We start from the raw sequence: 114,355 nt of genomic DNA on the forward strand, positions 1-114,355 counted from the left end.
CGGCTGGATCTTGTGACCGTCACGCTCACGCACCCACAGCGCCATCCGCAGCGGGATCATCACCAGATCGGTCCCTCGGGCGGTCTGGGCGTGCCAGGCGACGATGCGTTGAGAGAACACATCGAGAATGAACGCGACGTATACCCAGCCGGCCCAGGAACGCACGTAGGTGAAGTCCATGACCCACGCGTAGTCCGGGCGCGGTGCGGTGAAGTTACGATCCAGCAGGTCCCCGGCACGCACGCCATCCTTGGACGCGATGGTGGTGCGGATCGCCTTAGCGCGGGTAATCCCGGACAAACCGAGCGCAGTCATGGCGCGGTCCACAGCGCCGCGGGACGCGTCCGGCAGCGCGGTGCGGCGGATGAACGCCGTCATCTTCTTGCGGCCGTAGAGGCCTTCGGGAGTCATCTTGCGTCGCGTGCTGCCGTCAGATGCGATCACGTTCTTCCAGGCGGCCGCACGGACCGCGTCGAGGACCATCGCATCGGTGACGGTGCGCGCGGCGACCGGTATCGTGCGCCAGGACCGGTAGGTGCGTGCAGCGATCTTCACGCCCTGCTCGCGCAGGACGCGGATGATCGACTCGACTGCATACCCCACCGCGCGCAGCTGATCGATGAATCCCATCAGGAGCGGTTTCGGGGGTCGAGCTCCCCCGCGAAGAAAGTCGTCGCTGCCTTCAAGATCGCAACGTCCTCGCGCAGCCGACGGTTCTCGGCCTTGAGCCGTTTGATCTCAGCGGCTTCCTCGCTGGTCTGTCCATCACGCTCGCCGGCGTCGATCTCGGCCTGCACCACCCAGCGGCGCAGCGACTCGACACCGACACTCTCCTGGCGAGCTACAGCCTCGATCGCTCTCGCGCGAGACGGGTACTCGCCCTGGTGCTCACGCACCAGCCGCACCGCCCGCTCACGGGCAGCAGAATCAATCTTCCTTGGCATAACGCCATCCTTTCAACTCGAAAGGAAGCGGCATCAAACCTGGGACGGTTCAAGGAGACCACCGCCAGCGTCCTCGCCCACACCACCATCGACGCCCCGGCCCACGTCACCCCGGAAACAAAACTGCCCCGCCATCAGGCGGGGCAAGTTTCGATTTTCTCATCTTACGTGGAGCTAAGGGGATTCGAACCCCTGACCTTCTCATTGCGAACGAGACGCGCTACCAACTGCGCCATAGCCCCTTGCGACGAATCAGAATACACCTCCCGCGGAGCGTCGTCCTACCCGGTTCGGTTGGATCTGTCGGACGACCAGCGCGACGCTAGTTGGAGTGCGCGAACTGGCGGTCTGCGACGTCGCGGGGGCGGGGGGAAAAATTTGGCCCCCGAATGAACCGGGATCGGTGCAGACGGGGACATCTACCGTCGGTGAGAAGCGAGCTCGCCTCCGATAATCGTGAGCGGATGTTGCCGGATCCGCCCTGCTGGCGGAAGATCGCGGTATGAGCGAGTCCGGCCAGATCGACCACTTCGTGTACGGCGTCCGCGACCTGGCGCAGGCCGTCGACGCGATCGAGCAGCGGACCGGGATCCGGCCCACCGAGGGCGGGCGACACATCGGCCGCGGCACCCGCAACTACCTGCTCGGGCTCTCCCCCGACTGCTATCTCGAGATCATTGCGCTGGACGGCGAGAATCCGGTGAGCGGAGACCAGAACGTCGCCTTCCACCTCGATCAGCTCGAGAGCGACCGCGTGCTCACCTGGGCGATCCACCCCGCTGACACCGACGGCGCGCTGGTCAAGGCGCGACGCCATGGAGCCGACCACGGCAAGCTGACCCCGATGTCCCGGGTGGACGCCGACGGCAACGAGCTGCACTGGACCCTCGCGGTCGACGAGACCCTTCCGCTGCACGGACTTGCGCCCTTCTTCATCGACTGGGGCGACTCGCTCCACCCGGCAGCATCCGGCATTGCGATGGCCGAGCTGACTGACCTCGAGATCACCGCCCCGGACGCCGATGCCGTCAATGCGCTCTACCGGGACCTCCGCCTCGATGTCACCGCCAAGCCCGGCGAGCCTGCCATTCGCATCACCATCGCCGGCCCGGCTGGCACGATGACGCTGTGACCACGATCCTCGTCGACCACCCCCGCCCCGGCGTCCGCGTGCTGCGCCTCAACCGCCCGGACCGGCTCAACACGATGACCCACGAGCTGCTCACGGACCTGCATGCCGCGCTCGACGATGCGGACGCGTCGGACGACGTCCGCGTCGTCGTCCTCACCGGCGAGGGGCGCGCGTTCTGCGCCGGGCTCGACCTGGACGGGTACGCCGACGACTTCGACGCCACCCCCGGCCCGGTACGCGGCGGCCTTGCCCGTCAACGCGAGATTGCCTCGGCGGCTGAGAATATCCGGGACCTCTCCAAACCGGTCATCGCTGCCGTCAACGGGCCCGCCGCAGGCGGCGGCTTGGCGCTGGTGCTCGCCAGCGACATCCGCATCGCGTCCACCGATGCGGTCTTCAGCGTCGCGTTCATCCGAGCCGGGTTCTCCGCGTGCGACATCGGAACCTCCTGGCTGCTGCCCCGCATCGTCGGGGCTGGTCGCGCACACGAGCTGATGCTGACCGGACGTCGGTTCGGCGCTGAGGAGGCCGAGCGGATCGGGATGCTCTACCGCGTAGTCCAGCCCGGCGATCTGATGGACGTCGCGATGGGCAAGGCCGATGAGATCCTGCGCAACCCACCGTTCTCGGTCGAGCTCACCAAGCAGGGCATGTGGCTGGCACTCGAGCAGCCATCCTTCCACGCCGCTGTCGAGCTGGAGAACCGTCAGCAGATCCTCACCTCGCTCACCGAGGACCGCGCCGAAGCCACCGCGGCCTTCCTCGAGAAGCGTGACCCGCAGTACCAGAACCGCTAGCGGCATCACGCCAGAACACGTGCCGAAATTCCTTCCCTCTCGTCTTGCGCATTGTTTCGAACGTATGTACGATTGTATCAGATCCCGAGGAGGTGGCCATGTCAGACATCAGCGACATCGCGACGCCGCCTGCTAACGACCCGAAGCACGATCGTCTCCCCGCGGGCGCAGTGCCGGACGCCGAGCTCGACGAACAGCTCGACCGGATCACCGGCGGGCTGGAGTCGCTTGTCGAGGCCGCCGAGCACGGCGACTTCGCGGGTCTTGGTCCCGACGGGCTAATCGCGCTTGCCCGGCGGGTCGAATCAATCCGGACCAGGCTGATCACCCTCGACTGCCACGTCATCGAGGCGGCAGAAGACGAACAGCTCCACGAGCGACAGTGCGTCGCCACCACCGCCATGGCGCTCGCTGAGGTTCTGCGAATCTCACGCCCAGAGGCCAATGCCCGAGTGGCGAGAAGAAAGCAGCTCATCTCCCGCAACGGGTTCAGCTTCGGCGCCTACCCACCGGAGCTTCCCGTGCTGGCCCAGGCCGTGCGCAACGGCAGCGTGACGACCGAGCACGTGACGGTCATCGGCAAGGCGATCAGGAAGCTGCTCAGCAACCCGAGCATCGACGTTGACACCGCAGCACAAGCCGAGGAGTTCCTCGTCAACAAGGCCGCCAGCTTCGGGCCGGACGACGTCAAGACCCTCGCGGACAAGCTCGACGACGTCCTCCTCCCCGACGGCGCGATCCCGCAGGACCGCGTCGCCCAGGCTCGCCGGAGCCTGTCGATCGGCCCGCAGCGGCAGGACGGCACCCACCACATCACCGGATTCCTGACCCGAGGCCTCAAGGCACTGTTCGACGCCGCCGTCGGGCCGCTCGCCGCGCCCCGCCCCGCGGACGACGAAGCAGGCCCCGACGATCGCACCGCGGGACAACGCACGCACGATGCCCTCGAGGACGCCTGCCGCCGTCTGCTCGACAGCGCAGGAACCCCTGCAGCAGGCGGAACCGCGGCCAGCGTCCACATCACCATCGATCTCGACCAGCTCCTGGACGCCCTGCGTCGACTCAAGGACGGCACGGGTGACCAGACGGGACGCGCGAGCGGACAGGTCGCCGGAGGCGAACGACTGAGCTGGCCCGAGATCGCTCGCCTCGCCCACGAAGCCCAGCTCATCCCGACCTGGATCAGCAAGACCGACGGCATCCTGGCTTTCGGCCGCACCCGGCGCATCGCGACCGAGGCGCAGACCCTCGCGCTGATCACCCGCGACCGCGGCTGCAGCTTCCCCGGCTGCACCGCTCCGCCCGACTGGAGCCAACGTCACCACGTCATCCCCTGGTGGAACGGCGGAAAGACCGACATCGACAACCTGACCCTCGTCTGCTCCTTCCACCATCGAGAGTTCGAGCGGCGCGGATGGCAGGTCGAGATGCACAGCGGAATTCCGATCTGGATCCCGCCGCGCTGGATAGATCCCGAGCAACGACCCCAGATCAACCACCGGATCGCACTCCCATCGCAAGCCGAGCTCGACCTCCTGACCGAACGGACCAGAGCCAGAGAGCACGAACCGCCACCCGATCCACCCGACCCGCTTGAGGTCATCGACGAGCTGGTCCCGCTGCTCGCCGAGCAGCTCCCACCCGCCGTACGCGAACAGTTCGGCAGCGAGCTCTACCTCCTGCTCGCCACCTACCTCGGCTCCGCACCCATCCGGGACGACGCTGCGTCCTCCGCTGCCGTCGCGCAGGTATAACCGTCCGCCCGCCGGCGTCCTGAGCGCCGTGGGTAGCGTGAGTCGCAGTACCGAGACCGACAGATCCCGACACCGGAGGGCACCCATGGCCTACGAGACGCTCACCCACGACATCGAGGACGGCGTCCTCACCATCACCCTCAACCGGCCCGACAAGCTCAACGCCTTCACCGTGACGATGGCCGACGAGCTGGAGCAGAGCTTCCGCGAGGTCAACGACAACGACGACGTACGCGCCATCATCGTGACCGGTGCCGGCCGGGCATTCTGCGCCGGCATGGACCTCTCGGTCGGCGGCAACGTCTTCGGGCTCGACGAGACCAAGCAGCCCACCCTCGCCGACATCGCGGACCTCGCCAGCCCTGAGATGAAGGATGTCCGCGACACCGGCGGCCGGGTCTCGCTGGCGATCCACGACTGCCGCAAGCCCGTCATCGCGGCGATCAACGGTCCTGCGGTCGGCATCGGCGCCACGATGACGCTGGGCATGGACGCCCGGCTCGTGTCGCAGAAGGCCCGCTTCGGGCTGGTCTTCGGCAAGCTCGGGATCGTCCCCGAGGCCGCGTCGTCGTGGTTCCTCCCCCGCATCGTCGGACTGCCCAAGGCGCTCGACCTGGTGATGTCCGCCGAGATCCTGGACGCCGACGCCACCGTCGAGGCAGGCCTTGCCGCCGCGGTGTACGAGCCTGACCAGCTGCTGATCGAGGCCCGCGCCCTCGCCGACAAGTGGACCAAGGGCCGCTCGGCGGTCGCGGTCGCCCTCAGCCGGCAGCTGCTGCGCCGCAATGTCGCGATCGAGCACCCCGCAGATGCGCACCGCGTCGACTCGCTGGCGATGTTCTGGACCAGCGTCGGTGACGGCAAAGAGGGCGTGGCTGCCTTCCTCGAGAAGCGCGACCCGGACTACTCCGGCCGCGCCTCCGACCTGCCTCCGTTCTACGACGAGTGGATCTCCCCCGACGGTCGCTGAGCGCTACGGTCGCTCAGGTCAAGATCTCCAGGAGGGCGTCGTCCAGGCGCGGGTAGTCGAGCCAGGCCGGCGAGCCGGTCGAAGGCCGGGCAGTCCTGATCGAACACGACGCTGGTGCGCAGGATCGTCTGGCTTGCCGCGTTGGCCTCAGACGCCGCGCCCTCCCACGCCGAGGCGATGCCGGTCATCTGCGGCAGCTCCGCCGACCCCGTCGGCAGCGGAGTCTTCTCGTCGATCTCGGCGTCCGCCCCATGTGAGGGGCCGCTGGTCATGTCTCCCGGAGGTACTCGATCGCCGATTCGGCGGCGTTGTACCCGCACATGCCATGAACGCCGGCGCTCGGCGGTGTCGCTGCGGAGCACAGATACACGCCGGGGACGCCCGTCTCGTACGGGTTCGTCGCAAGCCGTGGACGCAGCACTACCTGCATCGCCGTGTTGGCGCCGGTGCCGATATCACCTCCGACGTAGTTCGGGTTGTACTCCTGCATGGCCGTCGTACCGCGCACGTGCGTGGCGACGACCTGCGAGGAGATCCCAGGCGCGAACCGCTCGAGCTGCGCCATCACCTGCTCCGTTGCATCAGCGCCGCCATTGGGCACATGCGCGTATGCCCACAGGGGATTGATGCCGTCGTTCGACCGGCTCGGATCGGCAAGATACTGCTGGCCGACGAGCATGAACGGCCGCTGTGGCATCCGTCCGGCGCCGGCGTCCCGCTCCGCCGCCGCGAGCTCCTCCAGCGTGCCGCCCACGTGAACGGTCCCGGCCTTTCGGCATTCCGGGTTCGTCCACGGCACCGGGCCGCGGACGGCCAGCTCGACCTTGTGTGCCCCGGGCCCGTAGCTGTACCGGCGGTAGGCGCGCGCCACCCGCGAGGGCAGCCGGTCGCCGAGGATGTGCGCAGCGGCCTGGGGTGCGGTGCTCAGCAGGACGGCGTCCACAGCGCCCAGCTCCGCCAGGCTGGTGACCGTGCGGCCGGTCTCGATGACGCCGCCGTACGACTGGAGCGCCTTGGCGAGCGCGTCGGTGATCGCGCGCGAGCCACCCGCTGCCACCGGCCAACCACCCGCATGCCCCGAGGCGGTGAGCATCACGCCGACCGCCGCTGACAGCGGCACGTCGAGGCGGCCGAACTTGTGTGCCGCCACCCCACCGAACAACGCCTTGGCCTGCGGTGTCGAAAAACGCCGAGCAAGCACGGTCGCGGGCAGCGCCGCCCGCAACCCGAACATCGCCAACGAGATCGGATGCTTCGGGAGCCCGATGATCGGGCCGAAGACGTCCTCGGTCAGCGCCTGGAACTTGCCGGCGACTGGCCCGAACACCTGCTTCCAGGCCTTGCCGTCGACGCCGAGACCATCGGCAGTGCGGTCGATGTCGCGCCACAGCACACCGGCGGTGCCGTCCTCCAGTGGGGGCGCCAGTTCGCCCTCAGGCCACAGCCACTGCAGCCCGAAGTCCTCGAGCCGCAGCGCCTGGAAGGCCGGAGACAGCACGCCGGTCGGGTGGAAGGCCGAGCAGTCGTCGTGCAGCACTCCGGGCAGGGTCAGCTCCGAGGTGCGGGTGCCGCCACCGATCCGATCGCTCATCTCGATGACGCGGACGTCGTGGCCTTCCTTGGCCAGCCGTACGGCAGCGGTTAACCCGTTGGGACCGCTGCCGACGACGACGACCTTCTTGCTCATGCGTGACTGATGCCGACCGGCACCGGGTCGGGCTGGTCGCTGGCGCGGGTCCAGTCGACGATGCGCGGGACCGGCCCGTTCGGCAGCCACGGCTGCTCCGCGACGGTCTGGACAACGTTGAACCGGCCGCGCTCGAGCACGCCGACCGCTGGATCGATGACCATGTAACGAAGGTAGTCCTTGTTGATCGGCTGTGACTCGGTCCAGGTGATCAGCACCTCGCCCGGCTTCCACTGGCAGAGCTCCTGGGCGCCCTCGATGTCGTCGGTGCCGTTGGAGGTGGTCACGTAGACGACGCCGTCCCCGCCCGGCTCCACGGCGCGCAGCCGGCCGTAGTCGCCGCTGAGGACCGCGGCCTTCGCCAGCTCGGCCCCGCCCTCACCGCCCTCGGGGATCGTGAGCGGGTAGAGCGCGGATCCCTTTAGCGTGGCGGCCCACTACACGGCGCGGGGGTACTGCTTGTCGTCGTCCGTGCCCGCGCCGTCGATGCCGTAACGCGGGTCGTCGTACGGGTCGTCGTCCCAGTCGTAGTAGTCCGGCGAGTCCTGGTACTCCGAGTGGCGCTGACCGGACAGGTCGATCGAATCGGCGACGGTGGCGTCGCCGAGGTCATAGAGCTCGGGATCCTCGTCATCCAACGAGACGACCTCGGGCTCGGTGATGCTCGATGCGACGAACGCGTTCGTAGCCAGGCTCGACTGCGAGCGGGTCGCGCTGCGATCGGTGACGTCGGTGCGGGCGCGGTTGACCCGGATCTCGCGGGTCAACCGGCGCTCCTCCTCCCGGCGCGTCTCGTTGCGCAGGTGCACGAGGTAGGCCGCCAGAGCGACACCGCTCGCCGCGGCGATCACCCACGTCCAGGTCCCCGCGAAGACTGCCAGCGCGAGCGAGAAGAGGAAGAATCCGCCGAGTCCCAGCAGCGTCTGGCGGCGACGCTGCATCATCCGCTTGCGGGCCGCGTCAGTACGGCGCGGGCCGCGCTCACGCGGCTGGGCCGGCTCGTCATAGGCCGCGTGCGGCTCGTCGTGCTCGTGGGTGTCCACGGCGTCGTCGAGTTCGTGCGAGGGGGAAGTCTCGCGTGCGCTCATCGGGTAGCTCCTTTGTCGCTGGCCGGCGGCCTTGGGCTTGGGCGTGCGCCGTAGCACTCGCGCTGACGACGAGTCGTTCTCGCGAATGACGGACTCGAGTGCGTTGTCGCGACGGGTGAGCACCATGGGCACCAGGACGACGAACCAGGCCACCACCACGGCGGCCAGAAACACCCCTGATCCCACGAGTCACCTCCTGCCACATCTGTCACGCACCGCATAGTCAACCCGAGACGACGAGACGACCGGGCCAGGCGCGCCGCGCGCATCGCGATTCGGTCGAGATTGCCCAGCTGCCAGCGGTTCAGTCGCGCAGCAGGTCCCTCATCGCAGTGAGGTCGTCGTCCGCCGTCAGCGCGAATCCGATGTGGTCTCGCCAGACCGTGCCGATCTGCAGATACCTGCTGTAGTGGCCTTCCCGGCGCATCCCGAGCTTCTCGACGACTCGGATGGAGGCCGTGTTCTCAGGCGCGATGGCCGCGTGAATCCGGTGGAGGCCGCTGTCGAAAGCATGCTGGATCGCCATTGCCACGGCGATCGGCGTCAGTCCTTGACCTGCGCGCTGCCGGTCGATCCAGTAACCGACGTCCGCCGAGCGGACCGGCCCCCACTGGATCGGGCCGACGTTCACCTGACCGACCAGGGCCGCCCCGTGCAGGACGACGAACGGCATGAGCCGGCCCTCCCGAGCGGCGATCCGGCTGTCGCGGCGCAACCGATAAAAGGCCATCGTGGAGGCACGCGCGTTCCAGTTCGCATCGGCCGCGGGCTCCCACGGCTGCAGCCAGTCACGGTTGCGCTGCCGAACCGATCGCCAGGCGGGCAGGTCGCGGTACCGCATCGGCCGCAGCGTCAGCGCCCCACGCCGGAGAGTGACCGGCCATGCCTTCGTGCGTGGGCGGCCGTCCTCAGGACCCGAGGACGAGTGGCATGACGGAGACGTCGTCACCCTCGGTCACCTGGGTCTGGTCTTCGGGGATCACGATCAGGCAGTTCGACTGCGCCATCGAGAACAGCAGGTGGGCGCCTGCGCCGCCGACCGGCGACACGACGTACCCCCCGTCGGGGTGGCGCATCAGCAGGCCGCGCCGGAACTGCTTGCGGCCGGCGGGGCTGTCGAGGTGCTCGGTGGCACGAGCCTTGGTCACGGGTCGGAACAGTCGCTTCTTTCCCAGCAGGAAACGAATCGCGGGCCGAGCGAACACCTCGAACGAGATCAGGGCGCTCACCGGATCGTTGGGGAAGCACAGCACCGGCACCTCTCGCTCGCCGATGACGCCGAACCCCTGCGGCATCCCCGGCTGCATCGCCACGCGCGTGTACTCGACCGAGCCGAGCTCCGACAGGCACTCGGAGACCACGTCGAACGAACTCGACGCGAACCCACCGGAGAGCACGAGCATGTCCGTGCGCAGCAGCTGCGACTCGAGGGTCGCCATCAGCCGGCCCTTGTCGGCCGGGACGGCGCTCGCGCGATAGACCGCCGCGCCGGCGTCCCGGGCGGCGGCAGCCAGCGCGAAACTGTTGACGTCGATGAGCTCGCCCAGCGACGGCTGGGTGCCGACGTCCACAAGCTCGGAGCCGATCGACAGCACCGTGACGCGGGGCCGCGGCCGCGCCTGTACCCGGGTGCGGCCGACCGCAGCGAGCAGCCCGACCTGGGCGGGGCCGATCGGCGTCCCGACGGTCACCGCGGTGTCGCCGGGGGTGACGTCCTCCCCCGCCCGACGGATGTATGCGCCCCTCGGGGGAGCCTTGCGGATGTCGACCCGGGCGACGCCGCGGTCGGTCCACGCCAGCGGCACGATCGCGTCGGCGCCCGACGGCAGCACGGCCCCGGGGTAGATGCGCACCGCGGTGCCGGCGGACAGGCTGCGCACCTCCCGCGCGCCCGGCTCGGCCTCGGCGACGACCGCGAGCTGGACCGCGTCGTCCGGCCGGGCGGCCTGCACGTCGGCGACGCGGACGGCGTACCCGTCGATCGCGGAGTGGTCGAAGGCCGGCAGGGAGGTCTGCGAGACGACCTCCTCACCGCACAGCAGCCCCTGTGCGTCGAGGATCGCCAGCTCGATCGAATCGAGCGTGGGCAGCGAAGAGAGGATCGCGTCGACGTGTTCTTCGACTGTGCGCACTAGGGGGTGCCTCCGTGACTACTTCGCGATGGGCCTTCCCCATCATGCGCTACGTCCACGCGGTTGCTCAGGATTTGGCCGACTGGTCGGCGCGTATCTCCTCCAGGAACTCGCCCAGCCACTCGACGAACGGCGGGCCGAGATCCTTGCGCTCTGCGGCCAGCCGGACGACGGCGCGCAGGTAGTCGCCGCGGTCTCCCGTGTCGTAGCGGCGTCCGCGGAACACGACGCCGTGCATCGGCACGCCCTGGGCAGCGAGATCCTTCATCGCGTCGGTGAGCTGTACCTCGCCACCACGACCCGGCTCGGTGTGCTCCAGCGCCTCGAAGATCTCCGGTGAGAGCACGTAGCGACCGATGATCGCCAGGTTGGACGGCGCGTCCTCGGGTCCGGGCTTCTCGACCAGGTCGGTGACCTTCACGACGCCACCGAGCGCCCGGTCGTCGGAGACGGTGATTCCGGGCGCCTCTTCGACAGCGGCGCAGCCGTACATCGAGACCTGGTCCTCGGGCACCTCCATCAGGGCCACAACGCAGCCACCCAGCTGCTGCTGCACCTCAAGCATCGGCTTCAGCAGCGCGTCGCGGGCATCGATCAGGTCGTCGCCGAGCATGACGGCGAACACCTCGTCGCCGACGTACGGCGCGGCGCACGCCACCGCGTGGCCGAGCCCTCGGGGGGCACCCTGACGGATGTAGTGCACGTCGGCGAGCTCGGCCGAACGGCGAACCGCCTCGAGACGGTCGTCGTCCCCCTTCTTCTCGAGGGCAGCCTCCAGCTCGGGGGCGCGGTCGAAGTGGTCGATGATCGCCTCCTTGCCGCGGCCGACGATCACCAGCACCTCGTTCAGGCCGGCGTCCACCGCCTCCTCGACGATGTACTGCAGGGCCGGGGTGTCGACAATCGGCAGCAGCTCCTTCGGGATCGCCTTGGTGGCGGGCAGGAATCGGGTGCCGAGGCCGGCTGCCGGGATCACGACCTTGTACGGCCGGGAGCGGTCTCCTGTCGTGCTGCGGGCGGTAGTCATCTCAAGGTCCTTAGCGATCGAAGGGATACCGTTCAGCCTAGTGAGGTCGCGTCTGGCGCGACCGGGGATCCGTATCGGCGAGGGATTGGCCACATGAGCGAGGATGCGCAGCGCGCACGGAAGGCGGCGCTGCGTGGCGAGTACGCCGCCCGCCGGGCCGCGCGCAGCGCAGCGGAGAAGCAGCGCCTGGACTCCCTGCTGCTGCGGCGCGCCCGCGAGTGCGATGCTGCAACGATCGCGGCCTTCGTGCCGGTGCGTGGCGAGCCGGGCTCGCTGGACGTGCTCGACGAGCTGGCACGGCGAGCTCGGGTCCTGCTGCCGGTGACCGGGCCGCTCAGCCGCCGGCTCGAGTGGGCGGCGTACGCCGGTGCCGAGCACCTCGTGCCCGGCCCGCTCGGGCTGCTGCAGCCAGCGGCCGGCGACGGCAGCCTCCTGCGGGACGCCGATATCGTGCTGGTGCCGGCGGTGGCCATCGGCCTCGACGGGACGCGGCTCGGCCACGGCGGCGGCTTCTACGACCGGGCGCTGACCGGCGTGCCGACCCGGCGGCTCGTCGCGGTCGTGCACGACGATGAGGTGGCAGCGACGCTGCCGGTCGAGCCGCACGACGTCCGCGTCGGCTGGCTGTGCACCCCCACGCGGCTGCAGCGGCTCGGGTGAGCATCCGCCACCCGCGGAATGCCGATGACGGCGGCAGCGTTCTAAGCCGGGTATTGGCACTCGGCATGGTCGAGTGCTAGTAGAATCTGCCCGACCCGATGGAGGACCCGTTGCCCACCTACCAGTACGCGTGCAAGACCTGCGGCCACCGCTTCGAGATCGTGCAGTCCTTCTCGGACGCCTCTCTCACCGAGTGCCCCGAGTGCCAGGGAGACCTACGCAAGGTCTTCAACTCGGTCGGGGTCGTGTTCAAGGGCTCGGGCTTCTACCGCAACGACTCGCGCAGCGGCTCGTCCTCCAGCCAGACGGGCGGCTCGTCCTCGTCGTCCGGCTCGTCCTCGTCGTCCGGCGAGAGCTCCGGCGCGTCGGACTCGTCGAGCTCGTCCGCCAGTAGCACGTCGAGCACCCCCGCCGCCTCCTCACCCGCGAGCTAGTCCACAGCTCTCTCACGCATCCACAGGCAGGAGCGCCGCGACTGCGGTCGCCGGCTCGGATCGCCACAATCGCTGGCATCCCGACCACGGAGGATGCCGATGACCACCCGCGTCGCCCGCCGTTCCGCGCGCTCTGACCGCCCGTCGCGGCATCGGCGTTGGACACCGCCCGGCCGCCCGCCCCGACGGCGTAACCGGCGGCGCGGTGCGCCTCGTTCGGCGCTCGTACGTCGCCTGCTCGCCCTCGCGCTCCTGGCCTGCGCGGGACTGCTCGCGGTGCGTGATCACCAGCGCCCGGCTGCCGAGGCCGCACCGGCGGCCGATGCGGTCCAGCCGGCGGCCGACCCGATGATCCCGCTCGTGCTACCGGTCGCGGACGCCACGACCGTGACCGTGCTCGAGGAGGGGAAGCTGGTCGACGTGTACGCGGCGTACGACGAGCAGCCCCCGACCCTAATGCTGGAAGGCGTGCGGCTGATCGATGTGCGGGCGACGGAGGACGCCGGGCCTGCGGCACAGCCGCCGCCGGCGCACATTGTCATTGGGATCACCGTCAACCAACGAGAATTAGTTGAAGATTTGCTCGCGGCGCGGTTGATCATTGCTACCGTGTCCGCCGTACAGTTCGACACATCAAGTCGGTAGCAATGCCGACGAAGGAGAAACAGCCCATGAAGGGTTTTAAGGACTTCCTGCTGCGGGGCAACATCGTCGACCTCGCGGTCGCGGTCGTCATCGGCGGTGCGTTCAACCGCCTGGTCGAGGTCTTCACTGCGTCGTTCCTGACCCCGCTGATCGGCATGGTGACCGGCGGAGAGGTCGGCGGCGAGTTCACCGTCGGAGGTCAGAAGTTCACCTACGGTGCGTTCATCTCTGAGCTCATCGCGTTCGTCGTCACCGCCGCGGTCATCTACTTCGTGGTCGTGCTCCCGATGAAGAAGATCACCGAGCGTCGCAAGGCCGGTGTCATGGAGGACGACGCTCCCACCCAGGAGCAGCTGCTCACCGAGATCCGGGACCTGCTGGCCAGCCCCCGCCGCTAGCTGCAGCTCGACCCACGAAAGGGCATCCACCACCGGGTGGGTGCCCTTTCGTCATGTCAGACCCGGGACGCCACAGGTCCGTCTCACGGTCGTCGAGCGAGGGAGCGCCAGCGACTGACGCCGAGACGCCGAGACGTCATCCCCAGGACGAGTCGTGGTGCGGCGGCAGGTCGCGGCGGTAGCGCTCGAGGAAGGCTCGCTCCTCCGCACTCAACGGGGCTCGCCGGCCACGTACGACGTGAACGGTGCGCTCGGGCGGCTCGCTCTGATCGGCGGCGCCGTCGCGGACCCGGTCGGGCCCGGCGGCCTCACGGCTGGCGCGGGGCTCGTCGTTCATGGGGTCGATTGTCCCCTTTCGAGACCGACGAGCGACCGTTCCAGTCGGGTGAGTGCCGTACGGTGGCCCGCGAGGACCACAGTGACGGGGCGAGGAGCGGCTGTTGATCGAGTTCATCGGGGTCACCAAACGGTTCGAAGACGGGCAGCCCGCGGTCGACGACCTGAGCCTGCGGATCCCGACCGGCCAGATCACCGTGCTGGTCGGGCCGTCCGGCTGCGGTAAGACGACGACGCTGCGGATGGTCAATCGGATGGTCGAGCCGACCTCTGGCACGGTGCGCATCGACGGCGAGGACGTCGCGGGCATGGCGCCCGCCCAGCTGCGCCGCGGCATCGGCTACGTGATCCAGCACGCGGGGCTGTTCCCGCACCGCACCATCGTCGACAACATCGCCACCGTTCCGCGGCTCACCGGAACCGCGAAGGCCGACGCCCGCGAGCACGCCTTGGAGCTCATGGACCGCGTCGGGCTCGACACCGCCCTCGCCGGCCGCTACCCGGCGCAGCTGTCGGGCGGCCAGCAGCAGCGCGTCGGCGTGGCCCGGGCCCTGGCCGCCGATCCGCCGATCCTGCTGATGGACGAGCCGTTCAGCGCGGTCGACCCGGTCGTGCGCGATGCGTTGCAGCGCGAGCTGCTCGAGCTGCAGGCGGACTTCGGCAAGACGATCGTGTTCGTCACGCACGACATCGACGAGGCGATCCGGCTCGGCGACCAGATCGCCGTCCTCGCGGTCGGTGGGCGGCTGGCGCAGTTCGCCACCCCCGGCGACCTGCTGGCGCACCCCGCGGACGACTTCGTCCGCGGCTTCATCGGCCGCGACCGCGGCATCCGGGCGTTGTCGTTCGTCACTCCGGGCGCCGCCCCGGGCCCGCCGACCGGCGGCTGGGAGGTGCTCACCGGTGACGACGGCCAGCCGGTCGCGTGGCGCGGGCCGGACGGCGTCCGGTACGGGATCGACGACGTCCTCGGGCCCCGCGACTCGGCGCGCCGGGCGCTCGACCTGGCGCTGCTCTCGCCGAACGGGTACGTGGTGTGCGTCGACGAGTCCGGCGCGTACGCCGGGACCGTGGCCCGACACGACCTGCTGACCGAGCAGACCCGATGAGCGGCCTCCTGGACGACCTGCGTCGGTACCTCCCGACCAATGTCGACACGATCCTGGACGCCCTGCAGCAGCACCTGTGGCTCTCGCTGCTGCCGGTCCTCATCGGCTTCGCGGTCGCGCTGCCGCTGGGCTATCTCGCGCACCGTTCCCGGTGGGCCTACCCGATGCTGATCGGTGCGGCGAGCATCTTCTACACGATCCCGTCGCTGGCGGTCTTCGTCGCGCTGCCGACCATCATCGGCACCTCGATCATCTCGCCGATCAACGTCGTCATCGCGCTGAGCCTCTACACCGCCGCGCTGCTGGTGCGCACGGTCGCAGACGGGCTGAGCGCCGTCCCGACCGCCACCGCACAGGCGGCCGACGCGATGGGCTACTCCCGGTTGCGGCGGCTGGTGGCCGTCGACCTGCCGGTCGCGCTGCCGGAGATCTTCGCCGGCCTGCGGGTGGCCACCGTGGCCAACGTCAGCCTGGTCAACGTCGGCGCGCTGATCGGAGTCGGCGGGCTCGGGGCACTGATGACCGACGGCTTCCGGCGCGACTACTCGGCCCCGATCGTCGTCTCGATCGTGCTGTCGGTGCTGGTCGCGCTGCTGGCCGACCTGCTGCTGGTGCTGCTGCAGCGGTCGCTCACCCCGTGGGACCGCGCGCGTCGGCGCTCGGACGCGGCGATGGCGACGGTGAGCGCATGAACATCTTCGACGAGCTGCTGCGTTTCCTGACCGACGCGGCGAACTGGCAGGGCCCGCGCGGGATCCCCTCCGCAGTGCTGACCCACCTGCGGTACTGCCTGCTCTCGTTCGCGATCGCCGCGGTGATCGCCGTACCGATCGGGCTCTATATCGGCCACACGGGGCGCGGCGCCTTCCTGGCCATCAACATCGGCAACATTGGCCGCGCGCTGCCGACCATCGGGCTGCTGACCCTCGTCGTGCTCGCCACCGGCGGCGGCGTCCTTCCCGTCGCCGTGTGCCTGGCCCTGCTGGCCGTGCCCCCGCTGCTCACCGCGACCTATACCGGCATCCGGCAGGTCGATCCTGACGTGGTAGACGCCGCCCGCGGCATGGGGATGACCGAGCGCGAGGTGCTGACCGCCGTAGAGATTCCCAACGCGCTGCCCACGATGTTCAGCGGCGCTCGCAGCGCCACTCTGCAGCTGGTCTCCACCGCCACCGTCGCCGCGTTCGTGGGCATGGGCGGGCTGGGCCGGTATATCCTCGACGGCCCGCCCCAGCAGGACTACGGGCAGATGGCGGCCGGGGCCCTCCTGGTCGCCCTGCTGGCGGTTATGGTCGATCTGCTCCTGGCTGGCATAGCTCGCGCCACGCTTCCATCTCCCCTACGTTCCCACCGCCGTACCCCGCAGACCGCGAAAGCAGGTAGCTGACATGACCCGACTCCGTTCCTTCGCCGCACTGGCTGCCGCCGCTGCTCTCGCGCTGTCCGCGTGCGCCAGCAGCGACGATGTCTCCGGCGCCAACGACACCGGATCGGCCGACTCCGGCACGATCGTCATCGGCTCGGCCGACTTCCCCGAGAGCAAGCTGCTAGCCGAGATCTACGCCGAGGTGCTCGAGGGCGCCGGGGCCGAGGTCGAGCGCAAGTTCGACATCGGCTCGCGCGAGGTCTACCTCAAGGCCATCGAGGACGGCTCGGTGTCGGTGCTGCCGGAGTACACCGGTGGGTTGATGACCTTCTACGACAAGGAGTCCGGCCTCTCGGAGTCCGACGAGGTGTACGAGGCGCTCCCCGAGCTGCTGCCCGACGGCCTGGAGGTGCTGGAGAAATCCCCCGCTGAGGACAAGGACGCACTTGCCGTGACCAAGCAGACCGCGGACTCCGGCGTCGCCTCGATCGAGGACCTCGCCGGCAAGGACTACGTGCTCGGCGGCCAGGCCGAGTTCGAGACCCGGGTCAACGGCGTCCCGGGACTGGAGAAGGAGTACGGCGTGACCTTCTCCAAGTTCGAGGCGCTGCAGACCGGTCCGCTCACCGAGCAGAAGCTGAACTCTGGCGAGATCCAGGTCGCGGTCGTGTTCACGACGCAGCCGGAGATCGTCACCAACGACTGGGTCGTGCTGGAGGATCCGAAGAACCTGTTCATCGCCCAGAACGTCGTCCCGCTGGTGCGCTCTGACGCTCTGAGCGACGAGCAGAAGGATGCCCTGAACGAGGTCTCGCAGACGCTCACCACCGACGACCTCAAGGAGATGATGACCGCGGTGACGGTGGACAAGACCGACGTGGCCGCCGAGGCCAAGAAGTGGGTCGAGGACAACGACCTCGGCTAACTCGTCATGCGGTGGGTTTTACCCCGCTGTGTGCTTCATAGCGGGGTAAGACCCACCGCGAGATGGCTAGGCGGTGACGGCCTGCGGTAGCCGGGGGTCGCTCAGCGCCATCCGCGACGGTACGAACGGCTCGAACAGCAGCGGCATCCCGGCCTCGTCCGGCGTCCGGTTCTTCTTCAGTCCGTTGCACGGCGGACAGGCCGCCACGAGGTTGAGCCACGACATGGCTCCGCCCCTGCTCTTGGGCAGCAGGTGGTCGATCGTGGTGGCTTGCCTGCCGCAGTACGCGCAGCGATGGCTGTCGCGCTTGAGCACTCCCTTGCGCGAGACCGCCGGCTGCCGGTAGAGGACCTCGTGCGCGACCCGCACGTACTTCACCAGGATCAGCACCTTCGGCCAGGGCCAGTGCCGCAGGAACCTGCCCTTCGCTGCCTCCAGGACGATCGCCTTGCCCTTCACCAGTAGCCTGGCTGCGCGCTTGAGCGTCACGTTCATCGACAGCGGCTCATAGCTCGCATTGAGCAGCACTATCGGCTCGTGGAGGGGCGATAACGGTACAGCGGTCATGGCGAGGTCCTTCGTCGTGACGGCCGGACCTGCCAGCCGGACTGCGCGAGGTTCCCGGTCAGTATGCGGCGAGATCGCGCAGAAGTTAAGCCAATTTCTGCGGCCAGTCCACAGGTGTCACGGCCCGTGCGCCCGAAGTTCACCCTCTCGACGACCACGCGGCCGGTCACGCGCCCGGGCATGCGGCCACCCCAACGGCGGAACAACTTGGCCCCGGAGGGGTCGAGCCCGCCGCATCCGGGGACAAGTTGTCCTGGGCAGCCGGCCAAGCGGACAGCGCCGCCCCGAGGATCGGATACGCTGGATTGCGCTCCCGCGCCGGAGCGCATGCCTTCGTAGCTCAGTGGATAGAGCGCCGCCCTCCTAAGGCGGGCGTCGTAGGTTCGATTCCTCCCGAGGGCACTGTGCGCCCTCCCGCGCCAATCCCCGCAGTTGCCGTCGTACGACGGCGCGGTCGACCCCCCATCGCGATGCCCATGATGTGCGTGTTGCTAGAGGGACATGTGTGGTTAACGTGCCAGGATGAGTACCGCGTGAGCGGGCCTCCATGGGCCGCTCCCGCCGCGCCTCTTCCCCACTCCTGCGGCCTCGGAGGCACTAGGTGCTGAAGACAAAGACGACGGGCGCGCTCGCCACCGCCTGCCTGGTCGGCGCATCCCTGCTGTTCTCGTCGTCCCCCGCGGCAGCACTGCCCCCGCCACCACCGAACCCCAGCCAGCAGCAGATCAACGAGGCCGCCTCCACCAAGGCCCAGGCCGAGGCGCAGGTCGCCGAGGCATCGGCCGCGGTCACCCAGATGACCAACCAGATCGAGTCGCTCAACGCGCAGGCACTCGCCGCCGCGGACGCGTACGAGATGGCCAAGGGCCATCTCGAGATCGCCAAGCAGAACCAGACGAAGACCGCCGACGACCTGCAGACCGCCGCCCAGCAGGTCGCGGACGCCGAAGAGGCGGTCAAGCAGATCGCTCGCCAGGCCTACGTCCAGGGCAACTACAGCCCCGATAGCTCGTTCCTGCTGGACGCCGAAGGTCCCCAGGAGCTGATCGACCGCATCAACACACTCAGCATGATCTCGGAGTCGCAGGCCAAGGACATCGAGGCGCTGAAGATCGCCAAGGTCCAGCAGGCCAACGCTGATTCGGCAGCCAAGCAGGCCGTCGTCGACACGACCGAGGCCGAGGCCGCCACCAAGGGCGCCCTGGAGGAGATGAACGCCAAGGTCGAGGCGGCCAACGCGCAGATGGCGGCGCTGCAGGCTCAGAAGGCGCAGCTGGACCAGCAGCTCGCCGTCGCTCAGGAGGCGCTGTTCCAGCTCGAGGGCCAGGCTCAGACCTACCAGCAGTGGGTCGCCCAGAAGCAGGCCGAGGAGGCGGCCGCGGCCCAGGCGGCGGCAGCGAAGGCAGCGGCGGAGGCCGCAGCGGCGCAGGCCGCCGGGCCCACCGTGAACGGAAACTACGCACGTCCCGCCGGCGGCACCTTCACCAGCTGCTTCTGCCCGCGGTGGGGCACCTTCCACTACGGAATCGACATCGCCAACCAGATGATGACGCCGATCTACGCGGCCAGCAGCGGCACGGTCACCCGCGCGGGGTTCGCCAACGGGTTCGGCCAGGCCGTCTACATCCAGCATGACGACGGATTCGTGACGGTCTATGGCCACGTTGAGGCGATCTACGTGAGCACCGGGCAGCGGGTCAGCGCCGGCCAGACCATCGCCGGCATGGGCACCCGCGGCCAGTCCACCGGCGTCCACCTGCATTTCGAGGTCACCCAGGGCATGTACGGCACCCGTATTGACCCCGTCCCGTGGCTGGCTGCCCGCGGCATCAAGGTCTAGACGTAACGCGTTTCACACACTCGCCCTGCGTGTTTCACACATCGCTACCCCGACGGCGGGGATCCCAGACGCTGCAGGCAATCCACCGCCCGCACGATGATTTCGGTTTGAGTTCTCCCCAGTTTCACCGAGACGATGGCGAAGACCTGATTCGGGTGTAACCATGGTGGCTGCGCGAGCCGCGGGTGGCCACGTCTCCCCGGCCGCGCACGCCCAGTTCCGGATCGGCCAGGAGGCGCCTCGTGTCGTGGCTGAACAGCAAGACTGCGCTCGGCGCAGCGTGCATGGTCGTCGCATCGTGGCTGCTGCCGGCCGGACCCGCTGGAGCCGTCCCACCGTCCAACCCCTCCGACGAGCAGGTCACCGACGCCGTCGAGGCCAAGGAGCAGGCTGCCGCCCAGGTGGCTGCCGCCTCCGAGGCGGTCACCGAGATGACCAACGAGATTGAGGCGCTCAACGCGCAGGCCCTGGCGGCGGCAGATGCCTATGAGGTGGCACAAGGACAGCTTGGCCAGGCCAAGGACCGCCAGGCCTCCACAGCACGCACCCTCGCCGCGGCGACCGCGGACGTCGAGCAGGCCGAAGGCGCGGTCGAGGACCTCGCGCGCGGGGCCTACGTGCAGGGAAATGTCGCGCTCACCGGTACGGTGCTGCTGACTGCAGAGGGTCCGCAGGACCTGATCGACCGGCTGACCATGCTGGCGGTGATCTCCGAGTGGCAGGACGACGACCTCGCAACCCTGATGGATGCCAAGGCCGAGCAGGCCGTCGCGGACGCCGAGGCGCAGCAGGCGGTGGCGGACACCGCCGCCGCGGAGGCGACCGCCAAAGCAGCGCTGGATGAGATGACCATGAAGGTCGGCGCAGCCAACGCTGAGCTGGCGACACTGCAGGCCGAGAAGGCCCAGCTCGACCAGCAGCTGTTCGCCGCCGAGCAGGCGCTGTTCGAGCTTGAGAACCAGCAGCAGTCCTACCAGGACTGGGTTGCGCAGCAGCAGGCCGCCGAGGATGCGGCGGCGAACGCCGCCGCGAGCCAGGCCGCCGCCGAGGCGGCCGCCGCGCAGTCGGGGCCCGGCCCATCGAGTGCGCCATCCGGCAATGGCAGCTGGGCGCGCCCGGCAGGCGGCACCTTCACCAGCTGCTTCTGCCCGCGGTGGGGCACCTTCCACTACGGCATCGACATCGCCAACAAGATGATGACCCCGATCTACGCCGCCGGCAGCGGCACCGTCATGAAGGCCGGCTCGGCGAATGGCTTCGGCCAGGCCATCTACATCCAGCACGACGACGGCTATGTCACCGTCTACGGCCACATGGAGGCGCTGTTCGTGAGCGCCGGCCAGCGAGTGAGCGCGGGCCAGCACATTGCCGGCATGGGCACCCGGGGCCAGTCCACCGGCGTCCACCTGCACTTCGAGGTCAGCAAGGGGATGTACGGCACCCGCATCGACCCCGTCCCGTGGCTGGCCGCCCGCGGCATCAAGGTCTGACCCGACTCCCACCTCGAGACGACCTTTCCTCAGGACGCCCCGTTCCGAAAAGTGAACTACACAAATGTGGTTCGTTCGGCGTGTCGAAACACAGTGATGTAACTAGACTCAAGTTACACTTGGGATTTCGTATGACTTGTGGTGCTCAGGCGACTGGCGTGTCAGTATGGGTTGCCACGTGATGCAGGGCACTACCGCCCCCGCCGCGTGACTTCCCGTCTTGACTGCGGTTTCTGGAGGCCAGCCTCGTGCTGAACCCGAAGACCAGGACCACGCTGGGTGCAGCGTTCGTCCTCGGAGCATCCCTGCTGTTCACTGGACTTCCGGCCGGCGCGCTGCCACCGCCGCCACCGAACCCCTCCGACGCCCAGATCGAGGGCGCAGTCAGCGCGAAGGCGCAGGCCGAGGCCAGCGTCGCGAGCGCCTCTGCCGCCGTAACGGAGATGAACAACCAGATCGAAGCGTTGAACGCGCAGGCGCTCGCCGCAGCGGACAACTACGAGATGGCCGCCGGTCAGCTGGAGATCGCCAAGCAGAACCAGGCGCAGACCGCCCTGGACCTGCAGACCGCCAATGCCAACGTCGAGAGCGCGGAGGAGGCGGTCAAGCAGCTCGCCCGCGAGGTCTTCGTCCAGGGCAACTACACCCTCAACGACGCCATCCTGCTGTCGGCCGACGGCCCGCAGGACCTGATCGACCGCTCAAACATGCTGGCGCTGGTCTCCGACGCGCAGTTCGCCAAGGTCGAGCAGCTGCGCCTGGCCAAGGTGGCGCAGGCCAACGCGGACTCTGCGGCCAAGCAGGCCGTCGTCGACACGTCGGACGCCGAGCAGAAGGCCAAGGCGACCCTCGATCAGATGAACAGCAAGGTCGAGGCGGCCAACGCCCAGATGGCCACCCTCCAGACGCAGAAGTCGCAGCTCGACCAGCAGCTGGCCACCGCGCAGGAGGCGCTGTTCCAGCTCGAGGGCCAGCAGCAGACCTATCAGGAGTGGACGGCGCAGAAGGAGGCCGAGGTGGCCGCCGCGGCGGCTGCAGCCGCTGCCCAGGCCGCCGCCGAGGCAGCCGCTGCGCAGGCCGCCGCCGAGCAGCAGGCGGCCCAGCAGGCCGCGGCCGAGCAGGCCGCCGCGGACAAGGCCGCGGCCGAGGCCAAGGCGGCATCGGACGCCGCCGCGGCCGCAGCGGAGAAGAGCAAGACCGAGGCCGCCAAGCAGGCGGCTGCGCAGGCCGCGGACGCCGCCGCGCAGGCCGCGGCCCAGCAGGCCGCTGCGCAGAAGGCGGCCACGGACGCCGCCGCCCAGCAGGCGGCCCAGCAGGCCGCTGCGCAGCAGGCAGCCGAGGAGGCGGCCGCGCAGAAGGCGGCTGCGGACAAGGCCGCGGCCGAGGCGGCAGCCCAGAAGGCAGCGCAGCAAGCCGCCGCACCGGCGCCAGCGCCCGCCCCGGCACCTGCACCCCCCGGCACCTGCACCGCCCCGGCACCTGCACCCGCCCCTGCTCCGCAGACCAACGGCAACTGGGCCCGGCCGGCAGGTGGCACCTTCACCAGCTGCTTCTGCCCACGGTGGGGCACCTTCCACTACGGCATCGACATCGCCAACAAGATGATGACCCCGATCTACGCCGCCGGGAACGGCGTGGTGAAGCGCTCCGGCTCGGCCAACGGGTTCGGCCAGGCCATCTACATCCAGCACGACGACGGCTGGGTGACCGTGTACGGCCACATGGAAGCGCTGTACGTCAGCGCCGGGCAGCGGGTCAGCGCCGGGCAGAAGATCGCCGGCATGGGCACCCGGGGCCAGTCCACCGGCGTCCACCTGCACTTCGAGGTCACCAAGGGCATGTACGGCACCCGGGTCAACCCGGTCCCCTGGCTCGCCGACCGCGGCATCTACCTCTAGCCTCCGCACCGATCCCGCGAGTAGGGCCCGTCGCAGCCGCGGCGGGCCCTACGTCGCCTTCGGGACCACAGCGCGGTTTCGGGATTCTATAGAGGATCGTTAGGATTCGAGGATGACTGCACCGCGCCCCATGGACGGCCTGCTCGTCCTGGACCTGACCACCATGATCGCCGGCCCGCTCGCCGGCACCATCTGCGCCGACCTCGGCGCCGAGGTGATCAAGGTGGAGCCCCCGTCCGGCGATGGCTCGCGGGCCTACTTCAGCGCCGATCCGACGGTGCGCTTCAGCAGCATGACGGCGGCCTTCAACCGCGGCAAGCGTGGGCTGTGCGTCGACCTCACGGACGCCGACGATCTGGCGCTGTTCAAGCGGATCGCGGCCAAGGCCGACGTGATCCTCGAGGGCTTCCGGCCGGGCGTGGCGGCACGCCTGGGCATCTCGTACGACGACATCAAGGCGATCAACGACGACATCATCTACGTCTCGATCAGCGGGTTCGGCCAGCGCGGCCCCGAAGCGTCCCGGCCGGGGTTCGACTCAGCCGTGCAGGGCGAGTCGGGGCTGATGCACATCACCGGAGAGCCGAACGAGCCGCCGCAGCGGGTGGGTACCCAAGTGATCGACACCGCCACGGGACACGTCGCGGCGCAGGCGACCCTCGCGGCGCTGCTGAACCGGGAGCGCCACGGGGTCGGCGACTACATCGACTGCTCGCTGCTGAGCACGGCAATCAGCCTGCAGACCCACAACTACTGCGAGTACCTCACTGTCGACGTCCCGACCACCCGCGCGGGGTCGCACCCGATGTTCATCACGCCGTCCGGCACCTACGAGACCAGCGACGGCGCGGTCACCTTCTCAGCGACTATGCCCAGGCACTGGGACGCCTTCACCCGCGCGCTCGAGGATCCGGAGCTGATCGACAACCCGAAGTACGCCGAGCAGGACGGCCGGATGGCCGACCGGGAGTTCCTGATCGAGCGGATCACCGGCATCATCAAGACCCGGACGACGGCCGAGTGGGTGGAGCGCTTCCGCGCGGCCGGCATCGTGTACGGCGAGGTCCGCGACTACCCCACCGTCGTGACCAGCGACCAGTTCCAGGCCAACGAGATGCTGCGCGAGGTCGAGCGGGACGGCGTGGTGACGCGCACCGTCCGGACGCCGGCCACGTACTCCTCCTTCACGCCCGCGCCGACCGCCGGAGCCCCCGCCCTGGGCCAGGACACCGAGGCGATCGCGTCCGAGTTCGCCGCGGAGTAGCTAACCGGTGATGTCGCCGGCCTGCGCGGTGTGCCCGGCGTCCATCAGCGCCTTGCGCAGCGCGATCGCGTGATCGTCGAGCCTCACTGGGTCGGGGCTCGGGTCCTTGCCGCGCATGTCGAAGTCGCTGATCGAGGTGGTCGGGAAGGTGTGGATGTGCAGGTGCGGGATCTCGTACCCGACCAGCATCACGCCGATCCGCTCGCACGGGAAGGCCTGCTTCTGCGCCTTCCCGATGATCGACACGACCCGCCAGAGGTGCGCCAGCAACTCCTCCGACGCGTCCGTCCACTTGTCCACCTCCTGGATCGGCACGACGAGCACGTGCCCGTCGGTCAACGGCGCGGAGTCGAGGAAGGCAACGCATCGATCGTCGCGCCAGACGAACCGGGCGGGCAGCTTTCCGTTGATGATCCTGGTGAAGTCAGTCGCCATGCCCTCAACCCTATGAGCCAAGCCGTCTGCTGTTCGAGGCAGGGAGTTTTGGACTTGCGACGCTCCAACCCACCCCACCACAAGACTCCCGGCTGTTCCACCCATGTACGGGATCGCCCCGCGGCGTCCGTCGACGCCCCGACGCGGCCCGGTGCGTGCGCCGGTCAGCCCTGGCGGTACGGCGCGAGCGCCTGCTTGGCGATGACCACCTGCTGGATCTGCGAGGTGCCCTCGTAGATGCGGTAGAGCCGGACGTCGCGGTAGAGCCGCTCGACGACATAGCCATGCATATAGCCATAGCCGCCGTGCACCTGAACCGCCCGGTCAGCGATCCGGCCGACGGCCTCGGAGGCGAAGTACTTCGCGACGGACGGCGCCATCCGCCGGTCCTTCTCGCTGTCCCAGTCCTGCGCGCCCTTGAGGACGGTCGCCTCGCTGACGTACAGGTCGGTCTGGGCGTCGGCGATGAGGCCCTGGACGAGCTGGTAGTCGGCGATGACCTGGCCGCCCTGCTCGCGCTCGGAGGCGTACTTGACCATCTCATGCACCAGGCGGCGTGAGGTGCCGGTCATGTAGGCAGCCAGGGTGAGACGGCCCTGCTGGAGCGAGCGCATCGCGGTCGGGAAGCCGACGGACTCGTCGCCCCCGATCAGATGGCTGGCCGGGATCCGCACGTCGTCGAAGTTGATGTCGGAGGTCCACGCGCCGCGCTGGCCCATCTTCTTATCGTGCGGGGCGATGGTGACGCCCGGGCGGTCGGTCTCGACCAGGAACACCGCGATCCCCTTGCCGCCGGGGATGTCACCGACGCGGGCGAAGACCATGAGGACGTCGGCCATCGCGGCGTTGGTGATGAAGCACTTGCCGCCGTTGATGACGTACTCGTCGCCGTCCTTGACGGCCTTGGTCTTCAGCGAGGACGGGTCCGAGCCGGCCTCGGGCTCGGTCAGCGCGAACGACGCGGTGGTGCCGGCGGCGAGCTTGGGCAGCCACTCCTGCTTCTGTTCCTCAGTGCCGGCCTTCACCAGCACCTGCCCGGCGATGCCGTTGTTGGTCCCGAACATCGAGCGGAAGGCGGGGGTTCCCCAGCCCAGCTCCATGTTCAGCAGCACCTCCTGCTTCATGTCCAGGCCCAGACCGCCGTACTCCTCGGGGATCGCGAAGCCGAACAGCCCCATCTCCTTGGCCTGCTCGCGAATCGAGTCGGGAACCTTGTCGTCGGCCTCGATCTGCTCCTCCGCGGGCACGACGACCTCGCGGATGAACTGCCGCACTGCCTTCAGGACCTCGTCGAAGTCTTCGTTGTCCATGACACCCTTCCCGTCGCAAAGTTGTTTAGCAAAGCTAACCAAATCCTCCGGTGCCGACAAGATGACGGTAACCACGTCGCCCTGGACCCTGGCGGAACGGCTGCGCGTCGGTTCAGTCTGTCAGACCACGGGGCAGATCACCGCACGGGAAGCGCCCGCAGCACCCGGTTGCGCAGCTCGCCACCACGCCGCACAGTCGACAGGGCGAGGACGGCGCGAGAGGCCGCCTTCACGCCCTGCGCCCGGACGACGCGCTCGCGCCGGTAGCGTCGCACTCCCCCGCTGATGCCGCGCTCGTTGATGGCCGTGCCGAGCGAGACGGCGTCCAGGATCGACTCGCACGCGCCGCGCCCGAGGTTGGGGCACATGGCGTGCGCGGCGTCCCCGATCAGGACTGCGCGGCCCCGCGCCACCCGCAGCCGCGCGGGGGTGACCCACAGCTGCTGGCGCAGCACCGTCGCGGGCGCCGTCGCTGCGATCACCTCGCGGGCTCGGGCGCCGAAGGTCGCGGCATGAGACACCGCGAGGTCATGCGCCTGGGCATCGTCGAGGCGCTCGATAGCGCCGGGGTCGCCATCGGCCCACCCGGCCAGGTACCAGTTCGAGCCGCCGCCGGCGACCGGCGACAGCCCGCACAGCCAACCCCCCGACCACAACTCGACCATCTCGTCGGTCGAGACCGGCGAGACGCCGCGCAGCGCCACCAGACCGACCGGGCGGGCGTCGACCCGCCCGCCCAGCATCCGCCGCCGGACGACACTGTGGACGCCGTCCGCCCCCACGATCAAGGCGCCGGGCAGCTTCGCAGGATCGGTGACCCGAGTCGTGACGCGCTCGACGGAGGCGGGGACCGCCGCGTCAAGGGCGGCCAGCAGCCGCGGCCGGGTGATGAGCTGCGGCTGCTGCGCCGTTGTGGTCATGATGGGCCGGTGCGCGCCGTCCGCGACCTGCAGCCGCTCAATGAGCAGCGAGTCGCGCAGGACGTCGGAGGCCGCCCCGATCCGCTCGAGCGCGGCCATCACCTCGGGCCACATCGCGAGCGCCGTCCCGGCGGGCGGCCGGTCCGGGGACTGCTCGTGCAGCACGACCCGAAAGCGTCCCGGATCGAGCGCTGCGACGAGGGCCAGCCCGGCAATCCCGCCTCCGACTACGGAGATAGTGTCCACGACACGTAGAGTACTACTTTCGTAGTATCCGGGTGCACGCTCGTCGACGACCGCGTAGCGGTCGGAGACGCCGCAGGACGCTGGTTCCCGCACGATGCGCTGAACCGGCGCGCTGCGCTGGACGGCGAGTTGTGGTCACCGATACTCCCGTCCTGCGGCGTCTCTGCGCGCCTGCGGCGCCCATCGACGAACGTCGAGAGTCGACCGGCGCGTGCGGGGCTCATCGACGAACGTGTGAGGCGACCGGCGCGGCGGCGTCCGGACAGACAGCCGCGGTGGGTCGCTTTCGCAACAAAATTGGGGAACGACGCCGGCTCGATGAGTTCCGCGCGCCTTCTAGGCTGGGTCCATGGGACGACGCGAGGAGCTCACCGACGCTGCGCTCGAGGTCGTCGCGGCCACGGGGTTGAAGGGCCTGTCGCACCGCGCCGTGGACACCGCCGCGGGCGCCCCTCCGGGGTCGACGTCCAACTACTACCGCACCCGGCAGGCGCTGGTGGACGGCGTCGTCGAGCGGATCGAGCAGTTTGATCTGGAGGTCTGGGCCGGCTTCGGGCCGCCCCCGGGCTCGCTCGGGGAGTTCACCCGCTGGCTCGCGCGGTTCGCCGTCGCCATGACCGGCGAGCATGCTCGCATCTCCCGGGTGCGTCTGGCGCTGTTCCTCGACGACCCACAGCGCTTCAGCCCCGGCCATCACCGCTTTCTGGACGCCGTCGCCGGCGCGCTGGACGGCTTCGGGGTCCCCGACGCCCGCACGCGGGCCACCGCGGTCCTGGACTATCTCGACGGCGTGGTCCTGCACGTCACGACCGTCCGGCCGTCCCCACGCCCCCGCGCGGCCGCGGTGGCCCAGGCGCTCGATCTGCTGCTCACCACGGATGCCGACGCCTGAGCAGCTAGCCGCAGCCGGCCATCCGCCGTCCGGTCTCGCGGACCAGCTCGCCGAGCTCGGGCGGGTGCAGCACCGCCACCTCGACGCCGGACTGCGCGATGAGCATGAGGGGCCAGTCGAGGGTGTCCGCGCCGATCCGCCAGATGCAGCCCGCGTCCCCGTCGGCCTCGACCTCACCCCACCCGGAGACCATCGGCTCGAGGCGCGCGGCCGGCATCGCGAAGCGCACCGCGACCTCGTACTGCCGGGGGCGGTTGGCTCGCCCACGGCGCACCAGCTCCAGCGCCGATCCGCCCGGGATCTCCCGCGGCCGGAAACGGTCGCCGAGGACCCGGACATCAGACAGCCGGTCGACCCGGAAGGTGCGCCAGTCCTCGCGGGTCAGGTCGTAGCCGACGAGATACCACCGCTGCCCGTAGCTGACGAGCTGGTGCGGCTCCACCCGCCGCTCGGTCGCCTCACCCCCACCGGAGACATACCCGAAGCGAGCGAGGTCGTGATCGCGGCAGCAGGCGGCCAGAGTCGTCAGCGCGGCGGCGTCGAGTCGCGGGACGGTCCGCACCGGGTGCGGAACCGTCACCTCTTGAAGCGCATCCATGCGCCTGCGCAAGGCGGGCGGCAGCGTGGCGACGATCTTGGTCAGCGCCCGCACCGCCGCTCCCCCGCCACCATCGACCGCACTCGCGGCCGATGAGCCCAGCCCGACGGCGATCGCCACGGCCTCCTCGTCGTCGACCAGCAGCGGCGGGAGGGTCTTGCCCGCGCGCAGCTGGTAGCCGCCGGCCGTACCCCGCGACGCACCCACGTCGTAACCCAGCCCGCGCAGCCGCTCGACGTCGCGCCGAAGGGTGCGCTCACTCACCCCGAGACGGCCGGCCAGCTCGGGGCCGGTCCAGTAGCGATGGGCCTGCAACAGCGACAGCAGTCGCAGCATTCGGGTGCTGGTGCTCATGCCTGCCACGGTAGTCGGCACAGCGGTCAGATTCTGACCTATATTGGACGACGGGGAATAGTTGCGGTCATGATCTGACCTAACTGATTCCTAGCGTCGATTCCATGACGACCATACCCGCGATCGAGACAGTCGATCTCACCAAGACCTTCCACCGAGGCGGCCAGCGAACTGTCGCCGTCGACCGGCTCAACCTCACGATCAAGCCCGGCGCGCTGGTGGCCTTCCTCGGGCCGAACGGCGCCGGCAAGTCAACCACCCTCCGCATGCTCACCACCCTCCTGACCCCGACCTCAGGCCGGGCGCTGCTGCACGGCCTCGACGTGGCGCGGGATCCCGCCGGGGCACGTCGCCGGTTCGGCTTCGTCGGCCAGGGCAACGGCGCCGGAAGCCTGCAGCACGGGCGCGACGAGGTGATCGGTCAGGCGATGGCGCACGGCGCCAGTCGCCGGGCCGCGACCCTCCGGGCCGACGAGGTCATCGAGGCACTGGACCTTGGCGAGCTCGCCCGCCGACCGGTGCAGCAGCTCAGCGGCGGGCAGCGCCGCCGCTTCGACATCGCAATCGGGTTGGTGCATCGCCCGGAGCTGCTCTTTCTGGACGAGCCCTCGACCGGCCTGGACCCGCAAAGCCGTGCGCACCTGCAGGAGCTGATCCGGGATCTGCACCGACAGACCGGCTCCACGATCGTCCTGACGACGCACTACCTCGAGGAGGCAGACGCGCTGAGCGAGCGAGTCGTGGTCATCGACCACGGCAGGATCATCGCCGACGCCTCGTCCCGCGAGCTCAAGACCGCGCTCGGGGACCTCGTGCAGGTCCACCTCAGCAGCCCGCAGGCCGCGTCGTACGCCGCCTCGACCCTGACGCGCAACGGCACCGCGGCGGACTGTGATGGGCACACGATCCGCGTGCGCACCAACGACGGGCCCCGCGCCGCGCTCGCGATGCTCGACCGGCTCCGCGACAGCGGACATCCCGTCACCGGACTCGAGGTCGCCCGACCCAGCCTCGACGACGTGTTCCTCGACCTCACCGGCCGCGCCCTGCGCGACGCCGGGCCCGTACCCGACGAGACCGAGACCCAGCCCCGCCCCACACCGCAGGAGGTATCAGCATGAGCATCGCATCCGTCGTCCGCCACACCGGGATCGTCCTCGAGCGAGAAGCCCGTCCGCTGCTTCGCTCGCCGTTCCAGATCCTCATCTCTCTCGTACAGCCACTCGTGTTCCTCGCGATGTTCGCCCCCTTGCTGCCCGGGGACGATCTGGGCGCGACCCTGCAGTGGTTTGTCCCGGGCATGGTCGCGATGGCTTGTCTCACCGCGTCGTCCATGACCGGGTCGAACTTGATGCTGGAGATGCAGACCGGCTCGCACGAGCGGCTGCTGGTCTCGCCGTTGTCTCGCAGCGGTCTGCTGCTCGGCCGCGCGCTGAAGGAGGCGCTGCCGGTCGCCGCCCAGACGCTGGTGCTGGTGCTCGTGGCGTGGCCCTTCGGGTTCACCCCGCACGCCCTGGGGATCGCCGTCGCGATTGTGTTGCTGGCCCTCTTCAGCGTCGGCGTCGGCGCGCTGTCGTTCGCGCTCGGACTGGCCAGCAAGGACCAGGACTGGATGTTCTGGACCGTGCAGCAGACCCTGCTGTTCCCGGTGCTGCTGTCGGCCGGCGTCCTGCTCCCGCTGGACGACGCACCCGGATGGTTGCGGTGGCTGTCGCAGGTGAACCCACTGACGCATGTCGTGGACGCGACCCGCGAGCTGTTCGACGGACATGTCCTCACCGGCTCCGTGGGCGTCGGCTTCATCGCGGCGCTGGTCCTGCTGGCAGTCGGCCTGCTGGTGGGCATCCGCAAGATGCAGCGCGCACACTGAGCGGCCGGTCTCGCGAGGCGGCGTCGACGAGCAGGTCGACGCCGCCTCGCCACGCAGCGTGTTGCGTAAGCCGTTCGCGGACGAACGCTCGTCGACGAGGAAGCACACGCTCGTCGACGACCGCGAAGCGGGCGGAGACGCCGCAGGACGCCCGCTCCCGCACCACGTGATGAACCCGCGCGCTAGGAAGGAGAATCCAGGGTCGCCAATACTCCCGTCCTGCGTCGTCTCTGCGCGCCTGCGGCGCTCATCGACGACCGTGCGAACCGACCGCCGCGCCCCGCCGGGCCGCTCATCGACGACCGTGCGAACCGACCGCCGCGCCGGCGTCATCGACGAGCGAGTGAATCGGCGCTCATCGACGAGCGTATGAATCGACCCCCGCGCCGCGCGCCGTGGTCGGTCCCGGCTACGCCAGCGAGGCGTACACCGCCTGCTCGAACTCCTGGTACAGCGCGAACGCCCCGGTCGAGACGAACGGCAGGGTCTGCGAGTAGATTGCGGCGGTGATCCCCGACGTACGGTCGATCCAGAAGTGCGTGTTGCACAGGCCGGCCCAGGCGCCCGTACCGGCCTTGCGCATGCCGGGGAGGTCGGCAGTGTTCAGCAACAGCCCGTAGCCCCACTTCCAGCCGGGGCCCGCGACGAAGTCCTCGGTGAAGCCACGGTCCGCGCTGGGGATGGCCTCGGGGAAGTCCAGCTCGCCGATCTGGTTGGTGAAGGCGGCATCGACCGTCTCCTGCTGGAGGATCCGCGCGCCGTTCAGCTCGCCGCCGCGCAGCAGGGCCCGCTGGAACTTGATGTAGTCATTGGGTGTGCTGTAAAGCCCGTGCCCGCCGGGGATCAGCTGCGGATCCGACGCGTAGTCCACCCCCGAGTCCGCCCAGCTGCCGTCCTGGCCCACGACCTGCACCGGGGTCAGCCGCGGGCGCTGGCTGTCGGTGACGGCGTACGTCGTGTCGCTCATACCCAATGGCTGCAGGACGCCCTCGGCGACCAGCTCGTCGAGGCGCCGTCCGGCTGCCGCGGCGGTGACCGCGCCGAGGACGTCGGTGTTGATGCCGTACTCGTAGCGCTCGCCGGGGTCGAACATCAACGGCGCGTCGAGCATCTCCTCCGTGCCGCACAGGATGCCGGGGTAACCGGTGACCTGCTCCCACTTGTGCAAGGCCTGGTTGAAGAACATGTAGGCGTGGCCCGCCGTGTGGGTGACCAGCTGCCGCACGGTGGCCTGCGTCCTCGGCGCACGGTACTGCGGGATGTCGTTCTCGAAGCCGGTGAGCACCTGCCGGTTCGCGAAGTCCGGGAGATACTCCGCGACCGGCGCATCCAGCGAGAGGGATCCTTGCTCGACCTGCTGTAGAGCCGCGGTCGTCGTGATCATCTTCGTCATCGACATGATTCGATAGACGGTGTCGCAGTCGGCCGGGGAGTCGTCGTCCGGTCCAAGCGTTCCGGCGGAACCTTGGTAGCGGACACCGTCCGCGTCGGCGACGATCGCCGCGACGTTGGGGACCGCCCCGTTCTCGACCGCCGAGGCGAGTACGTCGTCGATTTGCTTGCTCATGAGTCCTCCACGGCCGGTGCACTGCTGTGCGTCAGGGAACATCCGGAGTATGTCAGCCGCCCTCTGCGCCTGGCAATCGACGCCGCTCGCCGGCAGCGAGCACCTAGCCCGTCGCATCGCCATGGGCTGATTCGAGCACGGCGTGCGACAGATGCTCGCATTAGGATCGATGCATCCGACCCAGGAGAGAGGTGGCAGCATGCCGCAGACCGTCAAGGGAGTCGTTGCGCGCGCCAAGGGCGAGCCGATCACCATCGAGAAGGTAGTCGTCCCCGATCCCGGTCCGGGCGAGGCGGTGGTCAAGATCCAAGCCTGCGGCGTGTGCCATACCGACCTGCACTACCGGGAGGGTGGCATCAACGACGAGTTCCCCTTCCTGCTGGGGCACGAAGCGGCGGGCGTGGTCGAGGCGGTCGGTGACGGCGTTACCGAGGTCGCGCCCGGCGACTTCGTCGTCCTGAACTGGCGCGCGGTGTGCGGGCAGTGTCGCGCCTGCCGTCGCGGCGACCTGAAGTACTGCTTCAACACCCACAACGCCACCCAGAAGATGACCCTCGAGGATGGCACCGAGCTCTCCCCCGCCCTTGGCATCGGCGCGTTCATCGAGAAGACACTCGTCGCTGCCGGGCAGTGCACCAAGGTCGACGAGGCCGACCCGGCGGTCGTCGGCCTGCTGGGCTGCGGCGTGATGGCCGGGGTCGGTGCTGCCCTGAACACCGGGGGCGTGACCCGCGGGCAGTCGGTGGCGGTCATCGGCTGCGGCGGCGTCGGCGCGGCGGCGATCGCCGGCGCGCGGCTGGCGAACGCCGCGAAGATCATCGCGATCGACATCGACGACAAGAAGCTCGAGTGGGCGACCGAGCTCGGCGCCACGCACACCATCAACTCGAAGCAGAAGGACGCCGTCGAGGGGATGCGGGAACTCACCGACGGCAACGGCCCGGACGTCGTCATCGACGCGGTCGGCCGGCCCGAGACCTTCTCGCAGGCCTTCTATGGCCGCGACCTCGCCGGCACCGCCGTCCTGGTCGGCGTCCCGACACCCGAGATGAAGTGGGAGATTCCGCTGATCGACCTGTTCGGACGCGGTGGCGCGCTGAAGTCGTCGTGGTACGGCGACTGCTTGCCCTCCAGGGACTTCCCGATGCTCGTGGACCTCTACAAGCAGGGCATCTTCCCGCTGGAGAAGTTCGTGAGCGAGCGGATCGGCCTGCAGGACGTCGAGGCTGCGTTCGAGAAGATGCACCACGGCGAGGTGCTGCGATCGGTGGTGGAGCTCTGATGACCGCACGCGTAGAGCACCTGGTCACCTCAGGCACCTTCAGCCTCGACGGCGGCACCTGGGATGTCGACAACAACGTCTGGATCATCGGTGACGACGAGTCGGTGATCATCCTGGACGCGCCGCACGACGCCGAGGCGATCATGAGGCAGGTAGGCGAGCGCAAGGTCGTCGCGATCGTGTGCACCCACGCCCACGATGACCACGTCGCCCAGGCGCCGCGGCTGCGGGAGCTCTCCGGCGCGCCGATCCTGCTGCACCCTGCCGACCGGGAGCTGTGGGCGCTTACTCACCCCGACGTCCAGCCCGACTCGGACCTCGAGGACGGCGAGGTCATCACGATCGCGGGCACCGACCTACAGGTGATGCACACACCCGGCCATGCACCCGGTGCGGTGTGCCTGTACGCCCCCGATCTCGGCTGCGTGTTCACCGGCGACACGCTGTTCAACGGCGGGCCAGGCGCGACCGGGCGCTCGTTCAGCGACTATCCGACGATCGTCGATTCGATCCGCACCCGGTTGTTCACCCTCCCGCCTGACACCGTCGTCCACACCGGTCACGGCGACGACACCACGATCGAGGCCGAGCTCGGCAACGTACCCGACGACAAGCCCGCGTAACCAAGTGCTCTGCGGGACAGTTTGACAGCATGGCATCATCCTGCATGATGCTATGCTGTCAACTATGCGCACGACGGTTACCCTCGACGCCGATACGGAGTCCCTCGTACGACGGCTGATGCGCGAGCGTCGCGTGTCCTTCAAGCAGGCACTCAACGACGCGATCCGCGCCGGCGCGCCCGGGGGCACCCGGCCGGCCTCCTTCACCACAGAGGTCCGAAGCATGGGGACGCCCACCGTCCCGCTCGACAAGGCGCTGCAGCTCGCCGGCGAGCTCGAGGACGAGGAGCTCGTGCGCCGAATGCGAACCGGCAAGTGAAGGTCGTCGACGCCAACGTGCTGCTGTATGCGGTGAATACCGACAGCGCCCATCACGATCCCTCCCGTCGTTGGATCGATGCGTCATTGAGCGGGGCGGACACGGTAGGTTTCACCTGGCTCGCACTGACCGCATTCATCCGGCTCTCGACAAAGGTCGGGCTCTTCCCCGCTCCGCTCAGCGTTGGCGAGGCGACCAGCCAGACACGCGCCTGGCTCGAGGCGCCGGGAGCGCGGCTACTCGAGCCGGCCAACCAGCATCACGACGTCCTCGAGCGGCTGCTCGCCAGCGTCGGCGCGGGCGGGAACCTGGTCAACGACGCTCATCTTGCAGCCATCGCGATCGAGCACCGCGCGGCGATCGTGTCGTACGACGGGGACTTCGGCCGGTTCGACGGCGTCCGTTGCCACCGCCCTGACGACCTGCTCGCCTAGCCCCTAGTTCTCTGGACACGGCTGAGATCATCGGCGGCAGAGTGCCCCCGGCCGAGAGGCTCCCTGCGGGGGATCACCCACTTGATGCGGAGCGATGACCGGTCCACGGCCCGCTTGCTCGGTTGATCAAGCATTCTGTGGGGCGGTGGAGCACGCTATCGGGCCCCGTAGCGTGCCCGACTGCCCCGCAGGTCGGGAGCAGGCTGGGCCACCTCGTCACAGACCGGCGATGATCTGCTCCATCGCGGGGAGCAGCTCGTCGTCGTACGCCAGGCCGGGGACGTAGTAGATGACGTAGTCGGCACCGGCTTCGAGCACCGCTTCCGTGCGGGAGCGGATCTGCTCGGCACCGAGCGTCATGATCTCGCGCCACTCGTCGGCGCTCCAACGCGAGCCGCGCGCCTTGGCCGAGGCCTGCTCGAATCCGCCGTCGTCCGCCATCGGGAACGCATTGATGCTCGTCGATATGGTGATGTCGTCAATGTCGCGACCGACCCTGTCACAGTGCCTGCGCAGCACGTCGAGCTTCTCGCGAACGACCCGTGGGCTTCCGGCACCGATGTTGCACGCGTCGCCATACTGCGCCACGAGCTTGAGGGTGACCTTCTCACCGCCACCGCCGATCCACAGCGGGATCTTCCGGCCGGGTGCCGCGCTGCGCGGCAGGTTGATCGGTTCGTCGATCCGGTAGTGCTCCCCGTCGTACGTCGGGGCGTCCTCGGTCCACATCGCGTGGACGATCTCGACCGCCTCGCGGAAGGCCTTCATCCGTGGCGGAATGTCGGTCCACTCGTAGCCGTAGGCCTTCCACTCGTGCTCGTACCACCCCGCACCTATCCCGGCATAGAGCCGTCCGTGCGACATGGCGTCCACCGTCGAGGCCGTCTTGGCGTAGAGCGAGGGCTGGCGGTAGCCGTTGCAGCCGACCATCTGCCCCACGTTCACCCGCGTGGTCTCGCGGGCCAGCGCGGCGGAGGACGTCCAGCACTCGAAGGTGACGTTCTGGCTGGGTTCAGGAATGGTGTGGAAGTGGTCATAGACCCAGATCGAGTCCCAGCTGCCCTCGTCTGCTTGCTTGGCGACCCGGACCATCGCCTCGAACGCCTCCGCCGGATCGGCGATGTCGTTGAGATCCTGCCGCCAGCCCTGAGGTACGAAGACCCCGAATCGTGCCGCCATCGCCGTCTCCCGTCGTGCGTTCTGGTCCGGTCACCGCGAGGCTATCGCTCCGGCCGATGCTTATGCACGGCAAACGCTCACCCCGGCGATAACATCATGGCAACCGCTCGAATAACGCCATCGCCCGCGGGCCCGGCTGGCCCGAGCGAGCCAGCTGGTTGCTGATGGGTGCATTCGGTCACCGGCCGGCCCAGCTGCTCGGGTCGCTCCCCGAGGGCGACGATATGTGGTTGCTGAGCTGCACCGGCCCCAGAGGCTGAACGACCGCCAGGAACCGACTGATCGGTCCCCGGCGGCCGTCCAACCCCGCTGGCGCGCGAGCGCCTCAGCTCTGCGCGCCCGCGCTCTCCTCGGTCACGTTGGTCCACTCTCCGGTCTGCGGATCGTAGACCTCGTGGTTGACCAGGGTTCCGTCGTTCTCGTCGAGGACGATGATCTGGTCGGCCACGCCGTCCTGGTCGGTGTCGACGTAGTACTCGACGTTGCCCTCGCTCTCGACGACGACCGTGTCGGCGACGCCGTCGCCGGTGATGTCGAGCGTCGGCTCGCCGACCGCGATGTCCTCGCCGTCGATCGAGACGGTCATGTCGGTGCTCGCACCGGACGTCGGACCGTCCTCAGCACCGGACTGCGCAGCCGGCTCGTCGCTACTGGGGCCCGAATCGCTGCTGGTCGGCTCGGCCTCCGCACCGTCCGCGCCACCCATCGCGCTGTGCATCCCAGGGCCCTGGTCGTCGTCCGAACCGCCGCCGGGGCCGTCGGCGCCTGCGTCGTCGGACCCGCTCGTGCCGTCGACGTCGCCAGTCCCGGACTCGTCAGAGTCGGCGCCGGTCCCGGAATCGTCGGAGTCGGCGGCGGAGTCCGAGTCATCCGAACCCGGGCCCGAGCCACCGGGGCCGGTGTCGTCGGAACCTGAACCGTAGCCCGAGTCGGGACCCGAGCCCGGTCCGGATGCACCAGAATCCCCGGCTCCACCGCCGAACTCATCCATCGCGTGGACGTCGGGTACTGCCGCGTCACCGTCGGGGTCGACGTAGTACTCGACCTGGTAGCCGGGGTCCTGCACGGCGGTGTCAGCCGCGCCGTCGCCTTCGGAGTCCAGGGTGGCCTGGCCGGCGTCGTACGACGTCTCGTCGAGGGTCATGGTGATGGACTCGTCCTGGCCGGCCCCATCGTCGATGTCGTCGGTGCTGCCGTAGTTGGTCTGCGTGTAGTCGGTGGTGGCTGCCGTGTCGTCGCTGTCAAAGACATGGTTTCCGGCGTCGGTGTCGTCGGCACCGGCGTCGGCGGAGCCACCGTCGTCCAGACCGAAGTCCGGATCAATATCGTCGCTCATCGCGTGCTCCGTATCAGTTCTCATATGGCCCGCGCGGCTCGCCGCGGCGGGTTCAGTTAGGTAATGCAGTAGCGCTCGGCGGGGTCCGTCGAGTGCCACATGGTTCAGGTTGTGCACCGAGTAGGAGCCGATAGCCGGCGGGATGGTTCCGGCGATGAGTTCCTTGCAGGCGGCCTAGACCGGTACGACAGGACGCCACAACGGCGAATCTACCCGCCTCGGCTCCACACCGCGGGCCAGGCTCCCGAGGACGTCCACCCGCTCCCGGGCTAGATCGCGCTGCCGTCTTCGTCGCGGGCCAGCGCCTCCCTGACCTTGAGCTTTCCTGAGGTCCTCAGCAGCGCACCGGAGTAGATCCGGGCGGCCACCCGGACCAGCAGATAGACCGCGATCACCTGCAGGAGGATGGCGATCGCGTACTGCCACATCGGGACGGAGGTCATGGCCGCGCGCACCGGCATCGTGGTCGGCGAGATGCCCGGGATCATGCTCAGCACGGTCGACAGGGCGTCGTCCGGCGTGCTCAGCACGCGGAAGGCGAGGAAGAAGGCGATCATCGGGACGAAGGTCAGTGGCATCAGTGCCGAGCCGAGGTCCTCCTGCCGTGACACCAGAGATGCCGCGGCCGCAGCGAGCGTAGCGAAGAATGCGTAGCCCAGCACGAACCAGGCGAGCACCTGCAGGATCGTCGACCAGCCGCTGGCCGGGATGTCGACCAGGTCGCCGGCGATCGCGGCCACCACGCCGATGCCGACCACGAACAACAGCTGCCCGAACCCGAGCAACCCGAGGCCGAGGACCTTGCCGGCGAGCAGCTGGCGCGGCCTGACCGTCGTCATCAACAGCTCGACCACGCGGCTGGACTTCTCCTCGACGACGCCTTGGGCCACGAACTGGATGATCATCATCAGCATTCCGTAGGCCAGGCCGACGGCGACCATGGCGATGATGCCGCGTTGCAGCTCGTCGCCGGACGACGCCGACAGCGATTGCTCCTCGAGCGGTTCGACCTGCATCACCTCGGCGAGCTGGGCCGGGTCGATGCCCGCCGCCTGGGCCTGCTCGATCATGACGGTCGACTGGTGGGCGCCCTGCAGGATGCCGTTGAGCGCGGTCGGCAGGGAGCCGTCGCGGATCAGGGTGTCGCCGTCGAGGACGGCGTCGGCGTCGTCCGCCAGCAGCTCCTCGCCCGCCGCGCGGTCCGCGACCTCGACGAACTCGACCGCGACCCCTGCCTGCTCGGCGTTGGCTTGCGCGATCTGCTCGAACTCCTGGCTGACACCACCGACGACCGCGACCTGGTAGTCGTCCCCACCGCGGTTGGCCAGCACGTTGAACCCGATGACGGCGACGATGATCAGCACGAACACCGCCATCGAGATCAGGTAGGCCCGGTCGCGCAGCTTGGTGCTGATCTCGCGCCGGGCTACCTGGGCGGTCAGGGAGATGTTGCTCGGACGGCGGCGCACCTGCCCGGGACCGGCCGGACCTGCGGTGCTGCGCGTCGTGCTTGGGGCGCTCATGCTGCCACCGCCTCACGGAAGATCTCGGTCAGGGTCGGCGCCTTCCAGACGAACCGCTCGACGGCGCCGATCGCGAGCGCGGCTTGCAGGATCTCGTTGGCCACCTCGGGGGAGGTCGGCGTGAGGACGGCGCTGGTGCCCGTCTCGCTGGCCTCGACGACGTGCGGCAGCTGACGGGCCCAGCCGGGCTGCGCCCCTGCGACGGTGAGCAGCAGCTGCTTGCGCGACTCCTTCGCGCGCAGCGAGTCGACCGGCCCGGCGGCGACCATCCGCCCACCGCTGATGATGCCGACGGAGTCGCACAGCCGCTCGACGAGGTCGAGCTGATGGCTGGAGAAGATGACTGGCGCACCGGCGCGGGCCTTCTCGGTGAGCGCGTCGAGCAGGGCATCGACGGCGACCGGATCGAGACCGCTGAACGGCTCGTCGAGCACCAGGATCTTCGGGTCGTGCACGAGCGCCGCGGCCATCTGCACCTTCTGCTGGTTGCCCAGGGAGAGCTTCTCCAGGGTGTCCTTCGGCTCATGCTTCACGCCGAGGCGCTCGATCCAGTAGTCGGCCGAGCGTTTCGCCTCGTCAGCGGGCATCCCGTGCAGCTGCGCGAAGTAGGCCAGCTGCTCGGCAGGCCGCATCTTCGGGTAGAGGCCGCGCTCCTCGGGCATGTACCCGATGGACTGCCGCGTCTCGGCGTCCATCGGCGCCCCGTTCCAGGTGATCTCGCCGCGGTCCGCGCGCAGCAGGCCGAGGATGATGCGCATCGTGGTGGTCTTGCCCGATCCGTTCGCGCCGCAGAAGCCGAACAGTTCCCCTGGACGTACTTCGAACGACAGGTCGCGCAGCACCACCTTGTCCCCGAACTGCTTGTCGACGTTCAGGATGCCGAGCACGTGCCGGCCACCTCGCTCTCTGAAGTCCCAGGTCAGACGCCGTCAAACAAGCCTGCCACACCTAACTCATGGCACTCCATGATGGTTGTCATCCACCGGACGCGGCGTTCGTCTCACCCGCGGCGGACGGCGGACGGTAGCGCCACAGCAACCCGAACGTCAGCGCGATCACGACCATGAGGACGACGATCGTCAGGCCCCCCGACCAGAGCGCGACGGTCGGGGTCAGCAGGGAGGCCATCAGGCCGAGGCGGACGTCGCCCAGCCGCGGGCCACCGGCGACAACGACCATGAACACCCCCTGCATACGTCCGCGCATCTCGTCCGGAGTGAGCACCTGCAGCATCGTCATGCGCAGCGACGCGCTCACCAGGTCGGCGGCCCCGGCGACCGCCAGGCAGACCAGCGCCAGCACGAGGTCGCCGGTGAACGCGAAGGCGGCGATCGCGATGCCCCACACGGCGACCGAGACGATGATCGTGGCGCCGTGCCGGGTGATGTGCGAGATCCAGCCCGAGAACAGGCCCGCGAGCACGGCGCCGATCGACGCGCCGGCGTACAGCCAGCCGATCGAGCTCTCGCCGAAGCGGCTCTCGGCCAACGCCGGGAAGACCGCGAGCGGCCAGCCGAACACCATCGCGATGAGGTCGACGATGTACTGCATGCTCAGCAGCGGCTGAGTGCGCAGATAGCGGAACCCGTCGATGGTGTCGCTGATCGCGGTGCGGATCGGGCTCCTGCCGCCCGTGTCCTGCGCCGCCGGCATGACCGGGAGCCCGATGAGGGTGAGCACGGCCAGCGCCAGCAGCGCGGCCTCGGAGAGGTAGGCCCAGTTGACACCGAACCTCGCGACGAGGACCCCGGCGACCAGCGGCCCGATGATCATCGAGGCCGACATGGTGCTGGAGGCGATCGTGTTGGCCGCCGGGATGAGCGCCTCGGGGATCAGCTTGGGCAGCATCGCCGCCCGCGCCGGACGGTAGGCGGCGGCCGCTGCCGACTGCAGCGCCACCAGCACCCATACCACCCACACGTTCTTCAGCCCGAGGAACGCCTGCAGATACAGCAGCACGCTGGTGAGCGCGGTCAGCAGCGTCGACCAGATGACCAGAGTGCGCCGGTCGACGGTGTCGGCGAGCGCACCGCCGATCAGCCCGAAGGCGATCAGCGGTACCAGCACCCACAGGCTGGTGTAGCCGACCATCGCGCTGCTGCCGGTCATCTGCCATACCTGGACGCCGACCGCGACGATCGTCATCTGGGCGCCGACCTGGGTCAGCAGGTTGCCGAAGAACAGCCGCCGGAACTGCACGTACCGGAACGGCCGGGTGTCCATAGTGACGCGGCTCAGCCGCCGGAGCTTGCGGGGCTCGGCCTGACGGCCGGACGCCGTCGCGTCGGCGGCGTCGGGTGACGTCGTGGGACCGGGGTTCGAGGAGGAGTCGCTCTGGCTCACGGAGCAAGCCGCTCGCGCACCCACTGCTCGCCGTCGCGGCGGAAGCGGAAGCGGTCGTGCACCCGGCCGACGTTGCCCTGCCAGAACTCGATGACCTGCGGCATCAGCCGGTAGCCACCCCAGTGCTCCGGCCGCGGGACGCCGTCGGGGTTGGCCGCGGTGAGCTCCTCGACGCGGCGCAGCAGGCCATCGATGCCGTCGATGACCTGCGACTGCGGACTGGTCGCACTGGCGATCTGCGACTCTGCAGGACGGGAGGCGAAGTAGGCATCGGATGCCTCCGACGGCAGCCGTTCGACCAGCCCCTCGACGATGACCTGCCGGTGGATCGGCAGCCACGCGAAGCAGGCGCTCGCACGCGGGTTCTCGTCCAGCTGGCGACCCTTCGTGGATTCGTAGTTCGTGAAGAACTCGAAGCCGTCGGAGTAGCCGCGCATCAGCACGGTGCGGGCCCGGGGTGCGCCGTCCGCGCCGGCCGTGGCCAGCACCATCGCGTTGGGCTCGCGGACGCCGGCCGCCGCAGCACCCTCCAGCCAGCTGGCGAAGATGTCCAGGGGGTCGTCCGCGAGCTGGTCGTCGTCCAGCCGGGCCAGCTCATACCGGATCCGGTCGCGTCGGACGTCGAACTGCCGGTCGCTCATGGTCCTCACTCTCCCAGCGGACAGCCTATCGAGGCGTGGCCATAGGCTTGACGGGTCGGCCGGTCGAGCGCCGCCGGCACGCGCGAGATCACCCTGGACGAGAGCGTACGCATGAGCGAGCACATCGAGATCCCACCGGCCCTGCTACCCGAGGACGGACGGTTCGGCAGCGGACCCAGCCGCACCCGCTACGAGGCGTTGGAGGACTTCGGCCAGGTCGCGCCGTCCTACATCGGCACCTCGCACCGGCAGGCCGGCGTACGAGGCCTGGTCGGGCTGGTGCGCCACGGGCTGCTGGAGCTGCTGGGTGCGCCGTCCGGCTACGAGGTCGTGCTCGGCAACGGCGGATCGACCTTCTTCTGGGACACCGCCGTGCACAGCCTGATCGAGCGCCGCGCGCAGCACCTGAGCTTCGGCGAGTTCGGGGGCAAGTTCGCCAAGGCAGTCGCCGCCGCACCCTTCCTCGAGGAGCCGACGGTGCGCAGCGCCGAGCCCGGCACCGGTGTCGCGCCCGAGCCTGAGGCCGGCGTCGACGCCTACTGCTGGCCGCAGAACGAGACCTCGACCGGCGTGACGGTTCCGGTGCAGCGGGTGAACGGCGATCCCGGATCATTGACGGTGATCGATGCGACGTCCGCCGCGGCGGGCATCGCGGTCGACGTCAGCCAGACCGACTGCTACTACTTCGCGCCCCAGAAGGGATTCGCCGGAGAGGGCGGGCTGTGGATCGCCGTGCTCTCCCCCGCCGCGATCGAGCGCGTCGCGGCGGTCAAGGCCTCCGGGCGCTATCAGCCGGCATCGCTGGATCTGCAGCTGGCGATCGACAACTCCCGCAAGGACCAGACGTACAACACGCCGTCCGTCTACACGCTGTTCATGCTCGCCCACCAGGTCGACTGGCTGATCCGCGAGGGTGGGCAGCAGTGGATCACCGAGCGGGTGAGCGCCTCGTCCGCGAAGTTGTACGACTGGGCCGAGGCCTCCTCGTACGCCACGCCGTTCGTCAAAGACCCCACGCTGCGCTCTCCCGTCGTCGGGACGATCGACCTCGATGACTCCGTCGATGCGAAGGCCGTGGCGGCTCACCTCCGCGCGAACGGGATCCTCGACACCGAGCCCTACCGCGGGCTGGCGCGCAACCAGCTGCGAGTCGGCATGTTCGTATCGACTCCCCCATCGGACGTCGAGGCGTTGACCCACTGCATCGACTACGTCGTCGAGCGCCTCTAGCGGGTCACGCAGGACAGCCGAGTCGGCGACCACCGGGTGAGATCGCTAGATCGGGCGGAGGTGGGCGCCGTGTGGCTGCGGCTGGAGCATCTGCCGCGCCGCCTCCTCGATGGTCTCCTCGCCAAGCAGCACGAGATTCGCTGCGTCCGCGAGCGGCACGAAGGAGTCGCGGCTGGTCACCCGTGCCAGCTGGCCGCCGTACTCGAGGTCGACCAGAGCGGCGCACACCGACTCCGACACGCCACCAGAGCAGCGCGTCTCGTCCGCGACTAGGATCGCCTTGGCGGTCGCGGCCTCGGCACGCAGCGCGTCGAGTGGCAACGGCCGCAGCCACCGCAGGTCGAGCACGCGGACGACGTGGCCCTCCTGGTTGAGCCGATCGGCCACCCGCAGCGACATCGGGACACCGTTGCCGAACGTGACGATGGTCAGGTCGCTCTCGCCGGCCGATGAGTCCGGGATGTAGTGGCGTGCCTGGCCGATCGCGATGTGCCCGTCGGCCCACTGCTCGGGCGCGGCGTACGCCGACAGCAAGCCCCCATCGCCGTCGCTGAACAGATCGCGTGAGTGGTACAGGGCGATGGGCTCGACGAACGCGCTGACGGTGCCATCGACGTCCGCCGCCGCCAGCAAGGTACGCACCATGGCTGCGGCGTCGTCACCCCGGCTTGGGACGGCGACGACCAGGCCGGGAATGTCGCACAGCGCGGCGACCGAGTTGTCGTTGTGGAAGTGGCCGCCGAAGCCCTTCTGGTAGGCCAGGCCCTGGATCCGCACCATCATGCCGTTGCGGTAGCGGCCTTCGGAGAAGAACTGCGCGGTGGCGGCCTCGCCGCGGATCTGGTCGATCGCGTTGTGCAAGTAGGCGAGGTACTGGATCTCCGGCACCGGAAGCAGGCCGCTGACCCCCAGGCCCAGAGCCAGCCCGAGGATCGACGTCTCGTCGAGCAGCGTGTCGAACACCCGCGCGATGCCGGCCCGCCGCTGCAACCGCGCCGTCGTCCCATATACGCCGCCCTTGCGGCCGACGTCCTCGCCAAAGACCAGCATCGCGTCGTACGCCGCCAGAGAGTCGACCAAGGCGCGGTTGATGGACTGCGACAGGGTCAGCGGGCCCTCGGCCTCGGGAAGCCGGCCCTCGAAGAGCTCGGCGCGGCGATCCGGTGCGGCCGGTCGTCCTGCGCGCTCGGCGACCTCGGCCGGCCGGGACGCCGCCAGCGGCCCGATGACCTCCTCGGCGGTGCGCAGCTTGGGCAGCGCCACCACCTCGTCGGCGATCTCGGCGACGCGCGTGCGGATCTGCTCGTACTCGGCGATCCCCTCGTCCGGGCTGGTTCCGGCATCGACCAGCGACCGCGCGGTCGCCAGCAGCGGATCACGCGCGTAGTCGGCCTCGATCTCGGCGGCGGACCGGTACGCCACCTCGGCATCCGAGCCGGCGTGCGCCATGAACCGCACGGTGCGCAAGTGTAGGAAGGCAGGTTTCCGCGTACGACGTACGTAATCAGCGGCATCGCGCGCCACCATCACCATCTGGTCTGGGTTATCACCGGAGCCGGTGAAGTACCGCAGCCCCGGCCGCTCGCCGTACGCCGTCGCGATCCAGCCGCGGGGTGTGCGAACCGAGATCCCGATCCCGTTGTCCTCGCACACCATCAGTAGCGGCATCGGCAGACCTTGATATGCCGTCTGAATCGCGGTGTTGATCGCCGACACGGAGGAGGCGTGGTTCGCCGATGCGTCGCCGAAGCTGGCGATGCAGATCGCGTCGTCCGGCCAGGCGCACGGCACCGCGAGCTTGCGAGCCCGCCCGATCGCGAAGGCAACGCCCATGGCCCGCGGGAGATGCGAGCCGATAGTGGAGGTCGTCGGCACGATCGCCAGCTCGTGCCGGCCGAAGACCTTGTGCCGGCCCCCGGAGATCGGGTCTGCGGTGGACGCCGCGAGGGACAGCAGCACGTCGCGGACGCCGTCCACGCCGTCCACCTGTTCCGCGCGAGCGAGGTAGAACGCTCCCGAGCGGTAGTGCAGGAAAGCCGGGTCGGTCGGTCGTAGCGCGGCGGCCACATACGCGTTCGATTCGTGACCTGCCGAGCCGATGGTGTAGTACCCCGTGCCCGCTGCCCGCATGATGCGGGCCTGGAAGTCGAGCAGCCGGCTGCCAGCCTGGGCACGAAAGATCCTCCAGAGTTGGTCCGCGGCGGCATGCGGCGTCGCGCCGGGCCGGTGCGAGCGAAGTGACGATTCGAAGTGCAGGTCGATCGGCTCTCGCTCGGACACGGTCGCTCCTCGGCTGGGTCGGGCTTTCCCCATGTTAGGGGCGCGGCAGGCGCCCAGGCACGGCACGCCCATGATCCGCGAACGGCGCGCCACCCCGTCCGGGGCAAACGATGCGCGTAAGGTTGGCTGAACGCGAGGATCGACCTCTGCAAGGAGGAGGACAGCCCAGGATGCGCCCACTGCGCTTCGTCGCACTGTCAGAGGACGGCAAGCACTTCGTGCTCGCCCCTGACGTACCGGAAGCGATCGACAATGGCGAGCGCTTCCTTCTCGCCCTGGACGACCGCCTGCGGGCCGCGGCGCGCGGCGACATCAGCCGCCTGGGGCAGATCGAGCTGGAGATCGAGTCGCAGCTGCGCCCCCGCGAGATCCAGGCCCGCATCCGGGCCGGCGAGACCCCGGATGCGGTGGCTGCGGCCGCTGGCATCCGCATCGAGCGGATCATGGCGTACGCGCACCCGGTATTGCAGGAGCGTGCGGTGATTGCGCAGCGGGCCCAGTCGGCGCGGGTGAAGATCGAGGACACCTCGGCGCATCCGCCGACTCTGCTCGAGCTCATCGAGAGCCGCCTGCTCGTGCGCGGACTCGACGACACTCCGATCAGCTGGGACGCCCGCCGCCTCGAGAACGGCCAGTGGGAGGTCTCCTCCACCTGGCAGAACGACGACAAGACGGTCACTGCCCACTGGCGGTACGACCTGCAGAACGGCATCGTCTACCCCGGCACCAAGGACACCGTCGCGCTCGTCGAGCCCAAGCCTCGGCTGGCGGCGGTCCCGGTGCCCGTGGAGGACCCCTCGCTGGGCGAGGACGCCGCCCCGATCCCCCTCAAGCGCGAGCGCGCCGATCAGGACGACGCCCCACGCCGCCGTCCGCGTCCCAGGCCGGCCGCGGACGATCTCGACCAGCTATTCCTGCCGGAGGAGATCGACGACGCGATCGACCCGGGGCATCTCGCCAACGCCGGTCGCCGTCCCGAGCTGCGCGACGACGACATCGACGAGCCGGTGGCATTCGAGCGTCCGCCGGCATCGGCCCGACCCGCCGGGGGCGCGGCGCAGCAGCCCGGGAACGACGAGCACTCCGGCCGCCAGAAGGCTCCCACCGGCTCCAACGATCAGGCAGCGGCGCAGCGCCGTCCGGCTTCTGCATCTTCGGCACCCCAGGACGGCCCGGACGACGAGTCGGCGGCGAAGGACAAGAAGCCGCGGATCCCGAGCTGGGATGACATCGTGTTCGGTGTCAAGAAGCGCAAGTAGCGCCTGTAGCACGACTCGCGCAGTGGCCCGCGCCTCTGGCGCTGGACGCCGGCTGCGTGCAGTCGGGAGAGTGCCGGCATGCTCATCACCGACCCGCAGGACCCCCGTCTCGACGACTTCCGCGATCTGACACGGGCCGACCGCCGTCCCGATCGGCCCGGTGGCCAAGGGCTCGTGATCGCCGGGGGCGTGCCGGTCGTCGAGCGGCTCCTCGCCTCGCCGTACCCCGTGCGGGCGATCATGGGCGTCGAATCGAAGATTGCCGCGTTGCCGGACACGCGTGCCGTGCCGTCGTACGTCGTGCCGGTCGAGGTGATGGACGAGGTCGTCGGCTTCCATCTCAACCGCGGTGTCCTCGCCTGCGCGGACCGAGCACCCGCCCCCTCGTTCTCGGCGTTGATCGCGTGCGCGAGCCGGGTGCTCGTGCTTGAGGGGGTTGGCGATCACGAGAACCTCGGTTCGCTCTTCCGCAATGCGGCGGCGTTCGGCGCGGACGGCGTCGTGCTCGGGCCACGCTGTTCGGATCCGCTCTACCGCAGGGCGGTGCGGGTCTCGATGGGCAACGTCCTGCGGGTGCCGTTCTGCTCGGTCGGCACCGAGCCGTCAGCGCGTTCCGCGAGGCGTGACGAGATCGGCTGGCCGCAGGCGCTGCACGAGCTCCGGGCGGCCGGTTTCGAGGTCCTCGCGATGACTCCTGATGCATCCGCGATCGACCTACGAACGCTCCCGGCGTCCACCTCCAAGGTCGCGGTCCTCGTCGGCGCTGAAGGCCCGGGACTGACCGACCTGGCGATGCGGGCCGCGACCCGGACGGTTCGGATCCCGATGGCCGATGGCGTCGACTCCCTGAACGTGGCGACCGCCGCGGCGGTCGCGCTCGCCCACTTCGCCTGAGGATCGGGTTAGTGACCGGTTTTCCCGCGATCGTCTCGCTTGGGCTGAGGCGGCATCGCGAGCTGGCGGCCGCGCGCGACCAGGGTGCCGGACGTGTCCCACAGATCGACGTCCTCGCAGCCGTACGGCGCCGAGCCGTACGGCGACCCGTAGATGCGCATCAGGACGACGTCGCCGACCGGCTTGCAGTAGGTGGTCACCTGCATCTGGAGGGTGGGTGCCCACCCGAAGTTGCCCTGCGCGAACGCGACCGGCGGCCCGATGTCGGAAAACGCGACCAGACCGAGGGTGTCCAGGGGTCGTCCGTCGCGGAAGCGCACCCAGCAGTAGAGGTCGTTGCGTGGCTGCATGCCCCGCTCGAGACCGAGCCCGGGCACGAACCTCATGTCGACTGCCTCCCGCATCGCGGGTGCGCCCTTCTCGCCGCTGAGGTCGGGGCATTCGTCGATCGGCGGTACGTCAGGCATCGGCTGCTCGACGTAGGTGTCGCCGAGGGTCTCCGGAAGCCGGCCCAGGGTCACCAGCGACGTCACCCGTGCGACGCCGTCCTGAACGATCCGGGCCGTCGCGCTGCTGATCCGGCGTCCGACCTTGGCGACGTCGACCTCGATGTCGAACGGGCCGGGCGTCACCTGGGCCGAGAAGACGGTCGACACCGCGAGGTGGTCGAGGCTGGTGTCGATCACCTGCCCGACGGCCTGCGCGTTGATGCCCTGCAGGTAGCCGCCGTTGATGAACTGGCCACCGATGTTCCACGCGGGATCGCACTCACCGCGATGCAGCACGCTCTCGCTGCGCCGTTCGAGGGCGAACGCCTGGTCCAGCCGGTATGTCACGTGATCTCCTCCATGGGCTCGCGACGATAGGGAATCATTGTCTCGTTGCCGATCTGGATCTGGAGGCGGGGTCGGCTGCGGATGTGGGCCTCGATCTGCAGGCCGCCGAGACGGCGCACGAGGATGCCTCCGATGATGACGGCGGCCAGGGCGGTGATCGCGCCACAGATGGCGATGGTGAGCTGGATCCCCATCAGGTCGGTCATCCACCCGACGATCGGTCCGCCGAAGGCTCCGGTCCCCATCAGTGCCACGAAGTACAGGGCCATGACCCGTCCGCGAGTAACTGAGTCGACAGACAGCTGAACGGCCGAGTTGGCCGAGTTCAGGAAGTAGAGGCTCACCACGCCGACCGGTACGAGCATCGCCGCGAAGACCCAGTAGCTGCCGACCCATGCGATGGCGATCTCGCTCAGACCGAACAGCAGCGCCGCCATCACCAGGCTGCGCAGCCTAGGCCGGGACCGCCGGTTGGCCGCCAGCAGCGCGCCCGCGAGGGTTCCCACCGCGAGCGCGGAGGCGAGCAGTCCGTACTCCGCGGCGCCCTGCTGAAAGACGTGCGTCGACACCAGCGGGATCATCACCTGCAGGTTGAGCCCGAACAGCGAGACCATCGATGCCAGCGCGATGATCAGCAACAGATCCGGCCGGCCGCGCACATAGCGCATCGCCTCACGCACCTGGCCTGGTTCGCGAGCGGCCCGTTGGACGCCGTACGACTGCGACATGTCGATCATGCTCAGCAGCACGATGATCCACACGCTGGATACCGCGTTGATCAGGAAGACCGGGCCGATCCCGATCCAGCCGATCAGCAGACCTGCCACCGCGGGTCCGATCAGCCGTGCCGCATTGAAGGAGGCCGCATTGAGGCCAACCGCGTTGACCAGGTCCTCCGGGGGCACCAGCTCACTGGCGATCGACGTCCGCGACGGGACTTCGATCGCGTTCGCGATGCCGAGCACGAGGGCGAGCAGGTAGACATGCCACACGACCACTACCTCGGCGAGGACGAGCACTCCCAGGACGGCGGCCGCGATCGCCACGGTCGCCTGGGTCGCCCTCTGGACGTTGCGCTTGTCCATCCGGTCCGCCAGCACACCGCCGACCATGCCAAGGACCAGCGTGGGCGCGAACTGCAAGAAGGTGATCAGGCCGATGGCCACCGGATCCTGATCGGTGAGCACGAGCACCAACCAGTCCTGGGCGATGCGCTGCATCCAGGTTCCGGTGTTGGAGAAGATCGCGCCGATGGCGTAGAGGCGGTAGTTGCGGTGGCGCAGCGACCGAAAGACGCCCGTGCCGCTGGTCGAAGCCTCCGCGCGGGTCACTCCCCGATCAGCCGCATGAGGATGAGGCTCGCCTCGACCAGGGTCTGCTTGTCCTCCTCGGAGAGATCCTTGATCTGATCCGCGAGCCAGGCCTCGCGTGTCCGCGCCTCTTCGGCGAGGATCTCGTGGCCCTTGTCAGTGAGGCTGACCAGCACCTGCCGGCCGTCGTTCGGGTCACTCTTGCGAGTGACCAGGCCATAATCGTGCAACGTGGTGATGACCCGCGTCATCGACGGAGGCTGCACGTGCTCCCGCGCGGCCAGCTCGCCCAGGGTCAGCTCGCCGGCGGCCTGGATGCTGGCCATGGCGGACAGCTGGGTCAGCGTGATCCGCCGCGCGCCCACCGCGCGGAGCCGACGCATCGTCCGCGTGGTCGCGACGCGCAGCACCCCCGCCACGTTGACTGGGCCGGATCCCGATTCGGTGCTCACAAGTAGTTAGATTAGCAAAGCACCCACAGTTTTCGGGAACGCGAGATCAGGAGAACAGCTGCCTGATCGGGTCGATGGCGAAGTAGATCACGAACAGCACCGTCACGATCCACATCAGCCAGTGGATCTCACGGCGCTTGCCGGTGACGACGTGCAGCAGCACCCAGGCGATGAACCCGGCACCGATGCCGTTGGTGATCGAGTAAGTGAACGGCATCAGCGCGATCGTCAAGAAGATCGGGACGACTTCGGTGAAGTCGCGCAGATCGAGCTCCTTGACCTGCATGATCATCAGCGCACCCACGATGATCAGCGCCGGGGCCGCCGCCTCGCTCGGGACGATGTTGACCAGGGGCGCGAAGAACATCGCGATCAGGAACATGACGCCGGTGACCACCGAGGCCAGGCCCGTGCGGGCGCCGTCCGCGACACCGGACGTCGACTCGATGTAGGTCGTGTTGGACGAGACGCTGGCCGCGCCACCGGCGACGGCCGACAGCGAGTCGACGACCAGGATCCGGTCCAGGTTGTCGACCTTTCCGTCGTCCTTGAGCAGGTTCGCCTCCGACGCAACCGCGACGGTGGTGCCCATCGTGTCGAAGAAGTCGGCCAGCATGAGGGTGAAGATGATCAGGATCGCGCCGATGGCCGAGGCCTGGAAGGCACCGAAGAGGTCGACGTCGCCGATGATCGACAGGTCGGGTGCGGCGACGACCTGATCGGGCAGAGCGGGAACGTTCAGCTGCCACCCGGTCGCGTTGGCAATCTCGCCGTCCGCCCCGATGTGCGGGCCGACCTTCGCGATCCGTTCGATGATGATCGCCAGGACCGTGGCGGTGATGATCGCGATCAGGATCGAGCCGCGGACCCGCTTGACGTAGAGCACGGCCATCAGCAGGACGCCGATGACGAACACCAGCACCGGCCAGCCCTTCAGCTCGCCGAACTGCCCCATCAGCACCGGGGCGCCGGTCTCGTGTGGCTGGGTGAATCCGGCGTCCTTCAGGCCGATGAAGGTGAGGAACAGACCGATGCCGACCGAGATCGCGATCTTCAGCTGGTGCGGGATCGCTTCGAACACCGCGCGGCGGAAGCCGGTGACGACCAGCAGCGTGATCAGCACGCCTTCCAGCACGACCAGGCCCATCACCTGCTCCCAGGGCAGCTGGAACTGGGCGATCGCCGCGACCTGGGCGTTGATGCCCAGGCCGGCGGCGAGGGCCATCGGGAACTTGCCGACTACACCCATCAGGATCGTCATGACGGCGGCGACCAGCGCAGTCGTCGAGGCGACGGCGGCGAACGGCAGCTGGGCGCCGGTCATGTCGGCGACACCGGTCAGGATGATCGGGTTCAGCACGATGATGTAGGCCATCGTGAAGAAGGTGGTCAGGCCGCCGCGGATCTCACGGGCCATCGTCGATCCGCGTCTGGTGATCTCGAAGTAGCGATCGAGGCCGCCGCGCGCACCGGACGCCTCGCCCCCGGGCGTCGGGCCCGCACCGGACGTCGTGCCCGACGGGTGGACGTCGTCCCGGGCCGGATCGGGCACTGCGGACGCCCCTCGCGCGCTGTCGGCCCGGCGTACGTCATCCGGTCGGTTCTCGCTCATGCCTCGCCCATTCGTTCATGTCGGTCGGCCCCCGGTGTGAAGACCAGGTGAGAGAAACTACCGGAGCACTTCGGGAGCCCACTAGCCCGCCGGGCCATTCGTGAGCGAGACCACCGCTAGTCTGGTGCAGTGCCCCAGCAGCTGCGTCCCGCTCCACCGCCCGATCAGGTCGATACCCGCCGTCTCGTACTGATCGGCACGGCCCTGTTTGCGCTGGCCGCGGTCGTGATCGCCCTCGTTCCGTCGCTGCGCGTGCGAAGCGACGGACTGTGGCTGTGGACCGCAATCGCAGGCGCGGGGCTGGGCGTCATCGGCCAGCTGGTCATGCGCTGGCAGAAAGCCCCCTAACCACTACCCGCCAAAAGTTCTTTTCGCCATACCCCTTGCACTCGTACTCGAACGTATGTACGATGTTGATAGATGCCGAGGGAGGTGACCACCATGGACAACCAGCCAACCGACCACAGCGAGACAAGCCAGGAACCAGTGGTCGTCACTTCAGCTCCTGCTCCTGAGTCTCGACTCGCTGGCGCTCGCCCAACCCAAGCGTCGCCGTCGCTCAGCACAGGCGACCGGAGCGAGGCGCTCGAGGAACGGGCGATGTCGAGCGGCGCGGAGACGCCGGACGGCGCCTGCGGAGCCGCAGCAGACCCCACCCCAACGGCGGACGCTGCGTCCCCGGCGGAGCCGGACTGGGCGATCGCTGCTGCCGCCTCGCCGGGTGATGCGGAGCGGTTGTGGTTGGCGAGTGATTCCGCGCGTGAGCTCGACCGTGATCTGGATGAGGCGTTCGATCTGCTGCAGCGTGGGTATGAGTTGTTGCTGGGGATCGGGGAGGAGGGCGAGCTGGGCGCGTTGGGCCCGGAGCGGCTGATCGGGATGGCGCAGCGGTTGGAGGCGCACCGGACCCGGCTGATCATGGTCGACTCGTACGTGATCGAAGCCGCGACCGAGGACCGGTTGCAGGATCACGTGTGCGCCTCCTCGATCCCCCTGGCTCTCTGCCAGGTGCTGCACATCTCCAGTGGTGAGGCGAACGCGCGCGCGAAACGCGCGCAGCAGCTGGTGCCGCAGAACGGGTTCAGCAGCGGCGCCACCCCGCCGCGCCTGCCGCTGCTGGCCGACGCGGTCCGTGACGGCGCGGGGGTGTCGAGCGGTCAGGTGGATGTGATCTGCAAGGCCATGTCGCGCGTGGTGCAGAACCCCGACCTGACCCATGAGAAGCGCGAGCTCGCCGAGCACCTGCTGGTGCACCAGGCCGCCCGGTTGACGCATAAGGAGCTGGAGGTCGCGGCGGAGAAGGTCGAGGAGGTCGTCAACCCCGACGGCACCCTGCCCAGCGACGAAGTCGCCGCCGCGCGGCGTGGGGTGGTGATCGGGCCCGAAGGCCGCGACGGCACGCACAAGATCTCCGGCGCCCTGACCCGGGAGGGCAAGGCGCTGTTCGATGCCGCGATCGGGCCGTTCGCCGCGCCCCGCCCCGCTGATGCCGATGGTGCGGATGACCGGTCGGCGGCGCAGCGCACCCACGACGGGCTGCAGGACGCCTGCCAGCGGCTGCTGGAGCTCGCCGGCGCGCCCGCGTCCGGAGGCACGGCCGCGACGGTGCACATCACCATCGACCTCGACCGCCTCATCGAAGCCATCGCCCAGCTCCAGGACGACACCGCGGGCAAGGCCGCGCAGCAGGCCGTGGGGCGGGTCGCCGGGGGTGACCGGTTGACGATCACCGAGATCCTCCGCCTCGCCCAGGACGCGACGTTGGTTCCGGTGTGGATGAGCGCCCTCCACGGCATCGTGGCCTACGGCCGCGACCGCCGGACCGCCTCGCCCGCCCAGACGCACGCGTTGATCGCCCGGGACGGCGGGTGCAGCTTCCCCGGATGCCAAGCCCCACCCGACTGGTGCCAGCGCCACCACGTGATCGCGTGGTGGTCAGGCGGCCACACCGACCTGGACAATTTGACCCTGGTGTGCGGGTATCACCACCGCGAATTCGAACGCCGCGGCTGGGCCGTCGACATCATCAACGGCATCCCCGTCTGGACCCCACCTCGATGGCTCGACCCCGACCAAGCCCCCCAAATCAACGCCCGGATCAAGATCCCCTGCCACACAGAGATCGACCACCTCGCCGAGGCTGTCAAACACGCGCGAGAACAACGAGCCCGAAGCCGGGGCGGGGGCGGAGGCAGAGATCCCGGCGACCCCGCAGACCCCCTCGGGCTGCTCGGCGGCCTGCTCGATACCGGGGAGGACATCGACGAGCTCATCCAGCTCATCGCCACCCACATCCCCACCGAACAACGCGACGCCTTCTACCGCGACGCCGCCAACCTCATCACCACCCACCTCGGCCCAGCCGCCGCCCGCGGCCCAGCCGCCCCGGCGTCCACCCGCTAGCGCGCGAGGCCAGCCAGCCTCCACCTGCGGGGCAGGTCCACCCGCGGCTCCCTGCACTCCGATCGCTCGTACTGAGCGACGTCGAAGTGGCCACTGCAGGCCTCGCGCCGGTCGCCCGTACCGAGCGGAGACGAAGTGACGACCGGCTGCTATCGCTTGGTGCGGGAAAGGCGCGGGGAGTGTGCCACTTGATCGGTGGACGTCGGCTTGGTGCGGGCCGCGAACGCGACCCGCACGGCGTGCATCACCTGCGCAGGCGTGAGGCGGACAACCGACTCGGTCTCCTGCTTCTGCAGCCGGACAGCGGCATCAGCGAGAACTGCAGTCAAGGTCACGCGCGCGCGTTCTCGACGCTCAGGGCTCAGTTCGCCTCTGCCGCGGGCAAGCCGCGCCAGATCGACGCGCACCGTGTCGTAGATGACCTCGCCACGGGCAGCCAGTTCCACGTTCATGTTGGCCGTGGCATCCGAATGCGCACCGCACCCGTAGTCGGCGGAGACCACCTGACCATCGGCGGGCGAGATCTCGTTGGCGCACGCCCCGAACATCCCCTGCAGCGAACCCGCGAGCGGCAGATAGAACCCGCAGGTCCCACAGCCGGCGGGGGCATGCCGCGCCATCGCGGTCTGCCCACCGCGCGTTCCGTTCCGCCACCGAGCGGCGGCGTCGAGGCGCCCTTCGCGCGAGAGCACCCGCTCGCGGCCCAGCCCCAGCTCCCACGCCACCGCCTCGACCTGCGGGTCGTCGCTGAGGGTGTAGCCCGGTGCGAGCCGCTCGTCATCGGGATCGGAGGGGACGACGTCACCAGGATGCAGATCCTCAGGGCGCAGCCGGTCGGCCCACGGGATCCACTGCGACGGTCTGATCGACCCGTCCCCGGGAAGCAGCACCACCTCACTCACGGTCGGGTCGCCGCCCGGAGCCCGCGCGATGCTCACCGCCCAGTCCCAGCCCACGTATCCCGGCAACGACGCGGCGAACCGATGCGTCGCTGCGAAACCGAAACCGCTGGGCTCCTCCACCACGCCGAGATGCCCGCCCACCTGGACCGCCGGCACGTCCTCGAGCAGTGCCTCGCGGGCGAGGTCGACGGCGGTCGCGAGCGTCTGGTCGATCGGCTCCGGCACCGCCGAAGCCGCGGATGGTGCGGTCTGCATCCCGTCATTGTCCCTCAGCGGGACGGCGCCCGCAGCGCGACCCCGCGATCGGCCCTCACGGCGCGACCTGCGACCGGACCCGAGCGATACCGGCACACCTCCGGGGTGCCCGGACATCGTCGGTTCGGTGAGGGAAGATAGAGCCCATGACCTTGCCCGGCTTCCCACCTGCTGGCGGCGGGCACCGACCGCCGGCGGCCTCGCCTGGCACGCCAGGCGAGGATCGGCCCAGCGACGATGCGCCGGCGTCGCGCCGCGGGCAGGCCCGCCGCACCGAGCCGGGCAGCGCGCGCGACCGGGCCGGGGGCCGCGACAGCGCCGATCTGCCTGTCTCGGACCGGACGATCGGTCGCGGCGCCCGGATGCTCGAGGCCACCCGCACCTTCACCCGCACCACCGCCAAGCGCATCGATGACATCTCCCGCAAGGACGGTGCGGAGAAGACCGGGCTACGCACCCTCATCTGGTCGAACTGCCTGAGCATGGGCGGCGACGCGCTCGTGACCGTGTACCTCGCGGCCACGCTGTTCTTCGCCGCCCCGGGGGAGCAACACCGCAGCAACGTTGCCCTGTCCCTCCTCGTGACGGTCGCGCCCTTCGCCGTGGTCGCGCCGGTCATCGGGCCGCTGCTGGCCCGCATCGATCGCGGACGACGAGCCGCCCTCGCGGCGACCGCCGTACTACGCGCCTTCCTCTGCTATGTGCTGGCCGTGCACACCGACTCCACGGTGCTGCTGTACATCTGCGCGCTGCTGTTCCTAGTGCTGTCACGTTCGTACAGCGTGCTGAAGGCAGCGGTCGTCCCCCGCGTGCGCCCGGATGGCGTGCAGCTGGTCACCGTCAACTCCCGGATGAACGTCTTCGGCATGGTCGGGGCGGGCGTGCTCGGAGGCGTCGGGGCGGGTCTGATCAACGTCTTCAACACCCTCGAGCCGATCGAGCAAGGCACCAAGCCCGGCGCGGTCGCGGCCCCCACGCTCGGGTTCACCGTCGAGCTGATCGTGTGTGCGCTGCTGTTCCTCGTCTGCGCGTATGTCTCGCTACGGCTACCCGCACACGTCGACACCGACGAGGGCGAAGGCAAGATCTCGATGGCCTCCAAGAGCGCCGACGGGACCGGCGAGAAGCACTCCGCGGCCGGCGTACGGCTCGTCCTCGGCACGCATGTCGTCACCGCGCTGCGATCCAGCGCCGTCCAGAAGTTCCTCGGTGGCTTCCTGTCGTTCTTCCTGGTCTTCTACATCCAGGCGACGATGACCGGCTTCGGCGCTCTGGCGACGCTCGCGCTGCTCGGCGGCGCCGCGGGCGCAGGCTCGCTGCTCGGTACGGCGATCGGTACCCGCTTCGCCGACCACTCGCCCGACAACCTGGTCCTCGTCGCCAGCGGCGTCGCGGTCGGCTGCTGCATCCTGGCCGCGATCACTCCCGGGATCCCGATCTCGATCGTCGTCGCCCTCATCGCGGCAATCGCCTCTGCGCTGGGCAAGATCGCCCTCGATGCGATCATCCAACGCGAGATCCCGGAGGCCTTCCGGTCCTCGGCATTCAGCCGAAGCGAGACGGTGCTGCAGCTGTCGTGGGTCGCCGGCGGCACCCTCGGCATCTTGCTGCCCACCAATCCCGGCCAGCTGTGGGTGGGCTGGACCGTCGCCACCGTCATCCTCGCGGTGGCCTTCGGGCTGATCATCTACGGCCGCTACAAGGCGCACCAGGAAGGACCCCGGTCGGCGACCATCCGCCCCCGTGATCCGTCCGAGCGGCGCTTCGCGATCGGCTGGAACTGGCGAGCGGGGCGGGACGGCGCGAGCCGCACGCGGCGACGGCGTCCGCGGGGCCGGCATCCTGATGCGCCGCCGGGCGAGGAAGACTGGCTGGAGGCACCCGCGCCGTACCAGCAGCCGACCAAGGCGCTTCCGGACTTCCGGCCGCCGGATTGCGCCCGCCCCCCCGCAGCAGCGACCCCGCCCCCGTAACCGACCTGGAGACGAACCCGAGTGAGCCGCCTTGCCGACCGCGTCCGCGCGGTGCTGTCCTTGCTCGCGGTCGCGCTACTCGTGGGCGGGTGTGGCGCCGATTCCGACGGCAGGCCGTCGATCGACGTGGCCGCGGGCGAGGCTGCCGCCACGGTCGAGCCGACCCTTTACTGCGTAGACGGTCACGCCCAGTTCGCGGCCGACGACGCCCGCACCGCGGCGCTGGAGGTCAAGCCGGACACGACGGTGGTCATCGACGTCCCCGAGCAGGTGGCGGACGCCGGCTGGACGATCCAGATCTGGACGGTGAACGACACCGCCGGCGGTGCGGTGCCCCTCGAGCAGATCGGCAACGTGGACGCCGGCAATGCGCGGTCGTACGACGGGTTCACCACCTCGGACGCTGTCCCGGACCGCTACTTCATCATCGTCGCGCTGCCGGAGGACCCGGGGTGCGACGCGGTCGGCTCGGCCGGCATCTGGACGGTCCTGGTCTCCCGGGTCGCCTGACCCGCCCCCGCCCGCTCGAGCCCCTGACGCGGGGTGATCAGGCGTCGAGGTCGTCCGCGACGGCGCGCAGCACGGTCGCGACCTTCTTGCCGTGCGAGCGGTCCGGGTAGCGCCCGCGGCGCAGCTGGTTGGAGACATCGTCCAGCAACTTGATGAGGTCCTCGACGATCGGGGTCAGCTCCTCGGGCTTGCGGCGGGGGGCTGCGACGACGGAGGGCGCAGGGGCGAGGACGCGAAGCGAGAGCGCCTGCGGGCCCCGGCGTCCGTCGGCGATGCCGAACTCGACGCGCTGGCCCTTCTTCAGCTCGCTGACGCCGGTCGGCAGGGCCGACTTGGGCACGAAGACGTCTTCGCCGCCCTGCTGGGAGACGAAGCCGAAGCCCTTCTCGGCGTCGTACCACTTCACACGTCCGCTTGGCACTTGGTCCTCACTTCGTACGCGGGCGCGCTCACGCCCGATCTGGTTGCTTCAAGCCTAGTCGCCCTGGGCGGCGAGCCGACGGGCGGCGGATGCCATCTAGGCGAAGGTAGCGCTCAACCAGCCGGGCAGCTCGGTAAGCGAGCCGAGCAGCACGTCGGCCCCTGCCTCGCGCAGCTCCTGCGCCGAGATGCCCCCGGTGGGCACGCCGACCGCCGTCGCACCGGCCGCCTTGGCCGAACGCATGTCGCCGATGTGATCGCCGACGTACACATCGGCGTCCTCCTCGCGTAGCGCCTCGGTCTTCCCCTCACCCCAGCGGGTGCCGATCAGGCGGTCGTACGGGAGGTCCAGATGCTGCAGGTGCAGCAGTGCGTTGGGCTCGTACTTACCGGTCAGGACGAGGATCCGGCCACCGAGCCCGCGCACGGCCTCCATTGCCTCGCGAGCGCCGGGCAGCAGCACGGCCGGCTCGATCGCGACCTCCGGGTACAGCGTGCGGAACCGGTCGACCGCCGATGCCACCTTCTCGGGTGGCAGGTAGGCGCCGAACACCACGTCCAGCGGCGGTCCCAGCGCGCTGACGGGGCTGTCGACGTCGATGCCGTACGCCGATTCGTCATTCAGTCGGTGCAGCAGGGCAGCGATGCCCGCCCGGGAGTCGACCAGCGTCATGTCGAGGTCGAAACCGACGACGAGGTCGCTCACGCGCTACCGGTTGGGGCGCGCCGTGGCGTGCTGGTAGCGGATCGCCGCGAGGGGAAGCGGGAAGCGGATGTCGTCCCCGAACGGCGACAGGGCGCCGGTGTTCTGCGCGGTGAGCTCGGTGACGGCGTGGCCTCCGGGGCCGCCCGGCCAGCTCGGCTCGAGCGTGGTGATCTCGTCCTTGGCGGGGCGAACGACGTCCTTGGCCATGAGGCCTCCTCACAGTGCGCGGCGGAGCGACCGCCATCTCGGGCCGATCGTGCGTGACTAGCCTACCCGGGCGCCCAGCCCGATCCCAGGAGGCGTACTACCTTGGTAAGGATGACCAGTCGCCCGCCCCGCACCCTCGCCGACTGGCTGAACCGCCAGGACGACGCCTTCCTGGCTCGCCTGTTCCGGGCGCGCCCGGACGTCGCCTTCCCGCCGCCGCAGGACACCTCCTCGCTGGCCTCCCGGTTGTCGGTACGGATCTCGGTGAGCCGGGCGCTCGACGACGTCGACGCATGGTCGCTGCAAGTGCTCGACGGGCTGCTGCTGGGCGCCTCGCCCGGCTCCGTCGACGAGGTCCTGGGGATGTTGACGGGGGTCTCCCGGGAGGACGTGGCCGCCGCGGTCGACCGCCTTCGCGCCCTCGCGCTCGTGTGGGGTGAGGACGACGCTCTCAACGTGCCTGCCGCGGTCCGCGAGTCGGCGAGCCGGTTCATCGGCGGGCTGGGCCGACCGGCCGCGGAGCTGTTCGTCGCCTACCCGAGCGAGGACATCCGCGCGGTCATGCGCCAACTGCGTCTGCCGTATGCAACGCAGCCGGGAGCCACCGCGCTGGTCTGCGAACGACTGCGCACCCCGAGTGTGGTGCGCGAGCTGTTGGCGAGCGCCCCGCCGGGAGCGGACGCCGTCCTCGACCGGCTCAGCGGGGCGATCCCCGCGGGCGAGCTGTCGAACGCCGACCAGCTCCCCGACGTCGTCGACGAGAGCACCCCGCCGGTCCGGTGGCTGCTAGCGCACGGCCTGCTGGCCTATGTCGGGCCCAGCCATCTCGAGATGCCCCGCGAGGTCGGTCTCGTGCTGCGCGGCGACGCGACACTCGGCCCCGCTCGGCTCACACCGCCGGCCAGCCGCGGAGAACGGCTGAAGAAGGCCGACGTGGACGGCGCCGGCGCGACCCATCTGCAGGAGGTGACCCGGCTCGCTGCCGAGCTGCTGCGGTTGATCACGATCGACGAGCCGCGGGTGCTGCGCACCGGTGGCATGGGCACCCGGGAGGTCAGAAAGCTCGCGAAGTCACTCGGCAGCGACACCGAGACCACCCATCTGCTGCTGCACATCGCTCACGCAGCAGGGCTTCTGGCGAATACCTCGGCGTACGAACCGACCTGGTTGCCGACGCCGCGGTACGACGAGTGGCTGGACGAGCCGGTGGAGCGACAGTGGGCGACCCTCGCCGAGGCCTGGCTGCTGATGCCCGCGCTGTCGTGGTTGGCCGACGGGCCCGAGGCCGTGCACGCGCTGTCGGAGGCCACCCACCGCGTCGGGGCGTCGGCGATGCGGCGTCGCGTGCTCGAGATCGCCCGGGACCTCGGCACGGGCCGCGTCGCGGACGCCGCCACGGTCACCGACCAGATCCGGTGGCGGTGGCCACGCCGTAGCACTCCCGGGAGCGACGCGCACATCGTCGCCACCCTCCGCGAAGCCGAACTGCTGGGCGTCACCGGGCGCGGCGCGCTGACGGGGATGGGGCGGGCGCTGCTCGACGACTCGCTGGAGGTCGCCGCCGCGGCGCTGACGGCCTTGCCCGAGCCCGTCGACAACGTGATCCTGCAGCCCGACCTGACCGCGATCGCTCCGGGACGGCTCTCGCCCGGCCTCGCGCACGACATGCACACGGTGTCCGATCTCGAGTCGTCGGGCGGCGCCGCGGTCTTCCGCATCACCGAGGCGTCGCTGCGCCGGGCGCTCGACGCCGGCCTGGACGCCGGGGAGATCAAGCGGCTGCTGCGCGAGCGGTCGGTCACCGAGCCGCCGCAGGCGCTGGACTACCTGATCGACGATGTCGCCCGCAAGCACGGCGTGCTGCGCGTAGGCGGGGCGTCCGCATACCTGCGCTGCGATGACGAGGCGACCATCGACCTGCTCGAGTCGCATCGGGCGCTCGCTCACCTGCGGCTACGGCGGCTCGCCCCGACCGTGCTGCTGACCACCGCAGAGCCGACGACGCTGCTGGCCGCGCTCGAGGACGCCGGCGTGAGCCCGAGCTTCGAGAACGACCTCGGCGTCATCGAGGCCGGCGCGATCCAGCCGCCGCGCGCCCAGCCGCGCATCGAGCGCGCGGTGCGTCGTACCCCGCTCAGCCAGAGCGACGTCGAGACGATCGTGCACCGGCTGCGCACCGGCACCCAGGCGGCGGCCGCGGCCGACCCCGAACGCAGCAACGGCGCATCGACATCCACGACGCTCGCGGTGCTGAAGGACGCGGTCCAGAGCCACGATCGCGTCAGCCTCGACTACGTCGACGAGAACGCCCGGATGTCGACCCGCCTGGTCACTCCCTCCCGCATCGAGGGCGGGTTCCTCTACGGCTACGACTCGGCGGCGCGCGAGGTGCGGCGGTTCGCCATCCACCGCATCATGGCCGTCTCGATCGCGTTCTCGGAGTAGCAGGTGCTGCGCGTCGCGTCGTTCAACATCAACGGGATCCGGGCTACCCGGCGCCGCGGGTTCGACGACTGGCTCGCCACCCGCGGCTGTGACGTGGTGGCGCTGCAGGAGGTGCGTTGCCCGGTGCCGCAGCTGCCGGACGGCTCGTTCGGCGACTACCACCTGGCGTACGACGCCGGGATCATCCCGGGCCGCAGCGGGGTCGCGGTGCTCACTGTTCAGCGACCCGCCGCGGTTCGTTCCTGGTCGGGTACGGCGCTGGTGCGCTCCCCCGGCGAACGCCATGAGGAGCTCACCCCAGCGCCGTTGGAGGGGCCGCTCGCCCGCGGGCTGCGCGAGTTCGCCCATGAGGGGCGCTACATCGAGGTGGACCTCGCCGACCGGCCGGTCACCGTCGCGTCGTTGTACCTGCCGAAGGGCGGGCTGCCCGCCGAGCTGCAGATCCCCGGGCGGATCCGGGAGCGGCCGGACGGCGGGGCGAAGCACGAGCGCAAGCTGCGGTTCATGCGCGCCCTCGCGCGACAGCTCACGCACGCCCGGCGGCGGGCTCGCGTCACCGGCCGCGAGCTGCTGGTGACGGGCGATCTGAACGTCGCGCACCAGCCCTACGACGTCCGCAACTGGCGACGCTCACACCGAACCGAGGGCTTTCTACCGGTCGAGCGCGAGTGGCTGGGGTCGCTGCTGCACCCGCGCACGTTGGTCGACGTCGTACGCCGGGTGCACGGCGACGTCGACGGCCCCTACACGTGGTGGAGCTGGCTGGGCAACGCCTTCACGAACGACATCGGGTGGCGCATCGACTACCACCTCGCCACGCCCCGGCTGGCGCAAGCCGCCCTCCACGCGGCGGTGGACCGCGAGCCGCGCGCCGACGTACGGCTCAGCGATCACGCCGCGGTCGTCGTCGACTACCACCTCTAACTCGCACCCTCTCGCGTATCCACGGCATACCCTAGAAGGCTGCACCCCCGCCCCGAGGAGACGCTGATGACCGGTGGCCCGCTGATCGTCCAGTCGGACAAGACCCTGCTGCTCGAGATCGACCACGAGCAGGCTCAGGCGTGCCGTCTGGAGATCGCCGCGTTCGCCGAGCTCGAGCGCTCACCCGAGCACGTGCACACCTATCGGGTGACGCCGCTGGGACTATGGAACGCGCGCGCCGCGGGGCACGATGCCGAGAAGGTCATCGACGCGCTGGTGCGCTACTCGCGCTTCCCCGTGCCGCACGCCCTCCTGGTCGACATCGCCGACACGATGGACCGTTTCGGACGGCTGCAGCTACGCAAGCATCCCGCTCACGGGCTGGTGCTGCAGACCACCGACCGCGCGGTGCTCGAGGAGGTGCTGCGCAACAAGAAGATCCAGCCGATGCTGGGCTCGCGCATCGACGACGACACGGTCGCCGTCCACCCCTCCGAGCGGGGCCGCCTGAAGCAGGCGCTGCTCAAGATCGGCTGGCCCGCCGAGGACCACGCCGGGTACGTCGACGGCGAGGCGCACCCGATCGAGCTCGAGCAGGACGACTGGTCGCTGCGCGACTACCAGCAGCAGGCGGTCGACGGGTTCTGGGCCGGCGGCTCGGGCGTCGTCGTCCTGCCCTGCGGTGCCGGTAAGACCATGGTCGGGGCGGCCGCGATGGCGCAGGCGAAGGCGACCACGCTGATCCTGGTGACGAACACGGTCGCCGGCCGTCAGTGGAAGCGCGAGCTGATCGAGCGCACCTCCCTCACCGAGGAGGAGATCGGCGAGTACAGCGGCGAGAAGCGCGAGATCCGTCCGGTCACGATCGCGACCTACCAGATCATGACGACCCGCCGCAAGGGTCAGTACATGCACCTGGATCTCTTCGACAGCCGCGATTGGGGCCTCATCGTGTACGACGAGGTGCACCTGCTGCCCGCGCCGATCTTCCGGCTCACCGCCGATCTGCAGTCGCGTCGCCGGCTCGGGCTCACCGCGACCCTGGTGCGCGAGGACGGCCGCGAGGGCGACGTCTTCTCGCTCATCGGCCCCAAGCGGTACGACGCCCCCTGGAAGGACATCGAGGCGCAGGGCTGGATCGCTCCGGCGATCTGCGGCGAGGTGCGGGTAACCCTCACGGACGCCGAGCGAATGGCCTATGCGACTGCCGAGCCGGAGGACAAGTACCGGCTGGCCGCGACGGCGCGCACGAAGCTGCCGGTGGTCTCGAAGCTGATCGAGAAGCATCCCGACGAGCAGGCCCTCGTGATCGGCGCCTATCTGGACCAGCTCGAGCACGTCTCGGAGCACCTGGGCGGCGTCCCGATCATCCAGGGCAAGACGCCCAACAAGGAGCGCGAGAAGCTGTTCGACCAGTTCCGTACGGGTGAGCTGCGCGTGCTGGTGGTCAGCAAGGTCGCCAACTTCTCGATCGACCTCCCCGAGGCGAGCGTCGCGATCCAGATCTCCGGCACCTTCGGCTCCCGGCAGGAGGAGGCCCAGCGTCTCGGCCGGGTGCTGCGCCCGAAGTCGGACGGCAAGCAGGCGCACTTCTACACGATCGTCAGCCGCGACACGATCGACGCCGAGTACGCCGCACACCGCCAGCGGTTCCTCGCCGAGCAGGGCTACGCCTACACGATCGTCGACGCCGACGACGTGGTCGCCGGCCCGCTGCCGATCGCGAACGAAGACTTGAGCAGCGATCTGGCCGCCGACCTAAGCGCCGACCTCGACCGCGACGACGACGGGTAGTCGCATCCCGAGCGTTCTCGCGGGGTTGGCTGTACGACCTCGCCACCGGGCACCCGACGCCGCGGCGCTACCGGGGAGTATCCGACTCCTCGGCGGCTGGCTCCCAGCTGGCGAGGGACTCGACCAGATCGCTCATCGCATCGAAGGACTGGTCCATCTCCAGCGCCGGGAAGGAGTGCGCCGGGAAGCTGACCGGCCTGGCCGGGATTCCCGCGACAGTGGTGTGCGGAGGGACCGGGTCGAGGACGACGCTGCCGGCGCCGATCTTCGCTCCCTCGCCGACCTGGATGTTGCCGAGCACCTTGGCACCCGCGCCGATCATTACGCCGCGCCCGATCTTGGGGTGCCGGTCGCCGTCCTGCTTGCCGGTGCCGCCGAGGGTGACCTCGTGCAGCATCGAGAAGTCGTCCTCGACGACGGCGGTCGCGCCGATGACGACGCTCGTGGCGTGATCGAACATGATGCCCTTGCCGATGCGAGCCGCTGGGTGGATGTCGACGGCGAACACCTCCGAGATGCGGCCCTGCAGATAGAGCGCGGTCGCGCAGCGCTCCTGGTTCCAGAACACGTGGGCCGCCCGATATGCCTGCAGCGACTGGAAGCCCTTGAAGTGCAGCAGCGGAGAGGTGTACCCGCCGCACGCGGGGTCGCGGGTGGCGACGGCCTGCAGATCGGCGATCACCGATCTGATCAGCTGCGGGTCGGTGGCGTACGCCTCGCGAACCAGCGACGCAATCGAGTCGGCGGGGACCTGGTCCGTCCCGAGCTTCACGCCGAGGATTGCAGCGAGCGCTTCGGTGAGCGTGTCGTGCCGGAGGATCGCGGCGGTCAGATAGGGCGCGAGAATCGGCTCGGCCTGCGCGTCGCGCTCGGCCTCGATGCGGATCTGCGACCAGACCTCGTGGTCGGCAACGGGATTCATGGCTGTACCTCTGCTGTCGGCTCGACGGATGACGGGCTGCTGGCCCTCACCGGGGAGGGCGGTAGGTCATCGACAGAGCGCGCTGCTGACGCGAAGCAGGTCGACGTGCCGTCGGCGATAGGCAGTCTCGAACGCCACGGCTGTCACCTCCTCGCTCCGGGTCGCACGTGAGCAGTTGCTCGCTCAACAGTATCGGCGGCGTTCTCATTCCCTGCCACCGCCCGTAGCATCGGCGGGCATGGAACCCACTCGACTCTGGGCCCTGTGGACGGCGTACGCCGGTGATGGCGATGACTCGAGGGAGGAGTGGTCGACGCTCATCGGCCGGTGGAGTGAGCCGCATCGCCGCTATCACACGCTCGCGCACCTGCTGTTCATGCTCGAGCTGCTCGATGCCCAGGACGCCGAACCGGCCACCATGCTGGCCGCGTGGTACCACGACGCCGTCTACGATCCGGCCTCGTCGAACAACGAGGACGACAGCGCCCGGCTCGCCGAGCAGTCCCTCCCGCGGCTTGGTCTTGCCGGGATGGCCGACCGAGTGGGCGACCTGGTACGGATGACCGCCGATCATCAACACCCGGACGGCGACGACCAGGCCGCACTGCTGCTGGCTGCCGACCTCGCGATCCTCGGCCAACCGCCGGCGCTGTACCTACGTTATGTAGAGGGGGTGCGGGCGGAGTATGCCCACGTCGGAGACCACGACTTCCGCGCGGGCCGCAGCGCGGTCCTGCGTGGCCTGCTCGATCGCGAGCGGTTGTTCGAGCATCCGGCGTTCACCGATCTCGAGGCCACGGCACGAGCCAATCTGCAGGCAGAGCTCACGATCTACGACAGCAGCCCACCCGGGCGCTGATGCTTGGGCGAACGTAGCCCGGACTGGCGCAGCAGCCGCACGATCTCGCGCGAGCCGACAGGGCGGGCGCCGAACGCGACGACCTCGTGCCACCGCTCCCCAGGAATGTCGTAGTGGTCACCATCGAAGGCCCGCTCGGGGATCTCGAGAATGCGCGCCGCCGCATGCAGTTCCTCGTACGAGCAGTCCGAGATGAGATGCGCCCAGGTGCGTCCGCGCCACGGCCACACAGGGTGATCTACGTACAACGGCATGCTGCGAAAGTACACCGCCGGGCGGCCCGGTGCGCAATGCGAACAAGATTACACAGACCACACGCCGCAGGTCTCAGAACGATGAAATTTGACATGGATGTCGGGTTCCCTCTGGTCAGGTGGGGGTGGTGTAGGCCACTATCTCCTGAGCCCCTCGCCCGTCGGTGGGGCTTGTGTCCGAACCAACCACCCATGTGACCGTGCTGCAGGCGGTCATGACCAACGGGGGAGGCCCGTGCTAAGCATCAAAGACGTCTCCGTGCGATATGGAAGGTCCGTCGAGGCCTTGCGCAACGTGAGCTTCGACGTGCCCGAGGGCGAGGTGGTCTGCGTGCTCGGCGGCAACGGCGCCGGCAAGACCACGCTGCTCCGGGCGATCTCCGCGACTCTCAAGCTGCACCGCGGAACAATCACCTCCGGCGAGGTGGAGTTCGACGGACAGCGCATCGACCGCATGGATCCCGCCCGCATCGTCGAGAAGCAGGTCATCCAGGTTCCCGAGGGCCGTCAGGTCTTCGGGCGCATGAGCGTGGACGAGAATCTTCGCGCCGGCGGCCTGACCGCCTCGGCGAAGCGTCGCGAGATCGCCCGTGCCCGTATCTACGAGCTGTTCCCCCGGCTCGAGGAGCGTTCCAAGCAGCCCGCAGGCCTGCTCTCCGGTGGCGAGCAGCAGATGCTGGCGATCGGCCGCGCGATGATGACCGAGCCCAAGGTGCTGCTGCTCGACGAGCCTTCGCTGGGCCTCGCTCCGCAGCTGATCACCCGCATCGGCCAGATCGTCACGCAGATCAACCAGGAGTTCGGTACCTCGATCCTGCTGATCGAGCAGAACGCGTCGATGGCGCTGCGCGTCTCGCACAAGGCCGTCGTCCTCGAGGTCGGCGAGCTGGCACTGCAGGGCAACGCCGCCGAGCTGGCCGAGTCCGAGGACGTCCAGGCGCTCTACCTGGGCGGTCACGGCGGCCACGACTCGCTTGAGCACGAGCGCGTCGATTCCCAGAACCGTCCGCCCCGCCGCAAGCTCGGGGTGTGGGCCGGATGACCGAGAAGGATCCCATGGCCAAGGACTACATCGACCCCCAGCGCATGGCGGACGTCGCCCGCGACGACCGGTCCGGTTCGTTGGACTTCGATCAGCGCGACGCCGCTCGCATCGGGGCCACCGCCGCCGCGACCACCCCCGGCGCGTCAACCACAGCAGTCGACGGAGAGTTCCACGACCCGACGATCAGCCGCGTCACTCGTGAGGCCACCGAGGCACTCGGCGTCCCGACGCTCGAGGTCGACGACATCACCGTGCAGTTCGGCGGCATCGTCGCGCTCAATCACGTCAGCTTCACCATCGAGCCGGGCACCATCCACGCGCTCATCGGGCCGAACGGCGCGGGCAAGTCGACCTGCTTCAACGCCATCACCGGCGTGTACAAGACCAGCACCGGTTCGGTCCGCTTCGGGGAGCACACCCTGACCGACCTGCCCCCGAGCAAGATCGCGGGCGTCGGCGTGGGGCGCGCGTTCCAGAACCTGGCGCTCTCCCCCACCTCGACCGTGCTCGACAACGTCATGCTCGGCCGCTACCACCTGACCAAGGGTGGCTTCTTCTCCGCGGCGCTTCGGCTGCCGCGGACGATGAAGGAGGAGCGCGTCCACAAGGAGCGCGCGGCGGCGATCTGCGCCTTCCTCGGCATCGAGAAGTACCTGCACACGCCCGCGGGCGTGCTGTCGTACGGAAACCAGAAGCGCATCGACATCGCTCGCGCCCTGGCCACCGAGCCCAAGCTGCTGATGCTCGACGAGCCCGCGGCCGGCATGAACTCCTCCGAGACCGCCGAGCTGGCCGAGCTGATTCACGACGTGCGCGACGAGATCGGCGTCTCGATCATGCTCGTCGAACACGACATGAGCCTGGTCATGGGCGTTGCCGACCACATCACCGTGCTCGACTTCGGCAAGCGCATCGCCGACGGCCTGCCCTCCGAGATCCAGAAGGACCCCGCCGTCATCCGCGCCTACCTGGGCGCCGAGGAGGACGAGGTCGACGAGGCTTCCATCGAGGCCGAGCTGGACGCCGAGGAGGCCGACGCCGGCGGGCTCTCCGGCGAGCTCGCCGACGGCAAGGCCAACGCCCCGCGTAACTCCGACCTTTCTGACAAGGACTGACCCGATGAGTACTTTCTTTCAGGTCCTGATCACGGGCCTGGGCCGTGGCGCGGTGTACGCACTGCTCGCGCTCGGCTTCGTGATCATCTACAAGGCGACCGAGACGGTCAACTTCGCCCACGGCTCGATCGCCCTCGTCGGCGGCTACATCGTGTTCGTGCTGCGCGACTCGGCCGGTCTGCCGTGGATCGTCGCCGCGCTCGGCGGCATCCTCACGGCAGCACTGCTGGCGCTGTGGGTCGAGCGGGCACTGCTGAGCGCCAGCCAGCCGTGGTTCCTCGCAGGCATCGCAATCGCGGCGACATTCGCGATCATCCAGCTCAGGAGCGACATCACCACGCTGATCATCGTGCTGTTGATCCTGGCGGTCCTTGCGCTTCTGGTCGTCTTTGCACTGAAGGGCACCCTGGCCAGTCACGACTCCCTGGCGATCCTGACGATCGGCCTGGACACGATCCTGTTCATCGAGATCATCAGGCGGCTGGGTGTCTCGGACAACCCGAACCTCTTCCCGTCGGTCTCGCCCCTGCGCATCGGCGATGTCAGCATCCAGGGCATCTACCTGGTGAGCATGATCGCCGCGCTGATCATCATCGGCACCTTCTTCATCATCTTCCAGAAGACGAACTGGGGAACGTCGATGCGTGCGCAGGCCGAGAACAAGGAGGCCGCTTCGCTGATGGGCATCCGCTCGGGCCGGGTCACGGCGTCGGCGTGGATCGTCGGCGGCATGCTGGCCGGTGTGGCGATCCTGTTCATCGCCTCGCCGTCCTTCGCTGGATCGGGTCTGTCGGCGACTTCGCACGCGATCGCCCTGGCGGCCTTCCCCGCAGCGATCATCGGCGGCCTGACCTCGACCGAGGGCGCGATCGTCGGCGGCATCATCGTCGGTCTGACGAACTCCTTCGGTGAGTTCTACGTCGACAAGCTCTTCGCGACGGTGGCCGTCTACATCGTGATGGTCCTCGTCCTCGTCTTCAAGCCTTCGGGCCTGTTCGGAAAGGTGGAGCAGCGTCGTGTCTAACACCACCGGAGCAACCGCGGTCACGACCGCAGACCACACCGCGGATCACACCGACGATCTGTCGCACGACCCCGCCATCAAGGCACTGGTCAAGCCGACCTTCTGGCAGCGCTGGAAGCTGCCGATCGGCATGGCGATCTACGGGATCGTCATGTTCCTCGCTCCCCTGTACATCGGCCCCTCAGACCTCGCCAACGGCGTGGCGGTCATGCTCGCCGCAGTCGGCGGCTTCGGCCTGACCATGCTGCTGGGCCAGGCCGGCCTGCTGTCGCTGGCGCACGGCGCCTACATGCTCGTCGGCGCGATCGCCTACACGGTGTTCGCCTCGGAGTCCGAGTACCGCATGGGTGCCGAAGGCACCGAGGAGCTCTACCACTGGGGTATGGGCCTCCCGCCGATCATCGCGCTGATCCTGGCCGTGGCCGTCTCCGGCCTGGCCGGCGCGCTGTTCGCACCGGTTTCCGGACGCGTCCGCGGCATCTACCTCGGCCTGGCCTCCCTGGCGCTGGTCTACATCATGTTCTTCGTCTCGAAGAAGTTCCCCGAGCTGGCCGGTCACGCCTCGGGCCGCGAGGTCCCCGACTTCTCGCTGTTCGGGTTCGACGTCAACCCCGAGACCGTCGAGCTGCACATCATGAATGTGCCGATCGGCCGCCCCGAGCGGCTGTGGTGGCTGTACGCGCTGCTGATGGGCATCGCCTACATCCTGATGCGCGGCGCCATCAACGGCCGCATCGGCCGTGCCTGGCGTGCTGTGCGTGACAACGAGGCCATGGCGACCGTCATGGGCGTCAACGTGGCGCGCACGAAGATGATGGCCTTCGTCATCTCCTCCTCGTACGCCGGTCTGGCCGGCGTCATGCTGGCCTGGAAGCTGCAGCTGCTGCTGCCGGACGAGGCCGCCGAGCAGGGCAACTTCTCGCTGGTCACCTCGATCTCCTACCTGGCGCTCGTGGTCATCGGCGGCATGGGCTCGCTGCTGGGCGCGGTGCTCGGTGCGCTGATTGTGTTCGGCATGCCGCCGATCCTGAACGCGGCCATGCAGACCGGTGGTGCCGCGGCGACCAGCGGTACGGCGTTCTCGCCGACCGTCATCGCCACGATGATCTACGGCGCGCTGATCGTGCTAATCATCATGTTCGAGCCGCGCGGCTTCGCCGGCATCGGTCATCGCATCCTCGGCCTGTTCACCGGCCGGGGCAAGAAGACCGAGACGGCAGAGGCCGACTCGACCGGCGACCAGCCGGGCAACCGCGAGACGGCTGCACCGCGTGAAGGTCAGGACGCCGAGAAGACGGTTTAACCCGGCTCCTGCCCCACCGCACAACTTCATACGCACGAAACCAGGTCTGGGGCCACCTTCGGGTGGCCCCAGACCCGTACCCCGGACTTTATTCGCAGTACGAAACTAGCCCGCAGCGAACGCGACCGCGATGCTCCGAACGATGCTGGACCGCCCCTTTGGCAACAAGCAGGAAGAAGAACCCATGAACAAGCGCACCACCCTCGTCACCGCCAGCAGCATGCTGGTGGCACTCGCCCTCGCCGGCTGCTCCTCGAAGGCCGCCGACAGCGGCGGATCCAGCAGTGACGGCGAGCTGAAGACCGACGTCGGCGTCACCGACGACGAGATCACGCTCGCAGTCCAGACAGACACCTCAGGGGTGTTCAAGGTCCTCGGCCTCGCAGCCACCCACGGCAACGAGCTCTGGGCCGAGGAGGTCAACGCGGACGGCGGCATCTGCGACCGCGAGATCAAGCTCGACATCCAGGACAACGGCTACAAGGCCGACAACGCGATACCGATCTACGAGACCCAGAAGGCGAACAGTCTGGGCTACGTGCAACTGATCGGCTCGCCGATCCTGGCCGCTCTGAAGCAGAAGCTGATCGCCGACAAGGTCACCGCGGTCACCGAGTCCTGGGCCTCCACCAATCTCGACGCGCCCGAGGTCATGATGATCGGCCAGACCTACGACATCGAGATGATCAACGGCCTCGCGTGGGCCCAGCAGCAGGGCATGATCGCCGACGGTGACAAGATCGGGCACATCTACATCGACTCGGAGTACGGCCAGAACGGCTTGCTCGGCTCGCAGGCCTACGCCAAGGAGCACGGCATGGAGGTGATCGGCGTCCCCGTCGCCGGCACCGATACCGACATGACCGCGACGATGACCAAGCTCAAGGACGAGGGTGTCACCGCCATCGCCGTGACCACTGCCCCGGGCGGCATGGGCTCGATCGCGGTGCAGAACGTCGCGCAGGGCATGAACCTCCCGCTCATCGGGAACAACCCGGTGTTCTCGACGACCCTGCTGGCGGACGCGACGGTCACGGCCGGACTGGCGAACCTTTACATGGTCAGCTCCTTCGCACCGATCAGCCAGGACACCGACGAGGCGAAGAAGGTTCTCGACGAGTACAAGAACAAGTTCACCGACCCGGCCGACATCGGCATCACGCACGGCTACGCCGCCGGGCTCGCCTGGGGCGAGATCCTCAAGCAAGCGTGCGAGGACGGCGACATGACCCGGCAGGGCGTCCTCGATGCCAAGTCGAAGGTCGACGCGGTCGACACCAAGGGCTTGACGGGCAAGCTCGACTTCTCCAAGGACGGCTCGCCGACGACCCGCGAGGGCTTCATCCTGCAGCCGGATGCCTCCGTCGAGGACGGCAAGCTGAAGATCGTCGAGGAGCTTTTCGCCTCGGAGGAGGCCAAGGCTTACAAGGCGCCGTTCGAGAAGTAACCACCCGACAGGTCCTGGACCCAGCAGCCTGTCAGGTCAGGAATCTGGCCTGAGACGACAGCCCCACACGGCATGTGTGGGGCCGCCGACCGGCGGCTCCACACATGCCTGAGGTCCGATGCGCGTGACCGGGATCAGACGGTCGCCATCTGCTCATGATTCGGTGTTGCGGCCGCCCGTCTCATGTGACATGGTTCACCCGCAGAACATGACCTGAGTATCAGGTTCGCAGCCCTTTCAGGGCATCCCTTCTCAAGCACGATGGAGAACGCATGAAGCGTAGGACCACCCTCATCACCAGCATGGCCGCGACGGCCCTGCTCACCCTGACCGCCTGCTCCACCAAGGCCGACAACAGCGGCGACTCCGGCGGTGGCGGCGACAGCGGCGGCGTGAAGACCGACATCGGCGTCACCGAGGACGAGATCGTCCTCGGCGTCCAGTCGGACCTCTCCGGCGTGTTCAAGGGCATCGGCCTGGCTCTGACCCACGGCAACCAGATCTGGGCCGACAAGGTCAACGAGGACGGCGGCATCTGCGAGCGGAAGATCACGCTCGACGTCGTCGACAACGGCTACTCCCCCGACAAGGCGATTCCGCTGTACGAGCAGCAGAAGGGCAACGTCCTCGGTTATCTGCAGCTCATCGGCTCACCGGTGATCGCGGCGCTGAAGACCAAGATCGAGGCAGACGGCATGCTGGCCGTGCCGGCCGCGCCCGCCTCCGTTCACCTGGACAACCCGCACGTGCTGCTGCTGGGGATCACCTACGACGTCGAGATGATCAACGGTCTGGCCTACCTGCTCGATCAGGGCATGATCGAGAAGGGCGACAAGATCGGCTACATCTACGTCGACTCCGAGTACGGCCAGAACGGCCTGCTGGGTGCGAAGTACTTCGCCGAGGAGAACGGCATCACGCTCGTCGAGGCTCCGATCTCCGGCGCCGACACCGACACCACGGCGACGATGACGAAGTTCAAGGACGAAGGGGTCACCGCTATCGCCCTGACCGTCACCCCGGCGGCTACCGCATCGGCGGCCACCCAGAACGGCGCGCAGGGGCTGAACGTTCCGATCATCGGAAACAACCCGGCGTTCACCCCGAACATGATGAGCGATCCCTCGGTGGCCGCCGCCGTCGCGGAGCACGTGCTGATCAGCCAGGGATACGACGTCTTCGACGGTGACAGCGAGCTCGCCAAGGAGATCGCCAAGGCCTACGACGCCAAGACCCAGGACCAGCCCAACTACGCGGTGAATGCCGGCTACCTGCAGGGCATGGCCTGGGAGGCGCTGCTCGAGGAGGCCTGCGACAACGGCGACCTCACCCGGGAGGGCATCATGAGCGCCCGCGAGAGCGCGCCCAACGTCGATACCAAGGGCCTCGCCGGCGAGCTGACCCTCAAGTACGACGGCGCACCGAGCTCCCGCACGTCCTTCATCGTCCAGCCGGATGCCGCGCTCGCCAACCGGGGCGGCGTGAAGGTGGTGCAGGACAACTACATCTCGAAGGATGCCGAGAGCTACAAGACTCCCTACCAGAAGTAGCGAGGACGAGGCCGGGATGGGGCCGGGCGCCGATGGCGCCCGGCCCCTTCCGCATGATCGAGACCGCGTCGTGATGGGAGCCGCGTCGCGATCGAAGCCGTTCGCATAGCGGCCAATCCGGGCGGTCCCGTGGGAGCGAGGTCACAGTTTTGACACGAATGTAAATTCCTGGGCAACGCTCGTTGAGCAAGTGATCCAGGTCTCGTTACCCTCGCACCGTCCTACCTGACACTCACTCCTGAGGAGGGCCCGATGGCCAAGCGGACTCAAGCGATCGTCGGCATCAGCGCAGCGATCGCGATCGCGCTCACCGGCTGCAGCACGAAGGCGGATGACGGTTCGTCCTCCGGGAGCGGCGACAGCGGCGACGTGAAGACCGACGTCGGCGTGACCGACACCGAGATCAAGCTGGGCGTGCTGACCGACATGTCGGGCCCGTTCAAGGAGGGCGGCCTCGGCCAGACCCACGGCAACGAGCTGTGGGCCGACGACGTGAACGCCGCCGGCGGCATCTGCGGCCGCGACATCGTCCTCGACGTCCAGGACATGGGCTACAAGGCCGACAACGCCGTCCCGATGTACGAGACCATGAAGCAGGAGAACCTCGGTCTGCTCCAGCTGCTCGGCTCGCCGATCCTCGCGGCCCTCAAGCAGAAGATCACCACCGACAAGGTGCTGTCGGTGCCGGGCTCGTGGGCATCGACCAACCTCGACTCCGAGTCGGTGCTGATGGTCGGGCAGACCTACGACGTCGAGATGATCAACATCATGGCCTGGGCCCAGGAGCAGGGCCTGATCAACGAGGGTGACAAGCTCGGCCACATCTACGTCGACTCGGAGTACGGCCAGAACGGTCTGCTCGGCTCGCAGAGCTATGCCAAGGACAACGACATGGAGATCGTGCCGGTCGCCGTGGCCGGCACCGACACCGACATGACCGCGACCGTCACCAAGCTCAAGGCGGACGGCGTCAAGGCCATCCTGCTCACCGTTGCTCCGGCCGCCACCGCCTCGGTCGCCGTCCAGAACGCCGGCCAGGGCCTGAACGTCCCGATGCTCGGCAACAACCCGACCTTCGCGCCCGCCCAGCTGCAGAACGACAGCGTCGTCCAGGCCTTCTCTCAGTTCTACGTCTCGACGTCGGTGAACTCCTTCAGCAGCGAGGACGAGATGGTCCAGCAGGTGCTCGAGGCCTACGAGGCGAAGGGCTACGAGGAGGCGCCGTACGACGCGGTGCTGCTCGGTTACAGCTACGGGTTGGCCTGGGAGGCCGTGCTCAACAAGGCGTGCGACGAGGGCGACCTGACCCGTCAGGGCATCCTCGACGCCAAGGGGCAGGTCGACAACGTCGACACGAAGGAGCTGACCGGCCCGCTCGACTTCTCCGTGCCCGGTGCGTCGTCGAGCCGTCAGGCCTTCATCGCCCAGCCGGACAAGGACGCGATCTCGGGAACAAAGATCGTGGAGAAGCTCTACGAGTCCGAGGCGGCGAAGAAGTACAAGGCACCGTTCGAGAAGTAACCCGCTGCGCTCTGGGCAGGGACCGGGGGCATGCCAGCCCCTGCCCAGAGCGGGCACCTACCCCCACAAGTCCCGAAAGGACAAGATTCACACAATGAACAAGAAGCTCAGCGCCGCAGCGGCGGGCCTGGCCACCCTCACCCTGGCAGTCACCGGCTGCTCGACCAAGGCCAGCGACGACTCCGGCGGCGGGGGCGGCGGCGGCGTCCAGACCGACATCGGCGTCACCGACGACGAGATCACCCTGACTGCCTTCGCCGACCTCTCCGGCGTGTTCAAGGTGCTCTCCCAGGCCTTCACCCACGGCAACCAGATCTGGGCTGATGAGGTCAACGCGGCCGGCGGCATCTGCGAGCGTGACATCAAGATCAACGTCCAGGACACCGGCTACAAGGTCGACCTCGCCGTCCCGATCTACGAGTCGGTCAAGGGCACCGACCTCGGCGCCATCCAGATGGTCGGCTCGCCGATCCTCGCGGCACTCAAGCAGAAGATCATCGCCGACAAGATGGTCGTCTCGCCGGGCTCGTGGGCCTCGGTGAACCTCGATGCTCCCGAGGTCATGATGGTCGGCCAGACCTACGACATCGAGATGCTCAACGGTCTGTCCTGGCTGCAGCAGGAAGGCAAGATCGCCGACGGGGACAAGATCGGCCACATCTACACCGACTCGGAGTACGGCCAGGGTGCGGTCATGGGCAGCGATGCCTATGCCAAGGAGCACAACCTTGAGGTGCTCAAGGCTCCGCTCGGCGCGACCGACACCGACATGACCGCCACGATCACCAAGTTCAAGGCCGAGGGTGTCAAGGCGATCGCGATCACCACCCCGCCGGCTGCGGTCTCCTCGACCGTGGTGCAGAACGTCGCGCAGGGGCTGAACGTGCCAATCATCGGCTCCAACCCGACCTTCTCGCCGACCATGTTCAGCGATCAGGCCGTGGTCGACGGCCTGGCGAACTACTTCCTCATCTCCTCGACCGCGCCGTACGGCACCGACATCGAGATCGCCAAGAAGGTCGCTGCCGAGTACGAGTCGCGCACCCAGGACGAGCCGAACATCGGCGTCCTGCAGGCCTACGTCACGGGCCTGGTCTGGGGCGAGGTCCTCAAGAAGGCCTGCGACAACGGCGACCTGACCCGCGAGGGCATCCTCGAGGCCAAGGGCCAGGTCGACAATGTCGACACCCAGGGTGCGGCGGGCGCGATCGACTTCTCGAAGGAAGGCGCTCCCTCCAGCCGCGAGGCGTTCATTCTGAGCCCGGACGCCAACGCGCCCGACAAGCTCACGATCACCGCCGATCTGTTCTCCTCGGAGGAGGCGAAGGCGTACAAGGCCCCGCACGAGAAGTAACAGCCCACACGACCCAGATGACGGGAGGGTGGCCGCGATCGTGGCCACCCTCGCGTCATGCCTCCTCCCGAATCGCACTATGACGCAGGCCATACTGCGGGTTAGTTGTTGTGAACCGCCGCGGGTACCCAATCCGCCTACCGGAAGATTTTCCCCTAGGAGAAGTGATGTTCAAGAAATCCGTCGCAGCCGTAAGCGCTTCGGCCGCTGTGCTCATCGCGATCAGCGGATGCTCGGTCAAGGCAGAGGACTCCGGTGGCGGCGGGGGTGACTCCGGCAGTCTGAAGACCGATGTCGGGGTCACCGACGCCGAGATCTCGCTGGGCATCCTGGGCGATCACTCGGGGCCCTTCAAGGCCTCGGGGCTGGCGACCACGCACGGCAACCAGATGTGGGTCGAGCAGGTCAACGAGCAGGGCGGCATCTGCGACCGCAAGATCACCCTCGACATCAACGACGCGGGCTACAAGCCCGACAATGCAGTCGCCCTTTACCAGACAATGAAGGGCAAGGACCTGGCGATCATCCAGCTCATCGGCTCGCCCATCCTGGCCGCCCTCAAGCAGCAGATCACCACCGACAAGATGCTGACGATCCCGTCAGCCTGGGCCTCGGCCAACCTGGACTCCGAGGCGATCTTGATGATCGGGCAGACCTACGACGTGGAGATGATCAACGGCCTGGCCTGGCTGCAGCAGGAGGGCAAGATCGCCAAGGGTGACAAGATCGGCCACATCTACGTCGACTCCGAGTACGGTCAGAACGCGATCCTCGGCTCGCAGTACTACGCCGAGGAGCACGACCTGGAGATCGTGAAGACGGCGGTCCAGGCCACCGACACCGACATGACCGCGACCGTCACGAAGCTCAAGGACGAGGGAGTCAAAGCGATCCTGCTCAGCGTCGCTCCCGCCGCCACCGGCTCGATCGCGATCCAGAACGCCTCGCAGGGGCTGAACGTCCCGCTGGTCGGCAACAACCCGACCTTCTCGGTGACCCTGCTGAAGGACGAGGCAGTGACGCAGGCGCTGGCGAACTTCCACCTGGTGAACTCGATGGCCGCCTACGACTCGCAGGACATCCCGCTGTCGACGGAGATGGCGGCGAAGTACAAGGAGCAGTTCCCCGACCTGCCGCCGGAGAAGTCGATCCCGACCGGCTATGTCTACGGCATGGCGATGGAGCAGATCCTCAAGCAGGCCTGCGAGGACGGCGACATGACCCGTCAGGGTCTGCTCGATGCGAAGTCCAAGGTGGACTCGGTGGACACCCAAGGCCTGACCGGCAAGCTCGACTTCTCCAAGCCCGGCGCGCCGACGACCCGTGAGGCGTACATTCTCGAGGTGGACGCCGCCGAGCCCGTCGGGTTGAAGAACGTCGGTGGACTGTTCAGCTCCGAGGAGGCCAAGGCCTACAAGGCACCCCACGAGAAGTAGCCGACTCAGCACCACGCTCTGGTGAGGGCGGCCGCCTTGGCGGCCGCCCTCATCCCATGAGAGGGAAGCTCTCGAGCGGCTCGTAACGCGGAGCCCGACCCCTCTCGAGGAAGGACCGCAGCAGGACGACCGAGCCGACCTCGAAGCGTCTGCTGCGCAGCCCGGCCAACTCGGTCACCGCGCCGGTCAGGTCGGCGCGCTCGCGGGAGCGTGCGACGGTGACGTGTGGGGTCTGACCGGGCCCGGCGAGCCTGGCCCACGGGTCCTGGCCGAGCTCGACCGCGGCGTACAGCACCTTCGCCATCCAGTCGTGCGGAAAGCACCCGGCGCCCGAGATCGCCGCGGTGAACGGCGCGACCGCAGCACAGCGCTGCTCCCAGTGGTCGATCTGCCGGTCGAGCTCACGCTCACCGCACTCGCCGAGGAAGCGAACCGTCAGATGCAGGTTCTCCGGGCGCACCCACCGCAGGTCGGGGCGGATCTCGCGCAGGACGTCGAGACTCTCGCTTAGCTCGTCGCGGACGTCGGCCGGCAGCGTGATCGCGGTGAAGATGCGCATCAGCCGATGCCCAGCCGGGCTCGCACATAGGTCGCCGCGCCGATCAGCGGAGCGTCGGAACCGAGCGCACCGACCAGCACCGGCACGCCCCGAAGCGGACGCATCACCTCGCCGGTGAAGGCCGCCGCCACCTGGTCGGTGTAGAGCGGGCCGATCTGTGTCACTCCCCCGGTCAGGATCAGCGCGTCGATGTCGATGACGTTGGCCAGACCGGCGACCGCCCGGCCCAGCCACAGCGCACCCTCGGTGAGCACCGCTGCCGCCAGCGGATCGCCGCCGGCAGCGAGCTCGGCGATCTCCGGCAGTGTCTGCGGTCCCCCTCGCGCAACCGAACGAGCGACCATCGCAGGGCCGCTGGCGACCGCCTCCAGATGATCACTGCGCCCGCACCCGCACGGTCGCTCGCCGTCCGTACCGGCGAGCAGGTGCGCGAGCTCCCCGGCGGTGCCGTGCATCCCCTCTTCGAGCCGGCCGTTTATCAACAGGGCGCCGCCGATCCCGGTGCCGACGCTGACCACCAGCACTCGCGAGAAGCCCTGGGCGATGCCGTGGGCGAGCTCGCCGACACCGGCGGCGTTGACGTCGTTGGTGACGGCATAGGGCAGATCGAAGCGCTCGCCGATCGCTGGGCCGATCCGGGCGCCGTCGTACTCGGGCTTGCTGTCGCTGGCAACGACCGTGCCCTCGATCGGGTGGATGGTGCCGGGTGATCCGATGCCGATGGCATCGACCGGTTCCTCCCCGATCACGCGCTCGAGCAGCGTGAGCGAGGCAGCAACGACCTCATCAGCGGCGGTCGGCGCCGAGGCCTCGAGGCGGGAGTGCAGCCGCCCGTCGCGGCGTACCAGGCCTGCGGCGAGCGTCGTCCCGCCGATGTCGATGGCGGCGGTGAAGCTCATGAGCGCAGCCTACCGACGTACGGCGAGCCCTCTGTCGTCGTCCGCCGTCGGCGCAGGCGCCCTCGGCGGGGCGGGAGTGCCCTCGCTGCGTAGCAGGACGACCGGCACGACCGCGGCGATCGCGATCGCCGCGAAGGCGCGCAGGTTGGCGAATACCCAGTCGATCCAGGCCACGTCCGGAAGGCCGAGATGGCCGGTGATGTGTGCGCGCACCCCGAAGGTCATGATGAACCCGAGGAAGACCATCCAGGCGATCTGCACCCCGGGCCGGCGCGAGATCATCACGAACATCGCCATCCACAGCCACACCTGGTGATGGGTCCAGCTGATCGGGCTCGCCACGACCATGGCGGCACCGATGATGATCAGCGCGCTGAAGTCGTCCCCGGCGCGAAGCAGCGCCGCCGCCCGCCGCCATGCGAGCACGAGCACCAGGAGGGCGAGCGCCAGGTACAGCACCTTCTGTGCGGCCCCCTCCATGCCCATCCGCATCAGCAGCGCGCCGAGGCCTTGGTTGGGCACCCCCTTGTACTGCCCGAAACGCGGGAGGTCGCCGGCCTTGCTGGTCACGTAGTCGACCATCGCGCTGGGGAAGATCGCGACGCCGATCGCGCTCAGCACCGCGAACAGGCCTGCGCCGTTGTAGGCCTGGCGGCGCCGTCCGGCCAGCCACAGCGCCGGCAGCACGGCCAGCGGTGTCAGCTTCACGGCCGCGACGAAGCCGGTGATCAGCCCGCCGTACGACGGCCAGCGCCGGCAGACGACCAGGACGTCGATGCTGACCAACGCCACCAGCAGCAGGCTGATCTGACCGAGCCGGGTGCCGACCAGCACCGGTCCGCTGAGCCCCAGCGCGATGCACAGCAGCGGGGTGGCGATGCTGGCGGGAATGCGGGCTAGCAGGCCATCGGGAGCGGTGAAGATCCGCGCGTACCGCGGGATGAGGTATGCGATCGCAAGGACGCTGGCACCCGCCCAGAGCAGCGCCAGGACCTTCATCGCCGTATAGGGAACCGCGGCGAACGGCAGGAACGGCAGGACGCCGAAGGGCGGATAGGTGAAGGGAAGCCCGTCGCCGCCCACCCGGAACTCGTACAGGGCGCCGCCGTCGAGCACCCATTGCGCGCTGCCGACGTACACCTGCAGATCGCTCATCCGCGGTCTCGAGGCGAACGGGTTGTACTCGCGCAGGACGGCGTAGGTGACCGCGAGCGCAGCGAGCCACGCGAGCGCGACGACGAACCGGTGAGTGGTGGCGTGACGGGCGCGGGGGCGCGTGGTCGATCGAGTTCGCGGAGCGTCGTGCGTGTTCAGCTGGTCCACCACAAGACCTAGGTTAGTGGTCCTGAGTGACCGGCGCACCACGCCCAGGCAAGGTGCGGTTGAACGAACGGGTCTACAAGAGCGCAGTGGGCCCCGACCGCGCGGTCGGGGCCCACTGTGCAGCGGTGGTGCGATGGCGCTTAGAAGCCCATGTCGCCCATGTCGCCACCCGGCATGGCCGGAGCGGCCTTCTCGGGCTTGTCGGCGACGACGGCCTCGGTGGTGAGGAACAGCGCAGCGATCGACGCGGCGTTCTGCAGGGCCGAGCGGGTCACCTTGACCGGCTCCATGATGCCCGACTTCAGCATGTCGACGTACTCGCCGGTCGCGGCGTTCAGGCCTTCGCCGGCCTTCAGGCCCTTGACCTTCTCCACGATGACGCCGCCCTCGTGACCGGCGTTGACGGCGATCTGCTTCAGCGGAGCCTCGATGGCGACCTTGACGATCTGGGCACCGGTGGCCTCGTCACCCTCGAGCTTGAGCCCGTCGAAGGCCTTCGCGCCGGCGTTGATCAGCGCGACGCCGCCACCGGCGACGACACCCTCCTCGACGGCCGCCTTCGCGTTGCGGACGGCGTCCTCGATGCGGTGCTTGCGCTCCTTCAGCTCGACCTCGGTCGCGGCTCCGGCCTTGATGACGGCGACGCCACCGGCCAGCTTGGCCAGGCGCTCCTGCAGCTTCTCGCGGTCGTAGTCCGAGTCGGAGTTCTCGATCTCGGCGCGGATCTGGGCCACCCGGCCGTTGATCTGCTCGACATCGCCGGCACCCTCGACGACGGTGGTCTCGTCCTTGGTGACGACGACCTTGCGGGCGCGGCCCAGCAGGTCGAGCGAGGCGGTCTCCAGCGACAGGCCGACGGTCTCGGAGATGACCTGGCCACCGGTCAGGATCGCGATGTCCTGCAGCATGGCCTTGCGGCGGTCACCGAAGCCCGGGGCCTTGACGGCGACGGACTTGAACGTGCCGCGGATCTTGTTCACGACCAGGGTCGACAGCGCCTCGCCCTCGACGTCCTCGGCGATGATCGCCAGGGGCTTGCCCGACTGCATGACCTTCTCCAGCAGCGGCAGGAGGTCCTTCACGTTCGAGATCTTGCCCTCGACGATGAGGATGTACGGGTCGTCGAGGACGGCCTCCATACGCTCCGGGTCGGTGACGAAGTAGCCGGAGATGTAACCCTTGTCGAAACGCATGCCCTCGGTGAGCTCGAGCTCGAGCCCGAAGGTGTTGCTCTCCTCGACGGTGATGACGCCTTCCTTGCCGACCTTGTCCATCGCCTCGGCGATCAGCTCGCCGATGGCCGGGTCCGCGGCCGAGATGCCCGCGGTGGCGGCGATCTCTTCCTTGGTCTCGACGTCCTTGGCCTGGGCGTGCAGCTGCTCGGTGACCGAGGCGACCGCGGTCTCGATGCCCTTCTTCAGCGACATCGGGTTCGCGCCAGCGGCTACGTTGCGCAGGCCCTCACGCACGAGCGCCTGAGCCAGCACGGTGGCGGTGGTGGTGCCGTCACCCGCGACGTCGTCGGTCTTCTTCGCGACCTCCTTGACGAGCTCGGCGCCGATCTTCTCGTACGGATCCTCGAGCTCGATCTCCTTGGCGATCGACACACCATCGTTGGTGATGGTCGGAGCGCCCCACTTCTTGTCGAGGACGACGTTGCGACCCTTCGGGCCGAGCGTCACCTTGACGGCGTCGGCAAGGGAGTTCATGCCGCGCTCGAGGCCGCGGCGGGCCTCCTCGTCAAATGCGATCATCTTCGCCATTGACTACATCCATCCTTATTACGGGGAAGTCCCTCGTGGGGAAGTATTGAGTGTCTGACCCCTACGGTGCCCGCGACGGACGACAGCCGGCTCGCACACCGCAGCCCACGAGATCTGCTCGAGGACACGACGTACGTCGCACTGCCTCACCGGGAGGCCAACGGTGGCTACGTTAGCACTCAGCCATCGAGAGTGCTAACTGCCGTCCGAACAGCTTGGCGAAGAAACCCTGCGATGCTGAACACCTAGGCGAGGGCCCCCACCCCGCTATCCGGCCTGGAGCTTGGTAAAACCCACCGCATCCAGGGGCTAGGCGAGGGACAGGAAGAGCTTTTCCATCGTGGCGACGTCCACAGTGTCGCTGCCCTCCTCGACGCACTGGCGCAGCCCCTGGGCGATGACGGCGAATCCGGCGCGATCCAGCGCCTTCGATACCGCGGCGAGCTGGGCCACGACGTCCTGGCACTCGCGGCCTTCCTCGATCATCCGGATCACCCCACCGATCTGGCCCTGGGCGCGCTTGAGCCGGTTGACGACCCCGCCTAGATCCTCCGCGCGAAGCTGCATGGCCTTCCTCTCAGCTGGCGAGATTATACCCCATAGGGTATGCCCCCCGCGGCTAGTCCGAGCCCGTGCGAGTCATCATCATCGGCGGCGTCGCCGGCGGCATGTCTGCGGCTACCCGCCTTCGCACGCAACCGGAGTACGACGCCGGCCGCATCGACGGCGCCGCCCTGCTGCCGGTCGACACATCGGGGATCTCTGGACAGCGATCCTAGGATCGATCCATGCTGACCTTCCCGACCACCCCGAGCGGCCGTCTGGTGGCGGACGACGAGCGAGCCCGGATCCTGGCCGCGCCGGGCTTCGGCACCCACTTCACCGACCACATGGCGCAGGCGACGTGGACGCCGGGTGCCGGATGGCACGACGACAAGGTCGGCGCGGTGGAGCCCTTCGTGCTGCATCCTGCGGCCGCCGTCCTGCACTACGCGCAGGAGATCTTCGAGGGCATGAAGGCCTACCGCCGGACCGATGGCTCGGTGTGGCTGTTCCGCCCGGATCGCAACGCCGCCCGGTTCCAGTCCTCCGCGCGCCGGCTGTGTCTTCCCGAGCTGCCGGCGGAGGATTTCGTGCGGTCCATCGAGCAGCTGGTGCGCACGGATGCCGCGTGGGTTCCCGAGGTCCGGACCGAGGAGTCGCTGTACATCCGCCCGTTCATGGTCGCGACCGAGACCTTCCTCGGCGTCCGGCCGGCCCACGAGGTCGCCTACCGGGTGATCGCCTCGCCCGCCGAGGCCTACTTCAAGAAGAAGGAGGGTGAGGCTCCCGGCGTCCGCCTGTGGATCAGCGGGCATTACACGCGCGCCGCCCGAGGCGGCACGGGCGCGGCGAAGTGCGGCGGCAACTACGCCGCGAGCCTGGCCGCGCAGATGGAGGCCGCCGCGCACGGGTGCGACCAGGTGCTCTACCTCGATCCGGACGGGCAGTCGCTCGAGGAGTCCGGCACGATGAACATCTGCCTGGTGACCGCGGACGGCGAGCTGCTCACCCCCGGTCTCGGTACGATCCTGGAGGGCGTCACCCGTGACAGCGTGCTCGCGATCGCGGCTGAGCACGGGCTCACCCCGGTCGAGCGCACGATCACCCTCGACGAGCTGATCGCTGGTGCGCGCTCCGGCCAGGTCACCGAGGTCTTCGCCTGCGGAACGGCCGCGGTCATCACCCCCATCACCCACTTCGCCAGCGACACCCAGTCCACGGACGTCGGAGGCGGCCGCGCCGGCGAGAAGACGATGGCGATCCGCCAGCACCTGCTCGACGTGCAGCTGGGGCGGGCCGAGGACACGCATGGCTGGTGCCACCAGGTCTGCTAGGGCAAGGTGGGGGCATGGACGACGTCAGCTACCTGAGCGCAGCCGAGCTGAGCACGGCGTACGCCGCTGGCGAGCTCTCCCCCGTCGAGGCGACCCGGGGCGTCCTCGACCGCCTGCACGAGGTGAACGACAAGATCAACGCCTTCACTGCGGTCCTCGACGACTATGCGCTGGACCACGCCCGGCAGTCCGAGGAGCGCTGGCGCGCCGGGAGCCCGCTCAGCCCCATCGACGGCGTCCCGACCTCGATCAAGGACAACGTCCCGATGGCCGGTCTGCCGTGCCGCAGGGGATCGCTGACCACCGACCCTGGGCCGGCGTCCGAGAACGGTCCGGCGGTCGACCGACTGCTGGAGGCCGGGGCGGTGCTGTTCGGGCGGACGACGCTGCCGGACAACGCCTGCAAGGGCGTGACCGACAGCCCGCTCACCGGCATCACGCGCAACCCGTGGAACCTGCAGACCACCCCCGGCGGGTCCAGCGGAGGCGCATCAGCGGCACTGGCGGCCGGCATCGGACCGCTCGCGCTCGGTTCGGATGGCGCCGGGTCGATCCGGATCCCCGCCTCGTTCGCCGGCGTCGCGGGGATCAAGCAGACCTACGGCCGGGTCGCCACGCTGCCGGGCAGCCCCTTCGAGGGGATGTCACACCAAGGCCCGATGGCCCGCACGGTCGCCGACGTCGGTCTCATGCTGCAGGCGATCGCGCATCCCGACCCACGCGACGGCACCAGCTGGCCCGGCCCACCGATCTTCGATCCGGACGCCGACATCACCAACCTGAACGGCGTCCGGATCGCTTTCACCGCTGACTTCGACCTGCCGTTCCCGATGCAGCAGGGGGTGCGTCAGCGGGTCGTGGCGGCGTCCGACGTCTTCCGCTCGCTGGGCGCCACCGTCGTCGACGCCTGCCCAGATCTCTCTGGAGTGATGCCCGCCCTCGCCACGCTGTGGCACGGCGGGCTCGCCAAGGTGTACGCCGCTGTCCCGGAGTCCGCCCGCGACCGGTTCGACCCCGCCCTGGTCGCGATGGCGCAGCGTGGCGCCGGCATCACCGCAGCCGATTACGTCGCGGCGTCTGGCTACAAGGCCGAGCTCGGCCGCGCGATGGGCGAGTTCCACCGCGAGCACGACCTGCTCGTGGGGCCGACGATGCCGCTGGTCGCCTTCGAGGCTGGCCGGCTCACCCCGCCAGGCACGCCCGAGGACGACTGGATGACGTGGAGCCCCTATGTGGCCGCCTTCAACATGACCCAGCAGCCGGCGGCGTCCGTGCCGTGCGGGCTCTCGGACGGGCTGCCGGTAGGACTGCAGATCATCGGCCGGCGCAACGACGACGCGCTGGTACTGCGCGCGGCGGCGGCGTACGAGCAGGCGGCCGGCGGGTTCCGGGCGCTGTCCGACCACGGCCGCCGACTGGCGCTGTAACGGGACCGCGCGGCCGACCTCACACCCACGGGCTCGTCCCGGCGGAGCAGGATGGAGCCCATGCAGCGAACCGTCTCCGCCCACGTCGACGCGCAGATCGTCGACACCACCGACCTCGTGCTGTCCATCGCCGTCGCACGCGGCCCGGACATCGCCGAGGAGAGTCTCTCGATGACCCTGGAGGGTCAGCCGCTGGAGTTCACCGAGGTGGTCGAGGCGGACGGCACGCGGCTGCACGTATGCCGCGGCATCCCCACCGGGCAGTTCGTCGCCGAGTACCAGGCGACGGTCGACGGGCAGGCGCGAGCGGCCTGGCATGACGACATCGCCGAGTTCGTCTACGCCCGCCCGAGCCGGTACTGCGAGTCCGACGAGCTCTTCCACAGCGCGTCCGCGCTGTTCGGGGGCCTGCAGGGGCACGACCTCGTCAACGCCGTCCGCGAGTGGGTGAACCAGAACGTGCAGTATTTCAGCGGCTGGTCGCGGGTGACCGACGGCGCGCTGGAGACCTTCCTGCAGCGGCAGGGCGTCTGCCGCGACTTCGCGCACCTGGTGGTCACGCTGCTGCGCGGGCTGTCGGTGCCGACCCGCTTCACCTCGGTCTACGCCCCCGGGCTGCAGCCGATGGACTTCCACGCCGTGGCTGAGGCCTACATCGACGGGCAGTGGTGGATCGTCGATGCCCCCGGGCTGGCGCCGCGCGCCAGCATGCTGCGGATCGCGACCGGGCGGGACGCCGCCGACACCGCGTTCATGACGACGATGCGCGGCGGTGTGCAGATGGGCGACATGACGGTCACCGCCACGGTCGATCCGGAGCTGCCCATCGAGGATCCAACGGCGCTCATCCCGCTGCTGTGAGCCGGGCCGCTGCGGTGACCGGGCCGCGAAGACATCGAGGCCCGGCGGAGTCGAGCTCCCCCGGGCCGCGGTCTTGCGGTTGGATCTTGGTCTTGCCGGCTCGTCAGCCGACGACGCGAACCTGGTCCGCCTGCGGACCCTTGTCGCTCTGTGTCACCTCGAACTCCACACGCTGCCCCTCATCGAGCGCGCGGTAGCCGTCCATGACGATGGCCGAGTGATGAACGAAGACGTCCTGGCCGCCGTCGACGGCAATGAAGCCGAAGCCCTTTTCCGCGTTGAACCACTTCACGGTTCCTTGTGCCACGTGCACTCCTGTTTTGTCATGCTGGGTCGGGCCCCGCGGGGTTGCCGGGCCCGGGTCTTGCTCCGCCCCGCACTACCTGCAGGTCCTGCCATGACACGGCTCCAGCTGCTTCAGAACACCAGCGTCCGCGCCAGGATCGAGCGGGCTGACGCCCACCGACTTGCTGAACTACGACCGATCGCCACGTTACAACCATTCCCTGACGGCGCCAGTTGACGTGCGGTAACAAAACAACAACGTCATCCCGACCTCGGGGCGAACAGGGCGGAGGTCGCCTGAGCGCCTACTGCGTAAGGCCGGCCGCTGGTCCAGGTGCCGCGGCCGCCCCACTGTCCCTCGGATCGCGACCCGGTCGCGGGCTAATCCGCGAGATGCCGTACATTCGTCGGCAGGTCATGAGCTCCAGCGACAAGCCCCGGCTTGCTGGACGGCAACCCTCCACCTGCGGTGGGGTGCTCCGGGTGAAGACCAGGCAGCGACCAGATCCGGTCGCCTGCAAGCGCGGGTTCTTTCATTCGTGAAGGACCCCTAACCACACGGGAGACACCTAACCCATGAGCACTCAGCCCGACAACTGGGCGTTCGAGACCAAGCAGATCCACGCGGGCCAGTCCCTCGACGAGACCGGCGCCCGGGCGCTGCCGATCTACCAGACGACCTCATACGTCTTCAAGGACGCCGAGCAGGCGGCCAACCGGTTCGCCCTCAGCGAGCTGGGCCCGATCTACACGCGCATCACGAATCCCACGCAGGCAGCCGTCGAAGACCGCATCGCCGCCCTGGAGGGCGGTGTCGGCGCCCTGCTGCTGGCCTCGGGCCAGTCGGCCGAGACGCTGGCGATCCTGAACATCGCCGAGGCGGGCGATCAGATCGTCGCCTCGCCGTCGCTGTACGGCGGCACCTACAACCTGTTCAAGCACACGCTGCCGAAGATGGGAATCGAGACGATCTTCGTCGAGGACCCGACCGATCCCGAGTCCTGGAAGTCGGCGATCACCCCGAAGACCAAGCTGTTGTTCGGCGAGTCGATCGCCAACCCGTCGGGCCAGATCCTCGACATCGAGGCGATCGGCGCGATCGCTCACGAGGCCGGCGTCCCGTTCATCGTCGACAACACGATCGCGACACCGTACGTGCTCAACCCGCTGAAGCACGGCGCGGACTACGTCATCCACTCGGCCACCAAGTACCTCGGTGGCCACGGCACGTCGATCGCCGGCGTCATCGTGGACGGCGGCTCGTTCGACTACGCGCAGTACCCCGAGCGCTTCCCGAACTACAACCAGCCCGACCCGTCCTACAACGGCCTGGTCTATGCCCGCGACCTCGGTGTCGGGTCGGCCTTCGGCGCCAACCTGTCCTTCATCCTCAAGGCCCGGGTGCAGCTGCTACGCGACATCGGTCCCGCGGTCTCGCCGTTCAACGCCTTCCTGATCGCGCAGGGCCTGGAGACCCTTAGCCTGCGCGTCGAGCGGCACCTGGAGAACACCCGCAAGGTCGCGGAGTTCCTCGAGAAGCACGACCAGGTCCTGAGCGTCACCTGGGCCTCGCTCGAGTCGTCGAAGTACTACGACCTCGCGCAGAAGTACACGCCCAAGGGCGCCGGCGCCGTCCTCGCGTTCGAGATCGCCGGCGGCATCGAGGCGGGCAAGAAGTTCGTCGACGCGCTCCAGCTGCACAGCCACGTGGCGAACATCGGCGACGTCCGCTCACTGGTGATCCACCCGGCCTCGACCACCCACAGCCAGCTCAACGAGCAGGAGCTGATCGCCGCCGGCGTCACCCCGGGCCTGGTCCGGCTGGCCGTCGGCATCGAGGGCATCGACGACATCATCGCCGACCTCGAGACCGGCTTCGCCGCCGCGAAGTAGCCTCAGATCGCAGCACTGCGACCCGCCGCGGCACCGAGGACCGGTGCCGCGGCGGGTCGTCTCCTTCGGCCACGTGCAACCCTCTGCATTACAACTCTGCCGGCCTGCTCGGACGACCCCGGGGCGCCGGCGGTGGCGCTGCTAGCGGGGCTTCCCCGGCCAGAGGGGATCTCCTCAGCGAGAGGGAATCGCCTCAGCGAGCGGGGATTAATCCCCTCTCGGTCACGCCAAGCCCGCCTGCTGGGCTCATGCCCTCCTGGCGTGTAGCTCGACCGCCTCGCGGATGCGCGCCACGAGGGCGGCCGGGTCGGCCAGGTCGTCCCAGACCACTCTGACTACCAGCCAGCCCAGCGACCGGATCGCATCCTCGCGCCGCTTCTCGGCGAACAGCGCCTGCTGGTCCTGGTACTTCACCCGTCCGTCGAACTCGATCAGCACCGGGGTGCCGGCGACCCGGAAGTCGACGCGGGCGACGAACGTACCGGACGGCGTCCGAACGTCGAACTGCGGCACCAGCGCCAGGCCGCCACGCGTCGCGATCAGTCGCAGCAGGCTCTCTCCCGGCGACTCGGCGCGGGCATCGAGCAGCTCGATCGCCTGATGAGCTCGGGTGGAGCTGCGCCGCGGCCCGAGCAGCTTGGCGGCCTGCTGCAGCTCGTCAATCGTCACGGTCTTTCTCCGCAGCGCCGCATCACCCGCGACGACCGCGGCTTCGATCCCCGACTCGGCCGCGACCTGCGCGATGGCGACCGCATCGGTCACGACGCGTGCTCCCTTGATCTCGTAGGACGGGAGACTGGCCGACGTCCGGCTGATCCGCACTGGTGGCGACAGCAGCGAGTCGCCCTTGTTCAGCCGCGTTAGTCGCGCCAACTCTAGGTCGACGCCGTACGTCGGCAGACCTGCAACCAGCAGCGCGGAGTGATGGCTGACGACGACCCGCTCGCCGTAGATGATCGAGACGGCGAGCGCCAGCTCCCGATTGCGCCCGGCCGCGTCGTCCGGCTCGGGGTTGAAGGTGAGGATCCCGCGCCACAGCGTCCGGATCAGCCCCTTGGCCACCCACCGGTCGATATCGGTCTCCGAGTAGCCGCACTGGTGCGCCTGCTTGCGGGTGAGAACGCCGTACTGCGTGGTGGTCAGGGTGGCGAGCAACGTGGAGGTCTGCATGCCGGTCACCCTGACGCGCGGATCGCGCGGACGGAACCGCTCGCCGCAGATCAGTGGACAACCCGTCCACCTGTGGACGAGTGGACGCCGACCGAGGCGCACCTGGCGAGAGGGGATCGCCTGATCAAGAGGGGATCCCCTCAGCAAGAGGGGATTAATCCCCTCCCGCTGATGACAAGCCCCCTTGCTCATGACAAGCCCGCTCGCTGGGGCGACTGCGGCCAGTGGGACGGCGGGGGTGACGGCGGGGGTGACGGCGTTAGCTGGTGACGTCCTTGCGGTGGAAGTGCCAGAAGGCCAGTGCAAAGAGGGCGGCGGCGTACGCCAGCGACCAGCCGACGCCCGCTGCCATGTCGGCGGTGTCCGGCGGGTCGCCGAGCATGCCGATCCAGGCGTAGTTGTACGACGTCGGCAACGCGTTGCGGATGTCGCCCAGCGCGTCGATCTGGCCCAGGATGCCCGAGACGATCACGATGAACACCGTCCCGCCGACGGCCGCCAGCGGCGCGTCGGTGCGCACCGACAGGTAGAACGCGAGTGCCCCGACCATCAGCTGGTTCACGACGAGGTAGCCGACGATCGCGGCCAGGCGCCACCACATCTCGCCGGTCGCGATGCTCAGCCCGACCGGGGTGGAGACCGGGCCCCACCCGTAGGCGATGCCGCCCGCGATCAGGGACACCGCGACCAGCGTCAGCAGCGACAGCACCGAGAGGGTGAAGGCCACCAGCAGCTTGCGGCGCAGCAGCACCGATCGAGGCACCGGCGCGGCCAGCAGGTAGCGCAGGCTCCCCCACTGCGCCTCGGAGGCGACCGTGTCGCCGAAGAACAGTGCGAACACGATCACCAGGAAGAAGCCAGTGGTCGCGAAGAAGACGAACAGCGCGAAGTTGAACGCGCCGGTCGTGGCGACGTCCACCAGGTTCACCCGACCGTCGGGCCCGGAGTCCTCGGGGCTGCCCAGCGCGAACGCCGCGATCAGGATCAGCGGCAGCAAGCTCATGAACGCGAACACCGCGCGGGTCCGGCCGCGGGTGAGCTGGCGCCGCATCTCGACCCCGAACGGGAGGGTATGGCGCTCTGCGTACCCGTCCGCGGTGTACGACGAGCCGGTGCGGGTGCTGCTCACGCGCCACCTCCCACCAGGGCCAGGAAGGCGTCCTCCAGCCGGCGTCGCGGGACCACCTGCTCGACGGCGACGCCGGCGGCGACCAGCGCCGTCACCAGATCGCTGGCTCGTGCCTCACTGAGCTCGACCATGATCCGCCGTTCCTCGTTGCCAGTGACCTCCACGCCGTCGATGCCCGCCAGCACCTCGAGCGCGGTGGCCGGGTCGTCGACGTCGATGTCGATCTCGCTGCCCGCGCCGACCACCTCGGCGACCGTCCCGTCGGCGATCACCTCGCCGAAGTTCACCACGACGACGTGCGAGCAGGTCTGCTCGACCTCGGCCAGCTGGTGGCTGGAGACGAGCACGGCCCGGCCGTCGACGGCGTACGACTGCAGCACCTGGCGCATCTCGGCGATCTGCGGCGGGGCCAGGCCGCTGGTCGGCTCGTCGAGCACCAGCAGGGCGGGCAGGCCCAGCATCGCCTGCGCGATCGCGACCCGCTGCCGCATGCCCTGCGAGTAGGTGCGCACCTTGCGCTCGATGTTCTTGCCGAGGCCGGCGATCTCGATCACCCGGTCGAAGTGCGCGTCCTCCGCGGGCCGGCCGGTCGCCGCCCAGTACAGCTTCAGGTTGTCGATGCCCGACAGGTGCGGCATCAGGCCGACGCCCTCGACGAAGCAGCCGAGCCGGCTGAGCACCGGAGCGCCGGGACGGACGCGGTGCCCGAAGACCCGCAGCTCACCCTCGGTCGGGTGGATCAGTCCCATCAGCATCCGCAGCGTCGTGGTCTTACCCGCGCCGTTGGGCCCGAGTAGCCCGACGACCTGCTCGCGCTCGACCCGGAACGAGACGTCCTTGACCGCGACGAAGCCGTCGGCGTACGCCTTGCGCAGCCCGGTCACGACCAGCGGGACGTCGTCGAGAACCGCGTCGTGGTCGACGACCTCGGCACGTCGCCGCCGGGCGCGCGCGATCAGCCAGCCGGCCAGCGCCAGCGCGGCACCGATGCCCAGGCCGATGAGCACCCTGTTCCAGACCGAGCTGGCCAGGGACAGCGAGCGGGTCTCGATGCTCGTATAGCCCAGCTCCCCGCCGTCCGCGAGCGAGACGCTGAAGGTCTGCTGCTGCAGCGGCTGCTCGTAGGCGCGGTCGGTCGAGGCGACCGCGAGGATCATCCGGTGCCCAGACTCGAACCGGTGCGCGACCGCCGGCAGGGTGACCTCGACGGTCGTGCTGCCGCCATTGGGCGGTACGACGACCGGCGCAACCTGCCCGCCGGGCAGTCCCGGCAGGCCTGACCCGGTTCCGTCGTACAGCTTCACGAACACGAATCCGCCGTCCGGCATGCCCTCGATCGTCAGGGTGACGGTCGGGCTGCCGACGACGGTGACCGGCTCGTCGAGCGTCGGTGAGACGAAGTAAGCGGCCTGGCCGGGCGGGTCGAAGGCGACGCCGAGGGCTCCGAGGCCGGGCAGCGTCGACAACGAGCCGGGGGCGGAGCCGGGCGGGCGGACGACGGTCTGCGGCGGTCCGCCGAGAGAGATCTCCTCGCGCTCGGCCGCGCTCGGGTAACGATCGGCGATCTCGACCCGCTGGGCGGGCCGGCCGCTGCCGGCACGCGTGGTCAGGCCGGTGCGCTGCGCCAGCTCGAAGTCCGCGGACGGCTGCTCGCCCTCGCCGGCGAGGTAGTAGCCGAACCACTCGGCGGTGAGCTGCTGGATCCGGGCGAGCTCGGCATCGGAGGAGGCGACTCCCCCGTTGTCGTGGCCGCCCGCGGTCCAGACCATCTTCACCGTCGCGCCGGCCTCGCGCAGCTGCGCTGCCGTCACGTCGGCCTCGCTGAGCGGGAACAGCGAGTCGGCCTGGCCCTGCACCAGCATCGTCGGGATGTCGATCTGCCCGGCCACCGAGTACGGCGACGAGGCATCCAGGAGCGCCAGCCCGGACTCGTCGAGGCCCTGCCCCTCGGCGGCCGCGGCGTAGACGGTGCAGATCTCCTGGGAGAACCTGCCGCACACCGGGTCCGCGCCGGCCCCCGGTGTGGCCGGACCGGCTCCGTTCTGCGTCCCCGGACTACTCTCGGCCGGTCCCGTAGCCGAGTCGCCGTCATCCGAGTCACCCTCGCCCGATCCGGTGACGCCGCCGAGGACGCTGGTCAGGTCGATGCCCTTGCCGAACCCGAAGAAGGTACCTGCCCACTCCCTCTTGAACACGCCGGTGGTCGGATCGGCGTCGGTGGCCGGTGCGGCGAACCCTTCCGGGGCACCGGCGGCGTCCGGGAAGAACACCCGCGCCATCCGGTTCCAGGTGATCATCGGGACGATCGCGTCGACCCGCTGGTCGTGGCCGGCGGCCAGCAGCGCGAGTGCGCCGCCGTACGACCCGCCGGCGATGCCGACCCTCGGATCCCCGTCAGAATCGAGCAGGACGTCGTCGCGCTCGGCGAGGTAGTCGATCAGGTTCGAGGCGTCGGCGACCTCGGCGTCCGGGGCGTTCAGGTGGATCTGGCCGGTGCTCGCGCCGAACCCGCGGGCGGTGTAGGTGAGCACGACGAAACCACGTTCGGCGAGATCAACGGCGTCCGCGCGCACCGACTCCTTCGAGCCCCCGAATCCGTGGGCGAGGATCACGGCGGGTGCTGGGTCGTCGCTCGAGGCGGCGTGCGGCACGAGCACCGTGACGTCGAGGGTCACGGACTCCGCCGCGGTGTCACTGTCGAACCGGAAGGACTCCGTGTCGTACGCCGGCGCGCCGGAGGCCTGGCGCCACACGAGGAACCCGGCGATCACGAGCACCGCGGCGACCAGGGCAAACAGCCGCCTGCCGGAGAACCATTTCGCCACGCGCCCCGCCGTCCGTTCAGAAGATCAACCAGAAGGACAACTGACACTCCCCTTCGATGGTTCCCGCCGGAGCACCGGGACCATCGACGGAGAGTGTCGAGCGGTGTGGGACGGCGATCAGCTGGCGGCGAGCACGCCCTGGGCCAGCTGCTCCCGATCGACCTGGTCCAGCGAGGCGACGACCAGATCCGCCGAGGTCAGCAGGTCCTCGTCATCGAGCCGGGCCACGCCGATGACGCACATGCCGGCCGCCTTCCCCGCGGTGACGCCGGCAGCCGCATCCTCGAGCACCAGACAGTCCGACGGCGTCACGCCGAGCGCGGCGGCAGCGGTCAGGAAGATCTCCGGATCGGGCTTCCCGTGGATGTAGTCGCGCCCGGACAGGTTCGCGTCGAACACGTCCGACAGCCGCGTACCCGGCTTTATCGCGTCGGTCTGGATGCCGGCCCGCTGCAGGAACCTGCTCACGTCGATGCGGCTCATCAGCCGCTGCGCGTTCTTCGACGACGAAGCAGCGGCGATCGGGATCCGCAGGTTCTTCACGTCCACCAGGAAGCGCAGGGCGTCGTCGAACTCCTGAAACTCACCCTCGTCGATCAGCTGCACCAGCTTGTGCTGCTTGAGGTCGGCGTACTGCTTGGCCCGACGTTCGGCGTCCGGGACGCCGAAGTAGCGCAGCGCCGCGAGCGCACCCTGAATCCGGGGGCGCCCAGCGACGACCTCCTGGTAGACGCGGTCGTCGAAGGCCTCGGGCGAGTAGCTGGTCTGCCCGGCGACGTCGGACCATTCGCCGGTCATCAGGTCCTCCAGCGCTCCCCGCCACGACAGCTCGTGCGGGGAGTCGACCAGCAGACCGTCGATGTCGAAGATCACCGCGGCGAAACCGGGGGTAGCGTGCTCGACCGGCCGGCCGTCGACGACGAAGGTACTCGTCTCGCCGCGGGCGAGGGTCACGATCTCGTCGCCGACACCGATGCGTACGGTATGGCTCTGTCCCTCCGACTCGCTGGTCACGCGCAGCTCGTTGCCGTCGATCGCGATCGCCAGCGTGGCGCCCCGGAACTGCATCCGCAGGCGCAGGCCGTGCAGATGGTCCAGCTGCGTGGGGTTGATGTGCAGGACGCCGTGCCGTACGTCGGTCCCGAGGTAGGCCCGCTGCACCAGGTCGAGGGTGCCGGCCATCACGCCGAGGTGGATGCCCTCCCGGGTGGTGCCGCCCTGGATGTCACCGATGTCGCTCTCGAGCGCCACCTTGAAGCGCTCCCACGAGCTGTCCGGGTCGAGGGAGGCCAGGACGCCGGCATGCGTCACCCAGCTCAGCGTCGAGCCGTGCGAGGTGCGCCGGTCGTAGTAGTCGATGGTGCGCTTGGCAAGATCCTCGTCGAGCCGGTAACCGAGCCGCGCGAAGATCCGCGTCAGGGTGCTGAGCGGGAACAGGTAGAAGAGCATCACCGCGTCGGCCTGCTTGGCCAGCTTGTAGCGGTCCGGGTCGTCGTCCTCGGCCTTCAGGATGCGATCGAGGCGCTGGATGTCGCCGTACTTCTCGCGGTAGGCATCCCAGTCGAGCTCGGCGAGGTCCTCGTACCCCTCGAACTGGCTCAGGATGCCGTCGCGGTGGAAGGGCACGAACATCCGGTGGCTCATGTCCTTCCACTGAGCCACCTCCTCCTCGGTGAGCCCGATGCGGTGCATCAGCGACAGGCGGCGGGTCCCCGGCAGCAGGTGCAGCACCTGCTGGGCGACCTCGCAGATCCAGGCGACCATGACATTCGTGTACGCGTTGTTGCGCAGGCCGCCCTCGTCCGCGCCGGGGTATTTCTCGTGAAACTCGTCCGGCCCCATCACGCCGTGGATCTCCCAGCGCTCACGCTCGGGGTTGAAGTGCGCCAGCGACGCCCAGAACCGGGCGATCTCCAGCATCATCTCCGCGCCGGAATCGCGCAAGAACTGGAAGTCGTCGGTCGCCTGGTAGTAGCTCCAGATGTTGTAGAAGATCGCGGCGTTCACGTGCCGCTGGTTGCGGCTGAGGTCGGGGTCCCACTGGCCGGACATCGGGTTCAGGTGGACGACCTGGGTCTCCTCCTGCCCGTCGCTGCCGCTCTGCCAGGGAAACATCGCCCCTTTCAGGCCGAGATCTGCCGCGGCCGCGCGCGCCTCGCCCAGCCGGCGGAAGCGGTACATCAGCAGCCCGTCGGTCACGGCGGGCAGACGGAAGTTCAGGAAGGGGAAGACGTACATCTCGTCCCAGAAGATGTGCCCCCGGTAGGCCTCGCCGTTCAGCCCGCGGGCCGGGACGCCCGCGTCCTGATGCGGCGTGTTGCGTGAGCAGACCTGCATCAGGTGACAGATGTGCAGGCGCAGCAGGAACTGCACTCGCTCGTCGCTGGGCAGCTCGATGTTGCACGCCGCCCACAGCTCCTCCCAGGCGTTGGCGCTGTAGGAGAGCTCCTGGTCGAACCGGCCGTACCGGGTGACGACCTTGCCGGCCTGGGTCATCGGCTCGTTGATGGCCCGGTCGTGCGAGTTGAACACCGACACCATCTTCTCGACGCGCACCGTCTCGCCGTCCGTGATGTCGAAGGAGAGCGTCTGGTGTATGTAGTCCTCGATCTGGAAGGTGTCGCGCTCGACGTCCATCTCCTCGTCGCCGCGATAGACGCGGGTGCGGGCCGCCTGGGCGATCTCGATCTGCGACTGGCGGGTCTGTGCCTTGAGCCCGATCGTGTCCGGGGCGATCACGCGGGGACCCAGCGGCGCGAGATGGCGCCCCTGCAGGGCCTTGTAGCGCTCGACGCCGGCGTTGGTGATGACTCCGTTGATGCCGGAGATGACCGTGAGCCGACCGGAGTAGTTCTCCGCCGTGAGGTCCCAGGAGATCCCGGCCTGATGGATGCGCCGCATGCTGACGAACCGGCGACTGACCAGCTTCGTGATGCGCCCATGCCGGTCGGCGAACCGGATCTCGCGGACCATGAGGTTGCTGGCCAGCTCCATCCGATGGGTGTAGTCGAGGATCTTCACCTTCGAGATGTGGAACGGCTCGCCGCCGTCGATGGAGAGCTTCATGGTCAGCCAGTTCGGCAGATTGACCATGTCCTCGTTCAACACCGGCCGCCCGGAGAGGATCGTCGTCTCGCGGTTGAAGATCCCGTGCGAGTAGGTGCCCGGGTAGTGGACCTCGTTGGCGTCCTCCCACTCCAGCGTGCCGCGGGTGCAGAAATAGCCGTTGCCGGTCGAGGTGAGCGTCTCGCGGAGCATCTCGTGCTCCGGGGTGTAACCGGTGTATACCAGCTCGTCGGTGGGGCTCTCGATCGCGCCATGCATAGCGGTCATCGGATTCCTATCGGTCGTCGCCGTCGATCAGCTCGCTGGCCAGGCGGTCGAAGAAGCGCTGGACCTCGTCGGGCGAGTCCAGGCGCAGGGTGGCATCGGAGTGCCGGTCGGCGACCTCCGGGTCGTCGGCGGTCCCGACGAAGATCCCGATGCCGCGGCCACGCAGCGCGCTGAAGGCATGCTCGTCGGTGATGTCGTCGCCGAGGTAGACCGGTACGACGTCCGGACCGTCGAGCCCAAGCCGCTCCATCAGGTAGAGGACGGCGCGGCCCTTGTCCCATTCGACCTTGGGCTGGATCTCGAGCACCATCTTGCCCGGGGTGACCTTCAGCGAGTCCGGGTGCGCGGCGAGGATCCGCTCGACGCAGTCGGTGACCGTCTTCTGCTCCTGCGGGCTGACCAGCCGGTAGTGGACGGCGACCGAGGTGAGCTTCGGCTCGATGAGCACGCCGTCGATCCCGGAGAGCTCTTCGGTCACCTGGTCGCGAGCCTGTTCGATCAGCTCCTTGTGCTCCCCGCCCATGCGCATCTCGATGGCGCCGGCGGACGGGCTCCAGATGTCGAATCCATGGCTTCCGGCGACCACCAGATCATCCACGCCCATGAGCTCCTGCACGACCTCCCGGTCACGACCGGAGACGATGCACACCGAGCACGCGGTGCTCAGCCGCCGCACGCTCGCTCCCATCTGCGGCGTGATCACCGCGTCCTCGGGGCGATCGACGATCGGGGTGAGGACACCGTCGTAGTCCGAGAAGATGGCGACCCGCCGTCCGGCGGCCTGCTGCTCGAAAGTATCGAATTGAGTAAATGCGTTCACCAGTTCGCTGATGCGCGGCAAGGATGCCTCCAGCCATGGTCGGCGTCGACCACCCCACCCTATCTCCCGATCTTGCGGCTCATCAGACCTTCTCCTCTTCCTTGGCCTCGGCGTTGATCACCTTGAGGTGCTTGGAGTCCGCGCCCTCGGCGCGCAGCGACTCGTGCGTGGGCGGATCGCTCGGGACGTGCGCCGGACGGCGCCGCTCGAACTCGGCGCGCAGCGTCGGGACGACCTCCGTGCCGAGGATCTCGACCTGCTCCAGGACGGTCTCCAGCGGCAGCCCGGCATGGTCCATGAGGAACAGCTGGCGCTGGTAGTCGCCGGCGTAGTCGGCGAACGACAGGGTGCGCTCGATGACCTGCTCGGGAGTCCCGACCGTCAAGGGAGTGGCACGGGTGAACTGCTCCAGCGACGGGCCGTGGCCGTAGACCGGCGCGACGTCGAAGTACGGACGGAACCGCCGCTTGGCCTCGGCCTCGGTCTCGGCCATGAACGCCTGCCCGCCCAGGCCGACGATTGCCTGGTCGGCGGAGCCGTGCCCGTAGTGCTCGAATCGCTGCCGGTACAGCGCCACCATCTGCTGGGTGTGCTCGAGGTTCCAGAAGATGTTGTTGTGGAAGAACCCGTCGCCGTAGAAGGCGGCCTGCTCGGCGATCTCCGGGGTGCGGATCGAGCCGTGCCACACGAACGGCGGGACGCCGTCCAGCGGGGCGGGGGTGCTGGTGAAGCCCTGCAGCGGGGTGCGGAACTCGCCCTGCCAGTCCACGACCTTCTCGCGCCACAGCCGCCGCAGCAGGTGGTAGTTCTCCACCGCCATCGGCAGGCCCTTGCGGATGTCCTTGCCGAACCACGGGTAGACCGGGCCGGTGTTCCCGCGGCCCATCATCAGGTCGTTGCGGCCGCCGGAGAGATGCTGCAGGAAGGCGTAGTCCTCGGCGATCTTCACCGGGTCGTTGGTGGTGATCAGGGTGGTCGCGGTGGACAGCCGGAGCTTGTCGGTCTTGGCCGCGATGTAGGCCAGGTGGGTGGTCGGGGACGACGGCACGAACGGCGGGTTGTGGTGCTCGCCGGTGGCGAAGACGTCCAGACCGACCTCCTCGGCCTTCAGGGCGATCTGGGTCATGGCCGCGATGCGTTCGCCTTCGGTCGGGGTGCGCCCGGTGGTCGGGTCGGGCGTGATGTCACCGACGCTGAAGATGCCGAACTGCATGCCTGCTCCTTTGATTGAACCTTCAACATTCTATCAAAGGCCGGGGGTCCGCGAAGTATTCCGAGGCCTGTCCCGCGGGTAAGCATCGCCACAGTGCGAGCGTCGTCGGCCGAGGGCATACTGGTTGAGTTTTGAACAAATTGTCGATCGTTACTGGAGATCCCGTGAACGTGCTCGTACTCGTCGGAAGCCTGCGCGAAGAGTCCACCAACCGTCGTCTCGCCGCGACGGTCGGCGCTCATCTGCCTGAGGGCGCGACAGCGACCGTGTACGGCCAACTCGATGCACTCCCCTTCTACTCCGAGGACGTCGACAACCCAGACGGCCCAGAGGCCGTGGCGCGATTCCGCGCCGCAGTCGCCGCCGCCGACGCGCTTGTCGTCGTCACGCCCGAGTACAACGGCACGATGTCCGGCGTCATCAAGAACGCTATCGACTGGGCATCGCGCCCGTACGGTGCCGGCTCGATCGCCGGCAAGCCGGTCGCCGTCCTCGCCGCGAGCCGATCCAGCCGCGGCGCCCAGTGGGCCCGCGAGGATGCCGTCAAGGCGCTGCGCATCGCAGGGGCCCAACCGCTGGAGCGCACCTTCGGCCTGGGCGCGGCGCATCAGGCGTTCGCCGGAGCCGGTCTGGCCGACGACGCGACGGCGAGTGAACTGCGCGAGGTGCTGCTCGCGCTGCACGGAGCACTCGTCTCCGCCTAAAGTCATGGTCGTGGCCGACCAGACTCTCACCCTCACCGCCCGGCTCACCGCCGCCGTACTCGACGCTCGCCGCGGCATCGTGCGCATGCACCGCGACGTCATGTCGGCGCTCGACCTCGCCCCCTGGGATCCGGTACTGCTCGAGGGCACCCGCACCACCGGAGCGATCGTCGCCGAGGGCGGACCCGACGTCCCGGCCGGCATCCTGCTGTGCGACGACCTCACGCTGGGCAACGCCGGGCTGCAGGACGGCACCGCGATCAAGGTCAGCAAGCTGCCGCTGGTCGAGGCGCGCTCGGTCGAGCTGAGCGCCGGGGAGAACATCACCCGGATCATCTCCCCGGACATGCTGCGCCGCGCGCTGCTGGGCAAGATGGTGACCGCCGGCGACGACATCTCGCTGCTGCCGCTCGACGGTCCGGCCCACGAGGGCGACTCGGCCGCGCTCGCCGCAGCCCGCCGCCAGCTCAAGACCGCGATGGGCATGCAGTGGACGACGACGCTCGTCGAGGTGACCAAGACCGACAGCACCACCCCGGTGCTGGTCACCGGGGGCACCACGGTCTCCTGGAAGGGCGGAGCCAGCGCGCCGGGCTGGCAGGCCGGCACCAGCACTCCCCCCACCTCGCAGCTCACTGCGCAGGCGCCGTCCGCAGCGGCCGCCAACGGGCTGATCACGGTGACCCCCACCCCGGACCGGCCCGGGCAGCCGACCACCGCCGACCAGATGCTCGCCGGCGCCCGCACCGAGCCCGCCGCCGGCGTTTCCGCATCCACCGCTCCTACCGCGCCTGTGGGGCCGACCGGCTCAGCCGTGGGCGGGCAGGCGCAGGCCACGGCGACCAGGCCCGGGCAGCGCAGCGATGCCCGGCCGGCCGCCGAGGCGCTCGAGACGCAGAACGCCGAGCCCGCGAAGGATGTCTCCGCGCACGCCATCCCCACCGTGAAGGAGCTGCCGGGGGTCAAAGCGCAGGCCGACTCGCTCACCGAATGGTTCGATCTGGGCTTCCACCACCGCGACGTGCTGGCCAGCCTCGGCAGCAAGCCGCAGCTCGGAGTGCTGGTCAGCGGGCCACCCGGCGTCGGCAAGGCGACGCTGGTCCGGGCGGTCGCCGCCCACGTCGGGGCGGGTGTCGTCGAGCTGTCGGCGCCCACGATCGCGGCAATCGAGGCGGCCACCGCGGCCGACACGCTGCGCTCGGCGGTGAGCCAGGCGGCCGGCCAGTCGCCGTCCGTGCTGCTGATCCAGGACGTCGAGGCGCTCGCCCCGCGTGAGGACCCCGACCCGATCTCCCGGATCTTCATCGACCTGCTCGCCAGGACCGTCGACGAGGGCCAGGTCGCGGTGGTGTGCACCACCGCCCGCCCCGAGGAGGTCTCGACCGAGCTGACCCGCCCCGGCCTGCTGGATCACCAGCTGTCCCTTCCGCTGCCGGACCGGGCGATGCGCAAACAGATCCTCGAGTCGTTGCTGCGGCCGGTGCCGCTGGCCGACGACGTGAACCTCGACGACGTGGCCGGCAAGACCCCCGGCTTCGTCGCCGCCGACCTCATCGCGCTGCGCCGTGAGGCGTCGGTGCGGGCCGCGCTGCGCCAGAAGGAGTCCGAGAAGCCGACCGTCGCGCAGGAGGACCTCGTCGGCGCGCTGGACGTCGTCCGCCCCACCGCGATGGCCGAGTCGACCCTGGAGGTCGCCCGGGTCTCGCTGGAGGACGTCGGCGACATGGCCGACACCAAGAAGGCGCTCACCGAGGCGGTGCTGTGGCCACTGCAGTACCCCGACACCTACGAACGGCTCGGCATCAGCCCGCCACGCGGCGTGCTGCTGTACGGACCGCCCGGCTGCGGCAAGACCTTCATCGTTAAGGCGATCGCCGGCTCGGGGCAGACCAACGTGATGAGCGTGAAAGGCGCCGAGCTGCTCAACAAGTGGGTCGGCGAGTCCGAACGCGCCGTCCGCGAGCTGTTCCGGCGAGCCCGGCAGGCCGCGCCGACGCTGATCTTCATGGACGAGGTCGACGCGCTGGCTCCCCCGCGCGGTCAGGGCACCGACGGCGGCACCACTGACCGCGTCGTCGCATCACTGCTGACCGAGCTGGACGGCGTCGAGGCACTCAACAACGTCTTCGTCATCGGCGCGACCAACCGGCCGGACCTGGTGGACCCCGCGATGCTGCGACCGGGCCGGCTGGACAAGATGATCTACGTCCCGCCGCCGGACGCCGAGGCGCGCACCGCAATCCTGAAGACGACCGCCAAGAACACCCCGATCACCCGCGGGGTCGACTTCGAGGAGATCGGCCAGGAGCTCGAGGGCTACTCGTCGGCCGACTGCGCGGCGCTGGTACGTGAGGCGGCACTCGTGGCGATGCGCCGCGACATGGACGCGCCGAAGGTGACCAAGGCCGACTTCGATCAGGCGATGAAGAACATCAAGGGCTCGCTCGATCCCGAGCAGGTCGCCTGGCTGGAGAACTTCGCCGAGCAGCGCGAGCTGTCCTGACCTGCGATCGATCGCTCAAGACTTCAGGAAGGCGAGGACAGCGCGCACCCGGCGGTTGGTCTCGTCGTCCGCGTACAGGTCGAGCTTGCTGAATATCCAGACGACGCAGCTCGCTGGCCTGCGCGGTGCGCCCGGCGTCCCGGCTGGCACGTGCCGCATTGAGCTCCTCCTACAGCGGCCCTGCTGGAGAGCATCAGCACCGCCTCGCCGGACCGGCGTGCAGTCAGGCCGCTGCGTAGATAGCCCAGTGCAGGGTCGCCGCGAACACGATGCCGAGGAACAGGTAGCAGGCGGCGTCGGTGAAGTAGCTGTCTCCCATGCCCAGCAGCTCAGGCAGGCCGGTGTTCTGCATCGCGGCTGGGACGGCGGTGCGCTCGGCATGGGCGAACCCTCGCGCGAGGAAGGCGGTCATCGCGAGGATCGGAAGGCCGATCACCGTGATGAGGGGTTACCCCGGCGTCGGCCGGCGCCGGGCCCCGGCTACGCTCCGGGCTCCCATTCGCCGGTCAGCACCACGACGACGCCGTCGTAGGGAAATCCGTCGGGGGCTTGCTGGACGGTGAGCTCGGAGAACTGATCCGCCAGGCTCTCGGCCGCGGCCTTGGCCGCGTCGTCGCCCGCGGGGTAGTAGACGGTCGACTGTGCGGGCGGCTCGGCGTCCGACAGGTTCCCGACCTCCTCGACGGTCCACCCCTCGGCCTCGAAGGCGTCGCGTCCCTGGCCGGCCAGGCCCGATGTGTCGCTGCCGTTGAGCACCGTGAGCGGGGCCTTCTCGTCGGACGGCGGCGAGTCAGCCTCCTCCGACCCGCCGGAGGAGGAGCTCGCTCCGGCAGAGACGGCCTCGTCGGAGGCGGACTTCGCGCCGTCCACGGCGCCGAGCACTCCGGTGATCGCCAGTAGTGCCAGCACCAGGAGCGTCGCACCCACGGCGATCGCGAGCGCGCCGATGATCCGACGACGACGGACGTCAGGGCGGGTCAGCACAAGGGGGACTCTACTGCGGCTACTGCGGCTCGATGCCGAGGCGGCGCGCCGAGCGGGCGCGCTGCCGGGTCGCCCGCTGCCGACGCAGCCGCTTGACCAGCAACGCGTCGTACGCGAAGGCCTCCGGACGGTCGATCAGGGCATTGAGGACCTGGTAGTAGCGGGTGCCGCCCAGGCCGAACAGCTCGCGAATCGCCTGCTCCTTGGCCCCGGCGTACTTCCACCACTGGCGCTCGAAGCCGAGGATGTCGCGCTCGCGACGGGTCAGCCCGCCGACGACCTCATCGGAATCGTCGTCGGCCTGCAGCGCCTTCGCGATGTCCATACGTCCACTCCGTCGGTAGGTCTTGATCGTCACGCGTTGAATGACATGCGTGTGATTCGGGGATCATTCTGCCACGCCCGGCTTCGCGATCACGAGCGGATAGGTCGATTCGCCCGGCGCGTGTCCTGCCATCTCGATCCCGGATGCGGTGGGTTTCACCCCGCTATCGGGCGGCGTCCGACGCGGCGATCTCGTGGGAGCGAGTACGGCGCTCCCGGCGAGCATGGCGCAGCGCGTCGTACGAGAAGATCGCCAGCGCCGTCCACACGATCGCGAACCCGATCCACTGTGCGGTCGCCATCGGCTCGTGGAAGACCGCCACGCCGAGGATCAGCTGCATCGACGGGGTGATGTACTGCATCAGCCCGAGCGTGCTCAACGGGATCGACTGTGCCGACATCGCGAACAGCACCAGTGGTACGGCGGTCACCACGCCCATCAGCACGATCAGCAGCACATGCGTGAACCCGTGTCGGCCGAAGTTCGACTCGCCGCGCACGACCAGATAGCCAAGCATCCCCAACGCGGGCGGCAGCAGCACCAGCGCCTCTACCATCAGACCGACCAGGGGCGGCGTCGGCGAGAGCTTCTTCAACCCGCCGTACAGGCCGAAGGAGCAGGCCAGCGCGAGCCCGAGCAGCGGGAAGCTGCCGACCTCGACGGTGATGACGACGACCGCGAGCGAGGCGATCCCGATCGCGGCCCACTGCAGCGGGCGCAGCCGCTCGGCGAAGAACAGCACGCCGATCAGCACGCTCACCAGTGGGTTGATGTAGTAGCCGAGGGAGACCTCGATGGTGCGGTCGGCGTTCACCCCGTAGATGAACAGCCCCCAGTTGGCGCCGATGGCCAGGGAGGCCGCGACCAGGATCCACGCCGTACGCCGATCGCCGAGTACCTTCCATACCTGCCGCCAGCGCCGCAGCACCAGCAGCAGGACGGCGACGAAGACGACCGACCACAGCACGCGGTGGGCGAGTAGCTCCAGCGGCGAGGCCGGCTTCATCGATCGCCAATACAGCGGGAACAGTCCCCAAAGGACCCAGGCGCCGAGGCCCGCGAGCAGGCCCTTGCGCTCCTCAGACATCCCTCGAATCTAGCGGCGGTTCAAGGAACTCCCGCCGGCCGGGGCCCAGCACCGACCGGGCCCCAGCGCCGGGGTAGTGCATGGGGATCGCGCCAGGCGGTTACCGCCGGACGTCGACGACCGGAAGCCGCAGCGCACCGGGCGCATCGACGGGCACCACCGGCGAGCGGGGCGCGACCGGGGCGATCTGCCGGTAGGCCGACCCCAGCGCCGGCCGGGTGTCGGCCTCACCCGCGTTCGGCCACATCGCGAGCGCGCGCTCGGCCTGGGCGGTGATCGTCAGCGCCGGGTTGACGCCGAGATTGGCCGAGACCGCCGATCCGTCGACGATGTGCAGTCCGGGATGTCCGTAGACGCGGTGGTAGGCATCGATGACACCGGTCGCCGGCGAGTCGCCGATCGCGCAGCCGCCGAGGAAGTGCGCAGTTAGCGGCCGACCGAAGACGTCGCCCCAGGAGCCGCCCGGGTCACCCCCGACCTTCTCCGCGAGCACCCGGGCGGCCTGGTTGCCCTCGGGGATCCACTCGGGATTGGGCCGGCCGTGGCCTTGAGCGGAGCGCAGCCGGAAGCGCCCGAGCCGGTCGCGTTCGCCGCGGACCGTGATCGAGTTGTCGAGGCTCTGCATGACCAGCGCGATGATCGTCCGCTCGGACCACCCCGAGGGACGCAGCAGTCGGGCCGCGAGGCGCGGGTTGCGGCCGAGCTCCCGGACGACCTTCAGCAGCCGGCTGCCCTCTCCCCCGTCGGTGAGGGCGGTCTGCAGCAGGCTCATCGCGTTGCTTCCCCTGCCGTATCGAACAGGTTCGATATGGGTGTGGTCGTTGGGGTGGATCGACGAGGTGATCGCCACGCCCTCGGAGTAGTCGATCCGGTCGTCGTGGGCGCTCGCCCCCAGCAGGGCCTCCGAGTTGGTCCGGGTGAGATGCCCGAGCCGGTCCGAGAGCCCGGGGAGCAGGCCCTCCAACCGCATCCGGTGCAGCAGCCGTTGCGTGCCGTAGGTGCCTGCCGCGACGATCACCTGCTCGGCGGTGATCTTGTTGACCCCGCGCTGCCTGGCGCCGGTTCGGACGACGTCCAGCGCGTACCCCTGGCCCATCGGTCGAACGGCGCGCACCGTGGCCATCGGGATCACCCGCGCCCCGGCTCGCTCGGCGAGGTAGAGGTAGTTCTTCACCAGCGTGTTCTTGGCGTCGTGCCGGCAGCCGGTCATGCACTCCCCGCAGTGCCGGCACGTACGTCGGCGCGGCCCGGCGCCGCCGAAGTAGGGGTCCGCGACCTCCTCGCCCTCGCGCTGGCCGGCCGCGCCGAGAAACACTCCCACGGGCGCCTTGTGGAAACTCTCGCCCACGCCGAGCTCGTCGGCGACCTCCTTCATCCGCTCGTCAGCCGGCGTCATCCGCGCGTACTCGACCGCGCCGAGCATCCGGCCGGCCTGGTCGTAGAACGGTGCGAGCTCGGCCTTCCAGTCGGTGATGTGCGCCCACTGCCGGTCGCGGTAGAAGGCATCCAGTGGCCGGTAAAGGGTGTTGGCGTAGTTCAGCGACCCGCCACCGACCCCGGCACCAGCGAGGATCATGACGTTGTCAAGGGTGTGGATGCGCTGGATCCCGTAGCAGCCGATCTGCGGCGCCCACAGGAACTCGCGAGCGCGCCACGAGGTCCGCGCGTACGCCGCCGTGTCGTCGTCCCGCACCTGCTCCGGTGACTCGACGAATCGCTTGCCGGCCTCGAGGACGCCGACGCGGTAACCCTTCTCCACCAGCCGTAGCGCGCTGACGCTGCCGCCAAACCCCGATCCGATGATCAGCACGTCGAAGTCGAAGCCCATGATCTACAGCCTCCAGTCGACCGGTTCGCCACCCTGTTGCACCAGCAGGGCGTTGACACGAGAGAACGGGCGGGACCCGAAGAAGCCGCGCTCAGCGCTCATCGGAGAAGGATGCGCTGAGGCGACGATCGGGATGTCGCCGAGGCGCGGGGTCAGCGACTGCGCGTCGCGGCCCCACAGCAGCGCGACCAGCGGCCCGCCGCGCGCGACCAGCCCGTCGATCGCAGCGTCGGTGACCACCTCCCAGCCCTTGCCGCGATGGGCGGCGGGTTTGCCCGGCTGCACGGTGAGGCACCGGTTGAGCAGCAGGACGCCGTGGTGCTCCCACGGCGAGAGATCTCCGTTGGCCGGCATCGCGTGGCCGAGATCGTCGACGTACTCCCGGTAGATGTTCTGCAGCGAGCGCGGAAGGGGCCGGACGCCGGGCTCGACGCTGAAGCTCAGCCCGACCGCGTGCCCGGGTGTGGGGTAGGGGTCCTGTCCGACGATGAGCACCTTGATCGCCGACAGCGGCTGCCCGAACGCCCGCAGCACCCGGTCGCCGGCAGGCAGGTACTGACGGCCGGCGGCGACCTCGGCACGCAGGAACTCCCCCATGCGGGTGATCGCCTGCTCGACGGGCTTCAGGACCGGAACCCACTCCGGATGGACGAGGTCTTCGATCGGCTTGGCCACCTCGTCAGGCTAACGAACGACCACACCGGCCGAGGGACGCCGATCACTAGACTTGCCGCATGAGCGAACCCTCGGACAACGCCGACCGTCTCGATCAGGCCCCGATAGATCCGCAGCTGTTCCGCGCCGTGCTGGGCAACTACGCGAGCGGGGTGGTGGTCGTGACGGCCTCGGACGACGGCGTCCCGGTCGGGCTGACCGCGCAGTCGTTCATGTCGCTGTCGATGGATCCGCCGTTGGTGCTGTTCTGTCCGCAGCGCACCTCGACGTCCTGGCCGCGGATCGAGAAGGCCAGGCACTTCGCCGCCAACATCCTCGCCGAGGGCCAGGACGCGCTCGGTCTGCGGTTCGCCCGCAGCGGCATCGACAAGTTCGAAGGGGTCGGCTGGACGCCGGGGCCGTCAGGCGCTCCCCTGCTGGAGGACGTGCTGGCGCACGTCGACTGCACGATCGAGGCGGTGCACGAGGGCGGCGACCACCTCATCGTGGTCGGGCGGGTGCTGCACCTCGCCGCCGAGAAGGACCTCAAGCCGCTGGTGTACTTCCGTAGCGCCTTCCGCGTCCTCGGCCCCGGCCTGTCGTAGCCTCCGGCCATCCCGCGATAGCACAAACGGCACGAATCAGAATGTCCCCGGATGCGGCGTTCTTGCCGCATCCGGGGACATCTACCGTCAGGTAACCCCGTAGCCCGGGGCGTTACTCGCGGATCTCGTCGGTGATCGGGGTGCCGACCTCGACGGTGCGGCGCGGCCCGAGTCGGTCACTGCGCGCCGCCCTGCTCGGCCTGATGCTTCTCGAACTGAGCGCGCACCTCGTCCATATCCAGTCCCTTGACGGCGTCCACGACCTCGGCGAACTGCTTCTCGCCGAGCGCGCCGGCCTGACGGAAGACCATGATGCCGTCGCGGAAGGCCATCAGCGTGGGGATCGAGGAGATCTGTGCGGCGGCGGCGATCTCCTGCTCCGCCTCGGTGTCGACCTTGCCGAAGACGACGTCCTCGTGCTGCGCGGAGACCTTCTCGTAGACCGGCGCGAACATCCGGCACGGGCCGCACCAGCTGGCCCAGAAATCGACGAACACGATCTCGTTGTCAGTGACTGTCTTCTCGAAGCTCTGGGTGGTCAGCTCTGTCGTGCTCATCGTTCCTCCAGGATGTGGATTGTCTCTGCTTCCCAACACCTTCGTAGGTCTGGGCATTCCTCACCACCTGCGCCCCGATCGCCCGACCGTTAACTGATCTTTGATTCAGAACTGAACCAAACGTCAGTTATGCTGGGCGCCGTTCATCCCGACCCGAGGAGTCCCCCGCGTGAGCGCAACCGACACCCCCACCGAGCTTGCCGGCCTGGCCGAGATCCCCGGCCCGAAGCAGCGCCCGATCATCGGCGCGCTGCCCGAGCTGCTGTCCGACGAGCGCCAGGTGAAGGTCATGGAGAACCTCGCCAAGGAGCACGGCCCGATCTTCAAGGTGGGGCTGGGCGGCCGCGAGATGGTCGTCGTCAACAGTCACGAGTACGTCGACCAGATCTGCTCCGACCCGCGTTTTCGCAAGGTGATCCACTCGGTGCTGCAGCCGATTCGCGCATTCGCCGGCGACGGGCTGTTCACGGCGTACAACTCCGAGCCGAACTGGGCAAAGGCGCACCGCCTGCTCATGCCGGCATTCGGGCCGATGGCGATCCGCGACTACTTCCCCCAGATGGTGGACATCGCCGATCAGATGTTCACCCGCTGGGAGCGCTTCGGCGACGATCACGTCATCGACGTCTCCAACGACATGACCCGGCTGACGCTCGACACCATCGCGCTGTGCGCCTTCGACTACCGCTTCAACTCCTTCTACGCCGACGACCTGCATCCCTTCGTCGGTGCGATGGTCCGCTCGCTGGTGGAGGCCGGTGACCGGGCCCGCCGGCTGCCGCAGATCCAGCCGCTGCTGGTGCACAAGACCCGCCGGTGGGACGCCGACATCCGGTACATGAAGAAGATCACCCGCGAGATCGTCGCGGCCCGCAAGCAGATGCCCGCCGGCGAGGCACCCAACGACCTGCTGCAGCGGATGCTCACGGCGGTCGACCCGCTGACCGGCCAGAAGCTCTCCGCGGAGAACGTCGAGTACCAGCTGGTGACCTTCCTCATCGCGGGACACGAGACCACCAGCGGCCTGCTGTCCTTCGTGACCTACCAGCTGTTGGCCAACCGGCAGGTGCTCGCGAAGGCCCGGTCGCTGGTCGATGACGTGCTCGGCGACCGGATGCCGCGCTTCGAGGACCTCGCCGAGCTCGGCTATCTCAACCAGATCCTGCGCGAGACGCTGCGGCTGCACCCGACCGCCCCGGCGTTCGGCCTGAAGCCGTCGGAGGAGGTCGTGCTCTCGGATCGCTACCGGATCGAGAAGGGGCAGACCGTCATGGTCATCCTGCCCAACCTGCACCGCGACCCCGAGGTGTGGCAGGAGCCGGACCGCTTCGATCCCGACCGCTTTGCGCCGGGCCGGCTCGAGCAGATCCCCGAGCACGCCTGGAAGCCCTTCGGGCACGGCGAGCGGGCATGCATCGGCCGCCCGTTCGCGCTGCAGGAGGCCACGCTCGTGCTGGCGATGATGCTGCAGCGCTTCGACTTCGAGTTCACCGGGCCGTACGAGTACGACTTCAAGGAGACCTTGACGATCAAGCCGGCCGACCTCAAGATCACCGCGCGGCAGCGCAAGGAGATCGACCGCTCGACGCTCGCGACGGCCACCAGCGGACCGGCGGCGGCGACGGCGTCCGGCAACGCGGACGGCACCCCGCTGCTGGTGCTCTACGGCTCGAACACCGGCAGCGCCGAGGGATTCGCGCGCACGGTCGCCGGCGACGCCACCGACCGTGGCTGGCGGGCGACCGTCGCACCGCTCGACGAGTACACCAACCACCTGCCGGTCGACGGCGCCGTCCTTATCGTGACGGCGTCGTACAACGGCACTCCCCCGGACAATGCCGCCCAGTTCGTGGAGTGGGTCGAAGGTCTCGAGCCAGGTGCTCTGGACGGCGTCAAGTACGCAGTCATGGGCGTCGGCAGCCGCGACTGGGCAGCGACCTACCAGCGGATCCCGACGCTGATCGACCAGAAGATGGCAGACGCCGGCGCGGAGCGGCTGCGCGACCGCGGCGAGGCCGACGGCCAGTCAGACTTCTTTGGCGACTGGGAGCGCTGGTACCGGGACTTCTGGCCGGATCTCGAGGAGCGGTTGAAGGTCACCAGCAGCCAGGTCGCCGAGGGTCCGGCGTACGCCGTGACGGCGAGCGAGGAGGCCTCGCTGAACCCGATCGCCGTGAAGCTGCGGATGCAGCCGGCGACGGTGCTGGTCAACCGCGAGCTGGTGAACATGCGCGATGCGCACGGCCGTTCCAAGCGGCACCTGGAGATCGCGCTGCCGGACGGCGTGTCGTACCGCACCGGCGACTACCTGTCGGTGCTCCCGCGGAACCACCCCGCGCTCATCGCCCGGGCATGCCGGGCAGTCGGTGTCGACCCGCAGAGCCACGTGACCCTCGGCTCGCGTCGCGACGCCTCGAACACCGCATTCCCGCTGGACAGGCCGATCCGGGTGGCCGAGCTGCTCGGCGAGTACGTCGATCTGACCCTGCCGGCCACCCGCGGCACGCTCAAGAAGCTCGCCGCGAAGTGCCCGTGCCCGCCCGAGCGCGAGCAGATCCAGGAGCTGATCGAGGACGACGCGAAGTACACCGACGAGGTGCTCGCCAAGCACGTCGGCGTGGTCGACCTGCTGGAGATGTTCCCCTCGTGCGGCGTCGACCTGCCGCTGCTGCTGGACCTGCTGCGCCCGATGCGTGCCCGGCAGTACTCCATCTCTTCGAGCGCGATGGAGCAGCCGGACGTCGCCGCGCTCACGATCGCCGTCCTGGAGGCACCGGCCCGATCCGGCCTCGGGACCTATCACGGCACCGGCTCGTCGTTCATGCAGACGCTGCAGCCGGGCAGCTCGGTGCCGGCCTCGATCAGCAGCCCGCACGAGAACTTCCGGCTGCCCGAGGACAACCAGACCCCGCTGATCCTGATCGGCGCCGGCAGCGGCATGGCGCCGCTGCGGGGGTTCATCCGCGAGCGCGCCGTCCGCGCCCGGGGCGGGGAGACAGCGGGTGAGACGCTGCTGTTCTTCGGCTGCGATCACCCCGATGTGGACGACCTGTATGCCGAGGAGTACGTCGAGCTCGCCGGTGACGCGAACCTGACGACGCACAAGGCATACACCTTCGCCCCCGACGGCGAGATCATGTTCGTGCAGCACCGGCTGTGGGCCGAGCGCGACGCGGTCGCTCGCCTGCTGGCCGACGGCGCGAAGGTCATGGTCTGCGGTGATGGCGAGCGGATGGCGCCCGCCGTGCACGAGACGCTGGCCCGGATCCACGCGGAGTCCGCCGGCGGCTCGCTCGAGGAGTCGCTGGCCTGGCTGGAGCAGCAGCGCGAGAGCGGGGGGTACGCGACCGATGTCTTCTCCTAGGCCCGGTGCGGAGCAGGCCTCCGCGTCAGCGCAGGACGCCGCGCGGCAGGTCTCCGCGACAGCGCAGGGATCTGGGGCGGCGTCGTCCGCGGGCGAAGCCGCCGCGCGTGGCGGGCGGCGCCGGGCGCGCACCCGGCAGAAGCTGATCACCGCGGCGCGCGGATTCCTGCAGTCCCCCGACTACGCCGAGCGCTCGATCGCCGAGATCACCGACGCCGCTGATGTCGGGCTGGGCTCCTTCTACAACCACTTCGAGTCAAAGCAGGAGCTGTTCGCAGCCGCCGTCCACGAGGTGCTGGACGAGCACGGCACGCTGCTGGACGCGACCTCGCCGAGCGACCACCCGGACCCCGCCGAGCGGGTCGCGGTGGCCATTCGTTCCACGGCGCGGCTGGTGCTGACGAACCCGGAGATGGCGCAGATCCTCGCCACGCAGGGCATGTCGATCTTGGACTGCGACGAGGGCCTGATGCCCAGAGCCCGGCGAGTGCTGGCCGCCGGCGTCCGCTCGGGGCGCTTCACGGACGTCGACCCGGAGCTGCTGCTGGCGCCGATCATCGGATCGCTGCTGGCCGGGCTGCACCTGTGGATGCGCGACCCGGACTCGATCGCCGAGCAGTGGTGCGACGATCTCGCCGAGCGGCTGCTGGTGATGTGCGGCATCCCCGCCTCCGAAGCCCACCGCCTCACCCACTCCCCGGACTACTCGTAGGTGGCGCGGATCTGGTGCTTGCGCAGCTTGCCGGTCGGGGTCCGCGGCAGCTCGTCGACGAAGTCGATCGAGCGCGGGAGCTTGTACTTGGCGAGCTGGCCGCGCAGGTGGTCCATCAGCTCCTCGCGGGTCGCATCGGTCGGCTCGACGCCGGGCGCGAGCTGGACGACGGCCTTGACCTCCTCGCCCATCTCTGGATGCGTCACACCGATGACGGCGACGTCGTGGACGGCGGGATGCATGGTCACTGCGTCCCCGACCTCCTGCGGGTAGATGTTGACGCCGCCGGAGATGATCACGAAGCTCTGCCGCTCGGCGAGGAACAGGAAGCCGTCCTCGTCGACGTAACCGAGGTCGCCGATCGCGGTCCAGTTGTCGTGCTCGGGATGCCGTGAGGCCTTGGTCTTCTCCGGGTCCCCGTAGTACTCGAACGGCTTGGTGGTGACCTGCTCGAAGTAGATCTTGCCGACCTGGCCGGCGGGTAGCTCGCGGCCGGCGTCGTCGCAGACGTGAACCGCCCCGACCGCGGGCTTGCCCACGGAGCCGGGCTTTGCCAGCCACTGCTCGCTGTTGATCAACGCCGAGCCGTTGGACTCCGAGCCCGCGTAGTACTCCCAGATCACCGGGCCCCACCAGTCGATCATCGCGCGCTTGACGTCGACCGGGCAGGGCGCGGCGGCGTGGATGGCGCACTCCATCGACGAGACGTCGTACTTCGAGCGGACGTCGTCATCCAGCTTGAGCATGCGCACGAACATCGTCGGAACCCACTGGCTGTGGGTGATCCGGTGTTTCTCGATCAGCGCGAGCGCCTCTTCGGCGTCGAAGCGCGGCATGGCGTAGACGGTGCCGCCGTTGACCTGGATCTGCGTGCTGTAGCGCAGCGGTGCAGCGTGGTAGAGCGGCGCGGGCGAGAGATAGCGGGTGTGCTCGTCGAAGCCGTAGATCGGTGCGACGTTGCGCAGGGCGGCGTCGCCGTCCTCCCGGTAGGAGATGTCGGCCAACGCCAGTCGCACGCCCTTGGGGCGCCCAGTGGTACCGGACGAGTAGAGCATCGTGCGGCCGGCACGGTCGTCCT

At 69.1% G+C, this 114,355-nt stretch carries 105 protein-coding genes, 2 tRNA genes, 3 pseudogenes and 1 riboswitch (2 of these 111 cut by a window edge); of the genes and pseudogenes, 54 read left to right on the plus strand and 56 right to left on the minus strand.

Annotated features, from left to right (window positions below; genetic code table 11):
* Positions 1-944, minus strand: a pseudogene (locus DAA40_RS11540) (IS3 family transposase) (its annotated part extends 117 nt beyond the left edge of the window); the annotation flags it as partial.
* A gap of 169 nt (positions 945-1,113) precedes the next feature.
* Positions 1,114-1,186 (minus strand) — tRNA-Ala (locus DAA40_RS11545).
* 260 nt (positions 1,187-1,446) lie between these two features.
* Here DAA40_RS11545 and DAA40_RS11550 point away from each other — a divergent pair.
* The 4 genes from DAA40_RS11550 (at position 1,447) to DAA40_RS11565 (ending at position 5,597) form a co-directional block, all read left to right on the plus strand.
* Positions 1,447-2,076 (plus strand): VOC family protein, encoded by a 630-nt coding sequence (locus tag DAA40_RS11550; protein ID WP_106849853.1) that lies wholly within the window; start codon positions 1,447-1,449, stop codon positions 2,074-2,076.
* The gene (locus tag DAA40_RS11555) at positions 2,073-2,873 is read left to right on the plus strand and encodes an enoyl-CoA hydratase/isomerase family protein (RefSeq protein ID WP_106849854.1); all 801 of its coding nucleotides are present in this window, start codon (positions 2,073-2,075) and stop codon (positions 2,871-2,873) included. Before DAA40_RS11550 ends, DAA40_RS11555 begins: the two co-directional genes overlap by 4 nt.
* Positions 2,874-2,971: 98 nt before the next feature.
* Complete coding sequence (locus tag DAA40_RS11560; RefSeq protein WP_106849855.1) at positions 2,972-4,627, plus strand: HNH endonuclease signature motif containing protein; 1,656 nt, start codon at positions 2,972-2,974, stop codon at positions 4,625-4,627.
* 85 nt (positions 4,628-4,712) lie between these two features.
* On the plus strand, positions 4,713-5,597 hold the full coding sequence (locus DAA40_RS11565; protein WP_106849856.1) for a crotonase/enoyl-CoA hydratase family protein: 885 nt from the start codon (positions 4,713-4,715) through the stop codon (positions 5,595-5,597).
* Here DAA40_RS11565 and DAA40_RS11570 read toward each other — a convergent pair.
* The 7 genes from DAA40_RS11570 to DAA40_RS11600 form a co-directional block, all read right to left on the minus strand.
* Positions 5,564-5,869, minus strand: coding sequence for a hypothetical protein (locus DAA40_RS11570; RefSeq protein WP_106849857.1), 306 nt, complete (start codon positions 5,867-5,869; stop codon positions 5,564-5,566). The genes DAA40_RS11565 and DAA40_RS11570 overlap by 34 nt on opposite strands.
* Positions 5,866-7,284, minus strand: a complete 1,419-nt coding sequence (locus tag DAA40_RS16875) for an NAD(P)/FAD-dependent oxidoreductase (RefSeq protein WP_106849858.1) — start codon at positions 7,282-7,284, stop codon at positions 5,866-5,868. The genes DAA40_RS11570 and DAA40_RS16875 overlap by 4 nt, the downstream gene beginning before the upstream one ends.
* Positions 7,281-7,601, minus strand: a complete 321-nt coding sequence (locus DAA40_RS11580; protein WP_199849716.1) for a DUF3556 domain-containing protein — start codon at positions 7,599-7,601, stop codon at positions 7,281-7,283. Before DAA40_RS11580 ends, DAA40_RS16875 begins: the two co-directional genes overlap by 4 nt.
* A 120-nt stretch (positions 7,602-7,721) precedes the next feature.
* Positions 7,722-8,558 (minus strand): hypothetical protein, encoded by an 837-nt coding sequence (locus DAA40_RS11585; RefSeq protein ID WP_106849860.1) that lies wholly within the window; start codon positions 8,556-8,558, stop codon positions 7,722-7,724.
* Between the two features lie 118 nt (positions 8,559-8,676).
* A complete protein-coding gene (locus tag DAA40_RS11590) occupies positions 8,677-9,321 on the minus strand; it encodes a GNAT family N-acetyltransferase (RefSeq protein ID WP_255413570.1) in 645 nt (214 codons plus the stop codon).
* Positions 9,281-10,504 carry a gephyrin-like molybdotransferase Glp gene (glp, locus tag DAA40_RS11595; RefSeq protein WP_106849862.1) on the minus strand — a complete coding sequence of 408 codons (1,224 nt, stop codon included), beginning with the start codon at positions 10,502-10,504 and terminating at the stop codon, positions 9,281-9,283. The genes DAA40_RS11590 and glp overlap by 41 nt, the downstream gene beginning before the upstream one ends.
* 67 nt (positions 10,505-10,571) lie before the next feature.
* Entirely contained in the window at positions 10,572-11,531 is a 960-nt protein-coding gene (locus DAA40_RS11600) for a UTP--glucose-1-phosphate uridylyltransferase (protein ID WP_106849863.1), read from the minus strand.
* A gap of 93 nt (positions 11,532-11,624) precedes the next feature.
* Between DAA40_RS11600 and DAA40_RS11605 the strand changes: the two genes are divergently transcribed.
* Both DAA40_RS11605 and DAA40_RS16715 read left to right on the plus strand, forming a co-directional pair.
* Complete coding sequence (locus tag DAA40_RS11605; RefSeq protein ID WP_106849864.1) at positions 11,625-12,191, plus strand: 5-formyltetrahydrofolate cyclo-ligase; 567 nt, start codon at positions 11,625-11,627, stop codon at positions 12,189-12,191.
* A gap of 98 nt (positions 12,192-12,289) precedes the next feature.
* Positions 12,290-12,442 (plus strand): annotated as a pseudogene (locus DAA40_RS16715) (FmdB family zinc ribbon protein); the annotation flags it as partial.
* Between the two features lie 14 nt (positions 12,443-12,456).
* Here DAA40_RS16715 and DAA40_RS16720 read toward each other — a convergent pair.
* Complete coding sequence (locus DAA40_RS16720; protein ID WP_234356374.1) at positions 12,457-12,597, minus strand: hypothetical protein; 141 nt, start codon at positions 12,595-12,597, stop codon at positions 12,457-12,459.
* Positions 12,598-12,724: 127 nt separating this feature from the next.
* Between DAA40_RS16720 and DAA40_RS11615 the strand changes: the two genes are divergently transcribed.
* On the plus strand, positions 12,725-13,270 hold the full coding sequence (locus tag DAA40_RS11615; protein WP_158716395.1) for a hypothetical protein: 546 nt from the start codon (positions 12,725-12,727) through the stop codon (positions 13,268-13,270).
* 26 nt (positions 13,271-13,296) lie between these two features.
* Positions 13,297-13,668: a large conductance mechanosensitive channel protein MscL gene (gene mscL / locus DAA40_RS11620; RefSeq protein ID WP_106849866.1), complete on the plus strand. Its 372-nt coding sequence runs from the start codon at positions 13,297-13,299 to the stop codon at positions 13,666-13,668.
* A 136-nt stretch (positions 13,669-13,804) separates the two neighbouring features.
* Here mscL and DAA40_RS11625 read toward each other — a convergent pair whose 3' ends face one another.
* Positions 13,805-14,005 (minus strand): hypothetical protein, encoded by a 201-nt coding sequence (locus DAA40_RS11625; RefSeq protein ID WP_106849867.1) that lies wholly within the window; start codon positions 14,003-14,005, stop codon positions 13,805-13,807.
* A 103-nt stretch (positions 14,006-14,108) separates the two neighbouring features.
* On the opposite strand from DAA40_RS11625, the gene DAA40_RS11630 reads away from it, so the two are divergent.
* Genes DAA40_RS11630 through DAA40_RS11645 form a run of 4 tightly spaced genes read left to right on the plus strand, consistent with a single transcriptional unit; the run spans position 14,109 to position 17,404 of the window.
* Positions 14,109-15,113: an ABC transporter ATP-binding protein gene (locus DAA40_RS11630; protein ID WP_199849717.1), complete on the plus strand. Its 1,005-nt coding sequence runs from the start codon at positions 14,109-14,111 to the stop codon at positions 15,111-15,113.
* Entirely contained in the window at positions 15,110-15,805 is a 696-nt protein-coding gene (locus DAA40_RS11635; RefSeq protein WP_106849869.1) for an ABC transporter permease, read from the plus strand. Before DAA40_RS11630 ends, DAA40_RS11635 begins: the two co-directional genes overlap by 4 nt.
* Positions 15,802-16,500, plus strand: coding sequence for an ABC transporter permease (locus tag DAA40_RS11640; RefSeq protein ID WP_106850143.1), 699 nt, complete (start codon positions 15,802-15,804; stop codon positions 16,498-16,500). Before DAA40_RS11635 ends, DAA40_RS11640 begins: the two co-directional genes overlap by 4 nt.
* Before the next feature lies 1 nt (position 16,501).
* A complete protein-coding gene (locus DAA40_RS11645) occupies positions 16,502-17,404 on the plus strand; it encodes an ABC transporter substrate-binding protein (RefSeq protein ID WP_106849870.1) in 903 nt (300 codons plus the stop codon).
* 66 nt (positions 17,405-17,470) lie between these two features.
* Here DAA40_RS11645 and DAA40_RS11650 read toward each other — a convergent pair whose 3' ends face one another.
* Positions 17,471-17,971 (minus strand): HNH endonuclease, encoded by a 501-nt coding sequence (locus DAA40_RS11650; RefSeq protein ID WP_106849871.1) that lies wholly within the window; start codon positions 17,969-17,971, stop codon positions 17,471-17,473.
* A gap of 329 nt (positions 17,972-18,300) precedes the next feature.
* Between DAA40_RS11650 and DAA40_RS11655 the strand changes: the two genes are divergently transcribed.
* The 5 genes from DAA40_RS11655 to DAA40_RS11675 all read left to right on the plus strand — a co-directional run bounded on the left by DAA40_RS11655 (position 18,301) and on the right by DAA40_RS11675 (position 24,463).
* Positions 18,301-18,373 (plus strand) — tRNA-Arg (locus DAA40_RS11655).
* Positions 18,374-18,572: 199 nt separating this feature from the next.
* Positions 18,573-19,811, plus strand: a complete 1,239-nt coding sequence (locus DAA40_RS16725; RefSeq protein WP_106849872.1) for a M23 family metallopeptidase — start codon at positions 18,573-18,575, stop codon at positions 19,809-19,811.
* A 242-nt stretch (positions 19,812-20,053) separates the two neighbouring features.
* Positions 20,054-21,301 (plus strand): M23 family metallopeptidase, encoded by a 1,248-nt coding sequence (locus DAA40_RS16730; RefSeq protein ID WP_234356349.1) that lies wholly within the window; start codon positions 20,054-20,056, stop codon positions 21,299-21,301.
* Positions 21,302-21,549: 248 nt separating this feature from the next.
* Positions 21,550-23,199, plus strand: a complete 1,650-nt coding sequence (locus DAA40_RS11670) for a peptidoglycan DD-metalloendopeptidase family protein (protein WP_158716396.1) — start codon at positions 21,550-21,552, stop codon at positions 23,197-23,199.
* A gap of 112 nt (positions 23,200-23,311) precedes the next feature.
* Positions 23,312-24,463: a CaiB/BaiF CoA-transferase family protein gene (locus DAA40_RS11675; RefSeq protein WP_106849874.1), complete on the plus strand. Its 1,152-nt coding sequence runs from the start codon at positions 23,312-23,314 to the stop codon at positions 24,461-24,463.
* Here DAA40_RS11675 and DAA40_RS11680 read toward each other — a convergent pair whose 3' ends face one another.
* The 3 genes from DAA40_RS11680 to DAA40_RS11690 all read right to left on the minus strand — a co-directional run bounded on the left by DAA40_RS11680 (position 24,464) and on the right by DAA40_RS11690 (position 27,374).
* On the minus strand, positions 24,464-24,898 hold the full coding sequence (locus DAA40_RS11680) for an HIT family protein (RefSeq protein ID WP_106849875.1): 435 nt from the start codon (positions 24,896-24,898) through the stop codon (positions 24,464-24,466).
* Positions 24,899-25,062: 164 nt separating this feature from the next.
* A complete protein-coding gene (locus DAA40_RS11685) occupies positions 25,063-26,208 on the minus strand; it encodes an acyl-CoA dehydrogenase family protein (protein WP_106849876.1) in 1,146 nt (381 codons plus the stop codon).
* Positions 26,209-26,345: 137 nt separating this feature from the next.
* A complete protein-coding gene (locus tag DAA40_RS11690) occupies positions 26,346-27,374 on the minus strand; it encodes an NAD(P)/FAD-dependent oxidoreductase (protein ID WP_106849877.1) in 1,029 nt (342 codons plus the stop codon).
* A gap of 349 nt (positions 27,375-27,723) precedes the next feature.
* Here DAA40_RS11690 and DAA40_RS11695 point away from each other — a divergent pair, with 349 nt between their 5' ends.
* Complete coding sequence (locus DAA40_RS11695; RefSeq protein ID WP_106849878.1) at positions 27,724-28,266, plus strand: TetR/AcrR family transcriptional regulator; 543 nt, start codon at positions 27,724-27,726, stop codon at positions 28,264-28,266.
* 4 nt (positions 28,267-28,270) lie between these two features.
* Here the strand turns inward: DAA40_RS11695 and DAA40_RS11700 are convergent, their stop codons facing one another.
* Positions 28,271-29,218 (minus strand): YafY family protein, encoded by a 948-nt coding sequence (locus DAA40_RS11700; RefSeq protein ID WP_199849718.1) that lies wholly within the window; start codon positions 29,216-29,218, stop codon positions 28,271-28,273.
* A 104-nt stretch (positions 29,219-29,322) separates the two neighbouring features.
* Here DAA40_RS11700 and DAA40_RS11705 point away from each other — a divergent pair, with 104 nt between their 5' ends.
* Both DAA40_RS11705 and DAA40_RS11710 read left to right on the plus strand, forming a co-directional pair.
* The gene (locus tag DAA40_RS11705) at positions 29,323-30,339 is read left to right on the plus strand and encodes an ATP-binding cassette domain-containing protein (protein ID WP_106849879.1); all 1,017 of its coding nucleotides are present in this window, start codon (positions 29,323-29,325) and stop codon (positions 30,337-30,339) included.
* Positions 30,336-31,088 (plus strand): ABC transporter permease, encoded by a 753-nt coding sequence (locus DAA40_RS11710; protein ID WP_106849880.1) that lies wholly within the window; start codon positions 30,336-30,338, stop codon positions 31,086-31,088. Before DAA40_RS11705 ends, DAA40_RS11710 begins: the two co-directional genes overlap by 4 nt.
* Before the next feature lie 409 nt (positions 31,089-31,497).
* On the opposite strand, the gene DAA40_RS11715 is transcribed toward DAA40_RS11710, so the two are convergent.
* Positions 31,498-32,655 (minus strand): serine hydrolase, encoded by a 1,158-nt coding sequence (locus DAA40_RS11715; protein ID WP_106849881.1) that lies wholly within the window; start codon positions 32,653-32,655, stop codon positions 31,498-31,500.
* Positions 32,656-32,854: 199 nt separating this feature from the next.
* Here DAA40_RS11715 and DAA40_RS11720 point away from each other — a divergent pair, with 199 nt between their 5' ends.
* From DAA40_RS11720 to DAA40_RS11735, 4 genes are all read left to right on the plus strand, one after another.
* Positions 32,855-33,937 carry an S-(hydroxymethyl)mycothiol dehydrogenase gene (locus DAA40_RS11720; protein WP_106849882.1) on the plus strand — a complete coding sequence of 361 codons (1,083 nt, stop codon included), beginning with the start codon at positions 32,855-32,857 and terminating at the stop codon, positions 33,935-33,937.
* Complete coding sequence (locus DAA40_RS11725) at positions 33,937-34,560, plus strand: MBL fold metallo-hydrolase (protein ID WP_199849719.1); 624 nt, start codon at positions 33,937-33,939, stop codon at positions 34,558-34,560. The genes DAA40_RS11720 and DAA40_RS11725 overlap by 1 nt, the downstream gene beginning before the upstream one ends.
* A gap of 64 nt (positions 34,561-34,624) precedes the next feature.
* Complete coding sequence (locus DAA40_RS11730; protein WP_106849883.1) at positions 34,625-34,879, plus strand: antitoxin; 255 nt, start codon at positions 34,625-34,627, stop codon at positions 34,877-34,879.
* Positions 34,876-35,313, plus strand: coding sequence for a type II toxin-antitoxin system VapC family toxin (locus DAA40_RS11735; RefSeq protein WP_106849884.1), 438 nt, complete (start codon positions 34,876-34,878; stop codon positions 35,311-35,313). The genes DAA40_RS11730 and DAA40_RS11735 overlap by 4 nt, the downstream gene beginning before the upstream one ends.
* Before the next feature lie 216 nt (positions 35,314-35,529).
* Here DAA40_RS11735 and DAA40_RS11740 read toward each other — a convergent pair whose 3' ends face one another.
* From DAA40_RS11740 to pdxH, 6 genes are all read right to left on the minus strand, one after another.
* Positions 35,530-36,492, minus strand: coding sequence for an LLM class F420-dependent oxidoreductase (locus DAA40_RS11740; RefSeq protein WP_106849885.1), 963 nt, complete (start codon positions 36,490-36,492; stop codon positions 35,530-35,532).
* Positions 36,493-36,817: 325 nt separating this feature from the next.
* Positions 36,818-37,828 carry a DUF6802 family protein gene (locus tag DAA40_RS11745; protein ID WP_106849886.1) on the minus strand — a complete coding sequence of 337 codons (1,011 nt, stop codon included), beginning with the start codon at positions 37,826-37,828 and terminating at the stop codon, positions 36,818-36,820.
* A 269-nt stretch (positions 37,829-38,097) separates the two neighbouring features.
* Complete coding sequence (locus DAA40_RS11750; RefSeq protein WP_106849887.1) at positions 38,098-39,351, minus strand: ABC transporter permease; 1,254 nt, start codon at positions 39,349-39,351, stop codon at positions 38,098-38,100.
* Complete coding sequence (locus tag DAA40_RS11755; protein ID WP_106849888.1) at positions 39,348-40,238, minus strand: ABC transporter ATP-binding protein; 891 nt, start codon at positions 40,236-40,238, stop codon at positions 39,348-39,350. Before DAA40_RS11755 ends, DAA40_RS11750 begins: the two co-directional genes overlap by 4 nt.
* Positions 40,239-40,326: 88 nt before the next feature.
* Positions 40,327-41,694: an MFS transporter gene (locus DAA40_RS11760; protein ID WP_234356350.1), complete on the minus strand. Its 1,368-nt coding sequence runs from the start codon at positions 41,692-41,694 to the stop codon at positions 40,327-40,329.
* Complete coding sequence (pdxH, locus tag DAA40_RS11765) at positions 41,691-42,335, minus strand: pyridoxamine 5'-phosphate oxidase (RefSeq protein ID WP_106849889.1); 645 nt, start codon at positions 42,333-42,335, stop codon at positions 41,691-41,693. The genes DAA40_RS11760 and pdxH overlap by 4 nt, the downstream gene beginning before the upstream one ends.
* Positions 42,336-42,446: 111 nt before the next feature.
* Between pdxH and serC the strand changes: the two genes are divergently transcribed.
* Positions 42,447-43,565 carry a phosphoserine transaminase gene (serC, locus tag DAA40_RS11770; protein WP_106849890.1) on the plus strand — a complete coding sequence of 373 codons (1,119 nt, stop codon included), beginning with the start codon at positions 42,447-42,449 and terminating at the stop codon, positions 43,563-43,565.
* 45 nt (positions 43,566-43,610) lie between these two features.
* Here the strand turns inward: serC and DAA40_RS11775 are convergent, their stop codons facing one another.
* A complete protein-coding gene (locus DAA40_RS11775; protein ID WP_234356351.1) occupies positions 43,611-45,845 on the minus strand; it encodes a thiamine pyrophosphate-dependent enzyme in 2,235 nt (744 codons plus the stop codon).
* A gap of 170 nt (positions 45,846-46,015) precedes the next feature.
* Between DAA40_RS11775 and sepH the strand changes: the two genes are divergently transcribed.
* Both sepH and DAA40_RS11785 read left to right on the plus strand, forming a co-directional pair.
* Positions 46,016-47,104, plus strand: a complete 1,089-nt coding sequence (sepH, locus tag DAA40_RS11780) for a septation protein SepH (protein ID WP_158716397.1) — start codon at positions 46,016-46,018, stop codon at positions 47,102-47,104.
* 78 nt (positions 47,105-47,182) lie between these two features.
* Positions 47,183-47,998: an RNA methyltransferase gene (locus tag DAA40_RS11785; RefSeq protein WP_106849893.1), complete on the plus strand. Its 816-nt coding sequence runs from the start codon at positions 47,183-47,185 to the stop codon at positions 47,996-47,998.
* Positions 47,999-48,006: 8 nt separating this feature from the next.
* Here the strand turns inward: DAA40_RS11785 and DAA40_RS11790 are convergent, their stop codons facing one another.
* From DAA40_RS11790 to DAA40_RS11805, 4 genes are read right to left on the minus strand one after another with little or no spacing between them, the layout of a single operon-like run.
* The gene (locus DAA40_RS11790) at positions 48,007-48,834 is read right to left on the minus strand and encodes a thioesterase family protein (RefSeq protein WP_158716398.1); all 828 of its coding nucleotides are present in this window, start codon (positions 48,832-48,834) and stop codon (positions 48,007-48,009) included.
* Entirely contained in the window at positions 48,831-50,165 is a 1,335-nt protein-coding gene (locus DAA40_RS11795) for an MFS transporter (protein WP_158716399.1), read from the minus strand. Before DAA40_RS11795 ends, DAA40_RS11790 begins: the two co-directional genes overlap by 4 nt.
* Entirely contained in the window at positions 50,162-50,596 is a 435-nt protein-coding gene (locus DAA40_RS11800; RefSeq protein ID WP_199849720.1) for a MarR family winged helix-turn-helix transcriptional regulator, read from the minus strand. Before DAA40_RS11800 ends, DAA40_RS11795 begins: the two co-directional genes overlap by 4 nt.
* Positions 50,597-50,642: 46 nt before the next feature.
* Positions 50,643-52,208 carry an NCS2 family permease gene (locus DAA40_RS11805; protein ID WP_106849896.1) on the minus strand — a complete coding sequence of 522 codons (1,566 nt, stop codon included), beginning with the start codon at positions 52,206-52,208 and terminating at the stop codon, positions 50,643-50,645.
* A 129-nt stretch (positions 52,209-52,337) separates the two neighbouring features.
* On the opposite strand from DAA40_RS11805, the gene DAA40_RS11810 reads away from it, so the two are divergent.
* Positions 52,338-52,556, plus strand: a complete 219-nt coding sequence (locus DAA40_RS11810; RefSeq protein WP_106849897.1) for a DUF2530 domain-containing protein — start codon at positions 52,338-52,340, stop codon at positions 52,554-52,556.
* Positions 52,557-52,808: 252 nt separating this feature from the next.
* Positions 52,809-54,611, plus strand: a complete 1,803-nt coding sequence (locus DAA40_RS11815) for an HNH endonuclease signature motif containing protein (RefSeq protein WP_158716400.1) — start codon at positions 52,809-52,811, stop codon at positions 54,609-54,611.
* 149 nt (positions 54,612-54,760) lie between these two features.
* On the opposite strand, the gene DAA40_RS11820 is transcribed toward DAA40_RS11815, so the two are convergent.
* Complete coding sequence (locus DAA40_RS11820; protein ID WP_199849721.1) at positions 54,761-55,768, minus strand: DUF3027 domain-containing protein; 1,008 nt, start codon at positions 55,766-55,768, stop codon at positions 54,761-54,763.
* A 146-nt stretch (positions 55,769-55,914) separates the two neighbouring features.
* Between DAA40_RS11820 and DAA40_RS11825 the strand changes: the two genes are divergently transcribed.
* Entirely contained in the window at positions 55,915-57,741 is a 1,827-nt protein-coding gene (locus DAA40_RS11825) for an MFS transporter (RefSeq protein WP_106849900.1), read from the plus strand.
* A gap of 21 nt (positions 57,742-57,762) precedes the next feature.
* Positions 57,763-58,251, plus strand: coding sequence for a DUF2771 family protein (locus DAA40_RS11830; RefSeq protein ID WP_106849901.1), 489 nt, complete (start codon positions 57,763-57,765; stop codon positions 58,249-58,251).
* A gap of 235 nt (positions 58,252-58,486) precedes the next feature.
* On the opposite strand, the pseudogene DAA40_RS16735 reads toward DAA40_RS11830, so the two are convergent.
* The 3 genes and pseudogenes from DAA40_RS16735 to DAA40_RS11845 form a co-directional block, all read right to left on the minus strand.
* Positions 58,487-58,672: pseudogene (locus DAA40_RS16735) on the minus strand (cold-shock protein); the annotation flags it as partial.
* A gap of 96 nt (positions 58,673-58,768) precedes the next feature.
* A complete protein-coding gene (locus DAA40_RS11840; protein WP_234356352.1) occupies positions 58,769-59,377 on the minus strand; it encodes an HAD family hydrolase in 609 nt (202 codons plus the stop codon).
* 3 nt (positions 59,378-59,380) lie between these two features.
* The gene (locus DAA40_RS11845) at positions 59,381-59,584 is read right to left on the minus strand and encodes a hypothetical protein (protein WP_106849903.1); all 204 of its coding nucleotides are present in this window, start codon (positions 59,582-59,584) and stop codon (positions 59,381-59,383) included.
* A gap of 111 nt (positions 59,585-59,695) precedes the next feature.
* On the opposite strand from DAA40_RS11845, the gene DAA40_RS11850 reads away from it, so the two are divergent.
* The 3 genes from DAA40_RS11850 to DAA40_RS11860 all read left to right on the plus strand — a co-directional run bounded on the left by DAA40_RS11850 (position 59,696) and on the right by DAA40_RS11860 (position 64,747).
* Positions 59,696-62,029, plus strand: coding sequence for a helicase-associated domain-containing protein (locus DAA40_RS11850; protein ID WP_106849904.1), 2,334 nt, complete (start codon positions 59,696-59,698; stop codon positions 62,027-62,029).
* 3 nt (positions 62,030-62,032) lie between these two features.
* Complete coding sequence (locus DAA40_RS11855) at positions 62,033-62,953, plus strand: exodeoxyribonuclease III (protein WP_199849722.1); 921 nt, start codon at positions 62,033-62,035, stop codon at positions 62,951-62,953.
* Between the two features lie 66 nt (positions 62,954-63,019).
* Positions 63,020-64,747: a DNA repair helicase XPB gene (locus DAA40_RS11860; RefSeq protein WP_106849905.1), complete on the plus strand. Its 1,728-nt coding sequence runs from the start codon at positions 63,020-63,022 to the stop codon at positions 64,745-64,747.
* A gap of 67 nt (positions 64,748-64,814) precedes the next feature.
* On the opposite strand, the gene cysE is transcribed toward DAA40_RS11860, so the two are convergent.
* Both cysE and DAA40_RS17050 read right to left on the minus strand, forming a co-directional pair.
* A complete protein-coding gene (cysE, locus tag DAA40_RS11865) occupies positions 64,815-65,669 on the minus strand; it encodes a serine O-acetyltransferase (protein ID WP_106849906.1) in 855 nt (284 codons plus the stop codon).
* Positions 65,670-65,735: 66 nt separating this feature from the next.
* A complete protein-coding gene (locus DAA40_RS17050; protein ID WP_370430650.1) occupies positions 65,736-65,816 on the minus strand; it encodes a putative leader peptide in 81 nt (26 codons plus the stop codon).
* A gap of 91 nt (positions 65,817-65,907) precedes the next feature.
* Here DAA40_RS17050 and DAA40_RS11870 point away from each other — a divergent pair, with 91 nt between their 5' ends.
* Positions 65,908-66,528 (plus strand): metal-dependent phosphohydrolase, encoded by a 621-nt coding sequence (locus DAA40_RS11870; RefSeq protein ID WP_106849907.1) that lies wholly within the window; start codon positions 65,908-65,910, stop codon positions 66,526-66,528.
* Here DAA40_RS11870 and DAA40_RS11875 read toward each other — a convergent pair.
* Positions 66,501-66,782, minus strand: coding sequence for a DUF4031 domain-containing protein (locus DAA40_RS11875; RefSeq protein WP_106849908.1), 282 nt, complete (start codon positions 66,780-66,782; stop codon positions 66,501-66,503). The genes DAA40_RS11870 and DAA40_RS11875 overlap by 28 nt on opposite strands.
* 235 nt (positions 66,783-67,017) lie before the next feature.
* Here DAA40_RS11875 and DAA40_RS11880 point away from each other — a divergent pair, with 235 nt between their 5' ends.
* From DAA40_RS11880 to DAA40_RS11920, 9 genes are all read left to right on the plus strand, one after another.
* A complete protein-coding gene (locus DAA40_RS11880) occupies positions 67,018-67,824 on the plus strand; it encodes an ABC transporter ATP-binding protein (RefSeq protein WP_106849909.1) in 807 nt (268 codons plus the stop codon).
* Positions 67,821-68,942, plus strand: coding sequence for an ABC transporter ATP-binding protein (locus tag DAA40_RS11885; protein WP_234356353.1), 1,122 nt, complete (start codon positions 67,821-67,823; stop codon positions 68,940-68,942). Before DAA40_RS11880 ends, DAA40_RS11885 begins: the two co-directional genes overlap by 4 nt.
* A 4-nt stretch (positions 68,943-68,946) precedes the next feature.
* Positions 68,947-69,966: a branched-chain amino acid ABC transporter permease gene (locus tag DAA40_RS11890; RefSeq protein ID WP_106849910.1), complete on the plus strand. Its 1,020-nt coding sequence runs from the start codon at positions 68,947-68,949 to the stop codon at positions 69,964-69,966.
* Positions 69,959-71,269 carry a branched-chain amino acid ABC transporter permease gene (locus DAA40_RS11895; protein ID WP_106849911.1) on the plus strand — a complete coding sequence of 437 codons (1,311 nt, stop codon included), beginning with the start codon at positions 69,959-69,961 and terminating at the stop codon, positions 71,267-71,269. Before DAA40_RS11890 ends, DAA40_RS11895 begins: the two co-directional genes overlap by 8 nt.
* Before the next feature lie 184 nt (positions 71,270-71,453).
* Positions 71,454-72,716, plus strand: a complete 1,263-nt coding sequence (locus DAA40_RS11900; RefSeq protein WP_158716401.1) for an ABC transporter substrate-binding protein — start codon at positions 71,454-71,456, stop codon at positions 72,714-72,716.
* A gap of 272 nt (positions 72,717-72,988) precedes the next feature.
* The gene (locus DAA40_RS11905; RefSeq protein ID WP_106849913.1) at positions 72,989-74,266 is read left to right on the plus strand and encodes an ABC transporter substrate-binding protein; all 1,278 of its coding nucleotides are present in this window, start codon (positions 72,989-72,991) and stop codon (positions 74,264-74,266) included.
* 252 nt (positions 74,267-74,518) lie between these two features.
* Positions 74,519-75,787 carry an ABC transporter substrate-binding protein gene (locus tag DAA40_RS11910; RefSeq protein WP_106849914.1) on the plus strand — a complete coding sequence of 423 codons (1,269 nt, stop codon included), beginning with the start codon at positions 74,519-74,521 and terminating at the stop codon, positions 75,785-75,787.
* Positions 75,788-75,881: 94 nt separating this feature from the next.
* A complete protein-coding gene (locus DAA40_RS11915; protein WP_106849915.1) occupies positions 75,882-77,141 on the plus strand; it encodes an ABC transporter substrate-binding protein in 1,260 nt (419 codons plus the stop codon).
* Positions 77,142-77,308: 167 nt separating this feature from the next.
* The gene (locus tag DAA40_RS11920) at positions 77,309-78,577 is read left to right on the plus strand and encodes an ABC transporter substrate-binding protein (RefSeq protein ID WP_106849916.1); all 1,269 of its coding nucleotides are present in this window, start codon (positions 77,309-77,311) and stop codon (positions 78,575-78,577) included.
* 49 nt (positions 78,578-78,626) lie between these two features.
* Here DAA40_RS11920 and thpR read toward each other — a convergent pair whose 3' ends face one another.
* The 5 genes from thpR to DAA40_RS11945 form a co-directional block, all read right to left on the minus strand.
* The gene (thpR, locus tag DAA40_RS11925; RefSeq protein WP_106849917.1) at positions 78,627-79,136 is read right to left on the minus strand and encodes an RNA 2',3'-cyclic phosphodiesterase; all 510 of its coding nucleotides are present in this window, start codon (positions 79,134-79,136) and stop codon (positions 78,627-78,629) included.
* Positions 79,136-80,035 carry an ROK family protein gene (locus DAA40_RS11930; protein WP_106849918.1) on the minus strand — a complete coding sequence of 300 codons (900 nt, stop codon included), beginning with the start codon at positions 80,033-80,035 and terminating at the stop codon, positions 79,136-79,138. The genes thpR and DAA40_RS11930 overlap by 1 nt, the downstream gene beginning before the upstream one ends.
* A gap of 9 nt (positions 80,036-80,044) precedes the next feature.
* Positions 80,045-81,358 carry a glycosyltransferase 87 family protein gene (locus DAA40_RS11935; protein WP_158716402.1) on the minus strand — a complete coding sequence of 438 codons (1,314 nt, stop codon included), beginning with the start codon at positions 81,356-81,358 and terminating at the stop codon, positions 80,045-80,047.
* A gap of 140 nt (positions 81,359-81,498) precedes the next feature.
* Entirely contained in the window at positions 81,499-83,121 is a 1,623-nt protein-coding gene (gene groL / locus DAA40_RS11940) for a chaperonin GroEL (RefSeq protein WP_106849920.1), read from the minus strand.
* A 309-nt stretch (positions 83,122-83,430) separates the two neighbouring features.
* Entirely contained in the window at positions 83,431-83,688 is a 258-nt protein-coding gene (locus tag DAA40_RS11945; protein WP_106849921.1) for a metal-sensitive transcriptional regulator, read from the minus strand.
* A gap of 65 nt (positions 83,689-83,753) precedes the next feature.
* Here DAA40_RS11945 and DAA40_RS16215 point away from each other — a divergent pair, with 65 nt between their 5' ends.
* The 4 genes from DAA40_RS16215 to DAA40_RS11960 are packed head-to-tail and all read left to right on the plus strand — an operon-like array spanning position 83,754 to position 87,286.
* Positions 83,754-83,900 carry a hypothetical protein gene (locus DAA40_RS16215; RefSeq protein ID WP_158716403.1) on the plus strand — a complete coding sequence of 49 codons (147 nt, stop codon included), beginning with the start codon at positions 83,754-83,756 and terminating at the stop codon, positions 83,898-83,900.
* Positions 83,901-83,909: 9 nt separating this feature from the next.
* Entirely contained in the window at positions 83,910-84,998 is a 1,089-nt protein-coding gene (locus DAA40_RS11950) for a branched-chain amino acid aminotransferase (protein WP_106849922.1), read from the plus strand.
* Between the two features lie 14 nt (positions 84,999-85,012).
* Positions 85,013-86,425, plus strand: coding sequence for an amidase (locus DAA40_RS11955; protein ID WP_106849923.1), 1,413 nt, complete (start codon positions 85,013-85,015; stop codon positions 86,423-86,425).
* Positions 86,426-86,485: 60 nt separating this feature from the next.
* Positions 86,486-87,286, plus strand: a complete 801-nt coding sequence (locus DAA40_RS11960; RefSeq protein ID WP_106849924.1) for a transglutaminase family protein — start codon at positions 86,486-86,488, stop codon at positions 87,284-87,286.
* Positions 87,287-87,389: 103 nt separating this feature from the next.
* On the opposite strand, the gene DAA40_RS11965 is transcribed toward DAA40_RS11960, so the two are convergent.
* The gene (locus DAA40_RS11965) at positions 87,390-87,593 is read right to left on the minus strand and encodes a cold-shock protein (RefSeq protein WP_106849925.1); all 204 of its coding nucleotides are present in this window, start codon (positions 87,591-87,593) and stop codon (positions 87,390-87,392) included.
* Positions 87,594-87,984: 391 nt separating this feature from the next.
* Positions 87,985-88,101, plus strand: a riboswitch (SAM riboswitch).
* 46 nt (positions 88,102-88,147) lie between these two features.
* On the opposite strand from DAA40_RS11965, the gene DAA40_RS11970 reads away from it, so the two are divergent.
* On the plus strand, positions 88,148-89,464 hold the full coding sequence (locus DAA40_RS11970; RefSeq protein WP_106849926.1) for a bifunctional o-acetylhomoserine/o-acetylserine sulfhydrylase: 1,317 nt from the start codon (positions 88,148-88,150) through the stop codon (positions 89,462-89,464).
* 246 nt (positions 89,465-89,710) lie between these two features.
* On the opposite strand, the gene DAA40_RS11975 is transcribed toward DAA40_RS11970, so the two are convergent.
* The 6 genes from DAA40_RS11975 to DAA40_RS12000 all read right to left on the minus strand — a co-directional run bounded on the left by DAA40_RS11975 (position 89,711) and on the right by DAA40_RS12000 (position 99,954).
* On the minus strand, positions 89,711-90,634 hold the full coding sequence (locus DAA40_RS11975; RefSeq protein ID WP_158716404.1) for a type IV toxin-antitoxin system AbiEi family antitoxin domain-containing protein: 924 nt from the start codon (positions 90,632-90,634) through the stop codon (positions 89,711-89,713).
* Between the two features lie 259 nt (positions 90,635-90,893).
* A complete protein-coding gene (locus DAA40_RS11980) occupies positions 90,894-91,763 on the minus strand; it encodes an ABC transporter permease (RefSeq protein ID WP_234356354.1) in 870 nt (289 codons plus the stop codon).
* Entirely contained in the window at positions 91,760-94,588 is a 2,829-nt protein-coding gene (locus tag DAA40_RS11985; RefSeq protein WP_106849928.1) for an alpha/beta fold hydrolase, read from the minus strand. The genes DAA40_RS11980 and DAA40_RS11985 overlap by 4 nt, the downstream gene beginning before the upstream one ends.
* A gap of 117 nt (positions 94,589-94,705) precedes the next feature.
* Positions 94,706-97,921: an HAD-IA family hydrolase gene (locus DAA40_RS11990; RefSeq protein ID WP_106849929.1), complete on the minus strand. Its 3,216-nt coding sequence runs from the start codon at positions 97,919-97,921 to the stop codon at positions 94,706-94,708.
* A 7-nt stretch (positions 97,922-97,928) separates the two neighbouring features.
* Complete coding sequence (gene otsB / locus DAA40_RS11995) at positions 97,929-98,762, minus strand: trehalose-phosphatase (protein ID WP_106849930.1); 834 nt, start codon at positions 98,760-98,762, stop codon at positions 97,929-97,931.
* Positions 98,763-98,823: 61 nt separating this feature from the next.
* A complete protein-coding gene (locus tag DAA40_RS12000; protein ID WP_106849931.1) occupies positions 98,824-99,954 on the minus strand; it encodes an LLM class flavin-dependent oxidoreductase in 1,131 nt (376 codons plus the stop codon).
* Positions 99,955-100,118: 164 nt separating this feature from the next.
* Here DAA40_RS12000 and DAA40_RS12005 point away from each other — a divergent pair, with 164 nt between their 5' ends.
* Positions 100,119-100,658 (plus strand): NADPH-dependent FMN reductase, encoded by a 540-nt coding sequence (locus tag DAA40_RS12005; protein WP_199849723.1) that lies wholly within the window; start codon positions 100,119-100,121, stop codon positions 100,656-100,658.
* 10 nt (positions 100,659-100,668) lie between these two features.
* Positions 100,669-103,161, plus strand: coding sequence for an AAA family ATPase (locus DAA40_RS12010; protein WP_199849724.1), 2,493 nt, complete (start codon positions 100,669-100,671; stop codon positions 103,159-103,161).
* Between the two features lie 15 nt (positions 103,162-103,176).
* Here DAA40_RS12010 and DAA40_RS16220 read toward each other — a convergent pair whose 3' ends face one another.
* The 7 genes from DAA40_RS16220 to DAA40_RS12040 all read right to left on the minus strand — a co-directional run bounded on the left by DAA40_RS16220 (position 103,177) and on the right by DAA40_RS12040 (position 108,060).
* Positions 103,177-103,320: a hypothetical protein gene (locus tag DAA40_RS16220; protein ID WP_158716405.1), complete on the minus strand. Its 144-nt coding sequence runs from the start codon at positions 103,318-103,320 to the stop codon at positions 103,177-103,179.
* Between the two features lie 64 nt (positions 103,321-103,384).
* Positions 103,385-103,573: a hypothetical protein gene (locus DAA40_RS12015; RefSeq protein WP_158716406.1), complete on the minus strand. Its 189-nt coding sequence runs from the start codon at positions 103,571-103,573 to the stop codon at positions 103,385-103,387.
* 68 nt (positions 103,574-103,641) lie between these two features.
* On the minus strand, positions 103,642-104,145 hold the full coding sequence (locus DAA40_RS12020) for a LytR C-terminal domain-containing protein (RefSeq protein ID WP_106849934.1): 504 nt from the start codon (positions 104,143-104,145) through the stop codon (positions 103,642-103,644).
* 19 nt (positions 104,146-104,164) lie between these two features.
* Positions 104,165-104,470 (minus strand): DUF3263 domain-containing protein, encoded by a 306-nt coding sequence (locus DAA40_RS12025; RefSeq protein WP_106849935.1) that lies wholly within the window; start codon positions 104,468-104,470, stop codon positions 104,165-104,167.
* 163 nt (positions 104,471-104,633) lie between these two features.
* Positions 104,634-105,557, minus strand: coding sequence for an EamA family transporter RarD (gene rarD / locus DAA40_RS12030; protein ID WP_106849936.1), 924 nt, complete (start codon positions 105,555-105,557; stop codon positions 104,634-104,636).
* Positions 105,558-105,657: 100 nt separating this feature from the next.
* Entirely contained in the window at positions 105,658-107,385 is a 1,728-nt protein-coding gene (locus DAA40_RS12035; protein ID WP_106849937.1) for a GMC oxidoreductase, read from the minus strand.
* 3 nt (positions 107,386-107,388) lie between these two features.
* Positions 107,389-108,060: a uracil-DNA glycosylase gene (locus DAA40_RS12040; protein ID WP_106849938.1), complete on the minus strand. Its 672-nt coding sequence runs from the start codon at positions 108,058-108,060 to the stop codon at positions 107,389-107,391.
* 59 nt (positions 108,061-108,119) lie between these two features.
* Here DAA40_RS12040 and DAA40_RS12045 point away from each other — a divergent pair, with 59 nt between their 5' ends.
* Positions 108,120-108,644: a flavin reductase family protein gene (locus tag DAA40_RS12045; protein ID WP_106849939.1), complete on the plus strand. Its 525-nt coding sequence runs from the start codon at positions 108,120-108,122 to the stop codon at positions 108,642-108,644.
* Between the two features lie 176 nt (positions 108,645-108,820).
* Here the strand turns inward: DAA40_RS12045 and trxA are convergent, their stop codons facing one another.
* On the minus strand, positions 108,821-109,201 hold the full coding sequence (trxA, locus tag DAA40_RS12050; protein ID WP_106849940.1) for a thioredoxin: 381 nt from the start codon (positions 109,199-109,201) through the stop codon (positions 108,821-108,823).
* Between the two features lie 169 nt (positions 109,202-109,370).
* On the opposite strand from trxA, the gene DAA40_RS12055 reads away from it, so the two are divergent.
* Positions 109,371-112,565 carry a bifunctional cytochrome P450/NADPH--P450 reductase gene (locus DAA40_RS12055; protein WP_106849941.1) on the plus strand — a complete coding sequence of 1,065 codons (3,195 nt, stop codon included), beginning with the start codon at positions 109,371-109,373 and terminating at the stop codon, positions 112,563-112,565.
* Positions 112,552-113,277, plus strand: a complete 726-nt coding sequence (locus DAA40_RS12060; protein WP_106849942.1) for a TetR/AcrR family transcriptional regulator — start codon at positions 112,552-112,554, stop codon at positions 113,275-113,277. The genes DAA40_RS12055 and DAA40_RS12060 overlap by 14 nt, the downstream gene beginning before the upstream one ends.
* On the opposite strand, the gene DAA40_RS12065 is transcribed toward DAA40_RS12060, so the two are convergent.
* Positions 113,268-114,355, minus strand: partial view of an acyl-CoA synthetase gene (locus tag DAA40_RS12065; protein ID WP_106849943.1) — the 3' portion only. Its footprint extends 445 nt past the window's final position; only the last 1,088 of its 1,533 coding nucleotides appear in the window; its start codon lies beyond the right edge, outside the window; the stop codon is at positions 113,268-113,270. The genes DAA40_RS12060 and DAA40_RS12065 overlap by 10 nt on opposite strands.

Source organism: Blastococcus sp. Marseille-P5729, from assembly GCF_900292035.1.
Lineage (GTDB): Bacteria > Actinomycetota > Actinomycetes > Mycobacteriales > Antricoccaceae > Cumulibacter.

What these genes read in the sequence shown, in the direction of transcription:
- DAA40_RS11550 (WP_106849853.1), top strand. Translation starts at nt 1,447, where the DNA reads ATGAGCGAGTCCGGCCAGATCGACCACTTCGTGTACGGCGTCCGCGAC.
- DAA40_RS11560 (WP_106849855.1), top strand. Translation starts at nt 2,972, where the DNA reads ATGTCAGACATCAGCGACATCGCGACGCCGCCTGCTAACGACCCGAAG.
- DAA40_RS11565 (WP_106849856.1), top strand. Translation starts at nt 4,713, where the DNA reads ATGGCCTACGAGACGCTCACCCACGACATCGAGGACGGCGTCCTCACC.
- DAA40_RS11570 (WP_106849857.1), bottom strand. Translation starts at nt 5,869, where the DNA reads ATGACCAGCGGCCCCTCACATGGGGCGGACGCCGAGATCGACGAGAAG.
- DAA40_RS16875 (WP_106849858.1), bottom strand. Translation starts at nt 7,284, where the DNA reads ATGAGCAAGAAGGTCGTCGTCGTCGGCAGCGGTCCCAACGGGTTAACC.
- DAA40_RS11600 (WP_106849863.1), bottom strand. Translation starts at nt 11,531, where the DNA reads ATGACTACCGCCCGCAGCACGACAGGAGACCGCTCCCGGCCGTACAAG.
- DAA40_RS11605 (WP_106849864.1), top strand. Translation starts at nt 11,625, where the DNA reads ATGAGCGAGGATGCGCAGCGCGCACGGAAGGCGGCGCTGCGTGGCGAG.
- DAA40_RS11615 (WP_158716395.1), top strand. Translation starts at nt 12,725, where the DNA reads ATGACCACCCGCGTCGCCCGCCGTTCCGCGCGCTCTGACCGCCCGTCG.
- mscL (WP_106849866.1), top strand. Translation starts at nt 13,297, where the DNA reads ATGAAGGGTTTTAAGGACTTCCTGCTGCGGGGCAACATCGTCGACCTC.
- DAA40_RS11625 (WP_106849867.1), bottom strand. Translation starts at nt 14,005, where the DNA reads ATGAACGACGAGCCCCGCGCCAGCCGTGAGGCCGCCGGGCCCGACCGG.
- DAA40_RS11635 (WP_106849869.1), top strand. Translation starts at nt 15,110, where the DNA reads ATGAGCGGCCTCCTGGACGACCTGCGTCGGTACCTCCCGACCAATGTC.
- DAA40_RS11640 (WP_106850143.1), top strand. Translation starts at nt 15,802, where the DNA reads ATGAACATCTTCGACGAGCTGCTGCGTTTCCTGACCGACGCGGCGAAC.
- DAA40_RS11645 (WP_106849870.1), top strand. Translation starts at nt 16,502, where the DNA reads ATGACCCGACTCCGTTCCTTCGCCGCACTGGCTGCCGCCGCTGCTCTC.
- DAA40_RS11650 (WP_106849871.1), bottom strand. Translation starts at nt 17,971, where the DNA reads ATGACCGCTGTACCGTTATCGCCCCTCCACGAGCCGATAGTGCTGCTC.
- DAA40_RS11675 (WP_106849874.1), top strand. Translation starts at nt 23,312, where the DNA reads ATGACTGCACCGCGCCCCATGGACGGCCTGCTCGTCCTGGACCTGACC.
- DAA40_RS11680 (WP_106849875.1), bottom strand. Translation starts at nt 24,898, where the DNA reads ATGGCGACTGACTTCACCAGGATCATCAACGGAAAGCTGCCCGCCCGG.
- DAA40_RS11685 (WP_106849876.1), bottom strand. Translation starts at nt 26,208, where the DNA reads ATGGACAACGAAGACTTCGACGAGGTCCTGAAGGCAGTGCGGCAGTTC.
- DAA40_RS11695 (WP_106849878.1), top strand. Translation starts at nt 27,724, where the DNA reads ATGGGACGACGCGAGGAGCTCACCGACGCTGCGCTCGAGGTCGTCGCG.
- DAA40_RS11700 (WP_199849718.1), bottom strand. Translation starts at nt 29,218, where the DNA reads ATGAGCACCAGCACCCGAATGCTGCGACTGCTGTCGCTGTTGCAGGCC.
- DAA40_RS11705 (WP_106849879.1), top strand. Translation starts at nt 29,323, where the DNA reads ATGACGACCATACCCGCGATCGAGACAGTCGATCTCACCAAGACCTTC.
- DAA40_RS11710 (WP_106849880.1), top strand. Translation starts at nt 30,336, where the DNA reads ATGAGCATCGCATCCGTCGTCCGCCACACCGGGATCGTCCTCGAGCGA.
- DAA40_RS11715 (WP_106849881.1), bottom strand. Translation starts at nt 32,655, where the DNA reads ATGAGCAAGCAAATCGACGACGTACTCGCCTCGGCGGTCGAGAACGGG.
- DAA40_RS11720 (WP_106849882.1), top strand. Translation starts at nt 32,855, where the DNA reads ATGCCGCAGACCGTCAAGGGAGTCGTTGCGCGCGCCAAGGGCGAGCCG.
- DAA40_RS11725 (WP_199849719.1), top strand. Translation starts at nt 33,937, where the DNA reads ATGACCGCACGCGTAGAGCACCTGGTCACCTCAGGCACCTTCAGCCTC.
- DAA40_RS11730 (WP_106849883.1), top strand. Translation starts at nt 34,625, where the DNA reads ATGCGCACGACGGTTACCCTCGACGCCGATACGGAGTCCCTCGTACGA.
- DAA40_RS11740 (WP_106849885.1), bottom strand. Translation starts at nt 36,492, where the DNA reads ATGGCGGCACGATTCGGGGTCTTCGTACCTCAGGGCTGGCGGCAGGAT.
- DAA40_RS11745 (WP_106849886.1), bottom strand. Translation starts at nt 37,828, where the DNA reads ATGAGCGACGATATTGATCCGGACTTCGGTCTGGACGACGGTGGCTCC.
- DAA40_RS11750 (WP_106849887.1), bottom strand. Translation starts at nt 39,351, where the DNA reads ATGAGCGCCCCAAGCACGACGCGCAGCACCGCAGGTCCGGCCGGTCCC.
- pdxH (WP_106849889.1), bottom strand. Translation starts at nt 42,335, where the DNA reads ATGAGCGACCGGCAGTTCGACGTCCGACGCGACCGGATCCGGTATGAG.
- serC (WP_106849890.1), top strand. Translation starts at nt 42,447, where the DNA reads ATGAGCGAGCACATCGAGATCCCACCGGCCCTGCTACCCGAGGACGGA.
- sepH (WP_158716397.1), top strand. Translation starts at nt 46,016, where the DNA reads ATGCGCCCACTGCGCTTCGTCGCACTGTCAGAGGACGGCAAGCACTTC.
- DAA40_RS11785 (WP_106849893.1), top strand. Translation starts at nt 47,183, where the DNA reads ATGCTCATCACCGACCCGCAGGACCCCCGTCTCGACGACTTCCGCGAT.
- DAA40_RS11805 (WP_106849896.1), bottom strand. Translation starts at nt 52,208, where the DNA reads ATGAGCGAGAACCGACCGGATGACGTACGCCGGGCCGACAGCGCGCGA.
- DAA40_RS11815 (WP_158716400.1), top strand. Translation starts at nt 52,809, where the DNA reads ATGTCGAGCGGCGCGGAGACGCCGGACGGCGCCTGCGGAGCCGCAGCA.
- DAA40_RS11820 (WP_199849721.1), bottom strand. Translation starts at nt 55,768, where the DNA reads ATGCAGACCGCACCATCCGCGGCTTCGGCGGTGCCGGAGCCGATCGAC.
- DAA40_RS11825 (WP_106849900.1), top strand. Translation starts at nt 55,915, where the DNA reads ATGACCTTGCCCGGCTTCCCACCTGCTGGCGGCGGGCACCGACCGCCG.
- DAA40_RS11845 (WP_106849903.1), bottom strand. Translation starts at nt 59,584, where the DNA reads ATGGCCAAGGACGTCGTTCGCCCCGCCAAGGACGAGATCACCACGCTC.
- DAA40_RS11850 (WP_106849904.1), top strand. Translation starts at nt 59,696, where the DNA reads ATGACCAGTCGCCCGCCCCGCACCCTCGCCGACTGGCTGAACCGCCAG.
- DAA40_RS11860 (WP_106849905.1), top strand. Translation starts at nt 63,020, where the DNA reads ATGACCGGTGGCCCGCTGATCGTCCAGTCGGACAAGACCCTGCTGCTC.
- cysE (WP_106849906.1), bottom strand. Translation starts at nt 65,669, where the DNA reads ATGAATCCCGTTGCCGACCACGAGGTCTGGTCGCAGATCCGCATCGAG.
- DAA40_RS11870 (WP_106849907.1), top strand. Translation starts at nt 65,908, where the DNA reads ATGGAACCCACTCGACTCTGGGCCCTGTGGACGGCGTACGCCGGTGAT.
- DAA40_RS11875 (WP_106849908.1), bottom strand. Translation starts at nt 66,782, where the DNA reads ATGCCGTTGTACGTAGATCACCCTGTGTGGCCGTGGCGCGGACGCACC.
- DAA40_RS11885 (WP_234356353.1), top strand. Translation starts at nt 67,821, where the DNA reads ATGACCGAGAAGGATCCCATGGCCAAGGACTACATCGACCCCCAGCGC.
- DAA40_RS11890 (WP_106849910.1), top strand. Translation starts at nt 68,947, where the DNA reads ATGAGTACTTTCTTTCAGGTCCTGATCACGGGCCTGGGCCGTGGCGCG.
- DAA40_RS11900 (WP_158716401.1), top strand. Translation starts at nt 71,454, where the DNA reads ATGAACAAGCGCACCACCCTCGTCACCGCCAGCAGCATGCTGGTGGCA.
- DAA40_RS11905 (WP_106849913.1), top strand. Translation starts at nt 72,989, where the DNA reads ATGAAGCGTAGGACCACCCTCATCACCAGCATGGCCGCGACGGCCCTG.
- DAA40_RS11910 (WP_106849914.1), top strand. Translation starts at nt 74,519, where the DNA reads ATGGCCAAGCGGACTCAAGCGATCGTCGGCATCAGCGCAGCGATCGCG.
- DAA40_RS11915 (WP_106849915.1), top strand. Translation starts at nt 75,882, where the DNA reads ATGAACAAGAAGCTCAGCGCCGCAGCGGCGGGCCTGGCCACCCTCACC.
- DAA40_RS11920 (WP_106849916.1), top strand. Translation starts at nt 77,309, where the DNA reads ATGTTCAAGAAATCCGTCGCAGCCGTAAGCGCTTCGGCCGCTGTGCTC.
- thpR (WP_106849917.1), bottom strand. Translation starts at nt 79,136, where the DNA reads ATGCGCATCTTCACCGCGATCACGCTGCCGGCCGACGTCCGCGACGAG.
- DAA40_RS11930 (WP_106849918.1), bottom strand. Translation starts at nt 80,035, where the DNA reads ATGAGCTTCACCGCCGCCATCGACATCGGCGGGACGACGCTCGCCGCA.
- groL (WP_106849920.1), bottom strand. Translation starts at nt 83,121, where the DNA reads ATGGCGAAGATGATCGCATTTGACGAGGAGGCCCGCCGCGGCCTCGAG.
- DAA40_RS11945 (WP_106849921.1), bottom strand. Translation starts at nt 83,688, where the DNA reads ATGCAGCTTCGCGCGGAGGATCTAGGCGGGGTCGTCAACCGGCTCAAG.
- DAA40_RS11950 (WP_106849922.1), top strand. Translation starts at nt 83,910, where the DNA reads ATGCTGACCTTCCCGACCACCCCGAGCGGCCGTCTGGTGGCGGACGAC.
- DAA40_RS11955 (WP_106849923.1), top strand. Translation starts at nt 85,013, where the DNA reads ATGGACGACGTCAGCTACCTGAGCGCAGCCGAGCTGAGCACGGCGTAC.
- DAA40_RS11960 (WP_106849924.1), top strand. Translation starts at nt 86,486, where the DNA reads ATGCAGCGAACCGTCTCCGCCCACGTCGACGCGCAGATCGTCGACACC.
- DAA40_RS11970 (WP_106849926.1), top strand. Translation starts at nt 88,148, where the DNA reads ATGAGCACTCAGCCCGACAACTGGGCGTTCGAGACCAAGCAGATCCAC.
- DAA40_RS11975 (WP_158716404.1), bottom strand. Translation starts at nt 90,634, where the DNA reads ATGCAGACCTCCACGTTGCTCGCCACCCTGACCACCACGCAGTACGGC.
- DAA40_RS11990 (WP_106849929.1), bottom strand. Translation starts at nt 97,921, where the DNA reads ATGACCGCTATGCATGGCGCGATCGAGAGCCCCACCGACGAGCTGGTA.
- DAA40_RS12000 (WP_106849931.1), bottom strand. Translation starts at nt 99,954, where the DNA reads ATGCAGTTCGGCATCTTCAGCGTCGGTGACATCACGCCCGACCCGACC.
- DAA40_RS16220 (WP_158716405.1), bottom strand. Translation starts at nt 103,320, where the DNA reads ATGCGGCACGTGCCAGCCGGGACGCCGGGCGCACCGCGCAGGCCAGCG.
- DAA40_RS12015 (WP_158716406.1), bottom strand. Translation starts at nt 103,573, where the DNA reads ATGACCGCCTTCCTCGCGCGAGGGTTCGCCCATGCCGAGCGCACCGCC.
- DAA40_RS12025 (WP_106849935.1), bottom strand. Translation starts at nt 104,470, where the DNA reads ATGGACATCGCGAAGGCGCTGCAGGCCGACGACGATTCCGATGAGGTC.
- rarD (WP_106849936.1), bottom strand. Translation starts at nt 105,557, where the DNA reads ATGTCTGAGGAGCGCAAGGGCCTGCTCGCGGGCCTCGGCGCCTGGGTC.
- DAA40_RS12035 (WP_106849937.1), bottom strand. Translation starts at nt 107,385, where the DNA reads ATGGGCTTCGACTTCGACGTGCTGATCATCGGATCGGGGTTTGGCGGC.
- DAA40_RS12045 (WP_106849939.1), top strand. Translation starts at nt 108,120, where the DNA reads ATGAGCGAACCCTCGGACAACGCCGACCGTCTCGATCAGGCCCCGATA.
- trxA (WP_106849940.1), bottom strand. Translation starts at nt 109,201, where the DNA reads ATGAGCACGACAGAGCTGACCACCCAGAGCTTCGAGAAGACAGTCACT.
- DAA40_RS12060 (WP_106849942.1), top strand. Translation starts at nt 112,552, where the DNA reads ATGTCTTCTCCTAGGCCCGGTGCGGAGCAGGCCTCCGCGTCAGCGCAG.